The sequence below is a fragment of the Nocardia sp. FDAARGOS_372 genome, assembly GCF_002554515.1.
Taxonomy (GTDB): domain Bacteria; phylum Actinomycetota; class Actinomycetes; order Mycobacteriales; family Mycobacteriaceae; genus Nocardia; species Nocardia farcinica.
On record NZ_PDDW01000001.1, the window covers coordinates 3,202,589 to 3,316,901 of the forward strand.

Sequence of the window (114,313 nt, forward strand, 5' to 3'; positions counted from 1 at the left end):
CCGGGCGTTCGTCGCGCTCGGCGCGGCGGTCGAACCGGTGCTGCACGCGGCGATGAACAATGGCGAGGCGAACAGGCGCGCCCATGCCCGCGCGACCGAACAGCTGTTGCGCGATCCGGAGGCCGGATTCGACCTCGCGGTGGCGGAGGCGAAGCGGGTGGTCGCGCTCGGCCCGGACCGGAAGGAGTGACCGCGTGCTGATCGGTGAGGTCGCGCGCCGCTCGGGGGTGAGTGCCCGGATGCTGCGGCACTACGACGCCCTCGGGCTGGTGCGGCCGACGGGCCGCACCGTCGGCGGCTACCGGGAGTACTCCCCGGCCGACATCCGGCGGATCTTCCACGTGGAGGGGCTGCGCACCCTCGGGTTGTCACTGAGCCAGATCGCCCGCGCGCTCGACGACCCGGGGTTCGCTCCGGCCACCCTGGTCGGCGACCTCATCCGCAAGACGGAGGAACGCCTGCATCGCGAACAGGAACTGCTCGACCGGTTGCGCCGGGTCGACGCCGCCGACCCGGCCGACTGGCAGGACGTGCTGCGCCTGGTCCAGCTGCTGCGCGGCCTCACCTCGCCGAACGCCGCGCACCGGCAACAGGCGGTGCTCGCCCCGGCCGACGACGCGGGGCTGCCCGCCGAACTCCTCGCCGAGGCGCTGCTCACCGAAACCGACCTCAACGTCGCGGGCGCGCTGCGGTGGGCCCTGGCCCGCGCCGACGGCGACGCGGTCACCACCCTCGCCGCCGGCCTGCGCTCGACGGACGCCCAGGTCCGGCGGCGAGCGGTGCACGCGCTCGGCGAGCTGTCCTCGGCCGAGGCGACCGCCGCGCTCACCGACGCGCTCGACAGCGACGACCCGGCGATCCGCCGCCACGCCGCCCTCGCGCTCGGTGCGCGCGGGGAGACCAGCGCCGTGCCGGTCCTGATCGACACCGTGGTGACCGGCCCGAACGACGTCGACGCGGCCGAACGACTCGGCGCGCTCGCGCAGGATCCCGCGTGGGCGGACCGGATCATGACCGGACTCGTGCGCGAACTCGACTCTCCCACAGCAGATTCCGAAACTCGGGTGCGATTGACTCAAGCGCTGGCCGAACTACCGGGCACCCTGGCGGCCGACACCCTCCGGCGCTTGGCCCACGACGACGACCCGGCCGTCGCCCGCATCGCGACGGCCCTGGCCGCCATCCACGCGGCCCGTGCCGAGGGGTGAACGAACCGGCGGTACCCCACACGCCGACCGCTCGGGCGCGGGCCGGAGTTCTGCGTCCACCGGTGTGATACTGGCGACATGCACAGGATCTTCACCACCAGCTTCGCCTCGGTGTATCCCCACTACGTCACCAAGGTGGAGGGCAAAGGCCGCACGAAGGCCGAGCTGCACGAGGTGATCGAGTGGCTGACCGGGTTCGACGAGGCCGCCCTCGCCGCCCACCTGGACGCCGGGACGACTTTCGCGGATTTCTTCGCCGCCGCGACGATCAACCCGAACGCCGCCCTGATCACCGGCTCGGTGTGCGGGGTGAAGGTGCAGGAGGTCGAGGATCCGCTCATGCGGCAGATCCGCTACCTCGACAAGCTCGTCGACGAACTCGCCAAGGGCCGTCCGATGGCGAAGATCCTGCGCCACCCCTGAGGCGGGTTCAGCACCGGTTGTCCAGGGTTTCGCTCATCACAATTCCAATTGTCGTTCCGGCGGGCACGCCCGGCTTGCATGGTCTGGTCCCCCACCACGACGATTTTGGAGCATGCGTTGAGATTCCCTCGGGTACTGACCGTCACCGCCTTGGTTGCCGCCGCGACACTGGGCTTGACGGCCTGCGGCGCCGACGAGGCGAACTCCGGCGACGTGGTGCGCATCGGCACCACCGAGAGCGATCCGTCGTGGGACGTGTTCGAACAGAAGGCGCGCGAGCAGGGCATCACCCTGCAGATCACCAACTACTCGGACTACTCGCAGCCGAACATCGCGCTGTCGCAGCGGCAGATCGATGTCAACCTGTTCCAGCACCTGCAGTTCCTCGGCGAGTACAACGTCGCGAACAACGCCGACCTCACCCCGATCGGCGCCACCCAGATCGTGCCGCTCGGCCTGTATTCCAAGAAGCACACGTCGCTGGCCGACATCCCCGCGGGCGGGGAGATCGCGGTGCCCAACGATCCGTCGAACCAGGCGCGGGCCCTGTTCGTGCTGCAGGCCGCGGGTCTGGTGAAGCTGTCCTCCGACACCCGCACCCCCTCCCCCGCCGACATCGACCGCACTGCCTCGAAGGTGCGGGTCACCCCGGTCGACGCCGCCCAGACCGCACTGTCGCTGAACTCGGTGGACGGCTCGGTGATCAACAACACCTTCCTGGAGCGCTCCGGCGTCGACCCGAAGTCGGCGCTGTTCAAGGACGACCCGTCCAGCCCCGGCGCCGAGCCCTACATCAACGCCTTCGTCACCCGCGCCGAGGACAAGGACGACCCCACCTACCAGAAGCTGGTGGAGATCTGGCACGACCCGCAGGTGCAGGCCGCGGTGGCCGAGTCGTCGAAGGGCACCTCGGTGGAGGTGCGACGCAGCGGCGCGGAGCTGGAGCAGATCCTGCAGCGCGTGCAGCAGACCATCCGCGACGGACAGTGAGCGACGCACCGGCCGTCGAATTCCGCTCGGTCAGCAAGGTTTTCCGGACGGGCAAGCGCGAGCACACCGTCCTGCACGAGATCGACCTGCGGATCGAGCGCGGCGAAATCCTCGGTGTGATCGGCTATTCCGGCGCGGGCAAGAGCACCCTCGCCCGGCTGATCAACGGCTTGGAGAAGCCGACCGCGGGCACGATCGAGGTCGCCGGCACGTCCATCACCGGCGTGCCGGAGGCGCGGGTGCGGCAGCTGCGCCGCGACATCGGCATGATCTTCCAGCAGTTCAACCTGTTCCGCTCGCGCACGGCCGCGGGCAACATCGAGTACCCGCTGAAAGTGGCGGGTTGGCCGCGGGCGAAACGCAAGGCGCGCGTCGCCGAACTGCTCGAGTTCGTCGGACTCACGGACAAGGCGCGCAGCTACCCCGACCAGCTCTCCGGCGGCCAGAAGCAGCGCGTCGGCATCGCCAGGGCGCTGGCCACCTCGCCCGCGCTGCTGCTGGCCGACGAGGCGACCTCCGCCCTCGACCCGGAAACCACCGGTGAGGTGCTGGCCCTGCTGCGCAAGATCAACGCCGAGCTCGGCGTGACCATCGTCGTGATCACCCACGAGATGGACGTGATCCGGGCGGTCGCCGACCGGGTGGCGGTGCTGGCCGACGGGCGGATCGTGGAGCTGGCGAGCACCTTCGACGTCTTCGCCGCCCCGCGCTCGGCACCGGCCCGCGCCTTCGTCGACACGGTCCTGCACAACCGTCCCGCCCCCGAAGAGTTGCGCCGCCTCGACGCCCTGCACACCGGCCGGCTGGTGACCGTCGACGTCGACGACAAACGCGGCATCGGCGCCGCCCTCACCACCGCCGCGCGGGCCGGGGTGCGGTTCGAGGTGGTCTACGGCGGGGTGAGCACCTTGCAGGACAAGACCTTCGGCAGCATCACCCTCGCCCTCGACGGCCCCGACGACGCCGTCGCCGCCGTGCTCGCCGCCCTCGACGAACGCTGAGGAAAGACATGCAGACCGACTGGGACAAGTTGCGCCCGATCCTCACCGAGGCCATCGGCACCACCGTCTACCTGGTGCTGGTGACCTTCGTGGTGGGCGGGCTGATCGGGCTGGCCCTCGGCACCGCCCTCTACACCACCCGCAAAGGCGGCCTGCTGGCCAACGCGCCGGTGAACTGGGTGCTCAACGTGCTGGTCAACATCGTGCGCCCGATCCCGTTCATCATCCTGCTCGCCGCCCTCGGCCCGATCACCCTGGAGGTGGTCGGCACCACCATCGGCACCGAGGCGGCGGCCTTCGTGATGATCGTGGCGGCCTCGTTCGGCATCGCCCGCATCGTGGAGCAGAACCTGGTGACCGTCGATCCCGGCGTCATCGAGGCGGCGCGCGCCGTCGGGGCCGGGCCGCTGCGGATCATCCTGACCCTGCTGATCCCCGAAGCCCTCGGCCCGCTGATCCTCGGTTACACCTTCGTCGTCATCGCCATCGTCGACATGTCCGCGATGGCGGGCACCGTCGGCGGCGGCGGCCTCGGCGACTTCGCCCTGGTCTACGGCTACCAGCGGTTCGACTGGGAAGTCACCCTGGTCGCCACCCTGATCATCATCGCGGGCGTGCAGGCCGTCCAGTTCTTCGGCAACTGGGCGGCCCGCAAGGTGCTGCGCCGCTGAACTCGCGCGGCCGCTACCCCCGGCGGCCGCGCAGGTAGTCGCGCACCACGGCCGCGCCGAGGCCGTCGAGGTCGGGGGCCACCACGCGGCCGCCGCTGCGCCGGGCCATCAGGTCGACGAAGGCGGCCAGCCGCGGGTCCTCGCCGAGCATGAACACCGTCACCGACGCGCCGAGCTTGGCCAGCGCGTCGACCTGCGCCATCGTCACCGCCAGGGTGCGGGGGGCGGGCGGCCAGAAGAAGAACGGTTCGCCGTCGGGTTCGAGGTGGGCGGTGGGTTCGCCGTCGGTGACGACCAGCACCACCGGCACCGCGTCCGGGTGGCGGCGCAGGTGCCGGGCGGCCAGCAGGAGCGCGTGGTGCAGGTTGGTGCCCTGCTCCCACACCGCGTCCAAGGCGGTCAGCTCACCGATGTCGACGGTGCTCGCCTCCCGCCCGAAGGTGATCAGGCTCAACGCATCCGAACGGAAACGGGTGCTGATGAGCTGGTGCAACGCCAGCGCGGTGCGCTTCATCGGCACCCATCGCCCGTCCTGCACCATCGACCACGACGTGTCCACACACAGCGCCACCGCCGCGCGGGACCGCTGCTCGGTCTCCATGATCTCCACGTCGGCCACATCCAGCCGCACCCGGCGGCTGCCGGTCGAGGCCGAGCGCAGGACCGCGTTGCGCACCGTGCGCGGCACATCCCACGGTTCGGTGTCGCCGAACCGCCACGGCCGCGAACCGCCGGTGGGCTCCCCCGCCGCGCCGGCGCGCGCGGTGTCGCGTTCACCGCGCTTGGCCCGCAACTGACCGACCACGTCGCGCAGCGCCACCTCACCGAGGCGGCGTAGTGCCTTGGGGGTCAATCGCAGCGACCCGTCGGGAGCCCGCTCGAACATGCCCTGCCTGCGCAGTTCGCGTTCCAGGTCGGCGAGCCTGCGCGCGTCCACGCGGGCGTCCTCGCCGAGGTGGCGTTCCAGCGCGTCGAGGTCGATGTCCTCGAGCCGCGCGCCGGGGTAGGACTGGGCGAGTTGTTCGGCGAGCGCGTCGAGTTCGGCCAGATCCTGCAACGCCTGCGCGCCCTCGCCCAGTCCGAGCGGGTCCTGGCCGCGGAAGCGTTGCGCCGACTCCCAGTCCTCCCCCGGACGCAGCGCGCGGAGATTGGCGTCGAGGGCGGCGATCTGCGCGGCGAGGCGGGGATCACCGAAGGCCTGGCCGATCAGCTCGGACAGTTCCGCCCGCTGCTGGTCGGTCATCGAGTTCATCATGCGCTGCGCGGCGGCGGCCCGCGCGGCCAGCGCGTCGACCAGTTCCTCGGTGTCGCGCGGATTCTCGGGGAAGAACTCGCCGTGCTCGGCCATGAACTCGGCGAACTGCTCGCCGGTGTCCTCGCCGCGGCCGTGCGCGGCGAGCAGGTCGTTGAGATCCGACATCATCCGCCGGACCCGTTCGACATCCTCGGGCGTCGTGCTCCGCAACGCCTCCTTCATGCCCTGGAAGCGCGATTCCAGCAGTTCCCGGCCGAGCAGATCCCGGATGCGCTGATAGTTCTCCCGGCCGGTCTCCGAGCGCCACGCGTAGTCGGCCAGTTCCCCGACGGCGGCGGCCGTGCTCGACGGCAGCGCGTCGAGCTGGGCCTCGGCGAAGCGGGCATCGTCGGACGGGTCAGGGAACAGCGCCCGCCGCTCGGCGGCGAGTGCCTCCTCCAGCAGTTCCCGCACCTGTTGCAGGGTGCCGTCGAGCCGGTGCCGCCGGGAGATCTCCGCGCGCCGCTGCCACAGCCTGCGAGTCAGGTCCTCCAGCCCGCGCAGCCCGTTCGTGCCGCGGCGCAGCAGTTCCTCGAGCGCCGTGCGCGGCGAGCTGCCCTCCATCACCTCGCGGCCGATCGCGTCCAAGGCCGCGCGCAGGTCCAGCGGCGGCGCGAGCGGGTCGGGGCCCTCGTGATAGGGGCCGTAGGAGTAGCGGTCCGGTGTGGTCATGAGCGGCCGTAGACGGCGGTGCCGCCATCGGAGTCCTTGGCGATCTCGCGCGCCAGATACAGCGACTCCAAAGCGAATTCGACGGCCGAGGCGATGCGGGCGGGCGGGCCGTCGGTGCCCGCGCCGAGCCGGTCGGCCACCTCGTGCAGCACCGGCAGCTCGGGCAGCGCGGCGAGCACCTCCGCACCGGGCACCCGCTCACCGGTGGTGACCAGGTGACCGTCGGCCACCGCCGCCACCAGCGCCCGCAGGTCCAGCCCGCCCAGCCGGTCACGCGCGGTCTCGGCGAACGAGCGGCGCAGCAGATGCGTCAGGTGCTCCTGTTCGCGCCCTTCCTCTCCGGACTCGAACTCGAGCTTGCCGCGCAACACCGCGGGCACCGCCTCCAGATCCACCGGCCGGGCGACCGCGGGATACTCGCCGGTCAGCGCCGACCGTCGCAGCGCGGCCGCGGCCAGCGTCTCCGCCGCCGCCACCGCGAACCGCGCCGACACGCCGGAACGCTGGTCGATCGCCGACGAATCGCGCAGGTGCCGCACGAACCGAGCCAGCACCTCGATCAGCGGATCGCCGACCTCGGCGACCAGATCGGCTTCCTGGCGCACCAAATCCATCTCCGCGCGCATGTCCAGCGGATAGTGGGTGCGGATCTCGGCGCCGAAGCGGTCCTTGAGCGGGGTGATGATGCGGCCGCGGTTGGTGTAGTCCTCGGGGTTGGCGGTGGCGACGAGCAACACGTCCAACGGCAGCCGCAGGGTGTAGCCGCGGACCTGGATGTCGCGCTCCTCCATCACGTTGAGCAGCGCGACCTGGATCCGCTCGGCCAGGTCGGGCAGCTCGTTGACGGCGACGATGCCGCGGTGGGCGCGCGGCACCAGGCCGAAGTGGATGGTCTCGGGGTCGCCGAGGCTGCGGCCCTCGGCCACCTTCACCGGGTCGACGTCACCGATCAGGTCACCGACGGACGTGTCGGGGGTGGCCAGCTTCTCGGCATAGCGCTCGGACCGGTGCCGCCAGGCCACCGGCAGGTCGTCGCCCAGTTCGGCGGCCAGCCTGCGGCCGGCGGGCGTGATCGGATCCAGCGGGTGCTCGCCCAGTTCGGTCCCGGCGATCACCGGCGTCCACTCGTCGAGCAACCCGGCCAGCGTGCGCAGCAGCCGGGTCTTGCCCTGGCCGCGCTCGCCCAGCAACACCACGTCGTGGCCCGCCAGCAGCGCCCGCTCGAGCTGCGGCAACACGGTGCGGTCGAACCCGACGATGCCCGGCCACGGCTCACCACCGGAGGCCAGCAACGCCAGCAGGTTCTCGCGGATCTCGGTCTTCACCCCGCGGGGCTGGTAGCCCGCCGCGCGCAGTTCACCGGCGGTGGTGGGCAGATCTGTCGGAACAGTCACCCCATCGAAACTACGACTGTTTCGCCGCGCGGTCGACGCGAAGCGGGCAGCGGGGCTGTTCACCCGTCGCGAACTCGACCTGTGCAGGACGGCCGAGGAACGAGGGCGGATGCGCTCATCGACCCCTCCGGCAAACCGGTCCGGGGCCGTGCCCGATGCCAGTTCAGCCGGGCGAGCCCGCGTGCCGCCGCCGTCGCTCAGGCCGCGAGCGAGTAGGCGGCCGACCGGTTGCCCGCGCGGACCAGCAGGCGACCGAGCACCTCGGCCACCTGACCCGGCTCCTCGAGGATCACCGAATGCCCGGCGCCGTCGACGATGACCAGATCCGAGTATTCGACCGCCGCCGCCATCGCCACCGAATGCGCGGGCGGGGTCATCAGATCCGCCGACCCGCACAGCACCACCGTCGGCACCGCGGAGAGCACCGGCAGCGCGTCGGTGCGGTCGTAGCTCATGAACGCGCTGAGGAAGCTCGCCATCGTGACGATCGAGGTCTCGTTGTGCATCGCGTTCGCCAGGGCGAGCACCTGCGGGCTGACCGCGCGATCACCGAACTCGGCGGTACGGATCACCGGCGCGAACAGCTTGCAGGCCAGCAGTTTCGCCCGCTGCATCAGCCGCGGCGCGCGCCGCACCGCCCACTGGAACGCCGACACCACCGGGTTGCGCAGCAGCCGCCCGAACCCCGCGTCGGCGATCCCGCTCGCCGCCGTCGCCAGCAGCGCGACACCCACCACCCGGGTGCCGATCTCGCGCGGATACCGGCCGGCGTAGGTCAGCACCGTCATCCCGCCCATCGAGTGGCCGGCCAGCACGACCGGGCCCACCGGCACCAGCGTGTCGAGCACCGCGCGCAGATCGCGGGCGAGCCGGTCGAGCTGGTAGGTGTGACGGGGCGCGGCGGCGGAGTCGCCGTGGCCGCGATGGTCGTAGCAGAGCACGCGGGCGTGCGGGTGGCGGCGCAGCAGCTCGTCGCGCACCGCGGTCCACGACTCCGAACGCAGGCAGTGCCCGTGCACGAGGACGACGGTCAGTTCGGCGTCGCGCGGCCCGTACTCGCGGACGGCCAGCGCCACCCCGTCGTCGGTGGTGACCGTGACGCGCCGCTCCGCCGCGGCGGCGAGGATGCGAGGCTGACTCATGGCGGGCTCCGGTTCCTGAAGGGGAGATGTCCCACTCTCCCGGACCCGCGCCCGCCCCGGCAGACCCTCCGGTGCTGGTTTCCCCTCCCCCGAGGTGGCGGGAAACCCCACCCCGGGTGGGGCCTAGTTCAGCAACGCGGCACAGGTGCGACGGCACCGGCGACAGGTCTGCGCGCACACCCGGCAGTGCTCGTGGTGCTCGCTGTGCTTGGCGCACTCGTCGGCGCAGGTCGCGCACGCCTGCACGCAGGCACGCAGCAACGCCGTCACCAGCGACCGATCCCGCCCCGAATGCCGCGACAGCACCCGCCCGGTCGCATCACACACCTCCGCGCAGTTCATGGTCACCCCGATGCAGCGCACCAACTCCCCCGCGTCCGGCTCGCTCACACACGCGTCCGCGCACGCCGTGCACGCCTGAGCACAGCTGAAACACTCCTCGATGCAGTCCGCCAGCGCCTGCTTGTCCGGCCCGAGGTCGGCGGGGAAGGTCTCCAGCATCTCCATCGCCTGCGTCACGGTCGCCTCCTTCGCTCGTCTCCCACTACGGCAGCCGCGTACCCGAGCGACCAACGACCTAACGAGCGCGCGGCCATCCGCTGATCGACGGGAACAAGCGCTCGGCGATCGCGGACGGCCGTTCGCTCAGCCCGTGATCTTCAGCATGCGCCCGATCGTCGCCTGCCAGTACGACCCGTCGGGGGCGATGGTGCCGGTGAGTTGCAGCGGCTCGTCGAGCGGGGCGAAGCCGACCTGTCGGTGGGCGCGGCGCTCGCCGGTGTGGAAGTCGACGGCGGTGTAATAGACCGGGCCGAGCTGCTGGACGGGCCCGGCCGGGCCGTAGGCGAGGCCGTGGATGAGTCCGTCGGCGCGGGAGAGCCGCGGCAGCGACGCCATCCGGTCGGTGCTCTCCCAGACGCGATGGCAGCCGGACTCGGTGACGTCGATGCGGGTCATCCCACCGACGAAGGTGGCGTTCGGCGGATCGCTCGGACCGGAGGTCGCCATCGGCGGGTAGGCGAATCCGTAGGTGCTGGGAACGACCAGCGACGTGCCCCACGCCATCGGCGAGTTCTCGGTGCCCTGGCCGGAGGTCTCGAAGGCGGGCATCCGGCACACCGGCGCTCCGTCGTCGGCGCGGAAGACCAGCAGCTCGGGCCGTTCGGCGTCGTCGACGATCGCCACCCAGGAGTCGTCCGGCCCGAAGTAGGTGGGGGTGGTGCCGGAGCCGGGCGCGAGCTGGCCGGGTTTGCGCGCGGCGCCCGCGGCGTAGTCGCGACGCCATCGCACCACCGGGGTGCCGGTGTCGTCGGCGCGCATCTCGTAGAGGGCGCGCGCGGTGAGGACCGAGGCGCCGTCGCGGCGGATGCTGAGCCCGTTGGTGAGCCTCTCGCCGTCGGGCAGCCGGGTGACGCCGACACGTCCGGCCGTGTCCACCGTGCCGACCACACCCTCGGTGGAGGCGAACCAGATCCGGCCCTGGAAGTCCGGGGCCACCGACGTGATGGCGTCGCCCTCCGGAATGTGCCGGGCCACATCGATTCTCTCGTCCGCGAACAAGGTCCACCGGCCGTCCGCGTCGCGTCGATGCGCGACCTTGGTGATCGAGCCCGATCCGTCGGCGACCACCACGCGGTCGCGGCTGTCGAGGTAGCCGTAGACGCCGCCGAGCAGTCCCCCCTTCGTCAGCGGCAGTGACGCGAGCGGCGCGGCGGTCGCGGGATCGAACAGTTGCACGGTGGGCACGGCGACGTCGGGCGGCGCGAGGTTCACGAACGCGGTGCACAGCGCCACCGGCATCCCGTCGGACCCGATGAACACCGCACTGCACGCCCCGCCCGGCACCGAGGACGCCGTCAGCCGACCGCTCGGCCCGGGGCCGGGGTGCGGGGTGGAGTCGGTGGAGGCGAGGTCACCGTGGATCAGTGCGGTGCCCGCCGGTCCCACGTCGGGAGTAGCCGGTGCGGCGGTCGCGAGGCCGGGGCCGGCGGCGATCATCGTCGCGACGAGTACCGGAATACCGAGGCGCACAGCCTGTCTCACGCGAACCGATCCCCCGCCGATCATGCGCGATCCGCCCGCGGCGCGATCGCGGTTTCCTGCAGTGCCAGCCACCGATCCCGCCGTCCCGGATCGGCGGCCAGGACAGCGGTGGTGCGCCGGAACTCCACCGCGCCACCGCTCCGATGCCCCTCCACGAACCGGACAACCACCAGACCGCCCGCATGCCAGACCATTTCGACCTCGGAGATCTCGATCACCAAGCCGGGCAGACTGTTCCGCGCGCCGCGCAGCCCGTCCCGTAACTCCTTCCTGCCCAGCACCGCGCCGCCGACGGTCACCATCGAGAAGTCCTCGTGCTGGGTGGCGAGGAAATCGTCCAGCACCTGCGGGTCCGCGTCGGTCCCCAGCCAGGTGGCCAGCAGGCGGTGCACCGCCTCGACTTCCGCCCGCGGATCGAACCCGCTCGCGTCGCTCATGCAGCGCTGGTCGCTCATGCAGTGCAGGATAGCCGTCCGAACACGCACCGACCCGGGCCGAGAAACCTGGCGGAATCAGCGGGAAATCGAGAAGAGGGGAAATCGAGAAGGGAAGGAGAGCGATCGACTCCGTTCCACTTTCAACATATAGCGCACCGGGGGCCTTGCGGCAAGACCCCGGTCATGCCGCACAATCGCTGGCCGAGGTCAGAACCTGCGGGAATGGGAGATGCGGCACGAGGCCGCGACGCCGCTGCACGACGAAGTCCAGCCGGAGTCACCACCGGGAAAGTGAGGGGCGTATGCATCAGGGATACGACGAGGAATTGCGGTCCGAGCGCGACTACGTCGCCGGGCTCTACACCCGCCTGGACGCCGAGCGCGCCCGGGCCGAACGCCGCTACCGGGCCGCCCTGCGCGGCACCGGCAACTCACCGATGGAGCGGGACGTGGAAGTCCGCACCCTCGCCAGGGAGGTCAAGCGCCTCGGCGTGGCCGACGACGGCCTGTGCTTCGGCCGCCTGGACGCCGTCACCGGCGAACGCCACTACATCGGCCGCATCGGCCTCTACGACGAGGACGACGAGTTCGAACCCCTGCTGCTCGACTGGCGAGCCCCCGCCGCCCGCCCCTTCTACGTCGCCACCGCCGCCAACCCGGAGAACATGCGCCGCCGCCGCCAGTTCCACACCCGCGGCAGGCAGATCGTCTCCTTCACCGACGAGGTCCTCGGCCGCCCGGGCGGCGACGAGAGCGCCGACGCGGCCCTGCTCGCCGCGGTGAACGCCCCGCGCGGCGCGGGTATGCGCGACATCGTCGCCACCATCCAGGCCGAACAGGACGAGATCATCCGCCTGGACCACCCCGGCGTCCTGGTGATCGAAGGCGGTCCCGGCACCGGCAAGACCGTCGTCGCCCTGCACCGCGTCGCCTACCTGCTCTACACCCAGCGCGCGCAGATGGAACGCAACGGCGTGCTGGTCGTCGGCCCCAACCCGGCCTTCCTCCACCACATCGACCGCGTGCTCCCCTCCCTCGGCGAATCCAACGTCGTCTTCGCCACGCCCGGCTCCTTCGTCCCGGGTCTGCACGTCACCGCCGAGGACACCCCCGACGCCGCCCGCCTCAAGGGTGCACTGTCGATCCTCGAGGTGCTCGCCGCCGCCGTCGCCGACCGCCAGCGCCTCCCCGACCAGCCGCTGTCGATCGAACTGAACGACGTCACCGTCCGCATCGACGCCCCCACCGCCGAATGGGCCAGGGAGGAGGCCCGCGCCACCGGCCGGCCGCACAACGAGGCCAGGGCGACCTTCCGCGAGATCGTCACCTACGTGCTCACCGAACGCGCGATCGCCCGCATCGGCAACGGCTGGCTCACCCGCGACGACCGCGAAGCCTGGGAGCAACTGCGCGAGGACCTCACCGCCGAACTCGCCGAGAACGAAGCGTTCCGCGCCGCACTCGACCAGCTGTGGCCCATCCTCACCCCCGAACAGCTCCTCGCCCAACTGTATTCATCCGAGGAACGCCTGCGCGCCGCGGGCGCCGACCCCGCCCTGTTCCGTCCCGAAGGCGACGCCTGGACCATCTCCGACGTCCCCCTCCTCGACGAACTCGTCGACCTCCTCGGCCCCGACCCCACCCGCACCGACGACGACGAACGCCGCCGCAAAGCCGAAGCCGCCTACGCCGCGGGCGTCCTGGACATCCTCGTCGACCGCGCCGACCTCATGGACGACGAGGACCACCTGCTCGCCCAGGACATGCTCTACGGCGAAGACCTGGCCGAACGCTTCCTCGAACGCGACAACCGGGAGCTGGCCGAACGCGCCGCCGCCGACCGGGACTGGACCTACCGGCACGTCGTCGTCGACGAGGCCCAGGAGTTGTCGGAGATGGACTGGCGGGTACTGATGCGGCGGTGCCCGAGCCGGTCGTTCACCATCGTCGGCGACCTGGTGCAGCGGCGGTCACCGGCCGGGGCGACGTCGTGGGCCACCATGCTGGACCGGTACGTGCCCGGACGGTGGGTGTATCGGCAGTTGACGGTGAACTACCGGACGCCCGCCGAGATCATGGACGTCGCGGCGGGAGTGCTGGCCGAGCTGGCGCCTGGGGTGCAGGCGGCGGAATCGGTCCGGGCGTGCGGGGTCCGGCCGTGGGCACGACGGGTTTCGGATGCCGAACTCCGCTCTGCTGTCGACGAATTCGTGCGTTCCGAGGCGGACGAGGAGGGGACGAGCGTTGTCATCGGGCCGCCGGGAGTGCCGGGGGCGGTACCACCGTCGGAGACCAAGGGGCTGGAGTTCGACGCCGTGCTCGTCGTGGAGCCTGAACGGATACTCGCCGACGGACCACGGGGAGCGGCGGAGTTGTACGTGGCGTTGACGCGGGCGACCCAGCGGTTGGGGGTGGTGTATACGGGACAGTTACCGGCGGTTCTCGGTGGGTTGACAGAGGTCGTCGACTCGGCCGTGAGGTGACGCGACCCCGTGGCGGGAGGTAGGGCACGTCCGTACGCGCGATGAACCGTCGGCATCGGCGACCGGTCGGCGAACGATGCGAGTGCTCCGCCTGACAACAGGCGCCCTCCTGGCGACGCGCCCCGATCCACCGGCGCCGGGCTGGACAGGCCCCGGATCATCCCGCAAACAGGGGCTGGGTGGACGACTGCCAGACCGCCACACGCCGACGCGTCACCCACCCCGGCAACCGTTCAGCTGAGCCCCGTAGCCGGCGTGTGCCGGCACGGCCGGGGCGAAGGGTGGCGCGCCCCTCCGGCTGTGCCCGATTTCGCCTGATCGCCGGCGCTCACATGGGCGACGCACCTCCTACATCGGCCGTTCCGGCCCTATCGGCCCATCCGGCATCTGCGGTTCTCCCGGCATCGCCGGCCCACCGGGCGTACCCGGCTCCACCGGCCCCAACGGCCCGTAGCCGTCCGGACCGTGCGGGCTTCCGTTGCCGTTCAAGCACCATTCGGAGAACCCGGTGACCCCGTTGCTCCACATGGCCATCCCACCCGGAAGACACTGCAGCACATACGGCCCCGTGTCGGGCGGCGGATACTGATCCGGCTGGGCGAGGACAGCACGCTCGACCGGGAGACCGGGTGCCGACAACACCGCACCCAGGCCGGGAAGAACCAACAACGCCGCGCAGGCCGAAGCAGCGGCGAATCCGGTAAACCGTCCGCGCATGGCGGCCCTCCTTGCTCGAGGCTCCTGCTCTGGCGAAGTACCAAGGCTAACGCCGCCGGGCTCGACACGACCCCGCCGCAATCAGATAGCTATCTCCGTGGGGTGAGGTGTATGCAGTCGTTACCTACGTCGGCGCGGCCGCCTCCGCAAGCCGGTGTGGGTCGGCGCGCAACCCTCACGCCGGCCTTTGCGCGCGGAGCTGCGACCGGACCCATCGCAGAGAATCCCCGATCGCGGTGACCCACGGCCCAGTCAGCAGTCCGCATGAACGAAGACCTTTCGCGTCTCGCCGCCGCCGGTTGTGGACGACAACGTATTGGTTCGGGTCGCGACAGTCTTCGACCGAGTGCTCGTTTCAGGCGTCGGTCCCACTCACGGGCAACTAGCTTCGGGGCTCACCCCCCCCCCCGCACACGGGCGGGAGCACGGAAGGTATGACTCGGTCGGGCCGGGCACGTGGGGCTCTCATCCCCGCACGCGCGGGGAGCACGTACCGAGGTCATCGTCGCCACCCAGGGCTCATCCCCGCATGCGCGGGGAGCACTCCGGATTCGGGCACTCGGTCGCCAGCGTCTACGGCTCATCCCCGCACGCGCGGGGAGCACCCAAGGGAGTTCGGTGGGCTCGCTGGTCCGCCGGGCTCATCCCCGCACGCGCCGGGAGCACTGTTGGTTGGATGGGTCCGCAAGGTGGCCTAGGGCTCATCCCCGCACGCGCGGGGAGCACGCGCTCGATCCTCTCTGCGATGGTTTCAGGCGGGGCTCATCCCCGCACGCGCGGGGAGCACCGGACCTGCTCGGCGGTCGTCGTCTGCGGCTGGGGCTCATCCCCGCACGCGCGGGGAGCACAACCCTTCCTGCTCGAGAAGGGCCATCGCGTCGGGCTCATCCCCGCACGCGCGGGGAGCACCACGGCCGCACGTCGCTGATGGTGGTGGATGAGGGCTCATCCCCGCACGCGCGGGGAGCACACTTCCTGACCTGCACGTTTCCAAGCCGATCACCCATTTTTCATTCACTTTCCGCACCCCCACCGGCCGCGCGTTTCCGGGCGGCTCGGTGGTACCGGCTGGCCTTGCTCCAGCCGGCCCGTGCGCCTCCTGAACTGACGGCGCTGGTGTGCGGCCGGCGCATCAAGTGGAGGCCGTCGAAGTCGACCGGTTCCCAGTCGTGTCGGTGGACTGTGAACGCGAGGCGCTGTTCTCCTTTCGTGGAGTGGATCATGATGGCGCGGCCGTCCTTGGCGAGTTCGACGACTCGCTGCCATGCGAGTTCGCGCACGCGCGCGCTGACGATCCCGACGAATACGCCCGGGCTGATTTCGAGGAACCACCGGGTGAGGTGGCCGCGGAGGCCGGCGGGGCATGCGCTGAGTACGAGCACTACCACGGGACATCCTCGTCGCTGTAGGAGGTTCCGCCCGCGACGTTTCCCTTGCGGTCCCACAGCTCGACGATGTCGGTGTCCCACTCGGCGGCGCCGTCGGGTTCGTCGGGCAGCAGGAGAGCGTAGATGTCCGAGCAGCACCGTTCGAGGAGAGATGCCCGGCGTGGATGGCGTCGCGGACGGCGCGACTCCGCGGCCAGAAATTATGAGTTGCCTCACTTCAGGGTGCGGAGACGTCGGATCCGCCTCCGAAGGCTCGCAATTGTCGCGATTCGGAGCTGCCGAATCGGCCGGTTGAAGTCACTTTTGTGCTGTAACTGTGTGTATCGGCCTAACCACGTCAAGTTCCGGCACGCGAGAAAACCCCCTCCGACCGAGGTCAGAGGGGGTTTTCACTGTCGGGCTGACAGGATTTGAACCTGCGACCACCTGGCGAGCGTTCCGGTTTCCCCGAACATGCTCGTATGTTCCCAATACTACTTGTTGTCAACGTGTTTCGCGAAACGGCCGTGCTGGGCAATTCTCGTGAAATCGCATTGATTCCGGTCAAAACTGTGGAGTTTCTGTGGGGCGCCGAAACTTTCCTTTGCCTACTGGCGGACAACACGACCGTTCATAGCCCAAGCCCTCGACCACAGCGAAGGCCCCTCGCCGCACCCCACCTCCCGCACACGGCCACGCCAGTGCTCGAGCAGCACGAATCGATCCCGCAACGCTGAGGATTCGCAGGACTTCCCGGACGGCTGGACCGGTGCCCCCGCCACCGACGGTTCGGCGATTCCAATGGGGAGCACCCGGTGTTCGGGGATGCACTCCACCCGAGCCGGAACTCACCGCCGCTCAGGCAAAGTGCCCGATGCCGCAGTAGTTGGCGATGCCGGTCAAGAACTTATCCCCCGTTGGCGCAGGGAGCGCATCTCCGCGGGCGCCGCCACGGGCTCATCCCCGCGCGCCAAGAGCACCTCGGTGGGCAGGGCGACATCTCGGTCGGCTGAGGCTCATCGTTGCTCGCAGGGAGTACCGAATGACGACAGTGTCGCGAGTACCGGTCCGGGATTCATCCCCGCTCTCGCGGAGAGCACACTAATTCGCCTGCGGGGTTGCACAACCACTCGACCTGCATCACTTTCTACCGACCGCAATCAGTAGTGGGGGTCACGCTTGACCTTGCGCATCATGCGAACAGGCGGCCGATGTAGCCCGGGATGTCGTCGGCGTTCGGCCACCGAGCTCTCGGACATGAGTCAAGTTCCAGATCTGTTGTGGTGCAGCGTGTTCAGCGCAAACGTACATGCGGCCCGAGGAGGCTCTGCTGAACCGGGGTTCCAAATCACATGTCGTCATCGCTGAGCGAGTGAACTGGCGCCGCAGCACGGTGCCCGGCAGTTTCTGCCCCAATCGAGGCGAGTACGTCCCGCCAGTGCGAACGCCATTGTGCGCGGTTGGAATCGTCGCACAGGACGATGTCGAGCTTTGGCGCCTCATTGCTAAAGATCGACCACAGCGGCGTGTCTCCGGAGGAAAGACACAGTCGAGCGAGGATCGCTCTCCTCACGATGTCCCGTAGCCGGTCAACTGCGAACCCAACCCGGGGTAGCAGCCCGGGGCCGCTGGATTCGTCTGGTACGCAACGCATTGCTCTGAGGTCTTTGCGCAGCTGTTTGGTGGTCATCTCACCGCCGTGCACGATCGTAGACCGGAAACTGTAGAGCCGCTTGAGGTCCTCGAATAGCTCAGCGGCAGGCTCATCGTCGTATGCAAGCAATGCGGTTGCGCGCGTGCACAACCGGAGGGTAAGTCCCTCGCCTTCGTTCGCACCAAGGATCACACCCTCCAGCGCCGTCGACAACTGCACTATCTGATCGAAATGACTGGAGGTGTCGTCGAGCCTAGCGAACTTCGTCAATGCTTCACCGAACGAACTCAACCAGATTTCCTGGCCGTTTTCGCTGCGGACGTTGTCTATCAGCGCACTCAATTCCGCCAATACAGGCACGTGAGTCTCGTCCAGACGTGCAACGCGGCGCACCAAAGGAACCTCCTCATCACGCGTGAGGAACTCGACTCGTGCTGGACGCGCCGAGATTCGCGAACTCACACCAGATACTTGATAGACGCTCTGCACGTTGGCGCCGGTGAGAAGACAGACCGCAAGTTGCAACCGGTCCAGCACACCTTCAAGATTCCAGCTGCCGTGGTATCCGACACCTTCAACAGGATCACGGACAACAAGCAACGAATGTGGAGGCCGGTCGAGCATCGGACCTCTGCGTTTCCACGCGTGGTCGGCGTCCGGAATCGCGGCGACGATGCACCTACGGAGGTCTTGAGTCGGCGTCTCGGCGACAAGAGTTATGCCAGCGATATCAACCTCTGTCCCCGTCGCGGGCACCAGGTGCGAGACGACACGCGCCACGACCAGATTATAGGAACTACCGCCAACGACATCACAGAACTCGGTGATCACGGCTGATACCTCGGTGCTAGCCGGATCGTAGTCGTCAACGTCCGCACAGCGGTGCACGCACAACTCGAGGAGGCTGAACAGAAGGAGCCTGAGGGTATGTTCCGGCCCCGGATTGGTGTCTGAAGCCGGCAGCCCCTCAGGCCCGGTCTTGATGACCGCCTGCGCCAGAGCTGCGAACTCGGGCATTGCTTCGATCGCCGATCCATCGAAGTCCAGGTGGGCTTGCAAGTGCCGGTGCATCTTGGAGGTCGGAATCGCGTTCTCTGCTTCAAGCACCGAGAACGACGCGGCGATGTATTCGGCTGCAAGCGTTTCAAGCATTCCGGCACCATAGCTTCCGAGCGGCGAGCAATCGAATCAAGCCGCTGTCGTCGGAACCGGAGTCGCGGTAGGTCAGGTCCAAATGTGTAGTGTATCAGGATGATCGCCGCGTGGCATTGGTTGGTCAGGCGGTCAAGGCTGCGGTGTCCTCTCGTTCGTCGGTGGCCTCGCTGAGGCTGCGAAAGCGGGCAAGAACATCGAGGCGGAGGTAGCGGCGGCCTTCGGTCCATTCGTCGTGTTGTTCGGCCAGCACGGCGCCGACGAGGCGGATGATCGCGGTCCGGTCTGGGAAGATCCCGCGACCTCGGTGCGGCGCCGGATCTCCTTGTTCAACCGTTCCTGGGGATTGTTCGACCAGATCTGGCGCCAGATCTGTTTCGGGAAGCTGGTGAACGCCAGCGTGTCGACGCGAGCCGCATCCAGGTGGGCGGTAACTTTCGGCAGTTCTCGGTCAGGGCGTCGAGCATCCGATCATATTGAGCGGCAACTGATTATGCGTCTGCTTGGTCGAACACCGAGTGCAGCATCGTGCGGACCCAGGGCCACGAATTTTTCGGGCAGATCGACATCAAGTTGACGGTGTAGTGGGTCCGGAAACACTGCCAGGACGCGCCGGGCAGGGTCGCACCGATCGCGGCGACCAACCCGGCGTGCACATCACTAGGGACCAGCTCGACCCCGGAAAGGCCGGGCGGGCGACGAGGTCGCGGAAGAACGCCAACCAGCCGGCACCGTCTTCACCACTGGTGACCTGCAACCCGCAGGATCTGCATCACACGCCTCCTACGCAGAGTGCACAACTAACGACGGCGTAATGGTGGAGTGGCTACCAGAACACGGTGGGCCCAGCGCCGCACCTGTGATGACGGATGCTCGACCAATCTCGCCGCGATCGCGCTCGCGATCGCAGTATCGGGATAGGGCGCAAGACCGCATGTGATTCTCAGAGCCACCTGGGTACCGGGTTCGATGGCAAGCGTTTGCGTTGCATCAACCGTATCGGGGTGAGCGTGTCCTTCGCCGGCCAAGGCTGCGAGGCATTCGGCCGCAGTGCCCCGCACCATGACGTCGTGATCATAGGCTAGTCCCAGCAGGACGCCTATGTCCTTCTCAGACTTGCGGCGTCGCAGAATCCGCGCCAGCGACTGACGCTGTTCCCGACTGCCACTCATCAGGGTCCACAGCTCGGTTTCTGCCACACTTTCTGGCGAGAGCACTTTCAACGTCTCTAGCAACGACCCGTGGAGGTCACCTGTGTGTACGGAGCGAGCATCCAGCTTTTTCACCCACCGATGCATTGCCTCGACCAATCGACTTTGAACTTCAGGTGGAATTAGCTCGGGCTCGCTGCGAATCTTCAACAACGTCTTGAACACGTCATCGGTCAGTGATGAAGGAGAGTCCAGTAGCGCGACAATCGGAGTCCAATCTGCGCGTTCAGGCTGGTACATGTTGATAACGGTCAAGGCGAATCCATCTTCGTGCAAAGCGCCCGACCATTCGCCTCGACGGCACGCATCAATCTGGCCGAGGATCCTCGCGCGCAATGCCGGGACCAGCGCTGCCGCAGCGGCCGGAGTGATCCGGGATATGTCCGGTAGAGCAGATATCGCATCTGGATCCCCGGTTTCGGCCGCTGCCATGAGCTCTGCTTCACGGGCGGGAATACCACCGGAGAAGAGCTGATCCACAGCCTTTCGCAACACTTCGTTGCCGGTACTGGCCGCTCGCAGGTCAGCGATGTCACCATCAGTCCACGATCGAATCGGTACTCGCCTGAGCGCCCATATGAGGCAAGTACTTACATGCTCGAACAGCGCCTGATGGGCGACCTCCACAAGAAAATCGACCACATCACGTAGGAACCTGTCGGACACCACCGGCGTCGTCGCCCTGACAACGTCGAGCATAGACCGCTGCAGAGCCGCCAGCGAGTAGCCGGGGCCCATCATCGCCAAGATCTTTACCGGATCTCGAAACCACTCCATCGCGACCTGCGCGTGGGCCTCGGCGACCGGCTCTGTGAAGACGTCAGCCCCTGAGACGATCAGCGCCACGCTCGCGGGCATGGTAGATCGGGTGCATTCGCGCAGAGAGAAGCTGGATGCGCACTCAGCAACCGCGTCCACAGGCCCCGCCCGTAGGAACCTTTGCGCTGCCCGGCGCACGTCGTCGGCGTCGCCGCACACGCGCAGGTCGTTCAAGGCCATGAGCGCCAGCTCTGTGTCATCTCCGTCGTCAGCCAGCAGAGTCGTTCGGCACCACATCGACAACGCCCGCCGCCAGCCCGCATGATCACCAGTGAAGCCACTTATCAACGATGCGGCCCTGAGGTGCCGCGCAGAGTTCCCAGAACCCAGTGTCACCGAACCATCCGCAGTCCAGCTCTTGAACCCGGATTCGAGGACATCATCCAGCCCCTGGCCGACCAACTGGCTGCGCCACCACGCCACGGCAGTGTCAGAGGCAATCACTGCCTCCGACAACGCCGCCGGGCTCGACGGCGTCAGAGCAAGAACGATCTGGCTGGCGATAGCCGATATCGCCAAGCCTGTTGGATCCGCGGGCGCAGCAAACCGGACACGGAAGGCCGCAGTAGCAAGTGCAACCGCGGCCTCAGATTCTCCGAGTTCCCGCGCAGCACGGGCCCTCTGCACTAGCAACCAGGCATGGTCTACGACATCGGCTTGGTTGCGCTCGATCTGCCTGTCCAGCAATATGATCGCCGCGCCGACATCACCGGTCTCGAAGTGGAACGCTGCTCCGACGACCGCTGCCGTGACACTCTCATGCACCGAAGGCGCCGGTTGCGCAACGAACTCGAACAGCTTCTCCAGATGCCCTGTCGTGACAGCGCCGTACAAGGCCGCCAGCAACCGCAGTGCCCATTCCGAGGACTCGGTGATCTCGCCGATACACGGGTACGGATTTAGGGACCCTGGCGGCTCTGTGAACTCGATGGTGCGCCCCAGAACCAATGCTGCGATCGCCTGTGGCGCTGCGACCCTATCTGGTTGGTTGTTCGGATGGGGTGCCACCAGACGGGGTGCCAGAAGCGCGTAGCGCAGACTATCTGCTGGCGCGAGATTGCCCGCACCCGTCCACGCCGAACCTTCCCAGCCAACGGGTCCACGCTGTGTCGCAGCAGCCGCCAACAGCAGGTCTCGACCGGATTCATCAAGCAACTGAGTACTGGGCACGAAGATCTTGCCGCCCTTGGGCGTCCACTCGACGGACTCCCCGGTGACCAGTGACCAGTAGCTGGTATTGGCTGCGAGGTTGTGTAGAACAATGAAGTGTGGTTCGGCGTGCTCGATCCAGAACTTGAAGTGGTCCTGGTCCTCCTCGTAATACCACCATCCCGGTAGGCCGCCGTTCTCACCAGGCTGCTTGAAGTACTTCGTCCTACGAGTCGCGTCCGGGCTTGTTTTCACCTGGGCCCCGCAGAAAAGGCTGCAGTCGAAGTCCCGGTCATCACGCGGCATGAGCCACAGGTCGGTTCCCAGGTCGTGCTCCGGGTTAGGAATCGCTCCCCATCCAAGCTTCTCGAAATGGCTCTTGACAGCGGACTCTCCCGCCGCCCCGTACTTCTTCCGCGCGTTCGCCCGCATCACTTCCCACCTGTCCAAGCCACAGGATGCCGTATCGAGAGGCCTTCACTCGAGTATCACCGGATGCAACGATACGAACCGCAACCGACACCGGCGCGATTTCCGTCGAGGACTCCAGCAAGAGCGACCAAGCCGACTGCCGTACATCAGGTAGCGGCCTCCTACATGTCGTCCCTGCCATATCAGACGAACACGTGCACGTGTTAGCACCACACCTCGCAACTACCGGAGGGCTCGTTGTGCTGACGGGTCGACCCCTGGGCGCCATGCAGGTAGCGAGCACAGGAAGCACCGACCGCGACGGATCGGCCGCCCACGAGCTGCGCCTCCCGGCAGTACCCCACAAGACGTCCGGAATGGACTACTTGAGATTCTCGTCAAACCGCAACTCGCTGACAAGGACCATGTCGGTGGCCTTGATCAACGCTCCGAAGACGCCTGCACGATTATCTCGCCCAGCATGCGAGACGCGGTGGAATGTGTCGCAACCCCACTTCCACCGTCGATGTACAGTCCGGGCTGCTGCAGGGGTAGGTGACGCTTCGACGACCCTGAGATACCACGCAGTCAGCGACTTGCCATCGAGGTAAGAAATCGCTTTCAGGTGCGGGACGCTGCTCGATGTCAGCAACTGGGCGCTCAGAGCACCCGCGAACTCCAGACCGCGAGTCAGTCCACGGACCTTCACACCCTGACGTGTGCCGTTACCAAGCGTGCCTTGCTAGAGCCGTAGGTTCGGCTGCCGAATCAGATCTCACCAGTGGTGGCGAGGATCGGATGATCCCGACCTCTGAAGTCCGCGGACGGCGTGTAGTTTGGTGTCGGTAGCGTGATCGACCAGGACACCGTCGACCAGCGCCTATCCTCCGGGTCCAGTATCGGTGTAGGCGAGGACGACGTAGGACCGAGTGCGCGGGTTGCGGTTCACTGCGCGGTCGATGATGTTGTCCCGAACTAAGGGTGTAGGGCGGCAGCGGCTCGACCCGTTCGGCCATCAGGATGTCGCGCAGGTCCCTCGCAGACAGTCTCTGCCTGGTAGCAGCGTCTCGGGATTGCTGCTCACGCAACCCTTCGGCTGGTCGTGGGCCTCGCTCATGGGTTCCTTCCATCACAGCCGATGGCCGTTCCGCTTGAAATCGAAGCCGACAAAGCCGCCGCACAGGGTCGAATTGAACAACATCCCCAAACCGGAACGGTTCACCGAGACCGAGCTCCGCAAACTCATCGAATCCCTGGGAGATGTCCGCCCAATCCTGGCCGGAGGAGCTCCCGGACACAACCAGGAACTCTATAAAGCAATCGAGCTCCAGGTCCGATTCACTAACCTGGAGCATCGAGCAACTGTGACAGTATCCCCTGATGGGGATAACATGCGCGCCCGGAGGGGAATACACGCGCTAACCACCGTGTTTCAAATAGCCCAAAAGTGATCGCTAGAGTGCTGAAATTCTTCATGCCAGCATGTCAATACCGTGTCGTTCAGTTGGATACTTCTCGCCTGAAGCGAGCCTTACAGTCGCTTCAAAGCTCGCCCATGCGACATGTGATTGTTTCGCAAAAATAACCTACATGGTGTCCATAGAACAGAGCCATCGAACGGCCGCTCCTCCAATATCAATTCGATGCGGAAATCGAGGGTTAAACGAATAATCACAGCGCCCGTGAAGCGAAGCAGGGTGAGGACCAACTGATGGATGTGGGTAGATCTCAACGGAGATCTCTTCGATCGTGACTGGACGATATCCTATGTTGCGCACTGTAACAGCAAGCGCGAGAGAGTCAATCGGCAATCCAGAATTGTTGCGAAGAATCTCATGCAGTGCCCGCAACGGGACAATCGAAATGCCAGCAGTGCCAAAAACAATTGCGCCACCCAGCTCCACCGCGATGGCCCGCTGCGGCATATTTTCTCGCACCGCCTCCTTCATCAGTTCAAAAAGTCGCTCTTCGGAAATTCCCCCAAGACTCAGCAAATCGCCCGCATAGTCACCCTCGCGAGTCAATTTCCATGACTCAAGTAACGGAGCGGAGTAGTCAAGCGGACGTATCTTGTCGATATGTCATGATGCGGCTTGCACATGAGAACCAGATTTGAGAAATGCGCCCGCTCTGCATCTGTCATACGCTCGTCATAGCGGGCAGATCCAGGGTTCGCGCCACGGATATGTGCAATCTGCAAATTAGTAGCCGGATACCCCTCGACGAACTTGATAGCAGGCTCTTTACAGTCCAGATAGTAACAGGTGCCCTGTGACAACAAGAATAACGCCTTCTCGGTCCCGGTGCCGTAGTCGCGGGGGCCTGGCATACAATCCTCCCGAGGATGTAAATCAGCTATATGTTGAGTCTCGAAATGCTATGATAGCCCAGAATTCATACAAGCGCCGACAACATTCACGCCTTCCCAGCTGGAGAGCCTCGAGCGAAGGCGGGGTGTGCCGCGTCGGTCCTGCATACGTAGTGAACAACGGGAAGGGATAGACCAGCAATGCCATACGGATCCGCGAAGGATATGCCTTCCATCATCGAGTTAAACAAACAGCTAGCGGCCTACCGCTGGCTTCAATACTTCGCTCCCAAAAAGAAGCGCCCGAACGCAAAGGAAATCCGGCAGCAGGTGGAGTACATCACTGACACCGTGGACAGCTTCTACGCCCTCCTTGGTCCGCGGCACTGGGTATTCCATGACAATCTCAACCTCGAACGCATGGCAGCAATTGTCAGTAAGCACCACGACAATGCTGATGCTGCCGAAGCGGCTCTCATTGCCTACTACCAGGATGAGGAACTTCTCCGATTCTGGGCAAGGCGTCTCGGCAACCGCAAGGCGATGAAGTCCCGGCGACACCTCATCGAGCACGCTTTGGACGACTATTTTTCCGGCCGGTACTACGCCGTCGTTCATGTCCTCCTCAGCGTGATGGACGGCTACGTCAATGACACCGACACTCAACTCCGAAAGGGCCTTCATGCCCGGAAAAACGAGGACGTCGATGCTTGGGACAGTGTTGTCGGGCACCACCCCGGATTGACGCACGCACACGCGACATTCCGCAAGGGGTTTTACGCCACCGATGAACCGGAGACGTTCGAACTGTACCGCAACGGCATCGTCCACGGCATGCTGCCAAACTACGACAATGTCATGTCGTAGTGGCGACCAAGGCGTGGAACAGGATGTTCGCCGTGGTTGATTGGTCGGTTGCCGAAGAGAAACGAAACAAACCCGTCCAGCCGAAACCGACGTTCACTCAGGCGATGAAAAAGATTTCAGAGCATGCGGCCACACGAGCGGAAGTGAGAAAGCAGCTCGATGCGTGCCAACCTGTCGTGCTCAGCAAGAATGATGCGAAGTTGTCAGAACACCCTGCTTATGCCGCATGTACAGAGTTCCTGATGCTCTGGCAGAAGCCTAAGCCCAACTATGGGCGCATGTCCACCATGCTGGCGACGTTGTCCAAAAGTTCCGCCGGTGAGGTTCCCCCGTTTTCTCGGAGGGCTCTGACTGTGGTCCGATAGGGCCGGAAGGAGTCATTCGTGGCAGCACCGAAGAAGTACCCGGACGAGCTGAAGGCGCGGGCTGTGCGGCTGTATCGGGAGTCGGACCCGAAGCCGACGATCCGGAAGCTGGCCGCCCAGCTCGGGGTGCATCACGAGGCGTTGCGGCTGTGGATCCGCCAGCTGAGGCCGATGCCGGCGAACGCGACGATCGGCCGACGACCGACATGCTGGCTGAGAACCGGGCCCTGAAGAAGCGGGTCGCGGAGCTGGGAGCAGTTGAACGCCGTATTGCGCGATGCGAGTGCGTATTTCGCCTCCGAGCTCGGCCAGACCCGGCGGTGATCATGCGGTTCGTCAGCGAACATCCGCAGCACCCGGTCGAGCTCGTATTGCGGGTTCTGGGCATCGCGTCATCGACGTATTACGGCTGGTTGCAGCAGGCGCAGGAGCCGTCTGCGCGGCGGCTGGCCGACCAGGAGTTGCTGGCTGAGATCGTCGATATCCATACCAGTTCGGGCGGGACCTACGGGTCACCTCGGATCCATGCGATGCTGCGCCGGCGGGGGATCTCGATCGGCCGCAAACGAGTCGAGCGGCTGATGCGGGGTGCCGGGTTGCAGGGCGCGTTCCTGCGTAAGAAGTGGCGCCTGGGGTCGACTCGGCAGGATCCGCGTGCCACCCCGGCCCCGGATCTTGTCAACCGTGGCTTCACCGCCCGTGAGCCGGACCGGCTATGGGTCGCCGACGCCACCCGCATCGTGTGTGGTGAGGGTGTGTTCTGGCTGGCCGCCGTCCGGGACGCGTTCTCGAACCGGATCGTAGGCTGGAAGTGTTCGGACCGGTACGACACCGAACTGGTACTCGGTGCTCTCGAATACGCGGTGTGGACCCGCGATGTCCGTGACGGGCAGCTGGTCCATCATTCCGACCGTGGCTCGACCTACACGGCGATCCGGTTCGCGAACCGGTTGGCCGACAACGGGATCGCGCAGTCGATGGGGTCGGTCGGTGACAGTTACGACAACGCTCTCATGGAGAACTTCTTCTCTACCCTGAAGACCGAGCTGGTGTATCGGAACAGTTGGCGGACAAGGGAAGAAGCCGAGAACGCCCTGTTCGCCTACATCGACGGCTGGTACAACACGCAGCGGATCCAGAAGAAGCTCGGCTGGCGATCACCCGATGAGTACGAAGCCAATTACCATGACCGGGTTCCAGCCGGAACCAGATAATCCGCTCTCCGGATTAGCGGGGGAACCTCAGGCGTAAACCTTCCTCTCCACCTGCTCCTGCCGCTGCCAGGTCCAACTCGGTAGCCAATCCTCGGCAGGATCCGCGCTGTCGGTGAACAGCCCCTCAGCGTACTCGCACGCTATGTCCACGGCCGCATCGCTGATGCTGCCGTCAGCATTCAGCAGCACAACGTCGCTGACCGGGCTGTCGGGGCCCACCAGAGCCGAAAGCGGTGGTGCAGAGCCTCGATCAGCATCGCCGGGGTAAACGATGCATCTGACGGGCCGAAGACCTGCATGACGACTCCCGTCATCCGCGACAGCTCTCGCCACGCTTCCGCACGGGTTTCGCGTTGAGACCATGCCACCGCCGCGCGGAGGGCGGCAGAAGTCACCAGACGAACCGCCTGATGGTCGGATCGGATATCGCGCATGCACAGCACGATAACGTTGCCCACCGACAAATCGGGGTCCACACGACGGACGCGTATATCTACACGCCGACCGGCATTCCAGGTTCTGAGCAGCATGTCCGATCGGCGCTGTGGCTCACCCTTGCGCGGTCCTCGTGGCGCCGCCGTGCCGAGTTACCCGGGGACGAAGACTGACGCGGACTGCCCCGTGGGTCAGCGACCGTTCGGTCGATTTCCCTGCCCACAGATACGCCTCGCCAGGCTGCAGACGGGACAGTTGTTCCGGTCGAAGGGTATCGAGGGCGGCGTTTGCCTTCTGGATGTGCTTCAGCCAGGCGGGCGAAGTCATTTTGTGCATGATGACGACATCGGAGAGCTCGATGAGAGACGTGGGTACGGAAAGCGGATCCTGGCTGGCCACTAGGATACTCATGCCTTTGTGGCGCATCTCGCGGACGGACTCGACCAGTACACCCACCAGCTCGGGACTGCCGATGTACTTGTGGGCTTCGTCGAAGACAACCAACTTGTTGAAGTGTCCGCCATCATCGGTAGCTTGGGCGAAAAGCTGCATGAGGACGACGAAAAGCCCCAGGCTCTCATCCTTCTCGATGAGCTCGTCGCGGAGATCTACGATGATAAGCCGTCCCGGGCGCACGTAATCGGAGATGCGTACGGAGTCGTCGATGTAGGGCTCGGCGAGGTCGAGGCGCTGCCGGACCAGGTCTTTCATGTTGTCCGCCATGGCCGAGGAGTCCACGGCGTTGCGGATCGTATCGAGGCTCAGATCGGAACGGTGGGCCCGGAATATCTGGGTGAGCTGGCGAATGTACATCGACTGGTTGCCGACCGCGCCGAGCAGGAACTTCCAGTGGTTTATCTGCAATTCGCCCGAACCGAAAAGTAGTGGCTGGACATCGATGCCGGGAAATTCGCGCCGGCGAGCCTCGAGTTGATCACCGGGTGTCAGTAGCAGGACATCGTCCAGCGCCGCCGGTTCGGCACCGTAGCGCTCCCGCAGTCGAGCGATCTGACCGTCGTGATCGTTGGCGGCGATCATCGAGGTGAATTCGGGCGCGTAGTCCTGAGTGCTGCTGTAGTGGAAGACGATTGTCGCCAGGGGGTGCGGCAGGTGGTTGATTCCCGGCGCGGGAAGGGTGGCGCCTTCGATGATGGAGCCGAGAGTGTAGCTTTTTCCGCCTCCTTGGACGCCGAACAGGCTGATCGTATGTGTTTCGTTCAGATCCAGTGCGGTCTTTCGGCCGCCGGGAACGTCGCCCAGCAACGCCCATTGCGGTGTGTCGCTGACGACACCGACAAGGACGTCGGGTGTGGGTACCGGGTCCCCCGCACCGGGCACGTCGGCGTTGTCCACATCCGACGAATCTACGTCGCCTATCTTGGCCACTTCGGGTTGAGGTTTCCGCTCTGGCTCGGGAATATATTCTGGTTCAGGCTCTTTCACGTTGAATACTGCTGGTCCGGTATCTGGATAGCCAGGTTGCGCCGACGGCTCCGCGGCGGGCGCGACCATCGAGGAAGGCGGTGCCGGCTCTGGTTCGTCTTCTGCGAGAGGATCGACAGTTGGTGCGCGGAAGGCTGCGTCGCTACGGCGTGTTCGGGTCAGCTCCGGGATCGTGATCGAGTGGGGTTCGGTCGCATCGCCCGGTCGTTTCGGCTCGGTGGGCACGGACCTGAGCAGTTCATCGATCTCGTCGCGACCGATATGATGGAATTCGATCCCACCGACCTCTTCCGGATCGCTGCTGCGACCGGACAGCTCGAAGATGAGCCCCGCACGCTCGAACCTCAGGGCGAACCCGTCGTCGAGTGTTTCCAGCAGGCGCCGGGCGTGATCGGAGACCGAGCGATCGATCATGCGATAGCGCTCGGCCCGCTCCAGGTAGAATCGCAGCAGGGCGGCCAGTTCCAGGTTTTTCACGGTCCGATCTACTCGGTCGGGATCGGTGAGACCGGGGTCGAATTGTTCTCGGAGCACCTTTTCGGAGGTGGCGATTTGTTCGGCGATCTGGCTCTGCAATCGCTCGTACGCGACGGGGTCCGGGATGGTCGAATAGGCCTTGACCTCGACGAGCCGGCAGGTGATCGTGCGGCTGCGTGCATCGAAGCTGAACAAGGCAAGGTCGGTTCGCCGCAACGAGCGCGCCGCGGACGCTGCGCGGCGGGTCTCGGCATACAGCTCGTGATGTGCGTCCAGCGGGACAACGATCTGGTCGCCCAGCACCCGTTGGCCTTCCAGGTAGATGCGCGCCAACGCGAGCCCGAGCACTTCGGAACGCTGATTGCGTACTGCGGAGGCCAATTTGAAGGCCAGGGTCCCCGACAGCAACCGCAGCTGTTCGAAGAACGTCTGCAGATGCCGGTCGTCGACAGTGATCCCGTGGTCACCGACTACCGGGGCGAGCAGGCTACGGAGTTCGTCGACCTTGCGCGAGCTCACCAGCACCTGTCGGCCGAGTCCGGTTCGGCCCGTCACGTAGTCGATGACGTAGTCATTGGATCCGCGATCATCGGCGCGATCGAAATACTCCAGGCCGAGGGTCCGGTCGACGACGATGACCCAGTCGCTGGTGTCGTGCGCCTGGTGCAGCAGCGACCGCTGCACCGCGTCGAGGGTCAGCGTCGTCGTGGGTACCCGGTCGAACACTTTCGTTGCGACGGCGGCGGCTGACACCGCCAGGTCATGGGGTAGCCCGGTCAGGAGTTCGCCCGCGTGTTCGGTCCTGCGGACAGACGAAGCGAACAACGGCGTCTTTCGCCAGGTCACTCCTGCTCCCTCGTCATCGACGTGGAACACAGTGGTCGCCTGCTGGAGGAGCCCGTGTACCGGTGCTTGCGCAATGTGGTTCAGGCGCGTCGTGTCGTGCTCTTCTCCGGTGAAGGCGTCGATGAGGATCGTCAGGTGTGCCTCGAACTGTTCGGGATGGTCCTCGAACTCCGTCAGTGAACGCACCGAATAGGCCAGCTTGGGCACGCCGCGGGCCTGACGTGCCCCGAAGGCTTCGGCCTCGGCGCTGTTGAACCGGTTGTCCGAGCGGGTGAGCTCGGCTAGTTCGTCGCCGACGCCGGGCATCTCCGTCTGTTCGGTGCACAGGCGCAGGTCGTAGTTGAGGTGCTTGGTGTCGGGGCGTCGTTGCAGGTCGAGCAGGATTTCGACGATCAGGGCGGCATCGCCCGGGTTGACGATGTTGATGACAAGCGTTCGCACATACGGGTGCTGGCGTACATATCGCTCGACCCGCTCGGCCAGAATCTTCCCGGTCTGGTCGGCACCGGCTCCCCGTGCGGCGGCCGGAATACCGAGCACATCGGCGATCTTTCCGACAAGTCCGTGGGAGTCCTCGACCCCGCTGGGAGCGTAGGCCGCCCAGAACGGCGTCAAGTTGCCGACCGTAGCCAACAGTCGGCCATCTTGGCGCGGCACCGCGAACGGGAAGCCGAGTGGGTCCAGCCGCTCGAAGAACGAGGTCCGCGCGTTCGCCGCGGCTGCTGTCGGGCGACCGTTCAGATCGGAACGCCACTGCGCGCCGAGGGCAGCCCACTCCGCGAGCCACAACAACCGCAGGGGATGGGTCGGGCCGACCAGGAGTAGTCGGTGCAGTGCTCCCAACCCGTCGATGTAGGTCACCGCCAGCGCATCGAGTTGTTGCAGCCCGGCCAGCGCACGCAGCGCCATGGCGTTCTTGGTGGAACCGGTGGTGTGTGCATACGCCGCTTGTGCGTTCAGCGTCTGCTGGAAGGCTGCCGCGTACTCGGTGATCTGTGTGCGCAACGTGGCCAGGTCGGCGGTTTCGACAACCTCGCCGGGGTGGTCGTCATCGACGATACCGAGGATATCGGCGAAGAGTCTGCCGCGAGTCGAGAGCAGCACGCCGAAGGCCCGCTCGGCTTCCGGCCCGAGCCCGGCCACCCACTCGGTCCCATCACGTCGCGGCTCGGGCAGCGAACCATCCTGGTTGATCGGTACCTGCCACAACCCGATTTCTGCCGGCGCCAGTAGGGTCTTGCGCTCGATGTCGGTCAACCGCTCCGAAAGACGCACTTCGATATTGCCGGCACCTTCGATGCGCGCACTGGCAGAAATATGGAGGCCGCCTTTCGCAGGTGTCGACCAGGCGGTCTCTCCCGGTAACAGGTCACGCGCGGACTTACCTTCGACGCATCGGTCGAAGGCGATGTGTTCCACCGCGTGCAACACACTTTCGTAGCGGGCTGCCTTGTTCTCCGGCGGTTCCTCGTCTTCGTCGGCCCGAACGACGAAGAATGCCGCACTGCGACCGGTTCCGGACTTGACCACCACTGGCCGGTCGGTGTCGGCGATCGGAGAGACCGCCAGCACGTGCCAACCCTCGTCGAGTTCGGCCTTATGCAGGTTCCGCACAGTCGCTTTGTAGTCGCTCTTCGGCTTCGCTCCGGCAGTGACCGAGACCGCGCGCCCGGTGGGACCGCCGTCCTCGGACACGATCTCGGCGCGGAGCTTCAACAGCCCGTCGGTCGGAGTCAGTGGGGTGTCGACCGTGAACTTGGCGGTGAGGTTCTTCGTACCGTTGGCGCCGGCAATCAAATATGGCTGGCCTGCCAAGGATTTCAGCGCGGGATACCGCTCGAGGTGTTCGGCGTGATCGCCGACCCTGGGCAACTCCAGGGTGTGTATGTCGATGCCGATGGCGGTCTCGCGGCTGCGGGGAGCGGGCCACTTGTCGAAGGTGAGTTCCCGGTTCTCTCGATCGGTGATGACCCGCCGGGTCCAGGTGTTGCGGTCTTCGAGTCCGATCCGCCCGGCGAATCCGGCGAGTTTCGCGATGAAGGTGGAGTCGGACACTCCGAGGCCGAGAACGCGTTGGCGTTCGTCGAGTTCGATGCGGCTGAGCTCGTCGACGTGTGTTCGGTTCTGGCTGACCCGGCTGGCCACATCGGCGCCGGAGGTGAACATGCCGAGGTCCGGTACCAGTCCGAATTGGTAGACGGCCGCGCCGGCGGCCTCCGACTCGTAGCCATTGGCTGCGATGGTCAGTAGGTAGTGGGCCCAGGCCCGGTCATCGCCGCGACTGTCGTTCTTCTGCGCGAGCGTCTCGCGTAGCTGGTCGATACCGTCACGCAAGGCGGCTGGTACCTTGGCCAGCAGTTCGTCGTGCAGCATCCGATAGGCATCGCCGACGCCGACCTCTTCGAACGTGGCGACTCCGAAGGAGTCTTCGGCGCTGGCCCGCAGACCTGGTGGCACGAAAACCAAGAGGGGACCGGTTGTTTCCTCGATCGGGCGGTTGCGCAGTTCGACCAGTTTGGTACTGCTGACCAACGATCCGGTGGCATCCGTACGGACCTGCTCATCGGTGGCAAGCAGGCACACGGTGGTCCCCGGGAGCGTAGCCGTACGGAGCCGTTGTACCAGGCAAGATGCGAGATCGGTATCGAGTTCGGTGACCCGCATGCAGTGGCCCGCTTGCCGGGTGGAGAGCAAGCTCAGCAGGTGCGGTACCAGCACGTCCTCCAATGCGCTGCGCACATCGGCGGGGGTGGGTTCGACCAGCCCGACCGTTGCTCCGGTCATCGGGGACTCCTCTCGGCCCTATCTCCGTCCGCGCCTATGGTGAAGCGCGGCGTAATGGTCTGGGTCAGATACGCGTCGGACAGGTCGCGGTAGTAGCCGATCTCCCGGAGACGGTCGATGAATGCCGCGGAGTTCGCTCGCAAGGCCGCCTGGTCGGGCACATCGGCGCCGGCGAATCCGTCCTCGCCAGGGAGACGGTCGATGTGCAGCCCGTACCGGACCCGCAGCAGCTCCAGCACCTCATCGACCCGCCGCGGCCGGGTACGCATGCGTCCGGTTGTCTCGTCCTGATCCACGAGCGATACCTGCAGGAGCACTTCCAACAGCCGTGAGTCGAGCACGAACCGCCGTGCACCGGCTTTCGGCTGGGCGACCATCTGGCCGGGACGATTCTTCATCAGGAGCGAGTCCAGGCACTCGACCAGATACTTTCGCTGGAAAGCACTGCGATAGTGCATGATCAGCTCCAGGTAGGTCTCGAACCGGTTCAGGCCGAGATCCACAATGGTCTGCAACTCCGGTGCCAGCGGTTCCTCTTCGTCGTCGAGGATGCGGCGTACCCGCATGTCGAAGAACGCCTCGCGGTCCTTCTTGTGCTTATCGGCCAAGAGCGCGATCACTTCGGCCGCCGAGAGATCGCCTCGGCCCCCCGTCTTGGGCAGCTTCCCGTGTTTGACCAGGTCTGCGGCGAAATCGACCAGCTTTTGGACAGCGAAGGTACCCCGAACGAACTGCGGCAGGCGGCCGTACCAGATCTCGGCACTCTTGGCGGCATATGGGGCGGGCGCACCGTTGTCGATCCCGACCATATCGACGAAAAGATGCACCGCATACGGACAACTCTCCCCCGGCCGGTGCCCACGGGTGCAGGACGCGTCCACGGAGCCGCCGCGCACGGCCGCCGGAACCAATTTGATCATTCGCAGGTGGTAGAGCGCGAGATGGAAGGAGAGCAGAATCTTGAGATGTTCGACCAGCACGGTGCGCGGCATGTAGTCGCGGTGGAGCAGCAGGCGGAGCACATCATCGGCCATGAACTCGGCGGGCTGCTTACACAAGGGCACCAGTGGTTTGCGCGTCGAACCATCGGGCCGGTCCTGGGCTTTCTTCTCGGTCATCGACACCATGCTCAGCAGCGCCTGCGACTCGACATCGATATCCGGACCGGGAATCACTGTCCCGTCGGCCCCGATGTCGGAGAAGAAGAAATCCTTGAGCGCCTGGACGGCCAGCGGCTTGACCGCCAACATCTCGTAGAGGTGTTCATCCGCACCGTATGGGCGGGAGTGGCGACTGTTGCGCAGGCGATACGCGAAGCCGTGCAGGGGCCGAGGCCCGGCAACCGCCTCGGTAACCCGGCCGCGGCTCACCAAGTCGAGCAGGTGCGTACCGACCCATCGACGGCTGATGTCCTCGTTATCGGCGAACCCTTCGAACGGCGCGGCCGGATCCACCAGAAGCGAGAGATAGTCGTCGACAGTGAGATCGACAGCCCGGCTCATCCGGCTGGGAACTCCGTTGTGCCACAGTCTGGCGAGGAAGGCCGTGAGGACTCGGTCCATGGCGAGGCTCTTGTAGTCGATCCGGCTGATCGCGTCGCACCGGAAGGCTCGATCCTTACTGTCTAGCGCCATTCCGACTCCTCGGTCTCCGGTACCGTCGCGCTTTGCGAGGCCAAGTGCAGGATTCCGTCGTCGCTTCGACGCACGGTATGCATCAACGCGCCGTCGACGGTGAGCAGCACCTCTTGATAGGGCACAGCGGCGAGTTGGTTCTTGAACACGGTCAGGGCCAGGGCATAGCCCTGGTTGTCATCGACGCTCGCCCGGTAACCGCGCCGGAATCGCTCGAGCAGTTCGAAAAGGTCCAGCCCGATCCGCAGTTCCGCTGGCACGGCCCCCGCACGGTTGGGGTCCGTGTAGGTCAGTCGTAGCGCGCTCGGCCTGGTCTCCAGGTATTGATGTGTGTCGGTGCCTACCCTTCCCACGGCGAAGCCGTCCTTGGGGAAACGACGGAAGCTGCGCACCGTGCCACCGATGACCTCACGGACCCGGATAACCAGCCCGCCGTTGGCGACGTCGGGTGAGACCACGCCCTCGCTGCGGTTCAACGCTCGCAGCACATCCTCGACCAGCGGCGGGGTGTGGTCGAGATGTTGCAGGAAGCTGCGGACCGAGGCATACGGCAGCATCTTCGTCGCCGCATCGGGATCACGCATTTCGAAGTACATCAAACGCCGGGCCGTGGCCACGTAGTCGGTTGTCGCCATCGTGGTGGCAGTGTCTTCGTCGAGCTGGGCGTAGACCTCGGCGAGGAGAGCACGGTCGGGGGTGCGGCGATCACCCGGAGTGATCAGTTGGTGTTCCAACAACCCTTCGGCGGCCAATCGCCGGTCCATGACTGGCTGAGGAACTGCGGCGACGTCGACCTCCCGCAACTGCAGCAGCAGCCGATCCCGCTCGATCTCGGCGGCACCACCACGGTATGCATTGAAGTAGTGTGCTTCCAGAATCTCAGCAGGGTCCGACCTCCAATAGAACTCGTGGATTTCACCGCAATCACGTCCCGAGGTGATCGTGTAGGCGAGCGCCGAGCGCAGGTCCCGGAGGGTGATGTGCAGCCGCCCGCGCAATTGGGCGATCTCGTAGATGCGGCGCAGGCGACCGCGAACCTGCGCGCCGATCACCGGGTTGGCGATGGTCATCGCGTTGCGCCGCGCATAGCAGGAGTCGATGAGCGCGCATCCGGAGCATGATTCCCAGAAGTCCGGGTTGCTGATCTGTGTCAGCATCTGCTCCAGGATCGAATCGGTGCCGTCATCGTCACCGGAACCTTTCCCGGGCCGCACGGTGACGTCGCGAAGGTTAAGATTGATCACGGCAACCGCCCCGGGACTCTGTTCGCCGCGAAGACCCTCCTCGACCGCCGCGGCGAGCGCTGCGAATCGCTGACTGTGATGGGACAAGAAATCGATCAGGCGGCCCTCGTTGACCGCGATCAGCCGCGTCTCCCGTTCCAGGGCGCCGATGTCGTCGGCACCCTGGAAGGGGGCGAAGAAATCGGTGAGGACTTCGTCACTGGCCGTGCCTTCTTCATCCTGGCTGCCATCGTAATTGGTCCGGAAACGACGGCCCCGCAACTCGAACACCGCACCGTTCGGGCGCTCCGCGGTGAAAACCGCGCCCTCGGCGCGTGCGTCCGCGGTGAGCCGCTCCAGGAAGGCGGTCTTGCCGTCCCCGGCGTTGCCCGTGACAATCACCAGCGAATGCGTGCCGTCCAGCACCGCCGGCGCGAGTGCGGTGTCGAGAGCGGTCGGCACATACACCCGATAGTCATGGGCGTCCATACCTCGGGTGCCGCGGTTGCTGCGCCTGCTCTGGCTGTAGAAGGTCTGCAGGTGGGCGACGAACGGATTCTCCCCCGCCGCCGGATGTCCCGATCCCGCGCTCTCCGATATAGCAGCCACAGCATTGCTGGTCACCCGCGCTTCGGCAATGGCTGTGCCCGTCGATTCGATGACAGCAGAGGCCGTTACCGCCGGGACATCGGCGGCCACGAGCGCGGCAAGGAACTCCTCGGCGCTGATGAACCGTTCACCGCGTTCAGGAGCGATCGCCCGCAGAATTGCCTTGATCAGCTTCGCCGGCGCCTCCTCCGGCAATGCGAACCGGGTGCGCGGGTCTTCGGCCGGCATCCCGGGGGGCGGAGTACTCGTCTGCCAGGGATACGCACCGGTCAACGCCTCGTACAGGGTGATCCCGAGCGCATACAGATCCCGGTCGACGAAGCCGGCACCCGTCGCGGGTACCTGGTCGATGTCGGGCGGGGTGTAGCGGGGTGTATTGGAAGTGTGGCCCTGGGTGGACTCGGGGGTCTTGGCGATGCCGAAGTCCAGAATCCGTACGCCGTCCTCGGTCCACAGCAGGTTGCCCGGTTTGATATCGCAGTGCCACACATCCCGGGCGTGGATGTGCGCCAGCCCCGCTGCCACGTCGCGGCCGATACGGAGAACGTCCGAGACGGTCAGTGTGCCACTGCGGATTACCTCGCCAAGATCCTTGCCTTCGACGTACTCGAAGACCAGATACGGGTGCGAGTCCGGTGGCGGCAGCTGGTCGACGTCGACCATCTCGACCACGTTCGGGTGGCTCGCATCGCGCAGCCGCTCCATGACCTTGTACTCACGACGCGCCTGCTCACGAGGATTGGCCGGGTCGCTCAGAATAAGCTTCACCACCCGGTCGATATTGCGCATCGAGTCATAGACCCGGTAGGCGACACCGGACGCCCCTGGCTTACCCAGCCTGGCCTTCACCAGATACTTCGTGCCCAGCAGATGGTCACGCTCGAGGTGCCGCCAGAATTCTGGATCGCGTCGCGGATCCGGGTCGGCGGCCCGGCCCGCGTTCGGTGCCGACTCGGAAATGCTTCTGCTGTCACTGTTTCCGATGCGGCGTTTCGGCCGACGCACCTCCCCGATCGCCAACTGCAGCCGGCGTAAAGCTTCCTTGGCGTCCGGCCGGTCTTCCGGATTCGCCGCGCAGAGCAGCGCCAGCCAATGCTGCAGTTCCGGCGGCACATCGGCTTGCATCAGATCATGCTCGGGCAAAATCCCCCGTGCCCGAACCTGACCGGTCATCGAGCTGAACGGCGGATGTCCGGTGAAGAGTTCGAATCCGATCACGCCGAGGGCGTAGATATCTGACTTCGCACCCATCTTCGCTGGGTCCTCGATCGCCTCGGGAGCCAGGTAGGTGCTATCGGCGTGAGCATGCGCCTCGTACACCACGGTGTGCGCCCGCGGCTGAGCCGTCTTCGCGTAGTCGAACCCGGTAATCATGGCACGTCCGTCGTTGGTGAGCACGATCGTGGCAGGACTGAGGGCACGGTGCACGAGCCGCCGGGACTGGATGAGCGCTAGACCCGCGAGTACCTGCTGCAAGATCGCCAACTTGCGGTCGAAGGTCAACGGCTCGGCGGCGGCCGACCCCAGATGCACCCGCAAGGCCGAACCCGGCACATCATCGTAGACCGTCACATAGCCGCGGTCCTCCGCGTCGGGAAAGAAGTCCCGCACACCGACTATGGCGGGATGCGCCGGGAGCTTACCGAGTGCCTCGTAGGCGATACCGATCTGCTTCTGCTGCTTATCGCGCTCCTTCGCCTCGGCGTACAGGTCCGCCTGACGCACCACCAGACGCACAGTGCCGGAGCCCTGAACAGTATTGGCGTTCTTCGCGCGGTACTCGGCCACCACGTCGACGCCGGGGGCATGCTGAGTCTCGCTGAGAGTTTCCAGGACCTGCCAGTTACCGAACAGCAGCGGCCCCGACGGCGCCGTGCCCACGCCTTCGATCGCTTGCACAATCTTGTTGTGATGGCGGCTGATATCAGCATCGACCGCATACGCGCCGGTCGGTACTCGGGAAGTGTCGGAGAGCAGCGGGATCAAGTGTGCGAGATTCACCGTCGATTCGGCGTCCCGCTGTGGGGAGTTGTGGTCGACCAGCCTCGCGTCCTGCACCGGAAGTACGACAGCCACGCCGACAAACACCCGGGTCAGCTCGGGAAAGTTATTCTCCAGCAGGGCTTTGACACGTTTGGCGTTCTCCCGCAGCTTCGGCAAAGGGGTGTGGAACGGCTGACGGCCGGCGGGCATCCACCTGCTGCCATGGACATCGATCCGGCCGAACGTGCCCTTCACATCGATGACGTAGACCATGTGCCCGGTCACGACAGCGATGTCGACCTCGAACAGATTGCCCCGGGCGTCGGACACCTCGAAGTTGTGCAGGACCGTCCAGTCGTCGGGCCCGTGATCGCGCAGGTAGGCGATCACTCGCCGCTCGGCCTCGTTCGCAGGTTCCCCGATCCGGACGATCCGCGCCATCAGACCTCCGCCCCCTCAATCGCTTTCGTCAACAAGTCCAGCGCTTCATCTTCTAGCACATCCGCGCGGTCACGGTGGCGGAATGCCTGACGAACCGTATCCGCGATGCGCTCGCGGTCGGTGATACCGACGATCGGGATGGGGATCTCGCGGCGAAGTCCCTCATGAATGTCCTGCTGTTTGCTTCCGACACTCATCGAACGGAGGATTCTAAACGCTACTTCCGAACGGAAGAAAGCAAACAAGTAGGCGCCACTAATGTTCGAATCCCCGCTCACCACGCGCAGGAAATGCTGAGTGTATGCATGTTTGGTCCAAGAACCGTAGACTATCAAGGACCGACAAAAAACCTCATGCTCACCCAGTGTCCCCTGCGAGGCAATCAAGATAGTCTCTTCTGGGGCAAAGATGTCCCGAGGGGAGGCGGCGGCGCTAATCCAGCGCCCTTCAGGACGCGCCCAAAATCCCTGACGCTGGCCAATGAGCTGCACTCCGTGCTCTTCATCTGCATCGATCCGCTTGAAACGCACGCCCGACCCGAGCCATCCGCCGTCGCAAATGTCCCCCAGCCTGCGGAATGCGACCGACTCCAGTTTGTCAATGACATCACGAACCCGCGGCGAAAAATTCAGTGCCCGGAGGGACTTCGAATTGGCGACCTCGATCTGGAAGCCAAGATCTCGCTCCTGCTCGTGCCAGCGGTAATCGATGAGCTCAGGCAAACCGGCACTGCGGAAGAAGTCTTCGGTGGCGGTGTTCAAGCCGGCCTGGAAGTCGGCGCGAAGGTGGGCGGCTTCCTCTACAAGATCATGGATGCGTTGCTCCAGGTCGGCGTCGAAGCGGGGCACCGGCAAGTCGGCGAGGTGGTGGGGCTCGATGTGCTGGATGATCGCGCCATACGCCGAGGAGACGATCATCGGAATCCCGAAGCGACTGCGCAGGAAAGTATTCAGATAACCGGCTGGGATGTTCTTCTCATTCGGCCGGATCCGCATCACGTCCTCGCTGCAGGCAAACCCATCGATATCCGGTCGAGCGTATGCGACCCGGCCGACGGTTCCAGAGCGAGTGACCAGCGTCCAGCGAGGTCGAATCAGCAAACGCGGGTTTTCCTTGGCGGCGCTCTTCGCAACGTAGGGCAGGTAGGAGTAGTCCGCCTCCAATATGTCTGTGCTGGAGAAGAAGGGGATCCCATGCTCCGGGCTTTGAACCCAACGTCGACTGAATCGCCCGGCGTGGTGGATGCTGTCGGTGACGGTGTCGAGCCGGACTGTGTTCGGCAGCGCCTCAAGTCGCTTGCGGGCTTCGAGCGCACCGGATAGGTACGGGGTCGGGTCCAAACGACAACCCTGTTCGAAGAACCATTCGACCTTTACCGGGTTATCGAGGCTTGTAACCTTCACTCGCCCGCTCCCTCGGCGGCACGCGGATCGAATCCGGGGATCGGATAGTGCCTGCGGAAATCACGGTATTTTTCCGCGATCAGTGGCAGGTCGTCGTCGATGACGGGGCGGCTGCGTTTCACCACGCGGGTGCGCGGGACGCTGGAGATGGTGATGTACTCGGTCTCCTCGAAGGTCTCGGTGATGACGTCACCGTTGGGCGCCCGCTTGTGGAGTTCGTTGCCGCGGCGATCGACGCCGACCTTCTCCGCAACCGCCATGAACACCGGGTACGAGATCACATCGCCGAGCTCTTCGGCGGTCTTCTCCTCGGCGGTCTTGCGCTTGAGGAAAAGGAGTGTGGTGAGGATGTTGACGTTGGCCTCGAAGATGAACGCCTCCACCGGCAATTCGATGCTGGCCAGCACCCAGCATTCCCGCAGGATGTAGCGGCGGATGCCCTCGTCGGCGGGGCCGGGATTAGAGAGAAGGCCGTTCGGCAGAACGATTCCGAGCCGGCCGCCGGGTTTGATCCACTCGATGGCACGCTGCACGAACAGCTGCTCGGGTGCGAGAGCGCCGGGTAAGTTGGCGCTCTCCCGCAGTTCGCCGGTAACCTTGTCGCGTGACCACGACTTCGCCACGCCTTCGCGGAAGTCGCCGAGGACCGACTCGTCGCTGACCGGGATATCGGCCCCGAACGGCGGGTTGGTCAGCAGCACATCGACCACGCCCGGAGCTGTGCCCTTCGCCAGCGGGATCCGTTTACTCGCTTCCGCGACACCGGACAGATGGCCCCGAGGGAAGGCGAGCGAGTCCATGTGGAAGACGTTGCCCGGGGTGTCGGCCAAGGTCATGATGTTCATGGAGGTGGCGCGTACCAGGAACGGATCGAAGTCGGCGCCGAAGAGATGCTGATCGGCGTAGGCGCGCAGCCGGTCACGGTAGCGCTCACTCTGCTCGGGCGAATCAGGAAGGCCCTGGGTACCGTCCTTCGCCTGCATCTTGTGGTGCAGATGAGTCAGGGTCGCGTGGAGGAACCCGCCTGTACCGCACGTGGGGTCGAGGACGGTCTCGTCTTCCTGCGGGTCGAGAATATCGATCATCAGCTTCACGGCACGACGGGGGGTGAAGTACTGCCCGCGATCGCCCCGCAGGTTGGTGCCGACCAGCTCCTGGTAGGCCAGCCCCTTGGCGTCGATATCGGTGCGGCCCAGGTCGTAGGAAGCCAGCTCGCTGACGATGAAGGCCAGCGCCCGATCCGACAGAGTGATCTGGTCGCGGTCGGTGAACAGCCCGGACCCGGTGTACTGCTGTTTGACATCGGCGAAAAGGTCGAGGATCCGAGCCCGGATCGCTGCCCGGCCCGCCTCATCGTACGGCTCCGTCATGCTCGTGTAAAAGCGGCGTGGGCTGCCGTCACGGACGGCGCGCTCGTCGTACATCTTCGCGAATAGCAGGTAGAGGAACTGCCAGAACGCCGCATCCTTCGGCATGCCCTCGTTGCCGTGGATGTAGTTGTGGCAGCGCCGGAAGGTGACCTTGAGCATCTCCGGCTCGGCACGGCGCAGCTGCTGCGCCGAGACGACCTGCCCGGAACCGATGGTGCCGTCGGCCAACGGCCAGTCGGCGCGCTGATGGTAGGTGGCGCCGAAACGCCCCGACTCCTTCTCGATGAAGAAGAAGTCCAGGTTATCGGTCCACATGCCGTGGCGCCGCTCCGGGAAGTCCTCGGCGCCCAGCAGCGCCTCGAGTTCGGCCTGCTCGGTCTTCATCTGGTCCAGATCGCGCAGCTTGACGACATTCTTACCGCGCTTGGGTTCCTGCTTGCACACGACCACGCGACGCAGGTTGGCCTCGGTGTGTTCGCTGCCAGGAGCGAAGACGGCGATATCGACCTTCTTGTTCCTGGTCTTGCCATCCACGCCGACCTTGACCGGAAAGTCGCGCGCCATGTCCTCCGGGGCGATCTGATACTCGTGGAAAAGCACCCGCAAAATCCGCTGCCGCACTCGCTCCTTACCGTTGTCCTTCACCGGCTCGTTGGTGAGGAAGTCGATGAGGTAGCCCTCGTCGAGGTGCTGCACCAGCGGGCCGGTATCGATCTCAGTCAGCGCCGTCTGCGCGCCGGGGGCAACATGGGTTGCGGAGTCGGTCACTTCCACCTTCTCATCGAGCAGGGACAGGACAGCCGTGTGTACGTCGGCCGCGGACCGTAACCTATCGACCGGGTCCGACAAGATCGCGGCCCTGGCCCTGACGTGCCGACGGCTCATCATAGGCGTGATTCGTATCCACCAACCCAGCAGTCGGAAGCTCACTTCGCCAGGATCCCCCGATACATGGTGTGGCCTCTCCGGCCCGCGCCGACACTCCCAGCACAAATCCGAGGCCCTCTTCAGATCGGCCGGGCCAGGAATCGACCTGGTCGATCATGCCGTCCGCCGGGGTGAGCAGCCAGTTTGCCACTTCGCGGGACAACCTCGACGATCCGATCCGCGGACCGGCGGGCCCCGGCTACGGCCAGGACCTCGGCGACCGGAACATCGGCTTGGGCGGCACGGCAACCGCGGATCGTGTGCCGGCGTGCTGGAAGAGGCCGATGATGCGTTCGAGGCCGATCGAGAACCCGCAGGCGGGCACCTCGCGGCCGAGCAGGCGACTGCGTCGGACAGAAAGGACCACCGGCAAGTATTTCGCTATAGCGCGTTCCATTGCCAGGGCTTTTGGACGCGGCCACGTAGGCAAGCGATCCGGTGGGCAGCTTCGGCCCGCGCCTCGGGGCTGTGGTGGGACAGGCTGATGGCGAAGGCGGTCCAGCGGAGTTCTTGGATGTCGGCGTAGATGCGGAATTCGGGTGTGGTGGCCATGTCGTGGCCGCCGTAGGCGGTGACGAAGGAGTGGTAGTCGTCGGCGTGGAGGCGGTTGAAGTCGGTGTGGTCGACGGCGAGCTGGATGAGGTCCCATTCGGGGCGTCCGAGGGAAACTTTGTCGAGGTCGAGGAATGTTGGTGTACCGGAGGATGGTACGACGAGGTTTCCTTGCCAGGCGTCGCCGTGTATGACCGAGTTCCGTTCCTTTGGCGGGAGTTGTTCGTAGCGTTGCCGAAGTTCCCTGTAGTGCTGGGCCAGCCATCGCCGGTCGTCGTCGGTGAGGATGGTGGCTGTGGTGATTCGTTCCTCGAGCCCGGCGAGCGGTTGATATTCGGGGAGTTCGAAGGTGGTCGGTGGCGTGAGGCTGTGCAGGTGGGCGAGGGTTGCGCCGAGTTCGGCGGGGGTGGCGGGGCGGTGGTCGGGGATAAGCTGCCACCAGGTGACGGGGTGGTCATCGATGACGATCGGCTGCGGCAGAGTATCCACGGCTTCGACAGCGGGGACTCCAGAGTGGTTGAGCCAGTGGGAGACGCGTAGCTCGCGACGAGCGGCGTCGGCACTGCCGGGTTTCCCGATGCGCGCGATGATTCCGCCGGCCAGTTCGAAGATGGCGTGGGCCCCGGTGCGGAGCAGGGTCGCGGTGGATGGGTCGAGACCGGCGTGCGCGGCAGCTTGTTCGAGGATGCCGGCTGCCGAGGCCAGGGTCATGGGATGGCCTCGAGTTCGGGTAGGGCGGTGATGGTGTGGCGAAGTTCTGCGACTTCGGTGATTCTGCGGTGTGGTGTCGCGGCGGCGGCGAGGCTGGTGAGTTCGTCGCGGATGCGTTGGGAGTGGAAGTGTGTGGCGTCGGTGACGGCTTGCATGCCGTGGGCAGCGGCGGTGCGGGGGTCGCCGAGTTGCATGGTGAGGGTGGCCAGGCGGGTGCGGGAGAAGGTGCGTGAGCGGGGGTAGTTGTCGGCTTGGAGTTGGATTGCTTGGCGGATGCGGGGTGCGGCCAGTTCGATTCGCTTGCGTGCGAGGGCGACGGGGATGAGGGCTTTGCCGGTGCTGCCGAGGTGTTCGGCGTGGTCGTAGTAGCACATCCAGGCGGGGTCTTCGTCAGGGTTGCGGGCGGCGAAGTGTTCGTCGGCACGTGCGACTTCGGACAGGGCGTCGTCGGTGCGGCCGAGCGCGGACAGGAATTGGGCGCGCATGGCGGCCAGCATCGCGCGGGTTGTTCCGGTGAGGCGGTCGGCGCGGACCTGGGCCAGCTCGATCAGTGAGAGTGCTCCGTCGGGGTTGCCGACGTAGGCGGTCTTGCGGGCCATGTCGGCCGGGGTCGCCGCGCGTAGTTCCCAGGATCCTGCGGCGTCGGCGCACCAGAGGGCGAATCGGAAGCGTCGTTCGGCTTCGGCGTGGGCGGCGATGTCGAAGGCGGAGTAGGCGGCGATACCGCTGAGGTTGCCGACTGCCTCGCAGAGCGCCTGCCGTGTGGTGGGGGCGGCAGCAGTGGGGCGAAGACGCGGAGATGGTGGGCAGCGGTGTCGGCGGCCGAGCCGCCGCCGTGCAGGTTTTCCGCCGCGGCGGCCGCGGCCACCGCGTACCGGACCTTGTCGACGTCGGATCGTCCGACGCGGCCCACGTTCTTCGAGCGTGTCAGGTAGTCGGAGGGGATGTGTTCGGGATCGAAGGGGCTGAACAGATTGACCGCCAACGGATCTCGACGTTCGGCCGCAGGTGTCCGGCGGGCGACGGCGAAGCCGAGTTCGGTTTCGGTGGCATGGAGTACCGCGCACAGGGCCTGGCGGTAGTCCTTGCCGGGCCAACGCACCGCACCGCGTTCGTAGCGAGCGATCGTGTGCGCGTCGAGTTCACGACGCCGACCGGTGGCCCACCACAGGTGGTCGTTGACCGCTTCGGCCAGTTCGGCGCGGGTCATCGACCGCCCCGCCACGGTCGGTGACGGGGTCGCTTCCCGGCGCTGCTGCAATTTCAGGTTCGGTGTGGACACCTTCGATCCCCTCGATCGGCCGCGCCCAGTCTATCGACCTGCCCGAACCCGGGCCCGGTTCCCGCCGATCTGCCCCGCAATCTGCCCTCCTGGAACTCCGCGCCACACACGAATCTGAAGGAACAACTTCGACGCACGCCAGATGAGCGAGACACCGGTTCTCGCGCGGCGGGAGGAGACGACGATGAAACCACTTGTCGACGGCTACCTACGACTCGACGTCGCGGGCGAACACATCCACGACTGCGAGAGACGGATTCAGGAGTTAGCCGACCGACAAGGCTATGACATGGGCATGGTCTTCCACGAACGCACCTACGGGCGGGCAGGGTTGGACGCATTGATCGCGGAACTTGGTCGCGCGCAATGCCGCAACGTGGTGGTGCCCGATCTGGAGCATCTGACCGGCAGGCCGCGCTGCGGCAGGGGGTGGAGGCACGGCTGTGGAATGAAGCCGGAGCGAGTGTGCTGGTTACGGCCGCCTCGGCAGGGGTACCGGATCGGGAGTTGGCGGGAGCGATCCGATGACGGCACTCGATTGCGCGCGCGTCGACCAGCTTCCGGAAGCGTCGACGAGCGCGGGCGAGCTGCCTTCTCGCCCATTGACTCTGGTGCCGCGGCGGCGTGTCCCGCTGCGTGTGGGGGTGATCGGGTTGGGGAGGCAGGCGCTCGACGATCATCTGCCCGGGTTGGCCTCGTGTGAGGCCGCCGAGCTGGTGGCGGTGTGCGACGAGGATCCCGAGATCGTGCGCGAACACCAGTACCGGTGCCGGGTCCCCGGATACACCTCCTTCACCGCCATGCTGGGCTCGGAGCAGTTGGATCTGGTCGTGGTGTGCGTCCCGCACTGTGTCGGCCGCCGGGTGATCGAAGCCGCCGCCGAGCACCGTGTCCACGTGCTGAAGGAGAAGCCGTTCGCCACGTCGCTGACCGAGGCTCGGGAGCTGGCGCGGCTCTGCGAGGACTCCGAGATCGAGCTCATGGTTACGCTGCAACGCCGCTTCAACCCGATCTACACGAGCTTCCCCCAGTTGGCCGATCAGATCGGGACGCCGTTCGTCATCGACGCCCGCTACACCCTGCACACCGCCGACCCCTCCGACGGGTGGCGCGGCGACATCGCCACCGCCGGCGGCGGCTGCCTGATCGACATGGGCTACCACGTCATCGACCTGATCCTGTGGTACTTCGGTCTCCCGGACCGCATCACCGCGGACCTGTCGGTCGCGGCCCGCCCGGACCGTGAATACGACGCCGAAGACACCGCCCTGGTGCACTTCTCCTACGACTCCGGCCTCTACGGATCAATCCTGCTGTCCCGCTTCATCGGACCCAAGACCGAAGACCTGCGCCTGGTCGGCTCCAAGGGCATGGTCCATCTCGAACGCGGACGCATCCGTCGTCTCACCAACGACGGGGAGGTCGTCGAATCCCTGCTTCGAGAGCAAGCCTGGCCCTCGGCCGCGGCCACCCAGCTCGACTACTTTCGCCGGGTGATCGATGGTGAACGCCCCAACCTCAGTGGCCCTCGCCAGCACCTGGCCCACCTGCGCTTCGTCACCGCCTGCTACCAAGCCGCCCGCACCCACACCTGCATTGACCCCAAGGAGCTCCGGTGAACTCCCCTCTCGCCCTGCTCGGCGGCACACCCGCCGTCACCGACCCGGCCCCGCACTTCCAGTGGCCTCCGACCGATCACCTCACCCGCAAAGCCGTCCTGGCCCAGCTTGACGACACCATCTCCATCTACGACCGCTCCGGTGTCATCGCCGACCTCGAAGACGCCCTCGCCGCATACTTCGGCAGCCGGTACGCCGTGCTCACCAGCTCCGGCACCGCCGGCCTGTACTCGATGTACGCCGCCAGCGGGCTGCGTCCCGGCGACGAAGTCATCGTGCCCGCCTACACCTTCTTCGCCACCGCGACTCCTCTGCTACACCTGGGCGTAATCCCGGTCCTGGCCGACTGCGACGACACCGGCAACCTCGACCCACGCGAACTTCCCCAGCACATCACCGAGAAGACCAAAGCCGTCGTCGTCACCCATATGTGGGGCATGCCCGCCCAGATGCGCAGCCTCGCCGGCCTCGCCGAGATCTACGGCCTGCTGCTCCTCGAAGACGGCTCCCATGCCCACGGCGCCACCATCGCCGGCCGCAAGATCGGCACCTTCGGCCGCGCCGCAGCCTTCAGCATGAACGGCCCCAAACCGCTCTCGGCCGGCGAAGGCGGATTCGTCCTCACCGACGACGAAAACCTCTACTACCGCCTACTCCTGCACGGCCAATACAACAAACGCTGCCGCACCGAAATCCCCGAGCACCACTCCCTGCACCGCTACGCCGTCACCGGCATGGGCCTCAAACACCGCATCCACCCCCTCGCCGCCGCCATCGCCCTCGACCAGCTTCCCCGCCTCGACGACTACCTCACCGGCCGCAACCGCATCCCGCCCACATCGCTGACCGGCTCGAGGACGTGCCCGGGATCGTCGCACCGCGCCCAGGCCCCGACGTAAGGTCCTCGTGGTATGGGATGACCCTGCAGTACCGCCACGACGAACTCGGCGGGCTTCCCGTCGAACGACTCCACCAGGCTCTGCTCGCCGAAGGCTGCCACGAGATCGACCGCCCCGGCTCTACCTGCCCGCTCAACCTCCTGGAACTCTTCCAGAACCCCAGTACCCTCTTCCCCGAACTCGCCGGCGAATTCACCTACCGGCCCGGCGAATTCCCGCACGCCGAACAGTTGCACCACCACACCCTCAAACTCCCCGTCTGGCACCGAGACCACGACCTGCCCCTGGTCGACCGCTACCTCGACGCCATCGAAAAAACCATCCACCACGCCGACCGTCTGAAAGGATCCACACCATGCCCAGCCTGATCGACGACCTCACCACCACCGCCCACCGCGACGGCGTCCAGCAACTCGTCGTCGGTGCCGTCATCGAACACCAGGACCGCGTCCTGCTCCTGCGCCGACCCGGCAACGACTTCATGGGCGGCATCTGGGAACTGCCCAGCGGCAAGGTCGAACCCGGCGAAAACCTCGACCACGCACTCGCCCGTGAAGTCGAAGAGGAAACTGGCCTCCAGGTCACCGGCATCGGCCGCTACATCGACAGCTTCGACTACCGCTCCGGTAGCGGAAAACACAGTCGCCAATTCAACTTCACCGTCGAATGCGCAGCATCCGAACCCATCCAGCTCACCGAACACGACGCCTACACCTGGACCCCACTCACCGAAGAACCCCCCGTCACCGCCGCCGTCAAACAAACACTCACCACATATCGAAACGCCTATTGAACGGCTCGAGCATCGTGGACGCGGGCGGTACCGGATAAGCGCTGACGAGCGTCCGTCCAGGCGCCCGCCGAAGCAACGAGGAGATAGGTCGATGCGAGAGCTGCTGACCACCGCCACATCGACCGACGAAGCCGCCTGCGGCGCCTCGGTCGTGCCGGTCGGCAGCTTCGAACAACACGGCGACCACCTGCCCCTCATCACCGACACCGCGATCGCCTGCCTCATCGCCACCGAACTCTCCGCCACCTACCCGGTGTTCGTCCTCCCGCCGATCACCGTCAGCTGCTCCCACGAACACGAGGGCTTCCCGGGAACGGTCAGATCAGCGCCTCCAGCCTCATCGCCGTGATCACCGACATCCGCGCCTCCCTGGCCCGCTCGGGAATCGAGAAACTCGTCCTCGTCAACGGTCACGGCGGCAACTACGTGCTCTCCAACATCACCCAGCAGGCCAACGTCGACGGCCGCCACCTCGCACTGTTCCCCGGCCGCTCCGACTGGGACGCCGCCCGCCGCGCAGCCGGCATGCCCACCACCGGCCACGACGACATGCACGGCGGCGAACTGGAAACTTCACTGCTCCTGCACGCCCGCCCCGACCTGGTCCGCGACACCTACAGCACCGCCGACCACGACGCCAGCGACCGCCCGCACCTCCTGGTCACCGGCATGACCGAATACACCGACAACGGGATCATCGGCCGCCCGTCCCTGGCCAAGGCGACGAAGGGCAAAGCGGCGCTGGAAAGCCTCGCCCAGTCCTTCGCCGACCACCTGACCGCGCTCGGCCGGTAACGGAGATTCCTCTCCGAACGAGTCCGCACGCCGCCGAACGGGCCACGAGGCGCAACCCGCTTTACACAATCAGCATTACTTAGGTGATACATAGCGGGAGAGTGTGCGTCGCCGAAAGGAGCGCTGGCCCCGGTCCGGTAACCACCACACCGACAAGAAAAGGACCCTCACACCGGGATTTCGGTGTGAGGGTCATTGTCGTCGAAAACTGTCGTAAAACCGGTCAAATCGGGCATACCAATGGGTATAACCCCTGGTGGAGCTAAGGGGACTCGAACCCCTGACCCCCACACTGCCAGTGTGGTGCGCTACCAGCTGCGCCATAGCCCCTTGGTGGGTCGCGCTCGGTTTCCCTCGCGCCTGATGAAAGTTACACCACCGGCGTGTCCGCAACCAAATCGCCTGGACAACGGGCTGAACATCGGGCGACGTGGGCGGGCGCTCGAGGGGCTGGGCGGCCCGGGATCAGGTCATTTGGTGAGCTGGATCACCCAGTCTTCGGTGTTGGGGTCGAGTTTGCGGTCGCCGTGGAAGACGGAGGGGGTGGCGGCGCGGTCGTCGAGGCGGGCGTTGAGGTCGGCGAGGGCCGATGTGGCGGCGGCGGTGGCGGCGGGGATTTTCGCGCCGGTGTTGATGCAATCAACAGCCTGCTGCGGGGCGCCGGTGGCGCGGGCGAGGTCGGCGAGTTCGTTGTTGCTGTGGTCGTCGCCGCCTTCGGTGGGTTGGTCGGTCACCAGGAGGCGGTCGTGGAAGCGGGCGTACAGGGGGCCGTCGCCGGTGTCGGCGACGCACTGGAGGGCGGCGATGGCGCGGGTGGAGTAGTCGCCGCTGCCGGACTTGGGGTCGAGGAAGGCGACGTAGTGGTAGCGGACGGCGAGGGTGCCCGCGTCGATCTGCTGGGCGATCTCCTGGCCGTAGATGCGCTCGAGGGTGCGGCAGGCGGGGCACAGGGGGTCTTCGAACACGTCGAGGGTGACGCGGGCGTCGGGCTTGCCGAGGGTGATGAGGCCGTCGGGGGCGAGGGACACCGGCACGGCGGGGTCGTGGACGGAGCCGTAGCCGTCGTTGCGGATGGCGGCCTCCTCGTCCTTGCCCCAGCGGAACACCAGGAAGACGATCAGCACGATGACGGCGAGGGCCACGCCGCCGAGGGCGAAGGTCGTGGTGTTCGACATCGGGCGCGGGGTGTAGTTCGGGCGCGGTTCGCTCACGCCCCTACTCTGCCTCGAGTGCTGGGGTCTGCGGTCAGCGACGGTCGGTGTCGTCCTCGGCGGCGCGGTGGGCCAGCTGATATTCGGCGTCGTCGTCGGGGACGGCCGGTGGTTCGGTGCGGGTGGCCGGGCGGGCGAGGGTCTCGGGGACGAACAGCCAGATGGCGGCGGCGACGAACAGCAGGGATCCGGTGATGGACAGGCCGACGCCGTAGGAGGTGGCCTCGACGACGGCGCCGATGAGGACGGGGCCGAGCACGGTGCCGAGGTCGGCGGACATCTGGAAGCCGGCCAGCATGGGGCCGCCGCGGGCCTTCGCGCCGATGATGTCGGCCAGGGCCGCCTGCTCGCTGGGGGTGAGCATGCCGGAACCGAGGCCCGCCACCACGGAGGCGGCCAGCAGCCAGATCAGGTCGGGGGCGAAGCCGATCGCGACGGTGCCGATGCCGCACACCAGGGCGCCGGCGATGAGGAACGGGCGGCGGCCGAATCGGTCCGACAAGCGGCCGGACGCGAACAGCACGGCCACGTTGCCCGCGGCGAACGCGGTGAGCGCCACGCCCGCCATGCCGGGCGGCTGGGCCAGCACCTCGACCACGATGAGCGGCACGAACGCCATCCGCACGCCGAACACGGCCGCGCCGTTGGCGAAGTGCGTCCACAGCAGCGCGGGGTAGGCGGGTTTTGCCAGGCCCTGCCGGAAGGTGAGCACGGGCAGGTCGCCGCCGCTCTCGGCGGCGATGGGCTGCGAATGGCGCAGGCTCACGTAGACGATGCCGGAGGCCACCAGCAGGGCGGCGGCATAGATGAGGAAGGGGGCCCGCAGGCCGAGTCCGGCCAGTGCGCCGCCGACGAGCGGGCCGCTGACCGAGCCGATCAGGAAGCTGGTCGACCACAGTCCCGACACCCGGCCGCGTTGCTCGACCGGCGAGAGCCGGATCACCAGCGCCAGCGACGACACCGTGAACATGGTGGAGCCGATGCCGCCGAGCGAGCGCAGCACCAGCAGCTGCCAGTAGGTCTGGGAGAACGCGCTGGCGCCGGTGGAGATCGCGACGATCAGCAGGCCGCCGAGGTAGACCCAGCGCTCCCCCAGCTTCTGCACCAGCTGCCCGCTGAACGGCGCGAACAGCAGCCGCATGAGCGCGAAGGCGCTGACGATGGCCGACGCGGCCGCCATGCCGACGCCGAAGCTGCGCGCGAACTGCGGCAGCACGGGCGCGACGAGGCCGAAGCCGAGCGCGATGACGAACGCCGCGCCGACCAGTACCTTGATCTCGCCGGGCAGCCCGCGGCCGCCCGACCTGGTACAGCCGCTCACGGCTGGAGCGCCTTGCCCACCATCTCCTCGGCGGCGGCCTGGACCTGGGCGAGGTGCTCGGGGCCCTGGAACGACTCGGCGTAGATCTTGTACTTGTCCTCGGTGCCGGAGGGCCGGGCCGCGAACCAGGCGTTCTCGGTGGTCACCTTCAACCCGCCCAGGGGCGCGCCGTTGCCGGGGGCGCGGGTGAGCACGGCGGTGATCGGCTCGCCGGCGATCTCTTCGCTGGTGATCATGTCCGGTGTCAACTGCGAAAGCAGCTTCTTCTGTTCCGCGCCGGCCGGTGCGTCGATGCGGGCGTAGGCGGGGCTGCCGTACCGGCGCTCGAGTTCGCCGTAGCGGGCCGAGGGGGTCTGGCCGGTGACGGCGGCGATCTCGGCGGCCAGCAGGGCCAGCAGGATGCCGTCCTTGTCGGTGGTCCACACGGTGCCGTCCATGCGCAGGAACGACGCGCCCGCGCTCTCCTCGCCGCCGAAAGCGAGACTGCCACTGAACAATCCGGGCACGAACCATTTGAAGCCGACCGGCACCTCGTGCACCTGACGGCCGAGCACGCTCACCACCCGGTCCACCATCGACGAGGTGACGACGGTCTTGCCGATCTTGGTCAGCGCGTCCCATCCCATCCGGTTGGCGACCAGGTATTCGATGGCGACGGCCAGGAAGTGGTTGGGGTTCATCAGGCCGCCGTCGGGGGTGACGATGCCGTGCCGGTCGGCGTCGGCGTCGTTGCCGGTGGAGATGTCGTAGTCGTCCTTGATCGCGACGAGCCCGGCCATGGCGTAGCGGGAGGAGGGATCCATGCGGATCTTGCCGTCGCTGTCGAGGGTCATGAAACGCCAGGTGGGGTCGACGAACGGGTTGACGACCTCGAGCTCGAGGTCGTAGCGCTGGCCGATCTCCTCCCAGTAGTCGACGCTGGCGCCGCCCATCGGGTCGGCGCCGAGCCGGATGCCCGCGCCGCGAATCGCGTCCAGGTTCAGCACATTCGGCAGGTCGGCGATGTAGTGGTCGAGGTAGTCGTAGCGTTCGACGCCGGTGGCCAGTGCCTGCTGGTAGGTGGCGCGACGCACCCCTGTCAGCCCGTCGGCCAGCAGTTCGTTGGCGCGGGCGGCGATGGCGTCGGTGACGCCGGTGTCGGCCGGACCACCGTGCGGGGGGTTGTATTTGAAGCCGCCGTCGCGGGGCGGGTTGTGCGAGGGGGTCACCACGATGCCGTCGGCCTGGTGCTTGGTGCCGCCGCGGTTGTGCCGCAGCACGGCGTGGCTCAGCGCCGGGGTGGGGGTGTAGCGGTCGCGGGCGTCGATCATGGCGGTGACGCCGTTGCCCGCCAGCACCTCGAGGGCGGTGGTCCAGGCGGGCTCGGACAGCGCGTGGGTGTCGCGGGCCAGGTAGACCGGGCCCGTGATGCCGCGCGTGGCACGGTATTCCACGATCGCCTGGGTGATGGCGAGGATGTGGGCTTCGTTGAACGCGCAGTCCAGGCTGGACCCGCGGTGTCCCGAGGTGCCGAACACCACTCGCTGTGCCGGATCCTGCGGATCGGGCACGCGGCTGAAGTAGGCGGTCACCAGGTGCGCGATGTCGTCCAGGTCGCTCGCGCGCGCGGGACGCCCGGCTCGATCGTGGGCCATGCTCGGGTCTCCCTTCCAGGTCGGCTGCGCCCGGCTCGTCATCAGGATCATGGCGTCACCCAGTTCGTCAGGGACACGGCGGCGTACACCGCGCCCACACTGGCCGCCACGCTGATCACGACGTTGCCCAGCGCGTATCCGTAGGCGCCGTCGGTGACCAGCCGGATGGTCTCGTAACCGAACGTGCTGAAGGTCGTCAGCGCGCCGCAGAATCCGGTGCCCGCCGCGGTGAGCAGCCACCCGTTCGCGCTCGCGCCGATCAGACCGCCCAGCACCGCCGAACCGACAATGTTAACGGTCAAAGTGCCCAGGGGCAGCGGGGAATCGATCCGTGCGGTGACGGCGCGGTCGATCAGGTACCTGACCGGTGCACCGAGCATGCCGCCCAGTAGGACGAGCGCGATGTTCACCCGCTCACCTCCGCGGACCGTCGGCCGGTCATCCGACCCCCTTCCGTCGTGCCGTCGTCGAACCACCGCGGGCGGTGTGCCCGGGTCACCGTCGTGCCGCGCCCGTTGCCCACCGCGCCGCACCCGTGCCGAGCACCACCCCGGCGAGCGCGGCCAGGACCGTGCCCGCGAGGTAGCCGAGCGCTTCGAGCACCGCACCGGATTCGAGCAGTGTACGAATCTCGAGGCCGTAGGTCGAAAAGGTGGTGAAACCACCCAGCAAACCGACGCCGGCGAAGGGGCGCAGCAGTCGATGGGTTACCCACGCCTCGGTCAGCAGAACCATCAGGACGCCGATGGCGAAACATCCGGTGACGTTCACCACGAAGGTCGCCCACGGCACGTGCCCCGGCGGTGTGGGCCACCAGGTCGAGATCAGGTAGCGCAGCAGGGCGCCGAGGCCGCCGCCGAGCGAGATCGCGAGCAGCACCGCGGGATCGAGCGGCGGTACCCGCGCAGGTGCGCTCATCTGCTGTTCTCCTCCCGCGCCGACCCACTGCCCGGGTCATCGTATCGGCCGCTTTCCGGGCCGTCCGGAACGGTCCGGCAAACCTTCGGCACAACCGTCCGGGCCCGGCTGTCGCACCGAATCGGACCGGAGAGAACGTCTCCGGTTAAGCCCCGCCGTTGCTAGCATGGGACGTGTGAAACAGGCCGCGGCACCCTCTCCACCCCGGCGTCTGCGTGCCGACGCAGCGCGCAACCAGCAACGGATCGTGGCGGCCGCGCGCGAGTTGTTCGCCGATCACGGGCTCGAGATCACCCTGGACGATGTCGCCGAGCGGGCGGGCGTCGGCGTGGGCACGGTGTACCGGCGGTTCGCGAACAAGCGCGAACTCATCGCCGAGGTGTTCGAGCAGAACATGCGCGATTTCGCCGTCGCGGCCGAGCAGGCGGCCGCCCACGAGGACCCGTGGCTGGGGCTGGTGGAGTTCTTCGAGTACGCGTGCCGGCACCTGGCCGACAACCGCGGGTTCAGTGAAGTGATGCTGGAACTGCACGACGACCCGGACCATTTCACCCAGTTCCGCGACCGGATCAAGCCGACCATCGCGGCCGTGGTCGACCGCGCGCGGGCGGCCGGAATGCTGCAACCGGAGATCGAGGCGTCCGACTTCTTCGCGCTGGTGCACATGATCGATGCCATCGCCGATTTCGCCAAGCCCGCCAATCCCGAGGTGTGGCAACGATATGCGGCCATCGCGCTGAACGGCGTGCGCGCGGGCGCGGCGCCGCGGATGCCGCTGACCGTGCGGGCGATGACCGAGGACGAGATCGAGCGGGCCAAGGACCACTCCTGCGTCGGCCGTCGGCGATAGCCGAGGGTGCGCCCGGGGTAGCGGGCGTCACACCCATCCCCTACAGTTGGACACATGACCAATTGGGTGAACTGGGCAGGCGATCAGCACTGCGCGCCGGCGCGGGTCGCCGCTCCGCGCAACCCTGACGAGGTGGCCGAACTCCTCGCCGACGCCGCCGCGCGCGGCCGGACCGTGCGCGTGGCGGGAGCGGGCCATTCCTTCACCGACGCCGTGCTCACCGACGGACTGCTGCTCGACCTGTCCGGGATGAACCGCGTGCTGGAACTCGACGCCCGCACCGGGTTGGTGCGGGTGGAGGCGGGCGCCACCCTCAACGCGATCAGCACGACCGCCCACGCGGCCGGCCTGGCCTTCCCGAACCTGGGTGACATCGACGTGCAGACCATCGCGGGCGCCACCGCCACCGGCACCCACGGCACCGGCGCCACCCTGCAGAACATCTCCGCGGCGCTGCACTCGATCGAGCTGGTGCGCGCCGACGGCACCCGCGTGGAGGTCAGTGCCGAGAACGACGCCGAGGCATGGCGGGCGGCACGGGTGAGCATCGGCGCGCTCGGCGTGGTGACCGCGGTGACGCTGCAGCTGGTGCCCTCGTTCGTGCTCGAGGGCATCGAGCGGCCGGTGCCGGTCGACGAGGTGCTCGCCGAGCTGGACTCCTATGTCGACGGCAACGAGCATTTCGAGTTCTACATGTTCGGGCACAGCCCGCTGGCGATGACCAAGCGCAACAATCGGGTCGACCTGCCCGAGCAGCCGCGCGCGAAGGCGGTCGACTGGCTGGCCGACATCGTGTTGAGCAACTACACCTTCGACGCGCTGTGCCGGCTCGGCCGCGCGCAGCCGCGCACCATCCCGTGGATCCACCGGGCCGCCGCCTACGCCGGCAGCTACCGTCGCCAGGTCGATCGCTCCTACCGGGTGTTCGCCTCGCCCAGGCTGATCCGCTTCACCGAGATGGAATACGCCATCCCGCGCGAACATTCGGCAGAGGCGATCCGCGCGATCAAGGAGATCGCCGCCCGTTTCGACACGCCGATGCCGATCGAGGTGCGCTGGGTGGCGCCGGACGACGCGCTGCTCTCCCCCGCGGGCGACCGGGCGACCTGCTACATCGCGGTGCACCAGTACCGCGGCATGGCGTGGGAGCCGTTCTTCCGCGCGTGCGAGGCGGTGTTCGACCGGTATCAGGGCCGCCCGCACTGGGGCAAGCGGCACTTCCAGACCGCCGACACGCTGCGCGAGCGCTACCCGCACTGGGATCGATTCGCCCAGGTGCGCAAGCGGTTCGACCCCGAAGGGCTGTTCGCGAACGAGTATCTGGCGCGCGTGCTCGGACCGATCCCGTCCTGACCGGGCATCCGGCGACCACCGTTCAGGCGTCGAGGATCTCCTTCACCAGCCGGGGCAGGGCGGTGCCGATCGGCTCGTGGACGACCTCGGTGGCGATGCTGTCGTAGGGGGTGGGTTCGGCGTTGACGATGACCAGGTCGGCGCCCGCGTCGACGGCGAGCGCGCACATCGAGGCGGCCGGCTCCACCTGCAACGAGGTGCCGATCGCCAGGAAGATGTCGCTGGTCTGGGCGGTCAGCGCGGCCTTGGTCATGGTGCGCTGATCGAGTTGCTGGCCGAACATGATGGTGGCGGCCTTGAGGATGCCGCCGCACTCCGGGCAGGCCGGATCGGGCTCGCCCGCCTCGACGCGGGCGAGCACGTCGGCCATGCCGGTCTCGTAGTCGCAGCCGACGCAGACGACCTCGAACATGTTGCCGTGGATCTCGACGACCCGCTGAGGCGAGGAGCCGGCGCGCTGATGCAGCCGGTCGACGTTCTGGGTGATGATCGTGACCGCCCGGCCCGCCCGCTCGAGGTCGACCAGCGCGAGGTGCCCGGCGTTCGGTTCGGCCTGCCAGGCGGGGTTGGCGCGGCGGGCCAGCCAGGAGCGCCTGCGCAGGTCCGGGTCGGACAGGTACTGGTCGTAGGTCGACATCAGTTCGGCGATGGGGTCCTCGGTCCACACCCCGCGGGGGCCGCGGAAATCCGGGATGCCGGAGTCGGTGGAGATGCCCGCGCCGGTGAGGACACCGATCCGGCCCGAGCGGGTGCGCCATTGCCTGGTCATGCCGCCAGCCTAGGTGGGTGCGGGCGGGGTGTGGGCGGACACGTTCGGGGAAGCCAAGAGGATGAGAGATTGCTATGCTAATTATCTCATCGTCCTGACACCCGGTCGATCAAAGGAGATCGTGATGACCGCGTCCACCGCAGTCGAGACCGCCCCCAGGCCCGCGCTGCCACCCCGCCGTCCGTTCCAGCCCGGCACCCGCATGTGGGACGAGACCGGCCTGATCACCTTCTCCCTGACCGCGGGCTCGGCCTTCCTGCTGCAGACCATGGAGCCGACCATCTCCGCCGTCGTCGACGAGCACTCGACCTTCCGGACCGACCCGATGGGCCGGGCCGTGCGCAGCCTGTCCTCGGTGATGATGTGGGTCTACGGCGGCGAGGAGGGCGTGGCCGAGGCCGACCGGCTGCGCAGCATGCACGCCTCGCTCAACACCACCGACGCCTCGGGCTTCAAGCACAAGGCGCTGGCCTCGTTCCCGTGGGCCTGGGTGCTGCACACCGGCACCTTCGCGTTCACCAAGAACGCCAAGTACTTCAGCCGCCGCCCGCTCACCGAGGCCGAGAAGCAGGAGTACTACGAGGAGTCGCTGCAGCTGATGCGCAACTTCTCGGTGGCGCCCAAGGAGATCCCCGCCGACTACGCGGAGTTCGAGAAGTTCTTCGACGACGTGGTCGAGAACCACCTGCAGGCCACCGGCACCGCGCGCGACTACCTGCGCACCATCCGCTCGGTCGCCCCGCCCAAGCAGCTGCCCCGGTTCCTGTGGCCGCTGTGGAAGGTGCTGGTGGACCCGATCGGGCGGATGCAGTACTTCGTCACCGTCGGCACCACACCCGAGCCCGCCCGCCGCAAACTGGGGCTGACCTGGACCGAGTCCGACGAACGCAAGCTGCGGGTGCTCGGTTGGTTCATCGCCCGGCTGGTGCCGCTGCTGCCGGAGCGGGTGCGGTACTTCCCGATCGCCTACGAGGCGCGCAAGCTCGAGCGGGACCGCGCGCGGCTGCGGACCGTGATCCAGAAGCGTCCGATCTGAGCGGTATCGATCGCCGGAAACCGCCGCGGCCGTTCGGTCGCGGCGGTTTTCGTTGTATCCCGTACGCTACGACAGCGTTTCGCCCCCGAGCCGCTCGGCGGGCACGCGCCGCGACACGTCCGCGTCCACCGCGGGGACGCGTCCGGCTACGCACCACCCGCCCCACCGAAAGGCGTATCGATGGCCCACAAGCCCCGTGTGCTGTTCGTCTGCGTGCACGACGCCGGCCGCTCGCAGATGGCCGCCGGGTTCCTCGAAGCCCTCGCCGGTGACCGCATCGACGCCCACTCGGCGGGCAGCGCGCCCGCCGAGGCCCTGCACCCGACCGTCGTGGCCGCCATGCGCGAGGTCGGGATCGACATCTCCGGCCGCGCGCCGCGCCCCCTCACCGACGAGGCCGTCGGCGTCTCCGACGTGGTGGTCACCATGGGCTGCGGCGACGCCTGCCCGTTCTTTCCCGGCATCAGCTACCGCGACTGGGTGCTGCCCGACCCGTGCGGCGAGTCCATCGAGGTGGTGCGCACCATCCGTGACCGCATCCGCATCCTGGTGGAGAACCTCATCGGCGAACTCGTGCCCGCGCACACCCCCTGACGTCCGATTCGTTCAAGACCGGCGGCCGCCCTCACCCCTACGGTGACGGTATGAGCGCACAGTTGGACGTCGTCGGCATCATCACCTCGGACATGGCCGCATCCCTTGCCTTCTACCGCAGGCTCGGCCTCGAGTTCCCCGCCGGATCCGAGGACCAGCCGCACGTGGAGGCCACCTTGGCGGGCGGTATGCGGCTGGCCTTGGACACCGAGGACACCATCCGCTCCTTCCACCCCGACTGGCAGCCCACCCGCGGGGGCGGCCGCATCGGCCTCGCCTTCCGCTGCGCCGACCCGGCCGCGGTCGACGCGCTGTATGCCGAGCTGACCGCGGCCGGATACGCGGGCGAGCTGAAGCCTTGGGACGCCGTGTGGGGCCAGCGCTACGCCGTGGTGAACGACCCCGACGGGAACGGCGTCGACCTCTATGCGCCACTGCCCTGAGCGCGATCGGCCGGCCCGCTACCGGATGCCGAGCAGGACGGCGGGCGGCACACCGGCCAACTGGGTGACCTCCCGGGAGAAATGGGCCTGGTCGGCGTAGCCCGCGTGGAAGGCCGCCTGCGCCAAAGGCATTCCGCGGCGCGCCGCCGACAGGGCACGGTGCATGCGGAGGATGCGGGCGAGGGTCTTGGGCCCGTAGCCGAAGGCGGACAGGCTGCGGCGGTGCAGGGCGCGAGGGCCGAGGCCGACCGTGTCGGCGGTCTCGGCCACCGTGGCACCCGTCGCGAGCGTGGCGACGACGGCACGCAGCAGCGGATCGGGCGGGCCGCTGTCGGCGGCCAGCCGCAGGGCGAGCGCTTCGAGGCCGTCGGCCGGGTCGGGGGCCGCGTGCACGGTGGCCGCCAGGGCGCGCACCCGGGCGGCGGGCCACAGGTCGACGAGGTCGACACGGCGGTCCCGGAGTTCGTCGGCGGGCACGCCGAGCAGCGCGGGCGCACTGCCGGGGAAGAAGCGCAGTCCGGCGAACCGGGTGCCGGGCGGGCTGTCGGAGTGGTGCGGCCCGGTGTCGGGACCTGCGACCATCACCGTCCCCTCCCGCCACAGCAGGTCGATGCAGCCGTCGGGCAGCACGGGCACGGACTCCCCCGGCCCGACCGTGCGCGTCCACAGCACCGCCCCGTCCAGCCGGGACGGTCGCTCGCGATACGCACCCGCGGTGTCGGCCACGAGACCGAGCCTAGCGGCGGCGACCGCGCCGCGATTGCCGACCGGGCGACCGGTTCCCTAATCTGAGGTCGCCCGCCCGCACCGTGAGCGGGACCGGCTTGTCGGGGACGCGCGCCCCGGGTGAGGCGGACCGCGCCATCGAAAGGACTCCACGATGACCGACAGCAGCACCGAGGACGCCCCCGCGTTCGCCGACGTCATCAACGGCGCCCTCGAGTACACGATCCCGATCGCGGCCAAAATGGGCATCAAGGCGGTCGAGGCGCGGCGCGGATTCGCCGCCGCCACCGTGCCGTTGGCAGGCAACGGCAACCACTTCGGCGTGATCTACGCGGGCGTGCAGTTCACCGTCGCGGAGATCCTGGGCGGTGCGATCGCGCTGGTCACCTTCGACAGCTCCGCCTACTACCCGCTGGTCAAGGGCTTCGAGATCGCGTTCGTGGGGATGGCGAAGTCGGATCTGCGCGCGGAGGCCTCGTTGACCGAGGAGGAGATCGCCCGCATCGAGGCCGACGCCGCGGCCAACGGCAAGGCCGATTTCACGCTGGAGGCGGTCGTCACCGACACCGACGGCAAGACGGTGGCGGTCACCAAGGGGCTCTATCAATTGCGCGCGCACGGCCGGTGACAGAATCGGCGGGTGCCGATCGAACCGACCGTTATCGACGTCGACGCCGCCGCCGAACGGATCGCCGGGCTGATCCGTCCGGTCACCGTCGCCCCGGCCGAACCGCCGGGTGAGTGCTGGCTGGCGCTGGAGTTCCTCCAGCACACCGGCTCGTTCAAGGCGCGCGGCGCGCAGAACTTCGTGGAGGCCCACCGGCTCGCGGGCACCATGCCCGCCGCCGGGGTGACCATCGCCTCGGGCGGGAACGCCGGACTGGCCTGCGCGTGGGCGGCGGGCAGCCGGGGCGTGCCCGCGACGGTGTTCCTGCCGCGCACCGCGCCCACGGTGAAGGTGGAGCGGCTGCGCGGCTACGGCGCCGAGGTGCGGCTGGTCGGCGCGGAATACGCCGACGCGCTGGCGGCCTGCCGTGACTTCGCCGCCGACTCCGGCGCGCTGATGTCCCACGCCTACGACGATCCACTGATCGCGGCCGGCGCCGGCACGCTGCTCACCGAAATCCACCAGGCGATACCGAAACTGGACACGGTGGTGCTCGCCGTCGGCGGCGGTGGGCTGTTCGCCGGCATCGCCACCGCGGCCGCGCAGCTCGGGGTGCGGACGGTGGCGGTGGAGCCCGAGCGCTGCCGCGCCCTCGACGCCGCGCTGGCCGCGGGCGAACCGGTGGACGTGGAGGTGAACTCGATCGCCGCCGACGCGCTGGGCGCCCGGCGGGTCACCGAGCTGGCGCTGGCCGCCGCCCGGCAGGCCGACACGGTGTCGGTGCTGGTGCCCGACGAGCAGATCGTCGCGGCGCGGCGCGGGCTGTGGGCCGAACGGCGTCTCGCGGTCGAGCATGCCGCCGCGACCGCGCTCGCGGCCCTGGAATCGGGCGCCTACCGGCCCGCGCCGGGCGAACGCGTCTGTGTCGTGTTGTGCGGGGCCAACACCGACCCCGCCGATCTGGGCTGACGGATCGCGCGGGCGGTTTCAGCCGCCCATGACCGCGTTCATGATGGTGCCCGCGCTGGTGGCGACCGCACCGCCGAGCATCGCGCCCGCCACCATCTTCGGTGACTGCAACGCGCCGCCGCTCCACTTCTCCCACGCGAAGCGGCCACCGGCGAAGGTGATGGCCGCGATGCCCGAGAGCAGCACGAACCAGGTGAAATAGCGGGTCATCTGCAGGATCTTGTCCGACATCGGCGGCGCCTCGGGGGTCGGGTTGCCGACCTGGGCCAGAACCGTGCCGTAGAAGTCTTGTGCCGCAGAGAGAACCGTGCTCACAGCCGTACCCCTCTTCGATGTCAGCGTGCTCCGAATACGTCGTGTTCGAGAACGTGCCGGGATGTCAACGTGCTGGGATGTCAACGTGCCGGGATGTCAACGTGCCGAGATGTCGCCGTGCTGAGATGTGAACGGGTCGAGATGTCACCGATCGTGCGAACCGCCGTCGAGGATGCTACTAGCTCGCCCGCGGAAATTTCTGATACCACGACCATTTCGTGTCGCAGCCGATCCGTTTCGTGATCTTTCCGGGCCGCCGATTCTCAGCCGCCTCTCATCCGGGGTGGGGCGGCGGTCTCAGGAACGCCCGGTTGAATCCTCGGTGGCTGCCACGCCCGGCCCCGCGCCGGGCGGTAGGCAGCGCCAATCTCGGCGAGGCGCGGCCCGCCTCAGGAGGAGACCGGCTGGGGTTGCGGCAGTTCGGCCGGTGCCGCGCCGGGCGCGGTGAGCGGCTGCCGGGAGCGCCGGTAAGCGAGCAGATAGAGCACGACGAGCAGCACGCTCAACCAGACGTAGGTGTTGCCGACGACGTGCTGGGTGGGTGTCCACAGCGATTCGCGCTTCTCCCCGTTCGGCAGCCAGTTCTGCGGCCCGTACACGAACACCGCCGCCGTGACCGTCGCGACCGCGCACGGCCCGAGCGCCCGGCGCAGCGGCAACCGCACCGCGTAACCGACGATCGCGAACAGCGCGGGCGCGATCCACACCCAGTGGTGCGACCACGAGATCGGCGAGAGCAGCAGCGTGAAGACCGCGTTGATCGCCAACGCGAGCGCGGGCAGCTCGGCGGCGCGGCGCATGGCCGCCACCACCAGCGCCAGCACCACCGCGCCCAACCCCAGCCAGATCAGCGTGAACGCGGGCTCGGGCACCCGCAGCCGCGCCAGCACCGCCTGGATGGACTGATTGGTGTGGAAGGCCGAGCCGCTGAGCCCGTCCACATTGCCAAGGCCGCCGAACCAATACTTCATCGACGCGCTCGGCAGCACCGCGAAGCTCAGCGCGGTGGCGGCGGCGCCGGTGATCGCGGCGGTGACGGCCGCCTTGTAGTCCTTGCGGACCAGGAAGTACAGCACGAAGGCGGCCGGGGTCAGTTTGATGGCGGCGGCCAGACCGATCAGCATGCCGCGCCGCCACTTCGGTTTCTCGGTGAGGCAGTCCGCCGCGACCAGCGCCATCAGCAGCAGGTTGACCTGGCCGAAGTCCAGCGTCGAGCGGGTCGGTTCGAGCAGCATCGCCAACGGCAGGGCGCAGGCGGTGGCGAACAGGGCGGTGCGCCGCTCGGTCTCCCCCGGCCACACCCGGCGGGCGACCAGGTACAGCGTCAGCGCCAGTGCGGCGGTGGAGGTGACGAAGAAGGAGAACGCCGCGATGTCCCAGGGCAGCAGCGCGAAGGGCGCGAGCACCAGGGCCGCGAACGGCGGATAGATGAAGGGCAGGCCGATGCCGATGGTGGTCTGCGGCAGCTGGCCGTACATGTCCCCGCCGTGCCGCAGCGCTTCCACGCCGAGGCGATAGACCTGCAGGTCGATGAACCCGCCGGTGATCTCCTCGAACGGCCACAACGGCAGCGTCATGCACAGCCAGGCGAATACGACGAGCAGCGCGGGCACGAGCCACACCGAACGCCCGACACGGCGGTTCGACGGCATCGGCACATCCTCGCGGGGGAGACTACTCATCCGCGGCGACTATACCGACCTGCCGGCCGCGCTTCGACGGCAGTCACCCGATCCCCGCTGCTCAGGCAGTTGCCGTCGGATAACTCCCGGTGCGGTCGTGCTGCCGCCACCGCGGCCGCACCGGCGGTAGGGTCACTGCGCCCGCACCGTCGTCTCCCGGAGGCCGATTCCCCGATGTGTGCTCCGAAGATCGTCCAGATCGCGCACGACCGTGCCGCGGCGCCGACCAGGCGCGGCTTCCTCGGCGCCGTCGGTGCGGCGGCGCTGGCCGTCACGGCGGCGCCCGCGCGGGCCGAGCCCGCTCCGGGCATTCCAGCGGGTGCGCGGGTCGTCGATCTGACGCATCCGCTCGGCCCCGCCCTGCCCACCTGGCCGGGGACGCCGCCGTTCACCGTCGTCCCGGTCTCCTGGCACGCCTCCGGCGGGTTCGCCCAGAACGCGCTCGCCTACTGGGAACACTCCGGCACGCACCTGGACGCGCCCGTGCACCGGATCCCCGACGGCGCGAGCACCGACCGGGTGCCCGCGAGCGACCTCGTGGCGCCCCTGGTCGTCGTCGACATCAGCGCGCGAGCGGCCACCGACCCCGACGCCGCGCTCACCGTCGCCGACCTCGACCGGTGGCAGCGCGCGCACGGGCCGATCCCGTCGCGCGCGTTCGTCGCCGTGTACTCGGGGTGGGAGCACCGGCTCGGCGACCCGGCCGCCTTCCTGAACCTCGACCCCGCGGGCACCCCGCACGCACCCGGCATCGAGCCCGAGGCGGCCGAGCACCTGATCGCCGAGCACGACGTGGTGGGACTCGGCGTCGACACGCTCAGCCTCGACCACGGCCGCAGCCGCGACTACGCCGCGCACACCGTCGTGCTCGGCGCGGGCCGCTACGGGGTGGAGATGCTGGCCGGCCTCGCGACGGTGCCGCCGAGCGGGGCGACCGTGGTGGTCGGCGCGCCGAAGCACGTCGGCGGCACCGGGGGGCCGTGCCGGGTGCTCGCGTTGGTCTGAGCGGCTCAGTCGGGTTCGCCGACCGCCAACCGGTGCCGGAACACGCCGGTCGGGTCCCAGGTCTGCTTCACGCGCAGCAGCTCGGGGTAGTTGTCGCCGTAGTAGAAGCGGTGCCAGGGCACTCCGGTGTCGTTCCATTGCCGGTCGGCGAGGTCCGGGTCGGGGTAGTTGATGTAGCAGCCGCCGTTGCGGTCGTTCGGGACCGGCACGCCACCGGTGTCCGCGTACAGGTCCGCGAAGACCTGGCGGGACCAGCTCAGGTGGCGTTCGTCGTCGAAGGGGAGCCGCCAGGCCGCGTGGATGAGCATCTGCATGAAGGAGTCGCGGGCCGGCATCGCGGTGGCATCGGGCGCGACGGCGTTGACGGCGCCGCCCAGCGGCAGGAACTCCACCTCGGTCTCCCCGAGGGCGGCGAGATCGAGCAGGTGCCGGTGCAGGGTGCGCAGTTGGTCGGTGCTGTAGGCGCGGCGCAGGAACGCGGCCTTGACCTTCACCCGTGGCGGGGTCGGCCCCTTCGGGTAGTACACCTGGCCGACGGTGTCCTGATACGACAGCGTGGCGACCGGCTGCACGACCGGTACCGCGCCGACGCCGTCCATCAACGCGGCGACGAACTCGTCGAAACGTGCTCGCGCGTCCGGTCTCTCGGCGTCGAGCAGGATGAGCAGCTGCGCGAAGGACGTGCCGACGGTGCGGAAGCTGAGCGGCGCGTAGAGACCGTCGAACGGATCGCCCGGCGCGCTGTGCCGTTCGAAGAAGGCCAGGTAGTTGCCGAGGAACCGCAGGAAATCGGCTTCCCCGAGCATGGGCAGCACCAGCCGCGAATGCAGCAGGGCCGTGGGCGGTTTCGGCAGCGCGGTGCGCGGGTCGGCACCGTCGGCGGCGCGCGAACGGAACAGGAAGCGCGTCACCACGCCGAAGTTGCCGCCACCGCCGCCGGTGTGCGCCCACCACAGGTCGCGGTGCGGTCCGTCGGCGGTGGCCGTCACCACGGTCGCGGTGCCAGTGGCGTCGACGGTGACCACCTCGACCCCGAACAGGTGGTCGGCGACCAGTCCGTGCCGCCGCGAGAGGGGGCCGTAACCGCCGCCGGTCGCGTGCCCGCCCAGACCGACGCCGAGGCAGATGCCCGCGGGCAGCGTGACGCCCCAGCCCTCCCGCAGGGCCCGATAGGCCGCGCCGATCTCGGTGCCCGCGCCGACCGAGAACGCGCGGTGGGTCTCGTCCCAGCGCACCTCGGTCATACCGCCCAGGTCGACGATGGCGCGGGTCTCGGCACTGTCGACGAAGTCGTCGAAGCAGTGCCCGCCGGAGCGCACAGCGAGCCGGGTGCCGTCGGCCACCGCCCGCTGCACCGCCTCGCGCACCTGCTCGGTGTCGGTGGGCAGGAAGATACGGGCGGGCCGGGCGACGAAGCGGCGGTTGTAGCCGCGCAGGGTCAGCGGGACGTACCGGAGATCCCCCGGCTCCACCACCGTCAGCGGCGCGGCGTGCGCGCCCGGTGCACCGAGCAGCGCGGCAGCGCCACCGGCCGCGGCGGCGGCCATGAACCTGCGACGGGTCACCGGCATACGTCGTCTCCTCGTCCGTGCGGCGTTCGGGCAGGCCAACGCTAACGTGACCGGCGTCGCCGCCGCCCACGGACACGGCGTGTCCCGACATTCGGCGCTCGGTGTCGCTCCGGTGCCGGGCCCGCCACAGGCAAGACACTTTTGGTATACCAAACGCTATCCTGGGCTCATGAGTGAACCGACGAACACAGCCGCGATCACCGAGGCGGACCGCGCTCACCTGCGCCGATGTGTGGAACTGGCGCGGGCGGCGCTGGCGGAGGGGGACGAACCGTTCGGGTCGGTGTTGGTGGACGGGGCGGGCGAGGTGCGGTTCGAGGCGCGCAACGCGATCGTCTCCGGCGATCCCACCCGGCATCCGGAGTTCGAGATCGCGCGGTGGGCGGGCACCCATCTGTCCTCGGCCGAGCGCGCCGCGAGCACGGTCTACACCTCCGGGGAGCACTGCCCGATGTGCAGCGCGGCACACGCCTGGGCGGGGCTGGGCCGCATCGTGTACGCGGTGAGTTCGGCCCAGCTCACGCGGTGGCGGGCGGGGTGGGGGATGCCGCCCGGGCCGGTGGCGGCGCTGCCGATCGGCACGGTGGCGCCGGGTGTGCCGGTCGCGGGACCGGATCCGCTGTTCGAGGAGGAGATGCGGGCTCTGCACGCGGAGCTGGCCGCGCGCCTCGCCGGGTAGCGGGGTCTCAGGCCGGGCGATCCCGCTCGGTCCGGCCGGTCGCTCGCGTGTCCGCCCGGCGCGCGGCCAAGCCGCGGCTGGTCTCGATGTGCGCCACCGCCAGTGCCTCGGCGCGCGCGGTGTCGCGGGCGGCGATCGCCGCGTACAGCCGCTCGTGTTCGTCGGCGACCAGGCCGAGGTCGTCGTGTCTGCCGAGCAGCCAGCGCATCCGGCTGCGCAATGTCGCCTCGAGTTCGAGCAGCAGGTCGTTGCCGGCCAGCCGGGTGACGGTCTCGTGGAAATCGGCGGCGGCGCGGCGGGCGCGCGGGGCGTCGCCGGCGCGGGCGGCCGCCTGTTCCTCGTCGAGCACGGCGCGCAGTTCGGCGAGTCCGGCGCGGGTCGCCCGCTGCGCGGCCAACCGGAAGGCCAGCACGTCGACGGCGGAGCGCACCTCGAGCAGGTCGGCGACGTCGGCCGGGGTGAATTCGCGCACCACCGCCCAGCTCCGCGGCCGCGCCGTCACCAGTCCTTCGGCGACCAGCACGCGCAGCGCTTCGCGTACCGGCAACCGGCTCACGCCCAGCTCGGCGGCCAGCTCGCGCTCGACCAGCCTGCTTCCCGGCGCCCGCACGCCCCCGACGATCTGGTCGCGCAACTGCCGCGTCACCCGGTCGGACTCCGACTCGAACCCCATACGGCCCATCCTCGCACCCGCACCACCGCTTTGGTATCCCATCGCTGTCGGCCTCGCCGCCGGCGATGCGGTCGGGAACCAGGCGCCCCCGCGGTGACGTTGTCCACCCGGGCGCCGCGGTCCTAGCCTGAAACCGTGCGGCCTATCGTCTGCGAGCGCGAACTGGGCGAGGGCTGGGAGCTGACCCGCCCGACCACCGCCGCACTGCCCGGCGTGCGGATGAGCGGATTCCACGATCGCGGCACCGGCGGACTGGACATGCAGGTGGCCGCGCTGTCGGCGGTCACGGTGGTGATCGATCTCGGCGACCACCCCCTGTCGGTGGCCGAGGACGCCGCACCGCGCACGGTCGACAGCCTGGTGGCCGGGCTGGCCCCCGCACCGCACCGGGTCCGGACGGCGGCGCTGGAATGTCTGGAGCTGCGGCTCTCGCCCGTGACCGCCTACGCCCTGCTCGATGCGGCGCCGTCGGAACTCAACGGCGTGCCGAGCGCCGAGGACCTCTGGGGCGCACCCGCCCGGCGGCTGCGGGAACGTCTCCGCGACACGCAGACCTGGCCGGAACGCTTCGCGCTCGCGACCGACTTCCTGGCCGGCCACGACACCGGACGGTCGATGGACCCGGAGGTCACCGCCGCCTGGCACACCATGCTCACCCGCAACGGGCAGGTGCGGATCGCGGAACTGGCCGAGACGACCGGGTGGAGCCGCAAACGCCTGTGGTCGCGATTCACCGCCCAGGTCGGCGTGACCCCCAAACGGGCCGCGATGGTGGTGCGCTTCCGCCGCGCGTTCGACCTGCTGCTGGCCGGACACCCGCCGGCCGAGGTGGCCGCCCGCTGCGGCTACACCGACCAATCGCACCTGCACCGCGACGTCACCGCCTTCTCCGGCCTCACCCCCGGCCTGCTCGCGACAGCGTGACCGGCGGGAACATTTCTGCAAGACCGCGGCCCGGCCCGGCGGCGACAGTGACCGCATGGGCTTCTACACCGACCAGATCGTGCCGCGCATCTTCCACGCCGTGTGCGGGTCGAAAGACCATGATCCGCTCCGGCAACGCACCTGCGCCGGCCTGCACGGGCGGGTGCTCGAGGTGGGCTTCGGCAGCGGGCTCAACATCCCCTTCTACCCCGACGACGTGGAACGGGTGGCGGGGATCGACCCGGCCGCGGTGGCCTGGCGACTGGCCCGCAAACAGCTCGCGCGGAGCAGGATTCCCGTCGAGCGGGCGGGACTCGACGGCCGCTCGCTGCCCTTCGACGACGGCACCTTCGACTGCGCGCTGTCCACCTTCACGCTGTGCAGCATCCCCGAGGTCGAGACGGCGCTCGCCGAGATCCGCCGGGTGCTGGTGCCGGGCGGCGCCTTTCACTTCGTCGAGCACGGCAAGGCGCCCGACCCGCGCGTGCACCGGTGGCAGCGACGGCTCGACCCGTTCCAGCGACGCGCCTTCGCCGGCTGCCATCTCGCCCGCGACATCCCTCGGCTGATCCGCGCGGCCGGCTTCACCATCCGCGAGATGGACACCTTCTACCAGCCCGGCGGGCCGAAATACCTTGCCGCGCTGTCGCTGGGCGTCGCGGTCAATCCAACTGCTTGACGGTCTTCATGGTGAAACGGGAAACCACCCGCTCGACCTTCGGGATCGTCATCACATGCCTGCTGAGGAAGCGCTCGTAGGCGGTGAGGTCGGCGACGGCGACGCGCACGAAATAGTCGGGAGTGCCGAACAGCCTGCGCAATTCACGCACCTCGGCGAAGCCGCGCATGGTGGTCTCGAAATGCTCGGTGGTGCGGGCGTCGTGGCTTTCGAGCGAGAGGTCGAGCAGCACCTCGAAGGCGCGGCCGAGGCGCTCCGGATCCACGACGGCGCGGTAGCCACGGATGACGCCCGCCGCCTCCAACCGGTGCACGCGGCGCAGGCACGGGCCGGGGGTGAGACCGACGCGAGCGGCCAGCTCCACGTTGGTGAGGCGGCCGTCACGCTCCAACTCCTCGACTATTGCCCGATCCAGCGTGTCCACGGAAGAATATTGCGCCGATCCCGGACGTCAGCGCAATTCCAGCAATCAAACTGCTCGGTCCGTGCGAGAGGATGGAGAGGCATCCCACTCACCGGAAAGGGCGTTCCGTTGACCGAGACCACCGAGCCCGATCACTTCTTCCGCCGCACCGGCGCACACCGCTTCGTGCCCACCGCCCGCACCGGCGGGGCGTGGTCCGCCGACGAGCAGCACTTCAGCCCGATCAGCGGACTCCTGCTGCACGAGATCGAGCGGGTGCGCGCCGACCAGCAGCGACCGGCCCTGCTGATGAGCCGCATCAGCTACGACATCCTGGGCCGGATCGGGGTCGAGGAGTTCGATATCGAGGTCGAGGTGGTCCGCCCGGGCCGCACCATCGAGCTGGTGCAGGCCACCGCGGTGATCGGCGGACGACCCACCGTCACCGCCCGCGTCTGGCTGCTCACCGCGGTGGACACGGCCGCGGTGGCGGGCGGCGCGCCCGACCCGCTGCCGCATCCGGAGACGCTGGAGCCGTGGCCGCTGTCCTCGGTGTGGCCCGGTGGATACATCGCCGCCCTCGACGCCCGCCCGGTGACGCCGCCGCGGCCCGGCCGCACCGCCGCCTGGGTCTCGACTCCCGTCGACCTGGTGGCCGACGAGAAGGCGAGCGACCTGGCCTCCTTCCTCGCCCTGGTCGACACCGCCAACGGCATCGCCGTGCGCCGCGACCCGCGCGAATGGATGTTCCCCAACGTCGACCTCACCATCCACCTGTACCGGCAGCCGAGCGGACCGTGGACCGGGCTGGACACCACCGTCACCTGGGGCGCCGACGGCCAAGGGCTGACCAGCACGGTGTTGCACGACATCCACGGTCCGGTCGGGCGAGCCGAGCAGATCCTGACGGTGCGCCCGCAGCACGGCTGAGCGCGGGATTTCACTCCGACGCCGGGCCGAGTACGCCGTGCGCGAGCGCGGTCAACGCCGCGGCGATCTGCTCCGAGGCCAGCCCGCGCGCACGCTGATGCAGGTAGACCTCCGCGGCGAGCGGGGCCAGCAACACGTCGACGAGCGAATCCGGCTGCGGCACACCGGCTTCGGTCAACAGCACCCGCACGTGGGCCGACCAGAACCCGTACGCGCCGGTGCGGAAACGCGCGCCGCCGCTCTCGGCGCCCAGCGCGAGCGCCGCGTGCGCGTCGAGCAGATCGACCATCGCCCGATAGAACGCGGCCAGCCGGTCGGCGGGTGCCGCGCCGGGGCCCAGCGGCGGCTCGCCGTGCAGCAACTGTTCCTGCAGGGCGCGTTCGTGCCGATCCAGCAGAGCGACCGCGATGGCCCCGGTATCGGGATAGCGTCGGTAGAGCGTGCCGCGGCCGACGCCTGCCGCTTTGGCGATGTCGTCCATGGTGACGCCGCGCGGGTCGCGGGTGGCGAACAGGTCGGCGGCGGCGGCGAGAATCCTGGCCCGGTTGCGCGCCGCGTCCGCCCGCTCGGCGATGCCCCCCGCCTGCTCGGCGAGGAGGTCGGCGCGAATGTCCATGTCCGCACTGTAGCCGAACCCGGGAATAAGTGGACGACGTGTCCGGTTGATCTCTACGCTCTAAACGGACGCGATGTCCACTTAATCGAGAGGTTCCTCCATGCCCACCCTGTTGCATCTGGACGCCAGCCCCCGTCGCCGATCGATCAGCCGCGACATCGGCGCCGCCTTCGCCGACTCCTGGCGCGCGACCGCACCGAACGGCCACTACATCCACCGCGACCTGGCCGCCGATCCCGTCCCCTTCATCGATGCGGCGTGGACCGAGATCTGCGACGCCGTGCTCGCCGCGGGCGGCACCGACCTCGCCGCCCTCCCGACCCTCGTCCGCACCCCCGCCCAGGCCGCGGCCTGGCGGATCGTCGAACCACTGCTCGCCGAACTGCTCGCCGCCGACGTCGTGCTGATCGGCACACCGATGTACAACTACTCGATCCCGGCGGCGCTCAAGGCCTGGCTGGATCAGGTCACCTTCCCGCGGATGTCGCTGGCCCCGCGCCGCTTCGTCGTCGCCGCGTCCCGCGGCGGCAGCTACTCCCCCGGCGCTCCCAAAGCCGCGTTCGACCACAAGGAGCGCTACCTGCGCGACTTCTTCGCCGGCCACTTCGCCGTCACCGACACGGTGTTCGTCACCGCCGAACTCGCCAACGCGCGCCAGGACCCGGCACTGGCCGCCCGACGCGCCGAACACGACGCCTCCTACGCCGGCGCCCTCGACACCGCCCGTCGACTCGGCAAGGAATACCGATGAGCTGGCTGCTGCTCGCGTTCGCGGGCCTCGTGGAAATCGCCTGGTCCCAGAGCATCAAACCGACCCAGAACTTCACCCGCCCACTACCGACCCTGCTCTGCTTCGCCCTCGCCGCCACCGCCGTGTACCTGCTGTCACTGGCCATGCGCACCCTGCCGGTGGGGACCGCGTATGCGGTGTTCACCGGGATCGGAGCGGTGGGGGCCGTCGGATTGGGAGTGGTGGTGCACAAGGACCCGCTCAGCGCCGGCCGGATGATGGCGTTGGCGCTGATCGTCGGAGGGATCGTGCTGGCGCGCCTCACCAACCCGGAATGAGAATGGGCGGTTCAATTCCCCTGCGGTCCGGTGGTCTCCGCCGCCGGGGGTCCGACGAGCGCGGCAAACGACCTGGTCTGCGGGGGTCACGGCATGAAAAAGGCCCCTCACCTGGGTCTCGGGTGAGGGGCCCTCGAGTGGAGCTGCCGGGAATCGAACCCGGGTCCTCCGCCGCGTCTTCAGGGCTTCTCCGTGTGCAGTTCGCTGTGTCTCTGCTCGGATCTCTCGGTCACGCGAACAAGCCGAGATGACGATCCCAGTCGCTGTTGGATGTCCCGTCCGTCTCCGCGACCGAGGCGGACGGTGAGCCCTCTAGCTGATGCCGGCACCGGGACCGAGGGCATATCCCGGGCCGACAGAGACGCTTCGCTTAGGCAGCGAGAGCGTACTCGCGCTGATGAGAATCGGCGCTTAATTGGTTGCAGCGACGCTTACGGTGGTCTCTTGCCTGCACCGACACGCTTCCCCTGAATCAACGTACGCAGTCGAAACCGTTCAGCCCCGTACGTGCCCGCACCTTGCGGGCTAGTTACTTTAACATCGTACGCCGCCCGGATCATCCCGGTTTTTCGCCGCGGCGGGGCGTGGTGCCGATCACGATGCGGGGCCGGCGAACGGCTCGGCAACGGGGGCCGGACAGGGCCGTTCCTGGCGCGAATCACAAAGATGTCACACCGGTACCCACCGCTGGCTACCGCCGGGTATCTTCTCGAATCGGCCACCGGCGAGACCCAGCCATCCGGCGGCCGGAGTAGGAAGCGACTGATGCGAACCATCGGCCGGCGCCACCGTCTGTTCCACACCGCCGTGATCGGTTCGGTTCTGGGATTGGCGCTGGTCACCGGGTGTACCGACGCGGCCGAGCAGGCCGGTCCCGGCGTCACCGACGCGCCGTGCCCCCAGGCACTCGACGAGTCCAAGGGCTGCATCTACCTGGGGGTGCTGTCGGATCTGGCGGACGGTCCGTTCACCGCGCTCGGGTCCTCCATCCACGACGGACAGCGGGCGTTCTGGCACGCGGTCAACGCGGCGGGCGGTATCGCGGGCCGCGAGGTGGACATCAGCACCTACGCCAGGAACACCGGCTACGACCCGCAGCGGCACCGGGCCGAGTACGCGCGGATCGAGCCGCACGTGCTGGCGCTGGCGATGAGTTTCGGCACCGCCCAGACGATGGGGGTGCTGCCGGAGATGGAAGCCGCCGGGGTGGTGACCGGCGCGGGCACGCTGTGGTCGGGCTGGCAGTACCCGGACACCGACCGGAACCTGGTGCTGGACTACGGCTTCTCCTACTGCGCGGAGGCGGTGCTCGGGCTGGACTGGTTCAGCGACGCCCACTATCTGCCCAGCGGGATCGGCATCGTCGCCTATCGCGGCAACTACGGCGGTGACTACGCGAGCGGAGCGATGCGCTGGGCCGCGGCCAACGGCATCCCGGTCACCGCCCGCATCGACACCGGCCCGAACTCGGAGGTCGGCAACCAGGACGGGCCGGTCGCGACGATCCTGGCGAGCAAGCCGGACGTGGTCGTACTGGCGACCGGCCCGGTCGAGGCCGCCGAGATCATCGGCAAGCTGGTCGCGGGCGGCTACGAGGGCCGGTTCCTCGGCTCGACGCCGACCTGGAACAGTGCCCTGCTGCGGACTCCGGCCGCCGAGGCGATCACCGCCCTCTACAACTACACCTCACCGTTCGACGGCTGGGACGGGCACAGCGCGGGGGCGGCCAAGGCCCGCGCCGCCACCACCGAACCGCCCGCGAACTGGGGCTACAACCTGGGCTGGGCCACCTCGTATCCGATGAAGGAACTGCTCACCGCGGCGGCCGCGCAGGGCCCGCTGACCCGCCCCGCGCTGCGGCGGGCGTTGAGCGGCCTGACGGTCGACTCCGAGGGCATGGCACCGCAGCGGCGCTACGGCACCGACCGGCCCGACCTCGCCGCGGAGCGGGCGGTGATCAGTGTGCCGGACCCGGACGCACCGCTGGGTTCGCGCACGCTGGCCGCCGACTACCGTGGTCCGACGCTCGAGCGCATCACCTTCTCCGGGCCGTGCGCGCGGCTCTGAGGATCAGCGCATGCCCTTGACGCGACGGCCCAGCTCACGGGTCACCTCGCGTTCGGCGGTGCGGCGGGCCAGATCCTGGCGCTTGTCGTAGTCCTGCTTACCGCGCGCCAACGCCAGCTCGACCTTGACCTTGCCGTCGGAGAAGTACATCGACAGCGGCACCAGCGTCTGGTTGCCCTCGCGGGATTTACCGACCAGCCGTTCGATCTCGCGCTTGTGCAACAGCAGCTTTCGCACGCGGCGGGGCGAATGATTGGTCCAGGTGCCGTGGCTGAACTCGGGGATGTGCAGGCCGCGCAGCCACACCTCGCCGTTGTCGACGGTCGCGAAGGCGTCCACCAGCGAGGCCTTGCCCTCGCGCAGACTCTTGACCTCGGTACCGACCAGCACGATCCCGGCCTCGTAGGTGTCCAGGATCGTGTAGTTGTGCCGCGCCCGGCGGTTGGTCGCGATGACCTTTCGCCCCTTCTCCTTCATAACGGTCAACTCTAAGTGACGCGGCAACCGAATTATTCCCCCGGCGGGCCGGGCTCAGCCGCCGGGGCGCACCAGCAGGTAGAGCACGAGGACGCCGGCGAACGCGGCCACCATCAGCACCGTCGACAGGCGCGGCCTGCCCAGCCTGCGCGGCCCGCGTCTGCGGCCGAGCCACACCGACTCCACGGCCGCGTCGAGGGGGCCGTGCGGTGCCGGGGCGGGGGCGTCGGGCGGTGCGGTGGGGCTGGATGCTTCCGAACCTCCGCCGTCGGAGGGGGCGTCACCGGGTGCCATGCGTGCACGGTAACGCCCGGCGGGGGCACCGCGCCTGCCCACCACACCGGGTGTTGTGATTCGGTGATGTAACCCGGACCACTCAGGCGATGCGGCGGGCGAATTCCTCGGTGCCCGCGGCGGTGGCCGGATCCACGGTCACCACACGCAGATCCACACTCGCGGGTCCGAATTCCATGACCATGAACCCGAGTTGGTGGTAGCTCTCGAACAGCGCCGGGGTGCCGCCCTCGACCTGGCGCGGTAGCGCGCCGACGGTCTTGGCGGCGGCGCCGGAGACGATCTGGCGAGTGCCCTTGGCCGCCGGGCCCGGGTCGAGCACCTGCAGGCAGTGGTCGTGGCCGGACAGGATGAAGTGGCAGGCGCCGAGGACGTGTTCGGCGAAGAAGCGTTGTACGTGCACGCCGTTGATCGGCTCCAGCGTGAGCCCTTCGTAGCGGCCTGCGTTACCGTGCGGGCCGTTGCTCAGGTACGGGTGGTGGGTGCACACGACCTTCCACCGCGCGGGCGACTCGGCGACCGCGCGGTCGAACCAGGTGCGCTGCTCGGTCATGTACTGACCGTCCACCGACCAGTAGGGCGAGAGGATCGGCGGGATGTAGGCGGCGAGCGGGTTGAGATCGAGCACGAAGAACTCGACGACCGGGTCGGGGTCGGACACCCGCACCGAGTAGTACCGGCTCGGCATCCACCAGCGGGGTGAGACGGCGTGGTACTCGACCTCGTGATTGCCGCGCAGCAGCCAGCCACCGTCGCCGGGCAGGATCGAGCTGGTGTCGTGGTTGCCGAGCACCATCGCCCACGGGAAGTCCAGGCCGGTGTTGGGTTGCTCGAACTTGGCACCGAACTGGATGTCGTCGCCGCTGTTCGGGCCGGTCTCGTAGATGTTGTCGCCGAGGCCGAGCGCCATGCCGAAGGGTTCGCGGGCGTGCCAGGCGCGTGCGGCGTCGGCGACGGCCCACTGGGTGCGGGTGCCGGTGCCCGCGTCGCCGGTGACGAGCACCCGCACCGAGCGGCCGGTGGGAAAGCCGAACTTCTGCACGCCCGCGTCGACCGGCACGGCCTGGGCCGGGGTGAGCCCGGCCAGCCCGACGCCCGCCGCGAGCGCCGCCGCGCCGGTCAGCAGTTCCCGGCGCCCGATGCCCTGTGCCTCACTCATCCCCGGCCCTCCACCCGTCGACGTCCCGCACATCCTCGCCCATCCTGGCCTGTCCCGCGCTCCGGGCGCACGCCGCCGGCCTCATGCGGCGGCGAGCACGTCGAGCACCTGCTGACCGTACTTGGCCAGCTTGTTCTCGCCGACGCCGCCGACGCCGCCGAGCTCGGCCAGCGTGGTCGGCTTGCGCGCGGCGATCTCGCGCAGCGTCGCGTCGTGGAAGACGACGTAGGCGGGCACCCCCTGTTCCTTGGCCGTGGCGGCCCGCCATTCGCGCAGCTTCTCGAACACCGGCACGTCGGCGGCGGGCAGATCGGCGACCACCGCGCGCGCGGCCTTACCGCCGCGCGCCTGCTTGACCGGGCGCTCGGGTTCGCGCCGCAACATCACCTTGCGGCCGCCGAAGAGCACCTCCTCGCTGGCCGGGGTGAGCGTCAGCACCCCGTAGTCGCCGCGCACCGCGAGCAACCCCTGTGCCAGGAGTTGTCGCACCACGCCGCGCCACTCGGTGTCGCGCAGATCGGCACCGACACCGAACACCGTCAGCTCGTGGTGGTCGTACTGCAGCACCTTGGGGTTCTTCTTGCCGAGCAGGATGTCGAGCACGTGGCCCGCGCCGAAGGCCTGGCCGCGTTCCCGGTCGAGCCGCAGCACCGCCGAGAGCAGTTTCTGGGCAGCCACGGTGCCGTCCCAGGACTCGGGTGGATTCAGGCAGGTGTCGCAGTTGCCGCAGCCGGTGCCGTGCTGGCCGAAGTAGGCCAGCAGTTGCGCACGGCGACAGTCCACGGTTTCACACAGCGCGAGCATCGCGTCCAGATGCAGCTGCAACTGCCTGCGGTGCGCGGCGTCGCCCTCGGAGGAGTCGATGAGTTTGCGCTGCTGCACCACGTCGTTGAGGCCGTAGACCATCCACGCGGTCGCGGGCAGTCCGTCGCGGCCCGCGCGACCGGTCTCCTGGTAGTAGCCCTCCACCGATTTGGGCAGGTCGAGATGGGCAACGAAGCGGACGTCCGGCTTGTCGATACCCATGCCGAAGGCGATGGTGGCGACCACCACGAGGCCGTCCTCGCGCAGGAACCGGGACTGGTTCGCCGCGCGGGTGCGGTTGTCCAGGCCCGCGTGATACGGCACCGCCCCGATGCCGTTCTCGTTCAGGAAGGCGGCGGTCTTCTCCACGGAGTTGCGCGAGAGGCAGTACACGATGCCCGCGTCGCCGGGGTGCTCGGTGCGGATGAAATCGAGCAGTTGCCGCTCGGCGCGGTTCTTCGGCTCGATGCGGTACTGGATGTTGGGCCGGTCGAAGCTGGCGACGAAGCGGCGCGCCGACCCGAGGTCGAGCCGGTGGATGATCTCGTCGCGGGTCTTCTCGGTGGCGGTGGCGGTGAGCGCGATGCGCGGCACGTCCGGCCAGCGCTCGTGCAGCATCGACAGCGCCAGGTAGTCGGGGCGGAAGTCGTGGCCCCACTGCGCGACGCAGTGCGCCTCGTCGATGGCGAACAACGCGACCTTGCCACGGTTGAGCAGCCGCGCGGTGGACTCCAGCCGCAGCCGCTCCGGGGCGAGGTAGAGCAGGTCGAGCTCCCCGGCCAGGAACTGCGCCTCGACGGTGGCGCGCTCGTCGGGGAACTGGGTGGAGTTGAGGAAGCCGGCACGCACGCCCAGCGCGGACAGGGCGTCGACCTGGTCCTGCATCAACGCGATGAGCGGCGAGACCACCACCCCGACACCGGGCCGCACCAGCGCGGGCACCTGGTAGCACAGCGACTTGCCGCCGCCGGTCGGCATCAGCACCAGGGCGTCGCCACCGCCGATGACGTGCTCGACGATGGCCGCCTGGTCGCCGCGGAAGCTGTCGTACCCGAAGACGCGCCGCAGAACCTCTTGTGCCGCACCGATTCCGGCCCCGGAGGGGGCGTCCGTGGCGGGCGAGAAGGCGTCGGGGTGATCCACGCGGCCCATCCTACGAGCGCCGCCCGACACCCGCGCCCCGGACGGCGTCCGTTTCCCGGCTCACACCCCGAGTTGTCCACAGGTGGACAACTCGCTCACTCCCGCACGTAGTAGCGCAGCGTGACATAGGCCGCGACCGCGGCGGCCAGCACGCCGACCGGTGCGATGGTCAGCGCGACCACGGCGATGTCGTCGCCGGTGATGCGGGGGAACACATTGCTGTCGAACAGCGGCCCCAGCGCCCGGTCGATCACCAGCGGACGCGCGACCAGCAGCCCGGCGATCGCCAGCAGGGACCCGATCACCGCCGCGACCACGGCCTCGAGCAGGAACGGCAGCTGGGTGTACCAGCGGGTCGCACCGACCAGGCGCATGATGCCGACCTCGGTGCGGCGGGTGAACGCCGCGATCTGCATCATGTTCGCGATCAGCAGCAGCGCCGCCAGCGCCATCACCACCGCCAGGCCGAAGGCCGCGTTGCGCAGGCCGTCGAACAACCGCAGCAGCCGGTCGACGAACTCGCGATCGTTGGCGACCGTGCGCACGCCCTCGCGGTCGGCGAAGGTCTGATAGATGTGCTCGTACTGGCCGCCGTCGGTCATCTTCACCCGCATCGAGGCGGGCAGCGGCGTCTCGGAGATGTACTGCACCATCTCCGGCTGGTCCTCGAACAGCTTCTTGGCCTCCTCGAGGGCGGCCGCGCGGTTGAGGAACTGCACGCTCACCACGCCCGAGGTGGCCTTCATGTCCGCCAGCAGGGTCTTGCACGGGTCGGCGGCGCAGTCGGGGTCGTTGTCGGAGATGTTCTCGTCGAGGTAGAAGCGCACCTCGAGCCGGCCGGTGAAGTACTGCTCGGTCTTGTCGGCCATCCGCACCGACAGCAGGCCGCCGCCGAGCATCGCCAGCGAGACCGCGGTGGTGAGGATCATCGCCACGGTCATGGTCACGTTGCGGCGCAGGCCGGTGACGACCTCGCCGAGCAGGAAGCTGCCGCGCATTACCGCCCCACCCCGTAGACGCCGGTCGCCTCGTCGCGCACCAGCCTGCCGTGATCGAGTTCGACCACCCGTCTGCGCATCGCGTCGACGATGTGGTTGTCGTGGGTGGCCATCAGCACCGTGGTGCCGGTGCGGTTGATGCGCTCGAGCAGCAGCATGATCTCGCCGCTGGTGTCGGGGTCGAGGTTGCCGGTCGGCTCGTCGGCCAGCAGCACCAGCGGCCGGTTCACGAACGCGCGCGCGATCGCCACGCGCTGCTGCTCACCACCGGACAGCTCGCTGGGCAGCCGGTCGGCCTTGCCGCCGAGGCCCACCATGTCGAGCACCTCGGGGACGGTGCGCTCGATGACCTGACGCCGCTTGCCGATCACTTCCAGCGCGAACGCCACGTTCTCCTGGACCGTCTTCTGCTGCAGCAACCGGAAGTCCTGGAACACGCAGCCCATCCGCTGACGCAGCTTGGGAACCTTGCGCCCGGGCAACCGGTCGACCCGGAAATCGGCGACCCGGATCTCTCCGGCCGTCGGCGACTCCTCCTTGAGCAGCAGCCGCATGAAGGTCGACTTCCCGGAACCGGACGGTCCGATGATGAAGACGAACTCGCCCTTGTCCACATCCACCGTGATGTTGTCCAGCGCGGGTCGCGTCGAGGTCTTGTACGACTTGGTGACGTTCCGCATGGTGATCACGGGGAGCCAGTGTAGCCAGCGGGCGCGGCGGCCGACCGGGCCCCGCGGCCGCTACGGGCCCGATTGCCCGGTGTTCGCCGAGGCGGGCACCGTGTTGTTGTTCACCACGGCCGGGGTGGTGCCGCTGATCGGGGAGATCTTGGTCGCGACCTGCTGGTCCGGCTTGACGAACACGTACAGCACGAAGGTCGCGATCCAGGCCGCGACCAGGATCGCGGTCGACTTGCGGGGCTTCACGTCCAAAAGCTCGGTCTTCTTACGCAGTTTCACTGATTCCCTCCCGGCGCAGTGCCGAGGCCACCCGGACCCGCAGCTCGCGGCCCACCTCGAACTGCTTGCCCGGCAATGTGCGCGCGACCATCCTGATGTTCATCTGATCCACCGAGAGGTCGTCCAAACCCATCACCGTCGGCTCGTCGAGCAGCAGCGGCTCGAGTCGCGGATCACGGAAGGCCTCGGCGCCTACCTTGTGCAGGATCTCGTTGACCCGGGTGATGTCGGCGCTGGCGGCCACCGGCACGTCGATCGCGGCGCGCGCCCAATCCTTGGACAGGTTGGTCACTTTCACGATCTGCCCGTTCGGCACGGTGATCACCTCGCCGTCGGCGTTGCGCAGCGTGGTGATGCGCAGGGTCACGTCCTCGACCGTGCCCTCGGCCATCTCGGCCGAGCCGGTGACCGCGATCCGCACCACATCGCCGAAGCCGTACTGGCGCTCGGTGATGAGGAAGAACCCGGCGAGGATGTCCTGCACGATGCGCTGCGCGCCGAAGCCGAGCGCGGCGCCGAGCACGGCCGCGGGCGCGACCAGGCCGGTCACCTGGAAGCCGAGGCGCTGCAGCACCTCCATGCCCACCAGCACGTAGGCGATGGTGAGCACCACCCAGGTGAGCACCTGCGCCAGCGCGTGCCGGTGCTTGGCGGCCTCGGTGCGCACCAGCGCGTCGCCGCCGCGGAACCCGGCGTCGATCTTCGCGGTGATCCGGTCGCGTACGTACGTCGCGAACCGGCTGAACAGCATCGCGCCGAGGATCAGCAGCACGATCTCGAGGCCGTTGGAACGCAACCAGGCCGTGTTCTCGGCGGCCGAGGCGAGCGCCGTCACCGCGCCCCTCGCTGCCGCGTCACACCATCCGGAACAAACACGCCAGACAGGCTACCCCGCTCGCGCCGCGGCGACTCGTCCACGCGGGCATCCGAGGTCACCGACATCATCCACCCGTCGATCGAAAGCCGCTCCGCCGCAGGCTAACTCGCCTGACTCTCGCGCATGCGCCAGCGGATGCCGCTCTCGATGAAGCCATCGATGTCACCATTGAGCACGGCCGAGGGATTGTTCACCTCGTAGTTGGTGCGCAGGTCCTTGACCATCTGGTACGGGTGCAGCACATACGACCGCATCTGGTTGCCCCAGGACGCGCCCTCGTTGGTCTTGAGGGCGTCCATCTCGGCGCGCTCCTCCTGCCGCTTGCGTTCGAGCAGCTTGGCCTGCAGCACGCGCATGGCCGAGATCTTGTTCTGCAGCTGCGATTTCTCGTTCTGGCAGGTCACGACGATGCCGGTGGGGATGTGGGTGATGCGCACCGCGGAGTCGGTGGTGTTGACCGACTGGCCGCCCGGACCCGACGAACGGTAGACGTCGACGCGGATCTCGGTCTCGGGCACCTCGATGTGGTCGGTGGTTTCCACCACCGGCAGCACCTCGACCTCGGCGAAGGAGGTCTGCCTGCGGCCCTGGTTGTCGAACGGGCTGATCCGCACCAGCCGGTGGGTGCCCATCTCGACCGAGAGAGTGCCGTAGGCGTAGGGGGTCTTCACCGCGAAGGTGGCGCTCTTGATCCCGGCCTCCTCGGCGTAGGAGGTGTCGTAGACCTCCACCGGGTAGCCGTGCCGGTCGGCCCAGCGGATGTACATGCGCATCAGCATCTCGGCCCAGTCCGCGGCGTCCACGCCACCGGCGCCGGAACGGATGTTGACCAGCGCCTCGCGCTTGTCGTACTCGCCCGAGAGCAGGGTGCGGACCTCCATCGCCTCCACGTCGCTGTGCAGCGCGGCGCGCTCGGCGTCGGCCTCCTCGAGCGCGGCCGTCCTGGCCTCGCCCTCCTCGCCCTCGGCGAGTTCGTAGAGCACCGGCAGGTCCTCGAGCCGCCTGCGCAGATCCTCGACCCGGCGCAACTCGCCCTGCGCGTGGGAGAGTTCGCTGGTCACGCGCTGGGCATGGTCCTGGTCGTTCCACAGGTCCGGGTCCGCGGCCTGGTGTTCGAGCTCATCGATGCGGCGGCGCAGTTCCTCGATGTCGAGGACCGACTCGACCGTCTTGAGGGTGGCGTCGAGTTCGGCGAGATCAGCGGAAACGTCAGGATGCACGATCTCCAAGGCTACCGGTCCCCCGCGAGCCGGTGAAACCGCTCACCCGGAGACCGCGCGCAGGCCACCGGGACGCCGCCCGGCCAGGGTGTCCAGGGCCGCGGCGGTGGCCTCGTCCGCGGGCAGGTGCACGACCAGCCGTTGCGCGTCGTCGGCGGAGAGGTCGAGTGTCTCGTAGGCCAGCCGCAACGCGCCGACCTCGGGATGGTGCATCCGCATCACGCCGGTCGCGGCGGGCAGGCCGGGCACCGACGCCACCCGGTCGGTGAACTCCGCGCCCGCCACCACGGTGAGCTGGTCGGCCAGCGCGGCCAGGGCCGGATCGGCGCGGAACGGCCCCTGCTTGAGGGTGGCGACCCACTGATCGGCGACGTGCGACCAGTCGGGGTAGAGCTCGCGAGCTCGCGGATCGGCGAAGACGTACCAGGCGAGGTGGCCGTCGTTGTCGGCGTCGAAGAGCCCGGTCGGCGCCATCAGCCTGCGGTAGGCCGTGGTGGCGGCGACCACGACGCCGGTCTGGTCGAACAGCGCCGCGGCGGCCGGATCGAGGTGGTCGAGCAGGGCGCGCACGGTGGGACGCACCTCGCGGGCGGCCGGCTGCTGCCCCGTGCAGGTGAAGCCCGGGTCGCTCGCCTTCGTGAGGCGATACAGGTGCACCCGCTCGTTCGGGGTCAGCCGCAGGGCGTCCGACAGCGCCGACAGCACCGCGGGCGAGGGCCTGCGGTCGCGGCCCTGTTCGAGCCGGGTGAGGTATTCCACGCTCACCCCGGCCAGCGTCGCCAGTTCGGCACGCCGCAGGCCGGGGGTGCGGCGCCGCGGGCCCGCGGGCAGGCCGACCCGGGCGGGCTCGACGGCTTCGCGCCGGGACCGCAGGAACAGACCCAACTCGTTGTCGCTCACCCCTGGAACGGTACAAGCGCGCGGCGCCGGAAGGGTGGCCCTCGTACTACCACCCTGACCGCGGTCTCCCTGGTCGGCGCCGCCGTCGGCAGTCTCGACAGCGGCGGACGCGACCGGCGCGACCGCCGGACAGGGGAAGGAACACGAGATGTCGGCATTGAGGCTCGCGGTGATCATCGGCAGCGTCCGGGAAGGCCGGTTCGGCCCGACCGTCGCCGCATGGACGGCCGAGCAGGCGGTCGCGGACGGCCGCTTCGAGGTGGACGTGATCGATCTGGCGGAGATGGAGTTGCCGCACGCGCTGCCGGCGACCCCACCCGCCCTCGAACCCGATCCGCCGCGCCCGGCGGGCATGCGGGAGCTGAGCGAGCGGTTGGCGGCGGCGGACGCCTTCGTGATCGTCACGCCCGACTACAACCGCAGCTACCCGGCGGCACTGAAGGCCGCCATCGACTGGCATTTCACCCAGTGGGACGCCAAGGCGATCGGTTTCGTCGGCTACAGCGGCGCCAGCGGTGGCCTGCTGGCCATCGAGCACCTGCGCCAGGTGTTCACCGAGTTGAACGCGCACACGGTGCGCAACTACGTCGCGTTCCCGCGGTACTACCTGCTCTTCGACGAACAGGGCGGGTTGCGCGACCCCGAGGAGCCCGCGGCCGCGGCGAAGGCCATGTTCGATCAGTTGCACTGGTGGGCGAGCGCGCTGGTGCGGGCGCGGGCGGCGGCGGTGGCGTGACCGGATAATGTTGGCGGCCGTGGCTGCTCACTCCTCCGATCTGGAACTCGCGCTGCGGCTCGCCGACGAGGCCGACGCCATCACCAAGGCGCGCTTCGGCGCCATCGACCTGAAGGTCGACGCCAAGCCCGACCTCACCCCGGTCTCCGACGCGGACCTGGCCGTCGAGGAGTCCATCCGGCGCCTGCTCGCGCACGCGCGCCCCGACGACGCGGTCCTCGGCGAGGAGTTCGGCGGCGACGCGGAGTTCCGCGGCAGGCAGTGGGTCATCGACCCGATCGACGGCACCAAGAATTTCGTGCGCGGCGTGCCGATCTGGGCGAGCCTGATCGCCCTGCTCGAGGACGGCGTGCCCGTGGTGGGCGTGGTCAGCGCGCCCGCGCTCGCCCGGCGCTGGTGGGCGGCGAGCGGGTCGGGGGCGTGGACGAGCTTCCACCCGGGCGCGCCGCGACCGATCACCGTCTCGGCGGTCGGCGAGCTGGACGCGGCCAGCCTGGCTTTCTCCAGTCTGTCGGGCTGGCGCGAGCGCGGCCTGCGCGAGCGGTTCCTCGACCTCACCGACGCGGTGTGGCGGGTGCGCGGCTACGGCGACTTCTTCAGTTACTGCCTGCTCGCCGAGGGCGCGGTGGACATCGCCACCGAGCCGGAGGTCTCGCTGTGGGATCTGGCCGCCCTCGACATCCTGGTCCGCGAGGCGGGCGGCCGCTTCACCGCGTTGTCCGGGCAGCCCGGCCCGCACGGTGGTGACGCGGTGGCCACCAACGGCCTGCTGCACGAGGCCGTGCTCTCCCGGCTTTCCCGGGACTGACCCCGGGCGAACCGCCCCCATCGACGGCTCGCCCGGGTGTCGCGGCGCCCCCGACCGGCGCCACGGCGCGACCGGTCAGCCCGCCGAACCGGTCGGCAGCTGTACCGAGCCCGCGCTCGAGCCGCTGCCGCCCGAGCCCGAGGCCGAGCCGGACCCGCCGGAACCGGTCGGCGGGAACTGCGCCTCGCCCGAACCGAGGTCGACACCCGCGCCGCCCTCGCCCGAGCCCAGATCGAAGATGGGTCCGCCGGACCCGAAGTCGACCTGCGGACCGCCTGGGTCCACGTCGACATCGGCGGGCACCAGCGGTAGGCCCGGCTCGGCATGCGCTGGCGCGCACACGATTCCGGCGGCCAGGGCGATACCGGCCGCCAGCACAATACGTTTCATGGTCAAGACCTCCGTTTCGGGGGACAGGTGCCGACACGGTAGCCGAATCCGACAGCTTCTGAAGTGCCTTTGTTTCAGAAAGAATCCACCGGGACGCCGTCACACTTGCCGGGGACGACTCGACGCCCTTCTTACTCTGGAGTAAGGTGGGTCTTACTCAGGAGTAAGATAGCGACGACCTGACCTCACCCCACCCCAGCAGAAACCAGGTGATGATGAGCACTCGAGACAGCGCGACGAAGCGACGTCCCGCCGCCGGACGCAGCGACGACTCCGCCGTCGGCCTGAACCAGCCCAAGCGGGACTGGATGGGCGCGGCCATGCGGGTCATGACGACGATCACCGGCTCCGACCTCGTCGAGAAGTACAACCTGCGCAAGCCCATCGAGCGCGTCACCTACGAAGGCACCAAGACCGGCTTCCGCACCCTCGGCGCGGCGACCAGGGCCTTCAACAAGGTGGCGGGCAACGGGGCGCCGAAGCGGCTGCCGGACAACGAATCCAAGAACAAGGACCTGTTCGACCTCACCCCCACCGACGATCAGCAGATGATCGTCGAGACGGTCAAGGAGTTCGCCGCCGAGATCCTGCGGCCCGCCGCGGCAGGCGCCGACGCCGAGGCCAAGGCCCCCGCCGACCTGGTCGCCCGCGCCGCCGAACTGGGCATCACCGTCATCAACGTGCCCGAGGAGCTCGACGGTGTGGCCACCGAGCGCGGCGCGGTGACCAACTCGCTGGTCGCCGAGGCCCTCGCGCACGGTGACATGGGCCTGGCGCTGCCGATCCTTGCCCCCAGCGGTGTCGCGGTCGCGCTCGCGCAGTGGGGCACCGACGCCCAGCAGCGCACCTACCTGCCCGCCTTCGCCGGGGAGAACGTGCCGCAGGCCTCCGTGGTGATCGCCGAGCCGCGCCCGCTGTTCGACCCGTTCGCGCTGCAGACCAAGGCCACCCGCTCCCCCAGCGGCTACCGCCTCAACGGCGTCAAGAGCCTGGTGCCCGCGGCCGCCGACGCCGAACTGTTCCTGGTCGCCGCCGAACTCGACGGCCGCCCCGCGCTGTTCATCGTCGAGTCCGACGCGCAGGGCCTGGTCGTGGAGGCCGACCCGAGCATGGGTCTGCGCGCGGCGGGCATCGGCAGGCTGATCCTGAACAACGTGGCCGTCTCCACCGAGGCCGTGCTGGGCGACAGCGACCCGGCCGCGCGCGCCGAGGAATACGCCGACGCCGTCCGGCTGGCCCGCCTCGGCTGGGCCTCGCTGGCCGTCGGCACCGGTCAGGCCGTGCTGGACTACGTGATCCCCTACGTCAACGAGCGCGAAGCGTTCGGCGAGCCGATCTCGCACCGGCAGGCGGTGGCGTTCATGGTCGCCAACATCGCCATCGAACTCGACGGCATCCGCCTGGTGACGATGCGCGGCGCCGCCCGCGCCGAGCAGGGCCGCTCCTTCGGCCGCGAGGCCGCGCTGGCCCGCAAGCTCGCCACCGACAAGGGCATGCAGATCGGCCTGGACGGCGTGCAGCTGCTCGGCGGCCACGGCTTCACCAAGGAACACCCGGTCGAGCGCTGGTACCGCGATCTGCGGGCGATCGGCGTCGCCGAGGGCGTCGTCCTCATCTGACCCGGCTCGTTTCTTTCTTCAGGAGACCCCTTCCATGATCAATCTCGAACTCCCCAAGAAGCTGCGGGCCAGCGCCAACCAGGCCCATCAGGTCGCGGCGCAGATCTTCCGCCCGATCTCGCGCAAGTACGACCTGGCCGAACACGAATACCCGGTCGAACTGGACACCATGGCCGCCATGGTGGAGGGCCTGGCCGACTCGGGCACCCAGAAGATCAGCGGCGCCAGCGGCGGCCGCTCCGACGACGAGCACGCCACCGAACTGCTCGGCAACAGCAACGGCGGCAACATGTCCGCGCTGCTGAACGCCCTGGAGACCTCCTGGGGTGACGTCGGCCTGATGCTGTCCATCCCCTACCAGGGCCTGGGCAACGCCGCCATCGCCGCGGTCGCCACCGACGAGCAGCTGAAGCGCTTCGGCAAGGTGTGGGCCGCGATGGCCATCACCGAACCCTCCTTCGGCTCCGACTCCGCGGCCGTGAGCACCACCGCGGTGCGCGACGGCGACGAGTGGGTGCTCAACGGCGAGAAGATCTTCGTCACCGCGGGCCAGCGCGCCACCCACATCGTGGTGTGGGCGACGCTGGACAAGAGCCTCGGGCGCGCGGCGATCAAGTCGTTCGTGGTGCCCCGCGACGCTCCCGGCCTGTCGGTGGCCCGGCTCGAGCACAAGCTCGGCATCCGCGCCTCCGACACCGCCGTGCTGCTGCTGCAGGACTGCCGCATCCCGGCCGACAACATCCTGGGCAGCCCGGAGATCAACGTGGAGAAGGGTTTCGCGGGGGTCATGCAGACCTTCGACAACACCCGCCCGCTGGTCGCCGCGATGGCGGTGGGCGTGGCCCGCGCCGCCCTCGAGGAACTGCGACGCCTGCTCGACGCCGCGGGCATCGAGGTCTCCTACGACACCCCGGCGATGAACCAGCACGCCGCGGCCGCCGAATTCCTGCGCATGGAGGCCGATTACGAGGCCGCCTACCTGCTCGCGCTGCGCGCGGCGTGGATGGCCGACAACAAGAAGCCGAACTCGCTGGAAGCCTCGATGTCCAAGGCCAAGGCGGGCCGCACCGGCACCGACGTGACCCTCAAGGCCGTCGAACTCGCCGGCACCCTCGGCTACTCCGAGCACACCCTGCTCGAGAAGTGGGGCCGCGACTCGAAGATCCTCGACATCTTCGAAGGCACCCAGCAGATCCAGCAGCTGATCGTCGCCCGCCGCGTGCTCGGGCTGACCAGCGCCGAACTGAAGTAGCCAGGTCAGACACGTGAAACCGGTCCGAGCCACCGCAGTAGCCCGGACCGGTTTCACGTTTCCAGCGAGAGCGCCTAACACCCGCATCAGCTCTCAGGCCGCCTGTAGGCCGTCGTCGGGAGGAAGCTCCCATATGCCGGCGGCGTCGTCTACGGCCTGACGCGCCCGCTCGTGGCTGGACGGAAGCAGGTGGGTATACACCCGGAGCGTGAACCCCGGATCATCATGACCGAGGTACTCGGCCAACTCCTTGACGCTCACCCCGCGACCGAGCAATTTGGATGCGTACAGATGCCGCATCGCATGCATGCCATCGGCCCGATTCCTGTAGACCAGCCCCGCCTTACCGAACGCGGGTTGCCAAACGGTCTTGCTGAACAGGTCACCGCTCAACGCCAAACCATCAGCCTTCACGATCAGCAGGCGGACCGTCACCGCCTCGCCGGTTGCCGAACCCCAAGGCAGAGTGACCGCGTGAGCCGGGAACCGCTCCAAATGGCCGTCGATCACATCGAGCAGACTCCGCGAAAGCGGTACGTACCTGGTCTTTTCGCGCTTCGGAAGAGCAAACATCAACGTGCCCTTGACGTACTTCACCTGACGTCGCACGTGGACGGTCATCGCCTCTCGATCGATATCGTCGGGAGATAATCCAAGCAACTCACCTTGCCGAAGTCCCAGTCCGACACCGACCGGCACCACAACCGAATACCGATCACCAACGACGGCCACACCGCGACGAACCAACGCAACGCGCTCATCAGGCCAAACCTGGACCTTGGGACTGCGGCGAACCGGCCGCCGAATCGTTTTCGCCCGACAGGGATTCTCCCGAATTAGACGATCGTCCACAGCCGTCTCCAACACGCCGGCCACGATGTCGAACAACACAGCCTTGTAGTTGTCGGCATACTTCCGCTCTTCAAGCGCGCTCACCCAGTCTCGAATGGTCGATACCGCGATACGGCCCACCGGGAGATCACCAAACACCGGATAGATGCGCGATTCGAGCCGACTACGCAACGCTTCACGAGTGGCCGGGTCGGAGGACTGAGCACGAACCCAGCTCTCAGCCTGTTGCCGAAACGTCTTCTTGGACGCACGCGGATCGACATACTTGCCTTCGCGCTTGTCCGACTCGACCTCGATCAGGAAGTCATCCGCGCGCTTGCGTTGCCGATCCGGAAACGACTTCGACCGCTCCACCCCGGCCGGATCGATGTAGCGCACCCGGTACCGCATCCCACGGCCGTACAGTTCGGTACGTTCCATCACTGGCTTACCCCGGCCGTTCAGGACGGGTTTACCATCCTCATCCCGCTTCGGCCTTTGCCACCGATCTTCGACGTGTCCCATCAGGCCGCCCGCGCTTCCGGCTCAGCCCATGCCCGAACTGCCGCCGGGCTGTACCGCAGGTGCCGCCCGATCTTTCGGACCGGCGGCCCCTCCCCCAGCCACTTCCACTGATACAACGTTTTCACCGGCACATTGAGGAAATAGGCTGCTTCCTCCACCGTCCATAGACGATTCTCTGGCAACTCCATCCCAACCCCTCCTACGCTGCTACCGCGATTGCCGAACTTCGTTGTGCCGCTGATGGTCCCGTCGCCAGCAGGGCGCGTGTGTATTCCGCTCGCCAGGCTGTGCGTTGGGCGATGGCGGACATGATCAGGTGATCTCGAGGTGGCGCGGACTGGTCGCCGGGCTCGACCGGGCGCACGATCCAGTGCGAGGTATCGGGCTTGCTGATACCCACTTGAGCCAGCAACTGCCGAACAAACTCCGCGCGGTCGGCCTTGTGGTCGGGCAGCGTCTTCCCGGACCAGCGGCGGGAGACCAGCACTCGGCGGCCGGGCAGGCCGAGGGTGTCACGGCGGTGCGCTTTGCCCTTGCAGCGGCCGGGGATCGTTTTGTCGCTGGCGCCCTTGGGCACGATGCCGTAGCGCAGCCAGACCGGGCAGCGCGGCGAGCACGGGGTGTGCTGGAGTTCGGCGTGCAGACGGTCGTAGTGCGCGGCCGTGCGGGCCGAGGTCGTGTCCAGTACTTCGCTGATCGACTTGGTGAGGTACTTGGTCACGTAGCCGATCGCCCGATCAGCCTTCTCCCCGGGAATGAACCCGCGCATGTGGCCGGGGTCCATGCGCTCGCCGAACCGCGCGACGTAGGCGGGGTCGAGGTCGTCCACGCTGTCGAGGATGTCCAGGGCCTCATCCCAGCCCGTCAACGGCCGGCGGGTATCCGGGTCCACGAAGGTCATGAGCCGGTGATCCCAGACCGGGAGCCGATCACCGGAATACACCTCGTGCTCGGGGTCGAAGTGCGGCCACCACACCTGGTGGTAGGTCGCCGCAGTGACCATGCGCAGGATTTCGCGGGAGATCGCGCCCCGCAACAGAAGGTGCAGGTGCGGAGCCCCGCGCTTCTGCGGCTCCACAGTGGCGAAGTACTGCACGTCATAGCCGACGCAGCGGCGCAAATTCTGAATCCAGCGGTCGACCAGCTTGGAGAAGAACACGATGTCGCGGGCGGCGCGGGCGTAGTCGTAGGTGTCGGGGTTGCGGGGTGAGCCGTCCGAGCACGGCTTGCCCTCGCTGTCCACTGCGCCGTCGCGGTTGATCGCCCCGTATGACGGCATAGTGAGGGTGACCATCATCGAGGACCGATAGCCGCCGATCACCTGGCCGACCGTGCGCCGCTCGACGCGCTTGCGGGGCAGGTTGGGCACGTCCTGACGGCGCTTGGTCGACCGCACCCGCCGAGCCCGAGACTTCACCTCCAGCGGCGGCAGAGGGCCACGGAAACCGAGTTCCCGTATCTCGCAGTCGATTTCGGCTACCACGTCGGCCAGGGCGTCGGCAAGCTCGGTGTCGCCGTCCTCGCGTGCCTGCCCATAGTCGGCCACCGCATCAGCACGAGCCGCCAATAGTTCGGTCTGCTGCTCGGAGGGCTCGCGCGTCTCATCGACGGGCTCGGTGTCGGCGTGCCAGCCCTCCCGGCACTGGGTCATGCGCAGCCAGCGAGCCCGGTCCGCGCACGGCTTGCACACGCTGGCAATGGTCGACTTGCACGGCGCCGCCAGGTAAGTCGTCTGCCCGGTCATCGGGTCGAAAGCCCTCATGGTCACCGGGCGCGTGCAGACGCCGAACTTCTCGGCGGTGGCCTGCGCGACGTCGGTGAAGTCGGGCAGGGCGCGGCGTTGGGCGGCGGTCAGGCGGGGCGGAACCTCGGTGGTGGTCATGCTGCGTCCTTGGTCCAGCCGAGTCCGCCGTCGATGTGGGGCAGGTCCACCGGGTCGGCCAAGGCATCGCCGTAGCGGAAATTGAGCTCCAGCACGCCGGGGCCGTCCACGCGCACCCGGCATTCGTCGGCACCGAAAGCGTGCGCCAAGCGGTCGGCGCGGTTTTCGAAGTCCTCGGGGCACTGGCCCGGCAGCATCCGCACCAGCACGAGGTCATCGGCGTCACCGATCCACACTTCCAGCCAGCGCGGCACCATCACCCGCTCACCCTCACGCACCACCAGATTGCAAGCAGTCATCAGAGCCACCCACCGACGCCGGTAGCGGCCCCATGCCAGGGCCCGGGCGCGGGCGCGGGCGGTGAGCCAGCGCTCGAAGGTGGGCGGGTGCTTCGCCCTCCACAGCACCATCCCCGCGACAGCCCCACCAGCCACACCCACACCCGCCCACGGGTGCACGAACACGCCGGCCGCGACCGCCGCCACGATCGGGAGCGAGACCATCGGGAACAGCACCGCCCACCACAAGGCCAAGAACGCAGCGGTGAGCAGGCCGGAGACGATGTTGATCACGGCCAGGCCGAGCACATCCATCGGATCACGCTCGGGATTGCGGGTGCTCGTGTTGGTGGTCATCGCAGGTCCTTCGGGTCGAAAAGGGTCAGCTGGTCGGGGCACGGGGCGTGCAGGTCGGTCGGCGTGCGCCGCTTGGTCCGTGTGACCTTCTCAGCGGCAGCGCGCACGATCGGATTGACCTGTGGCGCAGCGGGTTGCGGCTTGCGGGTCATGCCGCCCACCCGCCGTCACCGTCGTCGTCGTAGTCGAAACCATCAGGGGTCCAGGCCGGGGCCGTGCCGGTCTCGACCAGGAGCCGGACCGCGACCGCAGCCGGGTCCAGGCCGCGGGCTTCCCACCGGCAGCGGCGGCGGGCCGCGAGGTCGATCACGGTGGCGTCGATGTCAGTCGAACGGTGGTTGCTCATCACAGAACCTCGGTTTCGTTTTCGGGGACGCCGCAGCGGGTGCAGGCGCGGGTATGGGTCATCTCGCCCAGCGGCCACACGGTCGTGGTCCAGCGGGCCGGGAAGTCGTGGCCGTGGTCCTGGCACTCGCGAGTGGCCAGGCAGGCGTCACAGATCACGCGGTCACCGTCATAAACCCAGCCGAGACCGGCGCGGCGGGTCAGGTAGCCGATGGCCTCACTCGTGGTGGCGAAGCAGGTCAACGCCCCGTCCCGTTCGGTGTAGACGTCACCGCAGACATCGCAGTAGACGACCACGTGAGATTCGGTCTGGAAGCCGCGCTTCATGCCGCCGCCCCGTCCTCGCCCGGGATGTAGTCCGGATCGAACCCGCTGTAATCCTCAGTGGGGCCGGTGATTTCGGGGGCAGGCGAGTAGGCGTCCACGATCGCGTCGGCGGCCTCATCCGAGACCCAGAACGCTCGCACTCGCAGGAAATCGGTGCTGCCGTCTTCGCCCACGTAGCCGACACCCGGGGTCTGCTCGCTGATCTTGTCGCAGCGTGCCCCGCGATCACGGGCGCCCTGGCCGTGGACCATCGCCACCTGCGTCGGCTCATCCAGCCGCAGCCCGATCCGGATCGGGAAAAGCTGCCTGACCGGCATGGTTTCCTTCGACGGGTCCTGCAACGCGGCGATCATCGAGACGGCGGCCGCGCGGCCCTGCGACAGGATCAGCCCGGTGAGGCGGCGGAACTCGGCCTGTTCGTCGCGCTCGGCGTAGGCCGACAGCGAAGCCGCCTCGTCCACGATGATCAGCACCAGCGGCTGCTCGGGAGTCGGGCGGTGCTTGCGGATGCCGTGGGCGCGCATGTGCGCCAGACGCTCTTGCAGGACTTCCACCGCTTCGCGCAGCATCGCCAGGATGGACTCGGTGTCGGTGGCGAACCGCACGAACAGCCGGCCTTCGCCGCGCCCGAACTCCACGCCGCCCTTGGGGTCGGCCATCCACACATCCACCAGGCCGTCGCGGATCGCCGGGCCGACACCGGCCAGGATCGACCACAGCACCGAGCCCTTACCCGAACCCGTCGCACCCGCAAGCAGGATGTGACCGTAGAGCACCCGCAGACGCCACACGTCATGGGTCTCGGTCACACCCACCGGGACCGCCTCCAGGTCCACCACGCTGTGGACCGCGCCCGGCGCCGTTGCCGGGGCCGCCAAGGTGTCGAAGGTCTTGACGTGAAGACGAACCCAACTCGGAGCCGGGGACGACACTGTCACCTCGGGCACCGAGAAATAGGTGGCGAACTGGCTCAACACCTCGTCGTTGGACCAGTCCGAGAACGACTGACCCCCCAGCATCATCACGTCGACAACGACGCCGTGATCGGCGTAGTCCCAGCGGTCCACGAACGGAAATCCGCCCTCAACCGAGCCCAAGCCCAACGCCGAGAACATGAGATTGGTCTGGGCGCGGTCGGCCAGAATCAGGGCCGCCGGCCGCAGCTCCGGCGGGGCAGCAGCCACGATGTCATCCACACTCAGCGGACGCGGACCGGCACCGAGGTGGCGCATCCAGGCCAGCCAGCCCGCACCAGCCAGCGCACCGCCAGCAGCAGCAATCGTTGCAACAGTCGACATTTCAACTCCCGATAGGAAGTGCGATCGGCAACATGTCCTGCACCGGTCGCGAAGAACGAACAGGTCGTTTGACCGGCGCAGCCACCGGACGCGGAACCTCCACCGACGCAGGCACCGGTTCCCGCTCCGGCTCAGGCTCGGGCTCGGGCTCGGGAACCACAGCCATCACCGGCGCAGCCTCAGCCTCAGCCTCAGGCTCGGCGGGCGGCTCGGCCGGAGCCGGAGCAGCGAACGACGATCCCTCGTCAGACGAATTCCGTTGCGCTGCACGGAAAAGGAGCGCAAGCCCGTGCGTGTCGGCCAGCAGGGACACCGGAGCGATCGCGGCCACCAGAGCCGACGCCCACGCCGGGAGCGGCTGACCGTTGGCCACCGCGTGCAAACTGTTACCCGCCACCGAAACCGCCGAGCCGACCACCAACACCGACAGGAAGAACCGGCGCTCACGGCCGGGGCACACCAGCACCCCGGCAGTGGCCAGCAGGATCGTGCCGTCCACGATCAGCGGGAACAGCCAGGCGTCCCGGGCGGGAATGTGCGCCAGGACCGCCAAGTCCTCCAGGGTGGAATACGACAGCCGAAACGCCGCCACCCCCACCCCCAGGATGATCGCCGCGGCGAACCAACGCGCATAACGCATCCCCGCCGCCTGGCCCGCCGCCCGCATCACGCCGCCTTACCCGACGACGGACGCCCCGCGCCCGGATCGGCCGGCGCCTGCTTGGCACCGGAGGTGTCACCCTTGATGCCCGTCGCCCGGATCATCCACCCGATCGACTTGAACTCACCCGAGCCCTGGATCTTGGGCTTGATCTCCAAGCCCTCCAGCTCGATCGGGGTCATGCCCGGCACGATCTCCGCGACCGCGGGAACCGGCTGGTGCGGGGACGCGAAAATCACGTCATAGCTGGCGGACTTCGCGTTCGGCGCGTCCGGGTCGGTGACGGTACCCTTCCACAGCCTGCGACCGGTGCCGTTACCGTCCGCGTCGAGCTCCTGCTTCTGAATCTTCGGCGCGTTCCGGTCCTTGTTGAACTCGATCACCGGCTCGATCTCACCCAGCAGGAACAGACCCTTCGGGAACGCCTCGTGGAAATCAGGGGTGAACCACACATCCTTCAACGCCATCTCAATCACTCCTTGAAGTAGGCCGAATTGCTTGACAACCAGTACTTTCCGGTAATCCAGGCGTCGTCAGGACCACATACGTGGACATCTAGGGACGTCCGAGGTAACGTGAAGACGTCCCTAGTAGTCCCAATTCGGTGGGAGACGAGATGGCGAACGAGCGACTGCGTGAAGCGCTGCTGAAGAACGGGCTCGACATCAGCCACGTTGCCGAAGTGACCGGCGTCGACCAGAAAACCGTCGAACGCTGGATCACGAAGGGACGCGTTCCCTACCCCCGTCACCGGCACGCGGTCGCCGCACTGGTGAAGGAAACCGAGCGCTACTTGTGGCCTGATGCCATCGCACCCGAACGGCGCGAGGCGATTGCCGAGTCAGAAGTGGTGAAGGTCTACCCGCACCGCCACTCGGTGCCGAGCGACTTGTGGCTTCGCCTGCTCTCCAACGCCAACGATCGGATCGAAGTCTTGGTGCTGGCCGGACTCTTCATCGCCGAAGATCCCTCGTTCGCAAAACTGATCCGCCAGAAGGCAGCGGCAGGCACATCGATCCGGTTCCTGTTCGGCAACCCGGCAGCCGACGAGGTTGTGAAGCGCAGCATCGAAGAGCGCTTGGCCGCGGGCACCGTATCGGCGCGGATCAGAAACGCCCTGGCGCTGATCGAGCCATTGGCCAACATCGATGGCGTGGAGCTGCGTTACCACGACACCACCCTGTACAACTCGGTGTTCCGGTTCGATGACGAGATGATCGTGAACATGCACGTCTACGGCCAGCCCGGCGCCTATGCCCCCGCGATGCACTTGCGGCGTTTGGCCGGCGGCGACTTGTTCGACACCTACCTGACCAGTTTCGAACAGGTCTGGTCACAGGCGGTGCCCAAGGCCGCGATCGAAGGAGGAGCCGCATGAGGACCGACTACCTGAACGATCCCACCGCACCGCGGGCAAACAGCCTCAAGGTGGCCGTCAGCGCGTTCGTCCAAGACAAAGCCGGGCGAATCCTGATGATCCACCGCACCGACAACAATTTCTTCTCCCTCCCAGGCGGCGGCATGGAGGTAGGCGAAACCGTCGCTGGAGCGGTCATCCGGGAAGTCGCCGAGGAAACCGGCATCGACGTCCATCCGACTGATGTGATCGGCATTTTCTCCGACCCTGGCCACGTGATCGCCTACGATGACGGCGAAGTCCGCCAAGAGTTTTCGATCTGCTTCGCCGCCGAACCGATCGGTGGGACCGCCCGCGCAAGTTCGGAGTCGAAAGCCGTCGAGTGGGTGGCTCCCGACGAACTCGGCGACCTCCGGATACACCCGTCGATGCGCCAGAGGATCGACCAATGCCTTCAAGCGTCCGGGCGGACCTACTTCACTTGAAACTGAGCCGGTCCTCAGTGCGGCGCACCACCTCACGGATGATCGGCTCGGACTCACGGACCGACCGTCCCACCACATGGTCCGCCCCGTAACGGCGATAGATATCGGCCAGTCGATCATCCAGTGTGGTCGTCTTCCCGTCTGCGGTAGTCGTGAGGTCCGCCCACCACAGCGCGTCCCTCAGCGGCGTCTGTTCGTCTTTCCAGTCGATGCTCAGTTCGCGATTGCGCGCCTCGATACAGGCGCACGAATGGTTCGCCACCAGGGCACATAGCCGTTTCGATGCCCCGATCGACTCGAGGAACACCGCCCCATCGATCGGATGGAACCCCGTTCGCACCAGCACGGGCGCGTAGCCGATGTCATGCAGCCACCCGGCCGCCACTAACAGCTCTGCATCGTCGACCACCGGCCCAGCTAGCGCTGCACGACTCGCTACGCCCTCCACATGCCGCAGCCGGCGCGGCAACACGGACAGGTGCGCACGAGCAGTCTCCGCTGCCCAGCCAACGAGGTCCACAGCCATGCCACCACCGTATCGACCACATCCGACGAGCGTTTAACTGCCGAATTTCGCCATACAGGATCAAGAGCGCCCCGGCGGCGCTTCGCGCCGCCGCCGCGCTGCGACGCGCAGCGCGGCTGATGGGGCGTCGCTCGCGGCGCGTCGAGCGCGTCGGCGACACTCGGCCGCCGGGGCGCACACAGTTCCTGTCTGGTCACTTCTGCATCAACCGAAGCAGTGCTGGGCACGCCGGGAGCCGTACCCGACTTACCTCCCGCAGCCGAGCACGAATCGGCCGGCACTCTGCCCGGTCCACCGGCTGTGGTCCCGCCGAGGTCCCCGAATTGCACGAGCGAGGTCACCGCATCGGCCGACAGGGCTCGCCGATCACCAGTTCCTCACCGGCCGTGGTGGTCTGACTGATCCGAGGGCTGTCACGCCACCAGCGGGCATCAAGAGCGCCTACGGCGTCACTCCGTGATGGCTGGCGGATTCCCTGCGCGACCTCCGGCCGCGTGGCCCTGCTGTGTGGTGGCCTGCATTGTGTTCACGCGCCCCTCCAGCGTCAAGAGCGCCTACGGCGTCACTCCGTGATGGCTACCGCCACCCTTGACCCCGGAGCCTCTACGCGCGAAAGGCAGGCCGATAAGGGGCAGGCACAGCCAGCCCCCCTCTGGGTGCAAACCACCCCACAACAGGGCCAACCTCCGGTGACCCGACGGATGGGAGACGCGGACTGCTCACACTCGACCCCGCACCTGGCCCACGGAGAGAACTGCTGTCGCGGGATCGCCCCACTCTTCGAACCACCACGGGAGTTCCCGCACGATGTGCTTTGCCAGCGGGTGATCATCGGACATGCTGAACTCCCTGAAGATGTCGCCGAGGTAGCTCAGCATGCGACAGCACATGATGATCCAGTGCACACCTTCGATCGCATCCGACAACTGCTGCTCAGTTACCTCGATTCGATAGCGCCCCTGCTGGGACCACACCTCATCACGGAAGGTCATCTCACCGACCCGCCAGAACGACATTGTGCGGTCGGGCTCAGCACCCGAAACCGTGTCTATGTAGACCATATGGGAGAGATCGTTTCGCAGCTCCCTGGTCTCAAGGCATATCCGAGAAACGGCGTCGGACGGCCACCGCACACCGCGCACGCGAGCTAGACGACGCAGCATCTTTGGCATCTGGTCGGCGTTCGGATGAACAACCTCCTCAGCCCTCTCGTGGCCGTTGTCCTGAAAGCGCATGAATCGAACTTCCTCGATCAAAGCCTGCCATGCACCCATGACCTTCCAAGCTTGCGCTTCCATGGACCCGCTAGGAATGAACGCCTCACGCTCACGCGCCCGCATCTCATCGAATCTTCGCGAGATCTCTTCCAAGCTGGCAGGTGCCTCATCATTCGCCATGCCTCGGAGGCTACGGCGTAAGCGGATCTCTGACGCCGCTCTCAGCAACAATGGCCATGACACCCAACGCCAGCCAGTCCGTCTCCAGGCCGTCACACACTCGGAACGACCCAGTTCCGCCGAGAAGTAACGAGACGAATATGCCGAGATCAGATGTGCTTTCTGCACGCAACCACCAGGTCGCCCGACACCACCCGCAAGATCCTCGACATTTTCGAAGGCACCCAGCAGATCCAGCAGCTGATCGTCGCCCGCCGCGTGCTCGGGCTGACCAGCGCCGAACTGAAGTAGGCCGGGCTGAAGTAGTAAGCACAGCAAAGGGACCGGTGCGGGTCGGGTGGGCTCGCACCGGTTCGTCGTTTCCGCCTCAGCGCGGGTCGAGGCGGATCTCGGCGACGAGGGCGCGGTGGTCGGAGCCGGGTAGGTCGAGGGCTTCGACGGTGAGCGCCGTGCCGCCCGCGACGAGGATGTGGTCGATGCCGACGACGGCGGGCCACCATTTGTCGGTCGGGTAGGTGGCCAGGTGTCCGGCGCCCGCTTGGTCGGCGGCGTCGGCGAAGCGGCCGGTCAGGTAGTCGCGGAATTGCCGGTGGTCGTGGGTGGCGTTGAAGTCGCCGCCGACCAGGGCGGGGCGGTCGGCGGGCGCGTTCTCGACGATCGTGCGCAGGCGGGCCAATTCGTCGGCCCAGACCCCGGTGTCGTAGATCGGCGGCACGGGGTGGACCGCGTAGACCGAGACCGGGCCCGCGCCGGGGATCTGCGCCGTCGCCGACAGTTGGTTCAGCACGTAGCCGTCGTATTCGACGGTGTCGGACAGCGGGTGGCGGCTCCAGATCCCGGTGCCGCTCGCGGTTCGACCGGGGGCGAGGTACCGGTGCGGGAGCAGCTCGTCGATTCCCGCGGCCGCGAGTCCCGCCACGGCGGCCGGCGTGAGTTCGTTGACGGTGAGCACGTCGATGTCGTGCGCGCGCACCTGATCGACGAAGGTCCGCGGGTCGGTGCCGTCGAACAGCAGGTTGGCCTGCATCATCCGCACCACGGGGCCGTCGGCGGAGCCGGGGGCCGAGAAGTACAGCGGCGCCTGCACGGCCACGCCCGCGATCAGGACGACCGTGGACACCGCCGCACCGCTCCAACGCCGCACGGACAGGAACGCCACGGCGCCGATCACCGCCGACCCCATCAGATACGGCGCGGCCGAGGCCGCGAGCACCGGCAGCTGGGCCGACCACTGGCCGAAGTGCAGCGCGATGCCCGCGACGCCCGCCAGTGTCGCGGCCGCGCCGAGCAGGTCGGCGCCGATGCGCACAATTCTGGAGATCACACCGGACAGACAAGCACATCGTGCCGATCCGCCCGCGCCGCCGCGTACCCGGGCACAGCGCGACTCCGGGATGTCGACGCGTTGCCGATTCGACGGCGAACCGGGGCGTTTCCGAACAGAACTTGTTATCGTCGGGGCATCCCGAGCCCGTCCACCGGGTGACGGGACGTGCGTGCGCCGAGGAGTTTCCGGCGCCGCAACGCACAGCGCTCGATCCCGCTCCACCAACGACTCGCGAGGAGAGTGGTTCATGCGTCGAGGAAAGCTCACCCGTCATCTCACCGCCGTCGTCGCGACGGCCGTGGCCGTCGCGGTGTTCGCCGGTCCGGCCGCCGCGGAGGCGGACCCGGCGCCGGGCGCGCCCGCATCCGCGACCCTGGACGTGCCGGAGGCGTTGCGGCAGTTGCGTGCCGCCGCCACGGGCAATCCGGCGGCGGAGGCGGCGGTGGACCGGCTGCTGGCCGAGCCGGACGCGGTCGCCGCGGCCGGCGACGTCGCGCTGCCCGCCCAGGTGTTCCAGATCCCCGCCCAGTCCGACATCGGCCGCGGTGACGGGCCCGGCATGTACGGCTCGGGCATCGCGCTCGGCATCGACGGGTTCCGGCTCGGCTTCTTCGGCGGTCCGGGCATGATCGCGCCGAATCAGGCCGGCGCCAAGCTGGAGGCGGTCTGGGTCAACCTGTCCAACGGGCGCAGCGGCACCGAACTGCTCATCGAGCACAACGACGTTCCGGTCGACACCACCATCCGGTCGCGGGCCTTCGATCCCGGGCCGGGCATGATCGTCGCCGCCGTCTACGGCACGCTGTGGCACCGGTGGTCGGTGCCGGTCAGCGAGGCCCATCCCGACGGCTTCCAATACCTGCGGGGCACCATCAACTTCCCGTCGCTGGGCGCGCTCTACAACTGATCCGCGCGAGTACGGCCGTCCATACCCCGGGGTGTGGACGGCCGTCCGGTGCGGGCGGCTCCGGCCGCGTCCGCTTTGTCGGGTTCAAGGTGTGACCTCGCACACCCTGGACTGCTACGGTAGCCAGCACATGCCCGTTCGAGATCGCTAGGTCGAGTGCCGACGCGACGGTTCAGTGGAGGTGTTCGTGGTGAACCTGGCGCATGCGCTGGAAACCATCAAGGCGTTGGGAGTGCTGCGCTCCAGCGGGGTCGTCGACCTCTCCGATCCCGGAGAAACACTGCGCAACATGCGCGAGACCCGTCAGTACGGCCCGCATGCGGCGCTGGTCCGCCACTCGGCCCGGGTCGCGCCCGACCATCCCGCGCTGGTCGACGAGCGCGGCGAGCTCACCTACAAGGAATTGGACGAGCAGTCCACCGCCGTCGCGCGCGGCCTGCAGGCGGCGGGCATCACCGAGGGCATGGTCATCGCCGCGCTGGCGCGCGACCACCGCGGCCTGATCATGGCGAAGGTGGCCGCGGGCAAGCTCGGCGTACGGATCGCGCTGATGAACACCGGCTTCGCCAAGCCGCAGTTCGCCGAGGTGTGCGCTCGCGAGAAGGTGCAGGCGGTGCTGCACGACAGCGAGTTCCTCGGCCTGCTCGACGCGCTGCCCTCGGAGCTGCCGCGCTACCTCACCTGGGTGGACGAGGGCACCGAGGTGCCCGCCGGCACCCAGACCTTCGACGATCTGATCGCGGCGAACTCCACCGAGCCGCTGCCTGCGCCCAGCAAGCCGGGCGGCTTCATCATTCTCACCAGCGGTACCACCGGCCTGCCGAAGGGGGCGCCGCGCACCAAGGTCTCGCCGTTCGCGACCGCGCAGTTCGTCGATCGCATGCCGTTCCGCCGGTTCGGCACCATGGTGATCGTCTCGCCGATCTTCCACAGCACCGGCCTGGGCACCTGGCTGGTGGGCACCGTGCTGTCGAACAAGATCGTGATGCGGCGCCGCTTCGACGCCGAGGCCACGCTGAAGATGATCGCCGACCACAAGGCGAACATGCTGGTGGCCGTGCCGACCATGCTGCACCGCATGGTCGAGCTGCCCGAGGAGGTGCGTGCCAAGTACGACCTCTCCTCGCTGGAGTCGATCGTGCTCGCCGGGTCGGCGCTCTCGCCGGAACTGTCGATCCGGGCCGCCGAGGTGTTCGGCCCGGTGGTCTACAACCTCTACGGCTCCACCGAGGTCGCCATCGCCACCATCGCCAAGCCGGAGGAACTCGCCGTCGCGCCGGGCACCGTCGGCCGGCCGCCGATCACCTGCGATGTGCGGCTCTACGACGACAACGACAAGCAGATCCACGAGAAGAACGTCACCGGCCGCATCTTCGTGCGCAGCGGCGCGCCGTTCGAGGGCTACACCGACGGCAGGCACAAGCAGATCATCGACGGCTACATGTCCAGCGGCGACGTCGGCCACTTCGAGGAGCACGGCCTGCTCATGGTCGACGGCCGCGACGACGACATGATCGTCTCCGGCGGCGAGAACGTCTACCCGCAGGAGGTGGAGAACCTGCTGCTCGAGCACGACGACATCTTCGACGCCGCCGTGGTCGGCGTGGACGACGTGGAATTCGGCAAGCGGCTGCGCGCCTTCGTCGTTCCCGAGCCGGGCAAGCAGCCCGACGCCGAGGAGATCAAGGCCTACGTCAAGAACAACCTGGCCCGGTACAAGGTGCCGCGCGAGGTCGTCTTCCTCGACGACCTGCCGCGCAACGCCACCGGCAAGCTGCTGCGGCGGGTGCTGGTGGACTACGACGTCAAGGCCTGAGCCTCGCCCCGGTCGGCCACCCGCGTGGCCGACCGGACAACCGGGATTCACAACCCGGCCGCCGCCACTGCCGTGACCTCTCACAATGCCGGAACACCCGCGGTGCGGTAGACGACACTCGGAGTAACAGATGCTTGCTACGGTAGGCAGCACTGGATGTCGACGAGGCGGTCCGGGCCTGCGCCGGGCGGCCGCGGAAGGTTGGGTATGACTGTGTCCCTCGGCGGTTCGGTCCGCAAGGCAGGCGATCTCGCGCTCGGCGTCAACGTCATGGTCCGGCGGCGGCTGTTCAACCCGCTGCGCCTGGATCACGCGTTGCGCTCGGCGTTCAACGTGGTGAAGTTCGGCCCGTTCGCCGGTGTCGTCATGCACGCCGCGCAGACCCGCCCGCACGCGGCCGCCATCGTCGACGAACGCGGTGAACTGACCTTCGGCGCGCTCGACGAGCAATCCAACGCCTTCGCCAGGGGCCTTGCCGCCCAGGGCATCCGGCCCGGCGACGTGGTGGCGGTGCTCGCCCGCGACCATCGCGGCATGGTGCTGAGCCTGCTGGCCACCGGCAAACTCGGGGTGCGGGCGGTGCTGATGAACACCGGCTTCGCCGCGCCCCAGCTGGCGGCCGTCGCGGTGCGGGAAAAGGTCAAGGCGGTGCTGCACGACAGCGAGTTCGTCGACCTGATGTCCGCGGTGCCCGACAGCGTGCCGCGCATTCTCACCTGGGTCGATGCCACCGACGCGGTGGATCCGGCCACCCCGACCCTGGACTCACTGGCGGCCGGGCAGTCCACCGCGCCGCTGCCGACGCCGGCCAAGCCGGGCGGGATGGTCATCCTCACCAGCGGCACCACCGGCACCCCGAAGGGCGCGCCGCGGGACCGGGTGAGCCCGTTCGCCTCCGCCCAGTTCATCGACCGGGTTCCGTTGCCGCGCAACGGAACCATGATCATGGCCGCGCCGATCTTCCACGGCACCGGCCTGTCGCAGTTCACGATCGGTCTGGCGCTGGGCAACCGGGTGGTGTTCCAGCAACGCCGCTTCGACCCGGAACGGACGCTGGCCAACATCGCCGAATACCGGGCCGACGCGCTCGTGGTGGTGCCGACCATGCTGCAACGCATCCTCGACCTCGGCGACGAGGTGCTCGACCGCTACGACGTGCGCAGCCTGAAGGTGATCTTCGCCGCCGGGTCGGCGATCCCGCCGGACGTGGTGACCCGCACGCTGGACCGCTTCAACGACAGCCTCTACAACCTCTACGGCTCCACCGAGTGCGCGGTGATGACGGTGGCCACCCCGCAGGAGCTGCGCATCGCCCCGACCACCGCGGGCAAGCCGCCGGTCGGTATCCGGATCGCGCTGCTGGACGAGGACCGCAAGCCGATCACCGCGCCGCACGTCACCGGAACCATCTTCGTGGACAACGGTTTCGCCTTCTCCGGCTACACCGACGGCCGCACCAAGGAGATGGTGAACGGCATGATGTCCAGCGGCGATGTCGGGCACTTCGACGAGCACGGCCTGCTCTACATCGACGGCCGCGACGACGACATGATCGTCTCCGGTGGTGAGAACGTCTTCCCGCTCGAGGTGGAGAACCTCATCGCGGGCCGGGACGACGTCTTCGAAGCCGCGGTCGTCGGCGTCGACGACCGCGAGTTCGGCAAGCGGCTGCGCGCGTTCGTGGTGCCCGGCCCCGGCTCGGCGCGCGACCCGCAGGAGATCAAGGACTACGTGAAGGCGAACCTGGCCCGCTACAAGGTGCCGCGCGAGGTGATCTTCCTCGACGAACTGCCACGCAACGCCACCGGCAAACTGCTGCGTAAACCGTTGGCCGAGATGCCGGTGCCGGAGTAAGGGCGCCCGCTGGCTATCATCGCCCGGTGAACTCCAGGATCGACCGGTCGGCCGCTCGCGGCGGCGCCGTCGCGCGACTGCGCGGTGGCTCGGCCGGTGCGATCTCGGCCACGGTCTCGATCGCCGCGCATGGCTGGGCGTCGGCGGGCGCGGCGCCCGACAGCACGACGCTGGCGCTGCTGACGGGCGCGGCCGCGGTGGTGGGTGCGCTCGTCGCCGGGCTGGCGCCGCTGCGCGACACCGCGGCCGGTCTGGTCGCCGCGTTGGTCGCCGGGCAGCTGCTCGGCCACCTCACCCTCGGCGCCGCCTCGGGGCACCTCCACCACGGTGACCCGCAACTGAGCTGGCGCATGCTGCTCGCGCACCTCGTGGCCGCCGTCGCCGCCGCGATCGTGATCCGGGGCGCGGAGGCCGCCTACCGTATCGGCACCGCGGTGCTGGCCCGCGTGCTGCCCCGGCGGCCGTCCCCGCCGGTCCTCGACGACGACGCGCCGCTTCGCACGCGCTACCGCGAGCGCCTGGTCCTGCGGGTGTTCGCCGCGCGGGCGTTGCGGACCCGCGCACCGCCGCGTCCGGTCTTCACCTGATCCCTTTCCCACCCGGTGCGCGACCGGTTCCGGTCGCGCGTCGTCGTCGCCTCGGCGCACCGCCTGATTCGGCATGACCTGATCCGGCACCGTCCTGATTCGGCGCGGTCCTGATCCGGCGCGGTCCTGCTTCGGCACCGTCCTGATCCGGGATCGTCCTGATCGGCACGGTCCTGATCCAGGGCCGTCCTGATCGGCACAGTTCTGATCCGGGGCGGGTCCTGATCGGCACAGTCCTAATCCAGGCCCGTCCTGATCGACACCGCCCAGATCCGGCACCGCCCAGCTCCGACACGGCCCTGACTCGGCACGACTCAGCCCCGGTCGCGTGACGCCGTGCCGGTCGTGGCCGACGTGTCATGGACGCGTCCGCGCCCGCCTTCGAACGGGCGGACGCCGCCGCATCGGAGTCGATGGATGCCGCCGCATCCGAACAGGCCGGTGCTGCCGCATCGGGCGCCCGATCCCTCCGGATCCGCCGCGCCCCGACGACCCCGGGTTCCTCCTTCGAGAACGAGAAGACCGTGAGCACAACAGAATCTCTCGCCCCCGACGCCGCGGCGTCCCCGGCCGACAGCGCCGGGTCCGAGTCCCGCCGCGAGGCCGGGCCGCCCGGTCCCGGCACCGCCCCTACCGCCCGCGGCGGCTTGCCGGCCCTGGCCATGCGGCTGCACTTCTACGCGGGCGTCTTCGTGGCGCCGTTCATCCTGATCGCCGCCGTCACCGGCGCGCTCTACGCGATCGCGCCCACCCTCGAACAGGTCGTCTCGCGCGACCTGCTGACCGTCGACGCCACCGGGACCGCGCGTCCGCTGGCCGAGCAGGTCGAGGCCGCCACCGCCGTCCGGCCCGACCTGGCCCTGGTGGCCGTGGCACCGGCGCCGGGCCCGACCGACACCACCCGGGTGCTGTTCGCCGATCCCACGCTCGGGGAGTCCGAGCGCCGGGCAGTGTTCGTCGACCCGTACACCGCGCGGGCGGTCGGCGACGCGGTGGTGTACGGCAGTTCCGGCGCGCTGCCGCTGCGCACCTGGATCGACCACCTGCACCGTGACCTGCACCTGGGCGAGTTCGGCAGGCTCTACAGCGAGCTGGCGGCCTCGTGGCTGTGGATCGTGGCGCTGGCCGGGCTGGTGCTGTGGTGGCGCCGGGTCCGCCAGCGGCGGGCCAGGAACTCCCCGGCGTGGCTGCTCGCTCCCGATCGCTCGCGGCCCGGGCGGTTGCGCGGCATGAACTGGCACGGCGCGCTCGGCATGTGGCTGCTGCCGCTGGTGCTGCTGCTGTCGGTGACCGGCATGACCTGGTCGGCCTACGCGGGCGCCAACATCGGCGACCTGCGTGCCCAGCTGAGCTGGACCACCCCGGCGGTGAGCACCGAATTGTCCGGGGCCGCACCGGCGTCCGATCACGGTGGCGATCACCACCACGGCGGTGGCGCGACGCCGCCCGCCGGCGCGTCCGCCGGCCGCGGGGGCGATATCGAACGCGCCCAGCTGGCCGCGCGGGCCGCCGGGATCGCGCAGGCGGTCGAGATCACCGTGCCGGCGGGGCCGGAACAGGCATACACCGTCAAGGAACGGCGTATGCCCGGCATCTACACCGTCGACGCGGTGGCCGTCGACGGCGCGACCGGCGCCATCACCGACCGTCTCCCCTACGCGGACTGGCCGCTGATGGCCAAGCTGACCAACTGGGGCATCCAGTTCCACATGGGCCTGATGTTCGGCCTGGCCAACCAGCTGCTGCTGCTCGCCGCGATGGTCGGCCTCGTCGTGGTCATCGTGCTCGGCTACCGCATGTGGTGGCAGCGCAGGCCGACCCGCGGCGCGGCGCGGATTCCGCTGGGCCGGGCGCCCCGCCGCGGCGCACTGCGCGCGTCCCGGCCGTGGCTGGTGGTGCCGCTGCTCGCGGCGGCCGTGCTGGTCGGCTGGTTCGTGCCGCTGGTCGGCGTGAGCCTGCTCGGCTTCCTGGTCGTCGACGCCCTGGTCGGCCTCCGGCACCGCGTGCGGCGAGCCGCCTGACCCTCTCATCCCCCGGCGGTCCGGTCGACACCGACCGGACCGCTGCCTAGTCGCGGCCCCGCAACCGGCCGCCACCCGAGAACCATCGAAGGATTCGATTCACCATGAAGCTCCACCGTCTCACCGCCGTCGCCGCCACCGTGCTCACCGCGGTCGGTCTCGCCGTGAACACCGCCACCGCCGCACCCGCCGACGCGCAGCCCATCAGCTTCACCGCGCACGCCACCGACACCGCCTCGATCATCGAGATCGACGCAGGCACCCTGCGCGTGCACGACAACCAGCTCCAGGTCACCACCGCCGACGGCCGCGTCGTCGCCGCCACCCCGCTGAGCTTCGTCCTCGACGACTTCACCTTCCCCATCGCCGCCGACATCGACGGCAACCGCGCCACCCTCACCCCGCAACTCGATCCCGCCGAGGCGGTCTACACCCCCGTCGCCCTCCCGTTCGAGGACAAGGCGCCGTGGAAGAGCGAATACGACCGGGAACAGGCCGCCTGGTCCCGCATGACCAGCACGATCAGCATGGGCGCGACCGTCGGCACGCTGGTCGGCGGCCTCGGCGGCGGGGCCGTGGGCTGCGTGTTGGGCGGCATCGTGGGCGCCACCGTCGCCGCGGCCACCATCGTCGGCCTGTTCGGTCCCTTCATCCCGGCGGCGGCCGTCGGCTGTCTCGGCGGGATCATCGCGGTCGGCGCGCTGGGCACCCTCGCCGGGCAGATCCTGGTCACCGCCCCGGTCGCGGTCGCCGCGGCGGTGCAGTACTTCACCACCGTCAACCAGCCCTTCACACCGGCCGCGAAGTAGCACGGACCGCGGACCGGGGCGCCCCTTCGCCGGTGTGGTTTGTCCCCGACGGTCACGGGTACGCCGCGGAGTACTCGACACCCCGTCGGAAAGGCACCTGTCATGGCAACCTTCGACTCCACCACCCGAACGAATCAGTGGTCCCCGGTCCGCATCGCCGCCGCCGTGGTGGGCGCGGTATTCCTGCTGGTCGGCATCCTGGGATTCATCCCCGGGGTCACCACGAACTACGACACCCTGGAATGGGCGGGCCACCACTCCGAAGCACAGCTGCTCGGCCTGTTCGACGTCTCGATCCTGCACAACCTCGTCCACCTGGCCTTCGGCGTGCTCGGCCTGCTCGCCGCGCGCGCCGCGAGTTCGGCCACCGCGTTCCTCGTCGGCGGCGGCGTCATCTACCTGGTGCTGTGGCTGTACGGGCTGGTGATCGACGAGCACAGCGACGCCAACTTCATCCCGGTCAACAACGCCGACAACTGGCTGCACTTCGGTCTCGGTGTGGGCATGGTCGCCCTCGGCGTCCTGCTGCCGCGCCGCACCGCCGGACGGCAACACACCGGCCTGATGAACTGACCGCCGTTTGTCGGCCACCGACCCGGGTAGCCGGAAGACGTGACCTGAAGTCGAGGAAAGGGGTTCGTATGAGCACGATGGCCGCCACCGTGGACGTGGAGGTCCCCGTCCGCACCGCCTACAACCAGTGGACGCAGTTCGAGTCGTTCCCGCAGTTCATGGAGGGTGTGGAGGCCGTGCAGCAGCTCGACGACCGGCACACCCACTGGCGGATCCACGTGGGTCCGTCGACGCGGGAGTTCGACGCGACCATCACCGAGCAGCATCCCGACGAGCGCGTGGCGTGGAAGTCCGACAGCGGACCCAACCACGCGGGCGTGATCACCTTCCACCGGCTCGACGACACCCACACCCGGGTGACCGCCCAGATCGACGTCGACCCGGAGGGATTCGTGGAGAACGCCGCGGACAAGCTCGGCGTGCTGAAGCACCGCGTGCACGGAGACATGCAGCGCTTCAAGGAGTTCATCGAGAGCCAGGGACACGAGACCGGCGCCTGGCGCGGTGACATCCCGCGCCCGGATCAGCGGTGAGTTCCCGGTCTGCACACGACGACGCCGCGGCACCCGCCGCGGCGTCGTCGTGTGTGGCCCGCCCTCAGGCCGGTGTCGAATCGTCGGACCCTGGCGTCGAATCGCGCCGCGCCACGGTGGCTTCCGTGCTGGTCGGCGCGACCGGGCGCAGCAGCACCCAGGCCAGGAACAGCAGCGCGAACGCCGCCATGCCCAGACCGGCCCACAGATTGACGTTGATGCCGCCGGTCTTGGCCTCCTCGGCGGCGGTGTCGTGGACCAGCCCGGTGATCACCAGGATGATCCCGTAACTGCCGAGCAGCGCGGCCACGATGGTGCGGATGTCGAACAGCATCGGATCTCCCTATCCCACGAAGATGTTGAGCAGAATGACCAGCACCAGGGCGATGCCCGCGAGCAGCACGGGGCGCTGATACCAGGGCAGCGTGGCCGCCTCGGGGTCGGTGCGCAGCTGTGCGGGTGTCTCGGAGTACACCAGCCCCACCAGTTCGGCGGCCGGCTTGGGCTGGGTCACCATCGTCACCGCGACGCTGACCAGGATGTCGACCACGAAGGCAACACCGGCGGCGACGAAACTGGCACCCTGGCCGGACAGTTGGAAGACCTCCATCTCGTGCAGCAGGAAGATGACGATGGCCGAACCGGTTCCGGCCACCAGGCCCGCCCAGCCCGCGGTCGGGGTCATCCGCTTCCAGAACATGCCGAGGATGAACGTCGCGAACAGCGGCGCGTTGAAGAAGCTGAACAGCGTCTGCAGGTAGTCCATCATGTTGCTGAAATTGCCCGCGATGAACGCGGTGAAGATGGCCGCGACCGTCGCCCCGACCGTGGCCAGCCTGCCGACGGTGAGGTAATAGCCGTCGGGCCGGTCCTTCACCACGTACTGCTGCCAGAGGTCGAAGCTGAACACGGTGTTGAAGGCCGAGACGTTGGCGGCCATGCCCGCCATGAACGCCGCGAGCAGACCGGCCAGGCCCACCCCGAGCAGACCGTTCGGCAGGACCTCCTTCATCAGGTACAGCAGGGCCTGGTTGTAGGTGACATCGCCGCTGAAATCCGGATCGGCCGCCTTGGCCTGCTTGTACTCGATCATCTCCGGCACGAGCACGGCGCTGATCATGCCGGGGATGACCACGATGAGCGGGATGAACATCTTCGGGTAGGCGCCGATGATGGGCGTGCGCCGGGCCGCGGAGATCGAGTTGGTCGCCATCGCGCGCTGGACCTCGACGAAGTTGGTGGTCCAGTAACCGAAGGACAGCACGAAGCCGAGACCGAAGACGATGCCGAGCACCGACAGGAAGTTGTCGGTGAACCCGCTGAGCGCGTTGCCCGGCCACGAATCCAGCTGGGCGGCGCCACCCGGCGAGGCGGTGACCCGTTCGGTCAGCCCGTCCCAGCCGCCCACCCGGTGCAGGCCGACGAGGGTCAACGGCAGCAGTGCCGCGACGATGACGAAGAACTGCAGTACTTCGTTGTAGATGGCGGCCGAGAGCCCGCCGAGGGTGATGTAGGACAGCACGATCGCCGCGGCGGCGACCACCGAGACCCACAGCGGCCAGCCGAGCAGCACATTGAGGATCGAGCCGAGCAGGTACAGGTTGACCCCGGCGATGAGGATCTGCGCGGTGGCGAAGCTGAGCGCGTTCACCAGGTGCGCGCCGGTGCCGAAGCGCCTGCGCATGAACTCCGGCACGCTGCGCACCTTGGAGCCGTAATAGAACGGCATCATCACCACGCCGAGGAACAGCATGGCCGGAATCGCGCCGATCCAGAAATAGTGGAAGGTGGGGAATCCGTATTCGGCGCCGTTGGCCGACATGCCCATGATCTCGACCGCGCCGAGGTTGGCCGAGATGAAGGCCAGGCCGGTCACCCAGGCGGGCAGCGACCGGCCGGACAGGAAGAAGTCGATGCTGGAGGAGACCCGGCTGCGCGCCAGCAATCCGATACCGAGCACGAACACGAAATACAACGCGACCAGGGCGTAGTCGACCGGATCGGCGTCCAGGCGCAGCGTCTCGACCGCCTCGAAACGCACCGCGGCGGCGGGCGATCCGGGTGCGGCGGAGGTCAGGAACAGGGAATCGGCAAGCGGCACAGCGGTGTCCCTCCTTGCGGTGGCACCACTCGACGAGCGGGTCGCGCGCGGCGAGCGGCTTCGTGCGGCGACAGCGACCCCGCACCGACCTGCGGCGTCCACTGACAACTACCGCGTGATTGTCGCACTCCCCGGCCACGATCCGGGGCGAACCGAAACAGCGAGTCCCCCGGACGGTCCGGTGTTGCGCGGCCGTTCATCCCGCGTGCGCCGTCAGTTCTCCCGGTGTGCCCCCGCGGCCGGGACGACGGTGAAGGTCCGCGGGGCGCGGTGTCCGGCGCTGCCGAGTCGTCGCTCGACGGCCGCGGCGACGGCGTCGGCCTGCCCGCTCTCGACCAGGGCGATGGCGCTGCCGCCGAACCCGCCGCCCACCATGCGGGCACCGTGGGCGCCCGCGGCGAGTGCCGTGTCCACGACGAGATCCAGCGCGGGGGTGGAGACCTCGAAGTCGTCGCGCAGCGACGCGTGCCCGGCGGTCAGGATCGGGCCGATCTCCCGCGGGTCGGCGCCGCTGCGCAGGGTCTCGGCGACCGCGAGCACGCGGGCGTTCTCGGTGACCACGTGCCGGGCGCGCCTGCGCACCACCGGATCCTCGATCCGGCCGAGTTCGCCGGGCACCACCACGTCGCGCAGTGCGGCCACGCCGAGCGCCGCCGCGGCCGCCTCGCACTGGGCGCGGCGCTCGGCGTAGCCGCCACCGGCGTGTTCGTGTGCCTCGCGGGTGTCGATCACCAGCAGCGTCAGGCCGGACCGGGCGAGGTCGAAGGGGATCTGCCGGTAGCCGGGGTCGGTTCCGGGTGCGGCGCCGGTGAATCGGCGGACGTCCAGGAACAGCGCGTGTCCCGCGGTGCACAGCACCGCGGCGGACTGGTCGAGCACGCCGGTGGGCGCGCCCGCGTAGTCGTTCTCGGCCGCCCGTGCGACATCGATCAGCTCGCGCTCGCTCAGCTGGGGCGCGTACAGGTCGCGCAGCGCCAACGCCACCGAACAGGACAGCGCGGCCGAACTCGACAGCCCCGCCCCGATCGGCACCGCGCCGTCCACCTCGAGGTCGAGTCCGCCCACCGGGTGCCCGCGCCGGACGAACTCACCGACCACGCCGAGCACGTAGCGGGCCCAGCCCGGCACCTGCGTCCGCACGGCGTGGATGGCGTCGAGTTCGGCCCGCACCGGCTCGTCCGGCCGTTGCCGCGAGCGCACCCGCACCACCGGCTGCGCCGTCACCCGCGCGGCGCACCGGGTGACCAGCGGCAACGCGATCGGCAGGACGTATCCGTCGTTGTAATCGGTGTGCTCGCCGATGATGTTGACCCGCCCCGGCGCCACCCACGTATCCACCACCGGCCCATTGTGCGCCGCGGCGCGGGCGCGCCCCGCCCCGACCCGCGCAGGGCGGCACGCCGAGGAGACGAACCCGGGCAAACCATCCCGGCGGACCCCGGTTCCGTGCGATCATCGGATCAGTTGTCCAGGTCTCGGTGACCGGACGTGCAGCGCCCGCCCGGGACCATCCGCTCGTAGCACCACACCCAGCTCGACGTCGACGTCGTCGTGGCGGATCGCGCTGACCGCCTGCCGCATGGTTCACCGCGTTACCAGGGCCGAGGGGGGTTTGATGACAGGAACCGCAGATTATCCGGGCCTTCACCGCGAACGCCTCGGAAACCGGTGGTGCGCACCGCTTCTCGGCGCCTGGGCGGCCGTGATCACGGTGCCGCCGGTGCTGGGCGGCCCGGTGCTGACCGCGACGACGGTGCCGATCGTGGTGGCGGGGACGCTGGTGATGATCGGATACGGCCTGCGCCGCTACCGGCCGGCGCGGCCGCTGCCGTGGTATCTGCTGTCGGGGTCGGCGGTGCTGTTCGCGACGGGCAGCGTGCTGTCCGCCGCGAGCGGCGGCGGTGGCCGGGCGGGCGACCTCTGCGTCCTGGCGGGCTATCTGGGGGTCGCCGCGGCCGCGGCGGTGTGGTTGCGGCCGCGGCAGGCGCGCGGCGAGTACGACCTGACGCTGGATTCGGCGCTGATCGGCCTGGCGGCGCTGCTGGCCTCGTGGACGGTGCTGATCTCGCCCATCCTGCGGTCCGGAGCGCCGGGCTTCGACACCCTCGTGGCCGCCGCCTACCCGCTGCTGGACGCGGTGCTGCTGGCCCTTGTGGCGCACTCGGTGGCGACCGCGGCACGCTCGGAGACCTCGTTGCGGCTGCTCCACGTGGCCGTGATCGCCGTGCTGCTGGGTGATCTCGGCGCCGGGATCGACGCCGCCGGGCTGGCCCGCGTGGACGACGGACTGCTGCACATCCCGTTGCTCGTCGCCTACGCCGCCGTGGGCATCGCGGCCCTGCATCCGACGATGGCGGGCCTCGGTGGGCCGCGCCGGGTCCACGTGCACCGGTCCCGGCAGCGGGCCGGGGTGATCGCCGTCGCGTTGATCGTGGCGGCGCTGGTTCCGGCGCTCGGCACCCGGCTCGGCACCGTCGACCGGGTGGTCGTCGCCACGCTGTTCGCGCTGCTGCTGATCGGTGTGCTGGTGCGCGGCGAACGGGCCGTGCAGCGCAGTGCCCGCAGCGAGCGCCGCGCGCAGTACCAGGCCGACCACGACATGCTCACCGGGCTGCTCAACCGCACCGCCCTGCTGCGCACCCTCGCCAGGGAACGGGCGGACTGGCGGGCCGGTCCGCTGAGCCTGCTGTTCCTCGATCTCGACGGCTTCAAGCGGGTCAACGACAGCTACGGTCACGCCGTGGGCGACGAACTGATCGCCAACGCCGCCGCCCGGATCCGCCGGGTCGCCGGGCGCATTCCGGTGTGTGCCCGCTACGGCGGGGACGAGTTCGTCGTGCTCACCCCGTGCGGCGTGCGGGAGGCGGTGACGCTGGCCGAGCGCCTGCTCGACGCCTTCGGCAGGCCGTTCGAGCTCAGTGTCGGCGCGGTGACGGTCACCGCCAGTGTCGGCATCACCGGCGCCGACGGCGACGCCGACATCTTCGACCTGATCCGGGACGCCGACGCGGCGATGTACCGCGCCAAGGACCAGGGCCTCGGTTACGCCCTACCCCAGCGCGAAACCCCCACGCCGCGACCGAACAGCCACGAGGACAACGGCATTCGCACACCGGACCCGACCACGGCCGAGGGGTGCACCGTACCCGCGGTGCGCGCGCTGCCGCTGCGCCGCCGGTGGCTGCCCGGAGCCCGCCGCCCGGTCCCCGGCGAGGCCGCCGGGTGCGCGTCCGGGCGCGCCGCACCGCCCGGACTCGACGGGGCCGATGCGCCGGGTGATGCCCCGAGTGGGCGCTCCCGCGGCGAGCGCGCCGCGAGCCGGGCGGGATGACGGCCGTGTGCGGTCGTCAGGAATCCAATTCCTCGAGCGCCCGCTTGGCGGCGGCCAGTTCGGCCTGCAATTGTTCGACCTTCGCCAGCTGTGCCTGCTTGGCGGCCTCGAGCACACCGGCGACCACCTCCGCGACCTCCGGGTGCAACAGCTTGGCGGCCTGCGCCACCGCGGCACTGCTCACCGGCAGCCCGCGCACCGACCGCTTCTTACCGGTGGCGACCTCGACCGTCCACTCGCCGTCGGCGGTGCCCGCGAGGGTCACGGTGACCTCGGGCGTCTTCTTCC

General features: G+C 68.3%; 106 protein-coding genes, 1 tRNA gene, 1 other RNA gene, 2 pseudogenes and 1 CRISPR repeat array (2 of these 111 cut by a window edge). Of the genes and pseudogenes, 47 read left to right on the top strand and 63 right to left on the bottom strand.

Annotation, left to right across the window (positions count from 1 at the left end):
* The 6 genes from CRM89_RS15460 to CRM89_RS15485 form a co-directional block, all read left to right on the top strand.
* Positions 1-190, top strand: the final stretch of a protein-coding gene (locus CRM89_RS15460) for a HEAT repeat domain-containing protein (RefSeq protein WP_011210941.1). The gene continues 476 nt to the left of window position 1, outside the view; the window shows 190 of its 666 coding nt (coding positions 477-666); its start codon lies beyond the left edge, outside the window; its stop codon occupies positions 188-190.
* A 4-nt stretch (positions 191-194) separates the two neighbouring features.
* Entirely contained in the window at positions 195-1,208 is a 1,014-nt protein-coding gene (locus CRM89_RS15465) for a HEAT repeat domain-containing protein (protein WP_098084612.1), read from the top strand.
* A 78-nt stretch (positions 1,209-1,286) separates the two neighbouring features.
* Positions 1,287-1,631: a DUF2200 domain-containing protein gene (locus CRM89_RS15470; protein WP_011210943.1), complete on the top strand. Its 345-nt coding sequence runs from the start codon at positions 1,287-1,289 to the stop codon at positions 1,629-1,631.
* 78 nt (positions 1,632-1,709) lie between these two features.
* Positions 1,710-2,621, top strand: a complete 912-nt coding sequence (locus tag CRM89_RS15475; protein ID WP_098084615.1) for a MetQ/NlpA family ABC transporter substrate-binding protein — start codon at positions 1,710-1,712, stop codon at positions 2,619-2,621.
* Complete coding sequence (locus CRM89_RS15480) at positions 2,618-3,622, top strand: methionine ABC transporter ATP-binding protein (protein ID WP_098084617.1); 1,005 nt, start codon at positions 2,618-2,620, stop codon at positions 3,620-3,622. Before CRM89_RS15475 ends, CRM89_RS15480 begins: the two co-directional genes overlap by 4 nt.
* Positions 3,623-3,630: 8 nt before the next feature.
* A complete protein-coding gene (locus CRM89_RS15485) occupies positions 3,631-4,293 on the top strand; it encodes a methionine ABC transporter permease (protein ID WP_098084620.1) in 663 nt (220 codons plus the stop codon).
* Positions 4,294-4,306: 13 nt separating this feature from the next.
* Here CRM89_RS15485 and CRM89_RS15490 read toward each other — a convergent pair whose 3' ends face one another.
* The 6 genes from CRM89_RS15490 to CRM89_RS30985 all read right to left on the bottom strand — a co-directional run bounded on the left by CRM89_RS15490 (position 4,307) and on the right by CRM89_RS30985 (position 11,293).
* A complete protein-coding gene (locus CRM89_RS15490) occupies positions 4,307-6,259 on the bottom strand; it encodes a VWA domain-containing protein (RefSeq protein ID WP_098084623.1) in 1,953 nt (650 codons plus the stop codon).
* Positions 6,256-7,653, bottom strand: a complete 1,398-nt coding sequence (locus CRM89_RS15495) for a sigma 54-interacting transcriptional regulator (protein ID WP_098084625.1) — start codon at positions 7,651-7,653, stop codon at positions 6,256-6,258. Before CRM89_RS15495 ends, CRM89_RS15490 begins: the two co-directional genes overlap by 4 nt.
* A 197-nt stretch (positions 7,654-7,850) precedes the next feature.
* Complete coding sequence (locus tag CRM89_RS15500; protein ID WP_060594701.1) at positions 7,851-8,795, bottom strand: alpha/beta fold hydrolase; 945 nt, start codon at positions 8,793-8,795, stop codon at positions 7,851-7,853.
* Positions 8,796-8,918: 123 nt separating this feature from the next.
* Positions 8,919-9,314, bottom strand: coding sequence for a four-helix bundle copper-binding protein (locus CRM89_RS15505; protein ID WP_098084628.1), 396 nt, complete (start codon positions 9,312-9,314; stop codon positions 8,919-8,921).
* Between the two features lie 126 nt (positions 9,315-9,440).
* Positions 9,441-10,862 carry a hypothetical protein gene (locus CRM89_RS15510; protein WP_098084631.1) on the bottom strand — a complete coding sequence of 474 codons (1,422 nt, stop codon included), beginning with the start codon at positions 10,860-10,862 and terminating at the stop codon, positions 9,441-9,443.
* Positions 10,859-11,293 carry a nuclear transport factor 2 family protein gene (locus CRM89_RS30985; protein WP_228821860.1) on the bottom strand — a complete coding sequence of 145 codons (435 nt, stop codon included), beginning with the start codon at positions 11,291-11,293 and terminating at the stop codon, positions 10,859-10,861. The genes CRM89_RS15510 and CRM89_RS30985 overlap by 4 nt, the downstream gene beginning before the upstream one ends.
* Before the next feature lie 284 nt (positions 11,294-11,577).
* Here CRM89_RS30985 and helR point away from each other — a divergent pair, with 284 nt between their 5' ends.
* Positions 11,578-13,758: an RNA polymerase recycling motor ATPase HelR gene (helR, locus tag CRM89_RS15520; RefSeq protein WP_172964517.1), complete on the top strand. Its 2,181-nt coding sequence runs from the start codon at positions 11,578-11,580 to the stop codon at positions 13,756-13,758.
* A 1,178-nt stretch (positions 13,759-14,936) separates the two neighbouring features.
* Positions 14,937-15,445: direct repeats of the CRISPR family, unit length 26 nt; unit sequence CTCATCCCCGCACGCGCGGGGAGCAC.
* Between the two features lie 40 nt (positions 15,446-15,485).
* Here the strand turns inward: helR and cas2e are convergent.
* From cas2e to CRM89_RS30435, 5 genes and pseudogenes are all read right to left on the bottom strand, one after another.
* The gene (cas2e, locus tag CRM89_RS15525; RefSeq protein ID WP_076573809.1) at positions 15,486-15,863 is read right to left on the bottom strand and encodes a type I-E CRISPR-associated endoribonuclease Cas2e; all 378 of its coding nucleotides are present in this window, start codon (positions 15,861-15,863) and stop codon (positions 15,486-15,488) included.
* Between the two features lie 1,327 nt (positions 15,864-17,190).
* On the bottom strand, positions 17,191-18,648 hold the full coding sequence (locus CRM89_RS15530) for a HEPN domain-containing protein (RefSeq protein ID WP_098084634.1): 1,458 nt from the start codon (positions 18,646-18,648) through the stop codon (positions 17,191-17,193).
* 124 nt (positions 18,649-18,772) lie between these two features.
* Positions 18,773-19,408, bottom strand: a pseudogene (locus tag CRM89_RS15535) (transposase); the annotation flags it as partial.
* Positions 19,409-19,448: 40 nt separating this feature from the next.
* Positions 19,449-22,259: a DUF4365 domain-containing protein gene (locus CRM89_RS15540; RefSeq protein WP_127516214.1), complete on the bottom strand. Its 2,811-nt coding sequence runs from the start codon at positions 22,257-22,259 to the stop codon at positions 19,449-19,451.
* 1,565 nt (positions 22,260-23,824) lie between these two features.
* A complete protein-coding gene (locus tag CRM89_RS30435) occupies positions 23,825-24,262 on the bottom strand; it encodes a hypothetical protein (protein WP_127516216.1) in 438 nt (145 codons plus the stop codon).
* Between the two features lie 509 nt (positions 24,263-24,771).
* Between CRM89_RS30435 and CRM89_RS15545 the strand changes: the two genes are divergently transcribed.
* Genes CRM89_RS15545 through CRM89_RS15555 form a run of 4 tightly spaced genes read left to right on the top strand, consistent with a single transcriptional unit; the run spans position 24,772 to position 26,992 of the window.
* Positions 24,772-25,413, top strand: coding sequence for a hypothetical protein (locus CRM89_RS15545; protein WP_098084639.1), 642 nt, complete (start codon positions 24,772-24,774; stop codon positions 25,411-25,413).
* Entirely contained in the window at positions 25,413-25,778 is a 366-nt protein-coding gene (locus CRM89_RS30440; protein WP_127516218.1) for a hypothetical protein, read from the top strand. The genes CRM89_RS15545 and CRM89_RS30440 overlap by 1 nt, the downstream gene beginning before the upstream one ends.
* Positions 25,779-25,796: 18 nt before the next feature.
* Positions 25,797-26,009 carry a transposase gene (locus CRM89_RS15550; RefSeq protein WP_098084641.1) on the top strand — a complete coding sequence of 71 codons (213 nt, stop codon included), beginning with the start codon at positions 25,797-25,799 and terminating at the stop codon, positions 26,007-26,009.
* A complete protein-coding gene (locus CRM89_RS15555; protein WP_098084644.1) occupies positions 25,985-26,992 on the top strand; it encodes an IS3 family transposase in 1,008 nt (335 codons plus the stop codon). Before CRM89_RS15550 ends, CRM89_RS15555 begins: the two co-directional genes overlap by 25 nt.
* A 179-nt stretch (positions 26,993-27,171) precedes the next feature.
* Here CRM89_RS15555 and CRM89_RS30445 read toward each other — a convergent pair whose 3' ends face one another.
* The 9 genes from CRM89_RS30445 to CRM89_RS30450 form a co-directional block, all read right to left on the bottom strand.
* The gene (locus CRM89_RS30445) at positions 27,172-27,426 is read right to left on the bottom strand and encodes a hypothetical protein (protein ID WP_127516220.1); all 255 of its coding nucleotides are present in this window, start codon (positions 27,424-27,426) and stop codon (positions 27,172-27,174) included.
* Between the two features lie 115 nt (positions 27,427-27,541).
* On the bottom strand, positions 27,542-32,977 hold the full coding sequence (locus CRM89_RS15565; RefSeq protein ID WP_127516222.1) for an ATP-binding protein: 5,436 nt from the start codon (positions 32,975-32,977) through the stop codon (positions 27,542-27,544).
* The gene (locus CRM89_RS15570) at positions 32,974-34,611 is read right to left on the bottom strand and encodes a hypothetical protein (RefSeq protein WP_098084652.1); all 1,638 of its coding nucleotides are present in this window, start codon (positions 34,609-34,611) and stop codon (positions 32,974-32,976) included. The genes CRM89_RS15565 and CRM89_RS15570 overlap by 4 nt, the downstream gene beginning before the upstream one ends.
* Positions 34,602-38,867, bottom strand: a complete 4,266-nt coding sequence (locus CRM89_RS15575) for a serine/threonine protein kinase (RefSeq protein WP_098084654.1) — start codon at positions 38,865-38,867, stop codon at positions 34,602-34,604. Before CRM89_RS15575 ends, CRM89_RS15570 begins: the two co-directional genes overlap by 10 nt.
* Positions 38,867-40,270, bottom strand: coding sequence for a restriction endonuclease subunit S (locus CRM89_RS15580; RefSeq protein ID WP_098084657.1), 1,404 nt, complete (start codon positions 40,268-40,270; stop codon positions 38,867-38,869). Before CRM89_RS15580 ends, CRM89_RS15575 begins: the two co-directional genes overlap by 1 nt.
* Complete coding sequence (locus tag CRM89_RS15585) at positions 40,267-42,414, bottom strand: N-6 DNA methylase (protein ID WP_216641974.1); 2,148 nt, start codon at positions 42,412-42,414, stop codon at positions 40,267-40,269. Before CRM89_RS15585 ends, CRM89_RS15580 begins: the two co-directional genes overlap by 4 nt.
* Positions 42,415-42,948: 534 nt before the next feature.
* A complete protein-coding gene (locus CRM89_RS15590) occupies positions 42,949-43,830 on the bottom strand; it encodes a phosphotransferase (protein ID WP_228822044.1) in 882 nt (293 codons plus the stop codon).
* On the bottom strand, positions 43,827-44,429 hold the full coding sequence (locus tag CRM89_RS15595) for a hypothetical protein (protein ID WP_098084659.1): 603 nt from the start codon (positions 44,427-44,429) through the stop codon (positions 43,827-43,829). Before CRM89_RS15595 ends, CRM89_RS15590 begins: the two co-directional genes overlap by 4 nt.
* A complete protein-coding gene (locus CRM89_RS30450; RefSeq protein WP_127516224.1) occupies positions 44,378-45,112 on the bottom strand; it encodes a hypothetical protein in 735 nt (244 codons plus the stop codon). The genes CRM89_RS15595 and CRM89_RS30450 overlap by 52 nt, the downstream gene beginning before the upstream one ends.
* A gap of 644 nt (positions 45,113-45,756) precedes the next feature.
* Here CRM89_RS30450 and CRM89_RS15605 point away from each other — a divergent pair.
* From CRM89_RS15605 to CRM89_RS15620, 5 genes and pseudogenes are all read left to right on the top strand, one after another.
* On the top strand, positions 45,757-46,731 hold the full coding sequence (locus tag CRM89_RS15605; RefSeq protein ID WP_229434771.1) for a Gfo/Idh/MocA family protein: 975 nt from the start codon (positions 45,757-45,759) through the stop codon (positions 46,729-46,731).
* Entirely contained in the window at positions 46,728-47,630 is a 903-nt protein-coding gene (locus CRM89_RS15610) for a DegT/DnrJ/EryC1/StrS aminotransferase family protein (protein ID WP_216641975.1), read from the top strand. The genes CRM89_RS15605 and CRM89_RS15610 overlap by 4 nt, the downstream gene beginning before the upstream one ends.
* Positions 47,631-47,647: 17 nt before the next feature.
* Complete coding sequence (locus tag CRM89_RS31350; RefSeq protein WP_216641976.1) at positions 47,648-47,998, top strand: hypothetical protein; 351 nt, start codon at positions 47,648-47,650, stop codon at positions 47,996-47,998.
* The gene (locus tag CRM89_RS15615) at positions 47,986-48,423 is read left to right on the top strand and encodes an NUDIX domain-containing protein (protein WP_098084665.1); all 438 of its coding nucleotides are present in this window, start codon (positions 47,986-47,988) and stop codon (positions 48,421-48,423) included. The genes CRM89_RS31350 and CRM89_RS15615 overlap by 13 nt, the downstream gene beginning before the upstream one ends.
* Before the next feature lie 91 nt (positions 48,424-48,514).
* Positions 48,515-49,218: pseudogene (locus CRM89_RS15620) on the top strand (creatininase family protein).
* Between the two features lie 254 nt (positions 49,219-49,472).
* Here the strand turns inward: CRM89_RS15620 and CRM89_RS15625 are convergent.
* The 6 genes from CRM89_RS15625 to crcB form a co-directional block, all read right to left on the bottom strand.
* Positions 49,473-49,548 (bottom strand) — tRNA-Ala (locus CRM89_RS15625).
* 140 nt (positions 49,549-49,688) lie between these two features.
* The gene (locus tag CRM89_RS15630) at positions 49,689-50,429 is read right to left on the bottom strand and encodes a thioredoxin domain-containing protein (RefSeq protein ID WP_098084668.1); all 741 of its coding nucleotides are present in this window, start codon (positions 50,427-50,429) and stop codon (positions 49,689-49,691) included.
* A 34-nt stretch (positions 50,430-50,463) separates the two neighbouring features.
* On the bottom strand, positions 50,464-51,750 hold the full coding sequence (locus CRM89_RS15635; protein WP_098084670.1) for an MFS transporter: 1,287 nt from the start codon (positions 51,748-51,750) through the stop codon (positions 50,464-50,466).
* The gene (gene pgm / locus CRM89_RS15640) at positions 51,747-53,384 is read right to left on the bottom strand and encodes a phosphoglucomutase (alpha-D-glucose-1,6-bisphosphate-dependent) (protein ID WP_076573833.1); all 1,638 of its coding nucleotides are present in this window, start codon (positions 53,382-53,384) and stop codon (positions 51,747-51,749) included. Before pgm ends, CRM89_RS15635 begins: the two co-directional genes overlap by 4 nt.
* A gap of 47 nt (positions 53,385-53,431) precedes the next feature.
* Positions 53,432-53,794, bottom strand: a complete 363-nt coding sequence (locus CRM89_RS15645; RefSeq protein ID WP_041560351.1) for a CrcB family protein — start codon at positions 53,792-53,794, stop codon at positions 53,432-53,434.
* Positions 53,795-53,879: 85 nt separating this feature from the next.
* Positions 53,880-54,302 (bottom strand): fluoride efflux transporter CrcB, encoded by a 423-nt coding sequence (gene crcB, locus CRM89_RS15650; RefSeq protein ID WP_098084673.1) that lies wholly within the window; start codon positions 54,300-54,302, stop codon positions 53,880-53,882.
* 166 nt (positions 54,303-54,468) lie between these two features.
* Between crcB and CRM89_RS15655 the strand changes: the two genes are divergently transcribed.
* Positions 54,469-55,152: a TetR/AcrR family transcriptional regulator gene (locus CRM89_RS15655; RefSeq protein ID WP_011210991.1), complete on the top strand. Its 684-nt coding sequence runs from the start codon at positions 54,469-54,471 to the stop codon at positions 55,150-55,152.
* 54 nt (positions 55,153-55,206) lie between these two features.
* Positions 55,207-56,505 carry a D-arabinono-1,4-lactone oxidase gene (locus CRM89_RS15660; RefSeq protein WP_098084675.1) on the top strand — a complete coding sequence of 433 codons (1,299 nt, stop codon included), beginning with the start codon at positions 55,207-55,209 and terminating at the stop codon, positions 56,503-56,505.
* A gap of 22 nt (positions 56,506-56,527) precedes the next feature.
* On the opposite strand, the gene CRM89_RS15665 is transcribed toward CRM89_RS15660, so the two are convergent.
* On the bottom strand, positions 56,528-57,274 hold the full coding sequence (locus tag CRM89_RS15665; protein WP_060594681.1) for a Sir2 family NAD-dependent protein deacetylase: 747 nt from the start codon (positions 57,272-57,274) through the stop codon (positions 56,528-56,530).
* A 124-nt stretch (positions 57,275-57,398) separates the two neighbouring features.
* Here CRM89_RS15665 and CRM89_RS15670 point away from each other — a divergent pair, with 124 nt between their 5' ends.
* From CRM89_RS15670 to CRM89_RS15680, 3 genes are all read left to right on the top strand, one after another.
* Positions 57,399-58,310, top strand: a complete 912-nt coding sequence (locus CRM89_RS15670; protein ID WP_098084678.1) for an oxygenase MpaB family protein — start codon at positions 57,399-57,401, stop codon at positions 58,308-58,310.
* Positions 58,311-58,490: 180 nt separating this feature from the next.
* Positions 58,491-58,904, top strand: a complete 414-nt coding sequence (locus CRM89_RS15675) for an arsenate reductase ArsC (RefSeq protein ID WP_098084680.1) — start codon at positions 58,491-58,493, stop codon at positions 58,902-58,904.
* Between the two features lie 50 nt (positions 58,905-58,954).
* Complete coding sequence (locus CRM89_RS15680) at positions 58,955-59,347, top strand: VOC family protein (RefSeq protein WP_172964518.1); 393 nt, start codon at positions 58,955-58,957, stop codon at positions 59,345-59,347.
* An 18-nt stretch (positions 59,348-59,365) separates the two neighbouring features.
* Here CRM89_RS15680 and CRM89_RS15685 read toward each other — a convergent pair whose 3' ends face one another.
* The gene (locus CRM89_RS15685) at positions 59,366-60,073 is read right to left on the bottom strand and encodes a helix-turn-helix transcriptional regulator (RefSeq protein ID WP_098084686.1); all 708 of its coding nucleotides are present in this window, start codon (positions 60,071-60,073) and stop codon (positions 59,366-59,368) included.
* 154 nt (positions 60,074-60,227) lie between these two features.
* Between CRM89_RS15685 and CRM89_RS15690 the strand changes: the two genes are divergently transcribed.
* Positions 60,228-60,701 carry a YiiD C-terminal domain-containing protein gene (locus tag CRM89_RS15690; RefSeq protein WP_011210998.1) on the top strand — a complete coding sequence of 158 codons (474 nt, stop codon included), beginning with the start codon at positions 60,228-60,230 and terminating at the stop codon, positions 60,699-60,701.
* A 12-nt stretch (positions 60,702-60,713) separates the two neighbouring features.
* Positions 60,714-61,649, top strand: a complete 936-nt coding sequence (locus CRM89_RS15695) for a threonine/serine dehydratase (RefSeq protein ID WP_082668816.1) — start codon at positions 60,714-60,716, stop codon at positions 61,647-61,649.
* A gap of 18 nt (positions 61,650-61,667) precedes the next feature.
* Here the strand turns inward: CRM89_RS15695 and CRM89_RS15700 are convergent, their stop codons facing one another.
* Together CRM89_RS15700 and CRM89_RS15705 are read right to left on the bottom strand one after the other, a co-directional pair.
* Positions 61,668-61,964: a hypothetical protein gene (locus CRM89_RS15700; RefSeq protein WP_011211000.1), complete on the bottom strand. Its 297-nt coding sequence runs from the start codon at positions 61,962-61,964 to the stop codon at positions 61,668-61,670.
* Positions 61,965-62,353: 389 nt separating this feature from the next.
* Positions 62,354-63,646 (bottom strand): glycosyltransferase 87 family protein, encoded by a 1,293-nt coding sequence (locus CRM89_RS15705; protein ID WP_228822043.1) that lies wholly within the window; start codon positions 63,644-63,646, stop codon positions 62,354-62,356.
* Between the two features lie 174 nt (positions 63,647-63,820).
* On the opposite strand from CRM89_RS15705, the gene CRM89_RS15710 reads away from it, so the two are divergent.
* Positions 63,821-64,651: a cyclase family protein gene (locus CRM89_RS15710; RefSeq protein WP_098084689.1), complete on the top strand. Its 831-nt coding sequence runs from the start codon at positions 63,821-63,823 to the stop codon at positions 64,649-64,651.
* A 5-nt stretch (positions 64,652-64,656) separates the two neighbouring features.
* Here the strand turns inward: CRM89_RS15710 and CRM89_RS15715 are convergent, their stop codons facing one another.
* Positions 64,657-66,222, bottom strand: coding sequence for an FAD-binding oxidoreductase (locus CRM89_RS15715; protein ID WP_107646872.1), 1,566 nt, complete (start codon positions 66,220-66,222; stop codon positions 64,657-64,659).
* A 169-nt stretch (positions 66,223-66,391) separates the two neighbouring features.
* Here CRM89_RS15715 and CRM89_RS15720 point away from each other — a divergent pair, with 169 nt between their 5' ends.
* Complete coding sequence (locus tag CRM89_RS15720; protein WP_098084692.1) at positions 66,392-66,901, top strand: nucleoside deaminase; 510 nt, start codon at positions 66,392-66,394, stop codon at positions 66,899-66,901.
* A 7-nt stretch (positions 66,902-66,908) separates the two neighbouring features.
* Here CRM89_RS15720 and CRM89_RS15725 read toward each other — a convergent pair whose 3' ends face one another.
* On the bottom strand, positions 66,909-67,574 hold the full coding sequence (locus CRM89_RS15725) for a GntR family transcriptional regulator (protein ID WP_228822042.1): 666 nt from the start codon (positions 67,572-67,574) through the stop codon (positions 66,909-66,911).
* Positions 67,575-67,709: 135 nt separating this feature from the next.
* Here CRM89_RS15725 and CRM89_RS15730 point away from each other — a divergent pair, with 135 nt between their 5' ends.
* Both CRM89_RS15730 and CRM89_RS15735 read left to right on the top strand, forming a co-directional pair.
* Positions 67,710-68,498, top strand: a complete 789-nt coding sequence (locus CRM89_RS15730) for an AraC family transcriptional regulator (protein WP_216641977.1) — start codon at positions 67,710-67,712, stop codon at positions 68,496-68,498.
* Positions 68,499-68,553: 55 nt separating this feature from the next.
* The gene (locus CRM89_RS15735) at positions 68,554-69,177 is read left to right on the top strand and encodes a class I SAM-dependent methyltransferase (protein ID WP_098084698.1); all 624 of its coding nucleotides are present in this window, start codon (positions 68,554-68,556) and stop codon (positions 69,175-69,177) included.
* On the opposite strand, the gene CRM89_RS15740 is transcribed toward CRM89_RS15735, so the two are convergent.
* Positions 69,161-69,601: an Lrp/AsnC family transcriptional regulator gene (locus CRM89_RS15740; protein ID WP_011211009.1), complete on the bottom strand. Its 441-nt coding sequence runs from the start codon at positions 69,599-69,601 to the stop codon at positions 69,161-69,163. The genes CRM89_RS15735 and CRM89_RS15740 overlap by 17 nt on opposite strands.
* A 108-nt stretch (positions 69,602-69,709) precedes the next feature.
* On the opposite strand from CRM89_RS15740, the gene CRM89_RS15745 reads away from it, so the two are divergent.
* Complete coding sequence (locus CRM89_RS15745; protein WP_011211010.1) at positions 69,710-70,510, top strand: thioesterase family protein; 801 nt, start codon at positions 69,710-69,712, stop codon at positions 70,508-70,510.
* 10 nt (positions 70,511-70,520) lie between these two features.
* Here CRM89_RS15745 and CRM89_RS15750 read toward each other — a convergent pair whose 3' ends face one another.
* Positions 70,521-71,126, bottom strand: coding sequence for a helix-turn-helix domain-containing protein (locus CRM89_RS15750; RefSeq protein ID WP_098084701.1), 606 nt, complete (start codon positions 71,124-71,126; stop codon positions 70,521-70,523).
* Between the two features lie 100 nt (positions 71,127-71,226).
* On the opposite strand from CRM89_RS15750, the gene CRM89_RS15755 reads away from it, so the two are divergent.
* Together CRM89_RS15755 and CRM89_RS15760 are read left to right on the top strand one after the other, a co-directional pair.
* Positions 71,227-71,877, top strand: a complete 651-nt coding sequence (locus tag CRM89_RS15755) for an FMN-dependent NADH-azoreductase (RefSeq protein WP_098084704.1) — start codon at positions 71,227-71,229, stop codon at positions 71,875-71,877.
* On the top strand, positions 71,874-72,194 hold the full coding sequence (locus tag CRM89_RS15760) for a multidrug efflux SMR transporter (protein WP_011211013.1): 321 nt from the start codon (positions 71,874-71,876) through the stop codon (positions 72,192-72,194). The genes CRM89_RS15755 and CRM89_RS15760 overlap by 4 nt, the downstream gene beginning before the upstream one ends.
* Before the next feature lie 135 nt (positions 72,195-72,329).
* Here the strand turns inward: CRM89_RS15760 and ssrA are convergent.
* Positions 72,330-72,697: a transfer-messenger RNA gene (gene ssrA, locus CRM89_RS15765) on the bottom strand.
* Between the two features lie 262 nt (positions 72,698-72,959).
* Between ssrA and CRM89_RS15770 the strand changes: the two genes are divergently transcribed.
* On the top strand, positions 72,960-74,261 hold the full coding sequence (locus CRM89_RS15770) for an ABC transporter substrate-binding protein (protein WP_098084708.1): 1,302 nt from the start codon (positions 72,960-72,962) through the stop codon (positions 74,259-74,261).
* Between the two features lie 3 nt (positions 74,262-74,264).
* Here CRM89_RS15770 and smpB read toward each other — a convergent pair whose 3' ends face one another.
* The 10 genes from smpB to CRM89_RS15820 all read right to left on the bottom strand — a co-directional run bounded on the left by smpB (position 74,265) and on the right by CRM89_RS15820 (position 83,092).
* On the bottom strand, positions 74,265-74,738 hold the full coding sequence (gene smpB, locus CRM89_RS15775; RefSeq protein ID WP_041560354.1) for an SsrA-binding protein SmpB: 474 nt from the start codon (positions 74,736-74,738) through the stop codon (positions 74,265-74,267).
* 54 nt (positions 74,739-74,792) lie between these two features.
* A complete protein-coding gene (locus CRM89_RS15780; RefSeq protein ID WP_011211016.1) occupies positions 74,793-75,032 on the bottom strand; it encodes a hypothetical protein in 240 nt (79 codons plus the stop codon).
* Positions 75,033-75,114: 82 nt separating this feature from the next.
* Positions 75,115-76,191 carry a metallophosphoesterase gene (locus CRM89_RS15785; protein ID WP_098084714.1) on the bottom strand — a complete coding sequence of 359 codons (1,077 nt, stop codon included), beginning with the start codon at positions 76,189-76,191 and terminating at the stop codon, positions 75,115-75,117.
* An 81-nt stretch (positions 76,192-76,272) separates the two neighbouring features.
* On the bottom strand, positions 76,273-78,138 hold the full coding sequence (recQ, locus tag CRM89_RS15790) for a DNA helicase RecQ (RefSeq protein ID WP_098087012.1): 1,866 nt from the start codon (positions 78,136-78,138) through the stop codon (positions 76,273-76,275).
* A 95-nt stretch (positions 78,139-78,233) separates the two neighbouring features.
* Positions 78,234-79,136 (bottom strand): permease-like cell division protein FtsX, encoded by a 903-nt coding sequence (ftsX, locus tag CRM89_RS15795; protein WP_011211019.1) that lies wholly within the window; start codon positions 79,134-79,136, stop codon positions 78,234-78,236.
* The gene (gene ftsE, locus CRM89_RS15800; RefSeq protein ID WP_011211020.1) at positions 79,136-79,825 is read right to left on the bottom strand and encodes a cell division ATP-binding protein FtsE; all 690 of its coding nucleotides are present in this window, start codon (positions 79,823-79,825) and stop codon (positions 79,136-79,138) included. The genes ftsX and ftsE overlap by 1 nt, the downstream gene beginning before the upstream one ends.
* A 51-nt stretch (positions 79,826-79,876) precedes the next feature.
* Positions 79,877-80,095, bottom strand: a complete 219-nt coding sequence (locus CRM89_RS15805; RefSeq protein WP_127516226.1) for a hypothetical protein — start codon at positions 80,093-80,095, stop codon at positions 79,877-79,879.
* Positions 80,082-80,930 carry a mechanosensitive ion channel family protein gene (locus CRM89_RS15810; RefSeq protein ID WP_011211022.1) on the bottom strand — a complete coding sequence of 283 codons (849 nt, stop codon included), beginning with the start codon at positions 80,928-80,930 and terminating at the stop codon, positions 80,082-80,084. Before CRM89_RS15810 ends, CRM89_RS15805 begins: the two co-directional genes overlap by 14 nt.
* 143 nt (positions 80,931-81,073) lie before the next feature.
* Entirely contained in the window at positions 81,074-82,192 is a 1,119-nt protein-coding gene (gene prfB, locus CRM89_RS15815) for a peptide chain release factor 2 (RefSeq protein ID WP_011211023.1), read from the bottom strand.
* Between the two features lie 42 nt (positions 82,193-82,234).
* A complete protein-coding gene (locus CRM89_RS15820) occupies positions 82,235-83,092 on the bottom strand; it encodes a helix-turn-helix domain-containing protein (RefSeq protein ID WP_098084717.1) in 858 nt (285 codons plus the stop codon).
* Positions 83,093-83,240: 148 nt separating this feature from the next.
* Here CRM89_RS15820 and CRM89_RS15825 point away from each other — a divergent pair, with 148 nt between their 5' ends.
* Together CRM89_RS15825 and hisN are read left to right on the top strand one after the other, a co-directional pair.
* Positions 83,241-83,828, top strand: coding sequence for an NADPH-dependent FMN reductase (locus CRM89_RS15825; protein WP_060594665.1), 588 nt, complete (start codon positions 83,241-83,243; stop codon positions 83,826-83,828).
* Positions 83,829-83,835: 7 nt separating this feature from the next.
* Complete coding sequence (gene hisN, locus CRM89_RS15830; protein ID WP_060594664.1) at positions 83,836-84,636, top strand: histidinol-phosphatase; 801 nt, start codon at positions 83,836-83,838, stop codon at positions 84,634-84,636.
* Between the two features lie 75 nt (positions 84,637-84,711).
* On the opposite strand, the gene CRM89_RS15835 is transcribed toward hisN, so the two are convergent.
* A complete protein-coding gene (locus CRM89_RS15835) occupies positions 84,712-85,026 on the bottom strand; it encodes a hypothetical protein (protein ID WP_127516228.1) in 315 nt (104 codons plus the stop codon).
* A gap of 209 nt (positions 85,027-85,235) precedes the next feature.
* Between CRM89_RS15835 and CRM89_RS15840 the strand changes: the two genes are divergently transcribed.
* Positions 85,236-86,645 carry an acyl-CoA dehydrogenase family protein gene (locus CRM89_RS15840; protein WP_172964519.1) on the top strand — a complete coding sequence of 470 codons (1,410 nt, stop codon included), beginning with the start codon at positions 85,236-85,238 and terminating at the stop codon, positions 86,643-86,645.
* Positions 86,646-86,679: 34 nt separating this feature from the next.
* Positions 86,680-87,897, top strand: a complete 1,218-nt coding sequence (locus tag CRM89_RS15845; RefSeq protein WP_060594662.1) for an acyl-CoA dehydrogenase family protein — start codon at positions 86,680-86,682, stop codon at positions 87,895-87,897.
* A gap of 93 nt (positions 87,898-87,990) precedes the next feature.
* Here CRM89_RS15845 and CRM89_RS15850 read toward each other — a convergent pair whose 3' ends face one another.
* The 10 genes from CRM89_RS15850 to CRM89_RS15890 form a co-directional block, all read right to left on the bottom strand.
* Positions 87,991-89,169 carry a site-specific integrase gene (locus CRM89_RS15850; protein ID WP_228822040.1) on the bottom strand — a complete coding sequence of 393 codons (1,179 nt, stop codon included), beginning with the start codon at positions 89,167-89,169 and terminating at the stop codon, positions 87,991-87,993.
* Between the two features lie 83 nt (positions 89,170-89,252).
* The gene (locus CRM89_RS15855; protein ID WP_098084725.1) at positions 89,253-89,441 is read right to left on the bottom strand and encodes an AlpA family transcriptional regulator; all 189 of its coding nucleotides are present in this window, start codon (positions 89,439-89,441) and stop codon (positions 89,253-89,255) included.
* 11 nt (positions 89,442-89,452) lie between these two features.
* On the bottom strand, positions 89,453-91,135 hold the full coding sequence (locus CRM89_RS15860; RefSeq protein WP_098084728.1) for a replication initiator: 1,683 nt from the start codon (positions 91,133-91,135) through the stop codon (positions 89,453-89,455).
* Positions 91,132-91,770 carry a hypothetical protein gene (locus tag CRM89_RS15865; RefSeq protein WP_098084731.1) on the bottom strand — a complete coding sequence of 213 codons (639 nt, stop codon included), beginning with the start codon at positions 91,768-91,770 and terminating at the stop codon, positions 91,132-91,134. The genes CRM89_RS15860 and CRM89_RS15865 overlap by 4 nt, the downstream gene beginning before the upstream one ends.
* Positions 91,767-91,922, bottom strand: coding sequence for a hypothetical protein (locus CRM89_RS30990; protein ID WP_172964520.1), 156 nt, complete (start codon positions 91,920-91,922; stop codon positions 91,767-91,769). The genes CRM89_RS15865 and CRM89_RS30990 overlap by 4 nt, the downstream gene beginning before the upstream one ends.
* The gene (locus CRM89_RS15870; protein ID WP_098084734.1) at positions 91,919-92,116 is read right to left on the bottom strand and encodes a hypothetical protein; all 198 of its coding nucleotides are present in this window, start codon (positions 92,114-92,116) and stop codon (positions 91,919-91,921) included. Before CRM89_RS15870 ends, CRM89_RS30990 begins: the two co-directional genes overlap by 4 nt.
* Complete coding sequence (locus CRM89_RS15875; RefSeq protein ID WP_098084737.1) at positions 92,116-92,442, bottom strand: hypothetical protein; 327 nt, start codon at positions 92,440-92,442, stop codon at positions 92,116-92,118. The genes CRM89_RS15870 and CRM89_RS15875 overlap by 1 nt, the downstream gene beginning before the upstream one ends.
* The gene (locus CRM89_RS15880; RefSeq protein ID WP_098084740.1) at positions 92,439-93,740 is read right to left on the bottom strand and encodes an FtsK/SpoIIIE domain-containing protein; all 1,302 of its coding nucleotides are present in this window, start codon (positions 93,738-93,740) and stop codon (positions 92,439-92,441) included. The genes CRM89_RS15875 and CRM89_RS15880 overlap by 4 nt, the downstream gene beginning before the upstream one ends.
* A gap of 1 nt (position 93,741) precedes the next feature.
* Positions 93,742-94,407, bottom strand: coding sequence for a DUF2637 domain-containing protein (locus tag CRM89_RS15885; protein WP_228822039.1), 666 nt, complete (start codon positions 94,405-94,407; stop codon positions 93,742-93,744).
* Positions 94,407-94,868 (bottom strand): hypothetical protein, encoded by a 462-nt coding sequence (locus tag CRM89_RS15890; RefSeq protein WP_098084743.1) that lies wholly within the window; start codon positions 94,866-94,868, stop codon positions 94,407-94,409. The genes CRM89_RS15885 and CRM89_RS15890 overlap by 1 nt, the downstream gene beginning before the upstream one ends.
* A 149-nt stretch (positions 94,869-95,017) precedes the next feature.
* Here CRM89_RS15890 and CRM89_RS15895 point away from each other — a divergent pair, with 149 nt between their 5' ends.
* Together CRM89_RS15895 and CRM89_RS15900 are read left to right on the top strand one after the other, a co-directional pair.
* Complete coding sequence (locus CRM89_RS15895; protein WP_060592657.1) at positions 95,018-95,779, top strand: DUF5919 domain-containing protein; 762 nt, start codon at positions 95,018-95,020, stop codon at positions 95,777-95,779.
* Complete coding sequence (locus CRM89_RS15900; RefSeq protein ID WP_060592658.1) at positions 95,776-96,243, top strand: NUDIX hydrolase; 468 nt, start codon at positions 95,776-95,778, stop codon at positions 96,241-96,243. Before CRM89_RS15895 ends, CRM89_RS15900 begins: the two co-directional genes overlap by 4 nt.
* Here CRM89_RS15900 and CRM89_RS15905 read toward each other — a convergent pair.
* Both CRM89_RS15905 and CRM89_RS15910 read right to left on the bottom strand, forming a co-directional pair.
* The gene (locus tag CRM89_RS15905) at positions 96,236-96,769 is read right to left on the bottom strand and encodes an HD domain-containing protein (protein ID WP_076574116.1); all 534 of its coding nucleotides are present in this window, start codon (positions 96,767-96,769) and stop codon (positions 96,236-96,238) included. The genes CRM89_RS15900 and CRM89_RS15905 overlap by 8 nt on opposite strands.
* 719 nt (positions 96,770-97,488) lie before the next feature.
* Positions 97,489-98,166 (bottom strand): hypothetical protein, encoded by a 678-nt coding sequence (locus tag CRM89_RS15910; protein WP_127516230.1) that lies wholly within the window; start codon positions 98,164-98,166, stop codon positions 97,489-97,491.
* 153 nt (positions 98,167-98,319) lie between these two features.
* On the opposite strand from CRM89_RS15910, the gene CRM89_RS30995 reads away from it, so the two are divergent.
* Entirely contained in the window at positions 98,320-98,457 is a 138-nt protein-coding gene (locus tag CRM89_RS30995; protein ID WP_172964410.1) for a hypothetical protein, read from the top strand.
* Positions 98,458-98,533: 76 nt separating this feature from the next.
* Here the strand turns inward: CRM89_RS30995 and CRM89_RS15915 are convergent, their stop codons facing one another.
* Positions 98,534-99,490: an endonuclease/exonuclease/phosphatase family protein gene (locus CRM89_RS15915; RefSeq protein ID WP_229434774.1), complete on the bottom strand. Its 957-nt coding sequence runs from the start codon at positions 99,488-99,490 to the stop codon at positions 98,534-98,536.
* Between the two features lie 250 nt (positions 99,491-99,740).
* Here CRM89_RS15915 and CRM89_RS15920 point away from each other — a divergent pair, with 250 nt between their 5' ends.
* The 8 genes from CRM89_RS15920 (at position 99,741) to CRM89_RS15955 (ending at position 108,593) form a co-directional block, all read left to right on the top strand.
* A complete protein-coding gene (locus CRM89_RS15920) occupies positions 99,741-100,400 on the top strand; it encodes a hypothetical protein (protein WP_098084752.1) in 660 nt (219 codons plus the stop codon).
* A 190-nt stretch (positions 100,401-100,590) separates the two neighbouring features.
* Positions 100,591-102,216 carry an acyl-CoA synthetase gene (locus CRM89_RS15925; protein WP_172964521.1) on the top strand — a complete coding sequence of 542 codons (1,626 nt, stop codon included), beginning with the start codon at positions 100,591-100,593 and terminating at the stop codon, positions 102,214-102,216.
* A 207-nt stretch (positions 102,217-102,423) separates the two neighbouring features.
* Positions 102,424-104,070 carry an acyl-CoA synthetase gene (locus CRM89_RS15930; RefSeq protein ID WP_098084754.1) on the top strand — a complete coding sequence of 549 codons (1,647 nt, stop codon included), beginning with the start codon at positions 102,424-102,426 and terminating at the stop codon, positions 104,068-104,070.
* A 26-nt stretch (positions 104,071-104,096) separates the two neighbouring features.
* Positions 104,097-104,657 carry a hypothetical protein gene (locus CRM89_RS15935; RefSeq protein ID WP_098084757.1) on the top strand — a complete coding sequence of 187 codons (561 nt, stop codon included), beginning with the start codon at positions 104,097-104,099 and terminating at the stop codon, positions 104,655-104,657.
* Positions 104,658-105,181: 524 nt separating this feature from the next.
* Positions 105,182-106,678 carry a PepSY domain-containing protein gene (locus tag CRM89_RS15940; RefSeq protein WP_098087015.1) on the top strand — a complete coding sequence of 499 codons (1,497 nt, stop codon included), beginning with the start codon at positions 105,182-105,184 and terminating at the stop codon, positions 106,676-106,678.
* Positions 106,679-106,782: 104 nt separating this feature from the next.
* Positions 106,783-107,487, top strand: a complete 705-nt coding sequence (locus tag CRM89_RS15945; RefSeq protein ID WP_098084760.1) for a hypothetical protein — start codon at positions 106,783-106,785, stop codon at positions 107,485-107,487.
* Positions 107,488-107,589: 102 nt separating this feature from the next.
* The gene (locus tag CRM89_RS15950; protein WP_011211036.1) at positions 107,590-108,060 is read left to right on the top strand and encodes a DUF4383 domain-containing protein; all 471 of its coding nucleotides are present in this window, start codon (positions 107,590-107,592) and stop codon (positions 108,058-108,060) included.
* Between the two features lie 68 nt (positions 108,061-108,128).
* Positions 108,129-108,593: an SRPBCC family protein gene (locus tag CRM89_RS15955; protein WP_011211037.1), complete on the top strand. Its 465-nt coding sequence runs from the start codon at positions 108,129-108,131 to the stop codon at positions 108,591-108,593.
* A 64-nt stretch (positions 108,594-108,657) separates the two neighbouring features.
* On the opposite strand, the gene CRM89_RS15960 is transcribed toward CRM89_RS15955, so the two are convergent.
* From CRM89_RS15960 to galK, 3 genes are all read right to left on the bottom strand, one after another.
* On the bottom strand, positions 108,658-108,927 hold the full coding sequence (locus CRM89_RS15960; RefSeq protein ID WP_060594655.1) for a hypothetical protein: 270 nt from the start codon (positions 108,925-108,927) through the stop codon (positions 108,658-108,660).
* 9 nt (positions 108,928-108,936) lie between these two features.
* Positions 108,937-110,634, bottom strand: a complete 1,698-nt coding sequence (locus CRM89_RS15965; RefSeq protein ID WP_041561305.1) for a sodium:solute symporter family protein — start codon at positions 110,632-110,634, stop codon at positions 108,937-108,939.
* A gap of 273 nt (positions 110,635-110,907) precedes the next feature.
* A complete protein-coding gene (gene galK, locus CRM89_RS15970; protein WP_172964522.1) occupies positions 110,908-112,035 on the bottom strand; it encodes a galactokinase in 1,128 nt (375 codons plus the stop codon).
* A 274-nt stretch (positions 112,036-112,309) separates the two neighbouring features.
* Here galK and CRM89_RS15975 point away from each other — a divergent pair, with 274 nt between their 5' ends.
* Positions 112,310-114,025 carry a GGDEF domain-containing protein gene (locus tag CRM89_RS15975; RefSeq protein WP_098084765.1) on the top strand — a complete coding sequence of 572 codons (1,716 nt, stop codon included), beginning with the start codon at positions 112,310-112,312 and terminating at the stop codon, positions 114,023-114,025.
* Between the two features lie 16 nt (positions 114,026-114,041).
* Here CRM89_RS15975 and CRM89_RS15980 read toward each other — a convergent pair whose 3' ends face one another.
* Positions 114,042-114,313, bottom strand: partial view of a DUF6319 family protein gene (locus CRM89_RS15980; RefSeq protein WP_172964523.1) — the 3' end only. Its footprint extends 502 nt past the window's final position; only the last 272 of its 774 coding nucleotides appear in the window; the start codon falls outside the window, past its right edge — the gene reads right to left on this strand; its stop codon occupies positions 114,042-114,044.

What these genes read in the sequence shown, in the direction of transcription:
- CRM89_RS15470 (WP_011210943.1), top strand. Translation starts at nt 1,287, where the DNA reads ATGCACAGGATCTTCACCACCAGCTTCGCCTCGGTGTATCCCCACTAC.
- CRM89_RS15475 (WP_098084615.1), top strand. Translation starts at nt 1,710, where the DNA reads ATGGTCTGGTCCCCCACCACGACGATTTTGGAGCATGCGTTGAGATTC.
- CRM89_RS15485 (WP_098084620.1), top strand. Translation starts at nt 3,631, where the DNA reads ATGCAGACCGACTGGGACAAGTTGCGCCCGATCCTCACCGAGGCCATC.
- CRM89_RS15490 (WP_098084623.1), bottom strand. Translation starts at nt 6,259, where the DNA reads ATGACCACACCGGACCGCTACTCCTACGGCCCCTATCACGAGGGCCCC.
- CRM89_RS15500 (WP_060594701.1), bottom strand. Translation starts at nt 8,795, where the DNA reads ATGAGTCAGCCTCGCATCCTCGCCGCCGCGGCGGAGCGGCGCGTCACG.
- CRM89_RS15510 (WP_098084631.1), bottom strand. Translation starts at nt 10,862, where the DNA reads ATGATCGGCGGGGGATCGGTTCGCGTGAGACAGGCTGTGCGCCTCGGT.
- CRM89_RS30985 (WP_228821860.1), bottom strand. Translation starts at nt 11,293, where the DNA reads ATGAGCGACCAGCGCTGCATGAGCGACGCGAGCGGGTTCGATCCGCGG.
- helR (WP_172964517.1), top strand. Translation starts at nt 11,578, where the DNA reads ATGCATCAGGGATACGACGAGGAATTGCGGTCCGAGCGCGACTACGTC.
- CRM89_RS15530 (WP_098084634.1), bottom strand. Translation starts at nt 18,648, where the DNA reads ATGCTTGAAACGCTTGCAGCCGAATACATCGCCGCGTCGTTCTCGGTG.
- CRM89_RS15540 (WP_127516214.1), bottom strand. Translation starts at nt 22,259, where the DNA reads ATGCGGGCGAACGCGCGGAAGAAGTACGGGGCGGCGGGAGAGTCCGCT.
- CRM89_RS15545 (WP_098084639.1), top strand. Translation starts at nt 24,772, where the DNA reads ATGCCTTCCATCATCGAGTTAAACAAACAGCTAGCGGCCTACCGCTGG.
- CRM89_RS15555 (WP_098084644.1), top strand. Translation starts at nt 25,985, where the DNA reads ATGCTGGCTGAGAACCGGGCCCTGAAGAAGCGGGTCGCGGAGCTGGGA.
- CRM89_RS30445 (WP_127516220.1), bottom strand. Translation starts at nt 27,426, where the DNA reads ATGCGCGATATCCGATCCGACCATCAGGCGGTTCGTCTGGTGACTTCT.
- CRM89_RS15565 (WP_127516222.1), bottom strand. Translation starts at nt 32,977, where the DNA reads ATGACCGGAGCAACGGTCGGGCTGGTCGAACCCACCCCCGCCGATGTG.
- CRM89_RS15570 (WP_098084652.1), bottom strand. Translation starts at nt 34,611, where the DNA reads ATGGCGCTAGACAGTAAGGATCGAGCCTTCCGGTGCGACGCGATCAGC.
- CRM89_RS15575 (WP_098084654.1), bottom strand. Translation starts at nt 38,867, where the DNA reads ATGGCGCGGATCGTCCGGATCGGGGAACCTGCGAACGAGGCCGAGCGG.
- CRM89_RS15590 (WP_228822044.1), bottom strand. Translation starts at nt 43,830, where the DNA reads ATGACCCTGGCCTCGGCAGCCGGCATCCTCGAACAAGCTGCCGCGCAC.
- CRM89_RS15595 (WP_098084659.1), bottom strand. Translation starts at nt 44,429, where the DNA reads ATGGCCCGCAAGACCGCCTACGTCGGCAACCCCGACGGAGCACTCTCA.
- CRM89_RS31350 (WP_216641976.1), top strand. Translation starts at nt 47,648, where the DNA reads ATGACCCTGCAGTACCGCCACGACGAACTCGGCGGGCTTCCCGTCGAA.
- CRM89_RS15615 (WP_098084665.1), top strand. Translation starts at nt 47,986, where the DNA reads ATGCCCAGCCTGATCGACGACCTCACCACCACCGCCCACCGCGACGGC.
- pgm (WP_076573833.1), bottom strand. Translation starts at nt 53,384, where the DNA reads ATGGCCCACGATCGAGCCGGGCGTCCCGCGCGCGCGAGCGACCTGGAC.
- crcB (WP_098084673.1), bottom strand. Translation starts at nt 54,302, where the DNA reads ATGAGCGCACCTGCGCGGGTACCGCCGCTCGATCCCGCGGTGCTGCTC.
- CRM89_RS15655 (WP_011210991.1), top strand. Translation starts at nt 54,469, where the DNA reads ATGGGACGTGTGAAACAGGCCGCGGCACCCTCTCCACCCCGGCGTCTG.
- CRM89_RS15660 (WP_098084675.1), top strand. Translation starts at nt 55,207, where the DNA reads ATGACCAATTGGGTGAACTGGGCAGGCGATCAGCACTGCGCGCCGGCG.
- CRM89_RS15665 (WP_060594681.1), bottom strand. Translation starts at nt 57,274, where the DNA reads ATGACCAGGCAATGGCGCACCCGCTCGGGCCGGATCGGTGTCCTCACC.
- CRM89_RS15670 (WP_098084678.1), top strand. Translation starts at nt 57,399, where the DNA reads ATGACCGCGTCCACCGCAGTCGAGACCGCCCCCAGGCCCGCGCTGCCA.
- CRM89_RS15675 (WP_098084680.1), top strand. Translation starts at nt 58,491, where the DNA reads ATGGCCCACAAGCCCCGTGTGCTGTTCGTCTGCGTGCACGACGCCGGC.
- CRM89_RS15680 (WP_172964518.1), top strand. Translation starts at nt 58,955, where the DNA reads ATGAGCGCACAGTTGGACGTCGTCGGCATCATCACCTCGGACATGGCC.
- CRM89_RS15690 (WP_011210998.1), top strand. Translation starts at nt 60,228, where the DNA reads ATGACCGACAGCAGCACCGAGGACGCCCCCGCGTTCGCCGACGTCATC.
- CRM89_RS15705 (WP_228822043.1), bottom strand. Translation starts at nt 63,646, where the DNA reads ATGAGTAGTCTCCCCCGCGAGGATGTGCCGATGCCGTCGAACCGCCGT.
- CRM89_RS15710 (WP_098084689.1), top strand. Translation starts at nt 63,821, where the DNA reads ATGTGTGCTCCGAAGATCGTCCAGATCGCGCACGACCGTGCCGCGGCG.
- CRM89_RS15715 (WP_107646872.1), bottom strand. Translation starts at nt 66,222, where the DNA reads ATGCCGGTGACCCGTCGCAGGTTCATGGCCGCCGCCGCGGCCGGTGGC.
- CRM89_RS15720 (WP_098084692.1), top strand. Translation starts at nt 66,392, where the DNA reads ATGAGTGAACCGACGAACACAGCCGCGATCACCGAGGCGGACCGCGCT.
- CRM89_RS15725 (WP_228822042.1), bottom strand. Translation starts at nt 67,574, where the DNA reads ATGGGGTTCGAGTCGGAGTCCGACCGGGTGACGCGGCAGTTGCGCGAC.
- CRM89_RS15735 (WP_098084698.1), top strand. Translation starts at nt 68,554, where the DNA reads ATGGGCTTCTACACCGACCAGATCGTGCCGCGCATCTTCCACGCCGTG.
- CRM89_RS15750 (WP_098084701.1), bottom strand. Translation starts at nt 71,126, where the DNA reads ATGGACATTCGCGCCGACCTCCTCGCCGAGCAGGCGGGGGGCATCGCC.
- CRM89_RS15755 (WP_098084704.1), top strand. Translation starts at nt 71,227, where the DNA reads ATGCCCACCCTGTTGCATCTGGACGCCAGCCCCCGTCGCCGATCGATC.
- CRM89_RS15760 (WP_011211013.1), top strand. Translation starts at nt 71,874, where the DNA reads ATGAGCTGGCTGCTGCTCGCGTTCGCGGGCCTCGTGGAAATCGCCTGG.
- CRM89_RS15770 (WP_098084708.1), top strand. Translation starts at nt 72,960, where the DNA reads ATGCGAACCATCGGCCGGCGCCACCGTCTGTTCCACACCGCCGTGATC.
- smpB (WP_041560354.1), bottom strand. Translation starts at nt 74,738, where the DNA reads ATGAAGGAGAAGGGGCGAAAGGTCATCGCGACCAACCGCCGGGCGCGG.
- CRM89_RS15780 (WP_011211016.1), bottom strand. Translation starts at nt 75,032, where the DNA reads ATGGCACCCGGTGACGCCCCCTCCGACGGCGGAGGTTCGGAAGCATCC.
- CRM89_RS15785 (WP_098084714.1), bottom strand. Translation starts at nt 76,191, where the DNA reads ATGAGTGAGGCACAGGGCATCGGGCGCCGGGAACTGCTGACCGGCGCG.
- ftsX (WP_011211019.1), bottom strand. Translation starts at nt 79,136, where the DNA reads ATGCGCGGCAGCTTCCTGCTCGGCGAGGTCGTCACCGGCCTGCGCCGC.
- CRM89_RS15825 (WP_060594665.1), top strand. Translation starts at nt 83,241, where the DNA reads ATGTCGGCATTGAGGCTCGCGGTGATCATCGGCAGCGTCCGGGAAGGC.
- hisN (WP_060594664.1), top strand. Translation starts at nt 83,836, where the DNA reads ATGTTGGCGGCCGTGGCTGCTCACTCCTCCGATCTGGAACTCGCGCTG.
- CRM89_RS15835 (WP_127516228.1), bottom strand. Translation starts at nt 85,026, where the DNA reads ATGAAACGTATTGTGCTGGCGGCCGGTATCGCCCTGGCCGCCGGAATC.
- CRM89_RS15845 (WP_060594662.1), top strand. Translation starts at nt 86,680, where the DNA reads ATGATCAATCTCGAACTCCCCAAGAAGCTGCGGGCCAGCGCCAACCAG.
- CRM89_RS15850 (WP_228822040.1), bottom strand. Translation starts at nt 89,169, where the DNA reads ATGGAACGTACCGAACTGTACGGCCGTGGGATGCGGTACCGGGTGCGC.
- CRM89_RS15855 (WP_098084725.1), bottom strand. Translation starts at nt 89,441, where the DNA reads ATGGAGTTGCCAGAGAATCGTCTATGGACGGTGGAGGAAGCAGCCTAT.
- CRM89_RS15860 (WP_098084728.1), bottom strand. Translation starts at nt 91,135, where the DNA reads ATGACCACCACCGAGGTTCCGCCCCGCCTGACCGCCGCCCAACGCCGC.
- CRM89_RS15865 (WP_098084731.1), bottom strand. Translation starts at nt 91,770, where the DNA reads ATGACCACCAACACGAGCACCCGCAATCCCGAGCGTGATCCGATGGAT.
- CRM89_RS30990 (WP_172964520.1), bottom strand. Translation starts at nt 91,922, where the DNA reads ATGACCCGCAAGCCGCAACCCGCTGCGCCACAGGTCAATCCGATCGTG.
- CRM89_RS15870 (WP_098084734.1), bottom strand. Translation starts at nt 92,116, where the DNA reads ATGAGCAACCACCGTTCGACTGACATCGACGCCACCGTGATCGACCTC.
- CRM89_RS15875 (WP_098084737.1), bottom strand. Translation starts at nt 92,442, where the DNA reads ATGAAGCGCGGCTTCCAGACCGAATCTCACGTGGTCGTCTACTGCGAT.
- CRM89_RS15880 (WP_098084740.1), bottom strand. Translation starts at nt 93,740, where the DNA reads ATGTCGACTGTTGCAACGATTGCTGCTGCTGGCGGTGCGCTGGCTGGT.
- CRM89_RS15885 (WP_228822039.1), bottom strand. Translation starts at nt 94,407, where the DNA reads ATGCGGGCGGCGGGCCAGGCGGCGGGGATGCGTTATGCGCGTTGGTTC.
- CRM89_RS15890 (WP_098084743.1), bottom strand. Translation starts at nt 94,868, where the DNA reads ATGGCGTTGAAGGATGTGTGGTTCACCCCTGATTTCCACGAGGCGTTC.
- CRM89_RS15895 (WP_060592657.1), top strand. Translation starts at nt 95,018, where the DNA reads ATGGCGAACGAGCGACTGCGTGAAGCGCTGCTGAAGAACGGGCTCGAC.
- CRM89_RS15900 (WP_060592658.1), top strand. Translation starts at nt 95,776, where the DNA reads ATGAGGACCGACTACCTGAACGATCCCACCGCACCGCGGGCAAACAGC.
- CRM89_RS15905 (WP_076574116.1), bottom strand. Translation starts at nt 96,769, where the DNA reads ATGGCTGTGGACCTCGTTGGCTGGGCAGCGGAGACTGCTCGTGCGCAC.
- CRM89_RS15910 (WP_127516230.1), bottom strand. Translation starts at nt 98,166, where the DNA reads ATGGCGAATGATGAGGCACCTGCCAGCTTGGAAGAGATCTCGCGAAGA.
- CRM89_RS30995 (WP_172964410.1), top strand. Translation starts at nt 98,320, where the DNA reads ATGTGCTTTCTGCACGCAACCACCAGGTCGCCCGACACCACCCGCAAG.
- CRM89_RS15920 (WP_098084752.1), top strand. Translation starts at nt 99,741, where the DNA reads ATGCGTCGAGGAAAGCTCACCCGTCATCTCACCGCCGTCGTCGCGACG.
- CRM89_RS15930 (WP_098084754.1), top strand. Translation starts at nt 102,424, where the DNA reads ATGACTGTGTCCCTCGGCGGTTCGGTCCGCAAGGCAGGCGATCTCGCG.
- CRM89_RS15945 (WP_098084760.1), top strand. Translation starts at nt 106,783, where the DNA reads ATGAAGCTCCACCGTCTCACCGCCGTCGCCGCCACCGTGCTCACCGCG.
- CRM89_RS15950 (WP_011211036.1), top strand. Translation starts at nt 107,590, where the DNA reads ATGGCAACCTTCGACTCCACCACCCGAACGAATCAGTGGTCCCCGGTC.
- CRM89_RS15955 (WP_011211037.1), top strand. Translation starts at nt 108,129, where the DNA reads ATGAGCACGATGGCCGCCACCGTGGACGTGGAGGTCCCCGTCCGCACC.
- CRM89_RS15960 (WP_060594655.1), bottom strand. Translation starts at nt 108,927, where the DNA reads ATGCTGTTCGACATCCGCACCATCGTGGCCGCGCTGCTCGGCAGTTAC.
- CRM89_RS15975 (WP_098084765.1), top strand. Translation starts at nt 112,310, where the DNA reads ATGACAGGAACCGCAGATTATCCGGGCCTTCACCGCGAACGCCTCGGA.